Origin of the sequence: Kitasatospora viridis (assembly GCF_007829815.1) — a bacterium.
Lineage (GTDB): Bacteria > Actinomycetota > Actinomycetes > Streptomycetales > Streptomycetaceae > Kitasatospora > Kitasatospora viridis.
The window spans coordinates 226576-338437 of sequence record NZ_VIWT01000001.1 but is presented as its reverse complement, the minus strand read 5'-3'; the positions used below and the strand labels follow the sequence as shown (position 1 = coordinate 338437).

General features: G+C 73.0%; 107 protein-coding genes and 1 pseudogene (2 of these 108 running past the window's edge). 62 read left to right on the top strand and 46 right to left on the bottom strand.

Features of this window, described 5'->3' with window-relative positions:
• Nucleotides 1–637, bottom strand: the 5' portion of a protein-coding gene (locus FHX73_RS01600) for an alpha/beta fold hydrolase (RefSeq protein ID WP_246213298.1). The gene continues 266 nt to the left of window position 1, outside the view; 637 of the gene's 903 nt are visible here — the first part of the coding sequence; the start codon lies at nucleotides 635–637; the stop codon falls past the left edge of the window.
• Between the two features lie 103 nt (nucleotides 638–740).
• Between FHX73_RS01600 and FHX73_RS01595 the strand changes: the two genes are divergently transcribed.
• The 4 genes from FHX73_RS01595 to FHX73_RS01580 all read left to right on the top strand — a co-directional run bounded on the left by FHX73_RS01595 (nucleotide 741) and on the right by FHX73_RS01580 (nucleotide 4298).
• Entirely contained in the window at nucleotides 741–1364 is a 624-nt protein-coding gene (locus tag FHX73_RS01595) for a TetR/AcrR family transcriptional regulator (protein ID WP_145902888.1), read from the top strand.
• 61 nt (nucleotides 1365–1425) lie between these two features.
• The gene (locus FHX73_RS01590; protein WP_145902887.1) at nucleotides 1426–1848 is read left to right on the top strand and encodes a nuclear transport factor 2 family protein; all 423 of its coding nucleotides are present in this window, start codon (nucleotides 1426–1428) and stop codon (nucleotides 1846–1848) included.
• 73 nt (nucleotides 1849–1921) lie between these two features.
• Nucleotides 1922–2494, top strand: coding sequence for a GNAT family N-acetyltransferase (locus FHX73_RS01585; protein WP_145907994.1), 573 nt, complete (start codon nucleotides 1922–1924; stop codon nucleotides 2492–2494).
• A gap of 310 nt (nucleotides 2495–2804) precedes the next feature.
• On the top strand, nucleotides 2805–4298 hold the full coding sequence (locus FHX73_RS01580) for an RICIN domain-containing protein (protein ID WP_145902886.1): 1494 nt from the start codon (nucleotides 2805–2807) through the stop codon (nucleotides 4296–4298).
• A gap of 68 nt (nucleotides 4299–4366) precedes the next feature.
• On the opposite strand, the gene FHX73_RS01575 is transcribed toward FHX73_RS01580, so the two are convergent.
• The 3 genes from FHX73_RS01575 to FHX73_RS01565 are packed head-to-tail and all read right to left on the bottom strand — an operon-like array spanning nucleotide 4367 to nucleotide 5712.
• Entirely contained in the window at nucleotides 4367–4582 is a 216-nt protein-coding gene (locus tag FHX73_RS01575) for a DUF397 domain-containing protein (protein ID WP_145902885.1), read from the bottom strand.
• Nucleotides 4583–4622: 40 nt separating this feature from the next.
• On the bottom strand, nucleotides 4623–4847 hold the full coding sequence (locus FHX73_RS01570; protein ID WP_145902884.1) for a DUF397 domain-containing protein: 225 nt from the start codon (nucleotides 4845–4847) through the stop codon (nucleotides 4623–4625).
• A gap of 4 nt (nucleotides 4848–4851) precedes the next feature.
• Nucleotides 4852–5712: a helix-turn-helix domain-containing protein gene (locus tag FHX73_RS01565; protein WP_246213297.1), complete on the bottom strand. Its 861-nt coding sequence runs from the start codon at nucleotides 5710–5712 to the stop codon at nucleotides 4852–4854.
• Between the two features lie 259 nt (nucleotides 5713–5971).
• On the opposite strand from FHX73_RS01565, the gene FHX73_RS01560 reads away from it, so the two are divergent.
• From FHX73_RS01560 to FHX73_RS01540, 5 genes are all read left to right on the top strand, one after another.
• Entirely contained in the window at nucleotides 5972–6421 is a 450-nt protein-coding gene (locus FHX73_RS01560) for an ATP-binding protein (RefSeq protein ID WP_145902883.1), read from the top strand.
• A 94-nt stretch (nucleotides 6422–6515) separates the two neighbouring features.
• A complete protein-coding gene (locus tag FHX73_RS01555) occupies nucleotides 6516–8897 on the top strand; it encodes an ATP-binding cassette domain-containing protein (RefSeq protein WP_145902882.1) in 2382 nt (793 codons plus the stop codon).
• 65 nt (nucleotides 8898–8962) lie between these two features.
• Nucleotides 8963–9295 (top strand): metalloregulator ArsR/SmtB family transcription factor, encoded by a 333-nt coding sequence (locus tag FHX73_RS01550; RefSeq protein ID WP_145902881.1) that lies wholly within the window; start codon nucleotides 8963–8965, stop codon nucleotides 9293–9295.
• 41 nt (nucleotides 9296–9336) lie between these two features.
• Nucleotides 9337–10065: a DUF2071 domain-containing protein gene (locus FHX73_RS01545; protein ID WP_246213296.1), complete on the top strand. Its 729-nt coding sequence runs from the start codon at nucleotides 9337–9339 to the stop codon at nucleotides 10063–10065.
• Nucleotides 10066–10146: 81 nt separating this feature from the next.
• The gene (locus FHX73_RS01540) at nucleotides 10147–10524 is read left to right on the top strand and encodes a nuclear transport factor 2 family protein (RefSeq protein ID WP_145902880.1); all 378 of its coding nucleotides are present in this window, start codon (nucleotides 10147–10149) and stop codon (nucleotides 10522–10524) included.
• A gap of 7 nt (nucleotides 10525–10531) precedes the next feature.
• On the opposite strand, the gene FHX73_RS45945 is transcribed toward FHX73_RS01540, so the two are convergent.
• From FHX73_RS45945 to FHX73_RS01530, 3 genes are all read right to left on the bottom strand, one after another.
• The gene (locus FHX73_RS45945; protein WP_246213295.1) at nucleotides 10532–10972 is read right to left on the bottom strand and encodes a hypothetical protein; all 441 of its coding nucleotides are present in this window, start codon (nucleotides 10970–10972) and stop codon (nucleotides 10532–10534) included.
• Nucleotides 10973–11036: 64 nt separating this feature from the next.
• Nucleotides 11037–11798, bottom strand: coding sequence for an alpha/beta hydrolase family protein (locus tag FHX73_RS45940; protein ID WP_246213294.1), 762 nt, complete (start codon nucleotides 11796–11798; stop codon nucleotides 11037–11039).
• Nucleotides 11799–11925: 127 nt separating this feature from the next.
• Nucleotides 11926–12783: an NAD-dependent epimerase/dehydratase family protein gene (locus FHX73_RS01530; RefSeq protein ID WP_145902879.1), complete on the bottom strand. Its 858-nt coding sequence runs from the start codon at nucleotides 12781–12783 to the stop codon at nucleotides 11926–11928.
• 270 nt (nucleotides 12784–13053) lie between these two features.
• Here FHX73_RS01530 and FHX73_RS01525 point away from each other — a divergent pair, with 270 nt between their 5' ends.
• Nucleotides 13054–13659 carry a LysE family transporter gene (locus tag FHX73_RS01525; protein ID WP_145902878.1) on the top strand — a complete coding sequence of 202 codons (606 nt, stop codon included), beginning with the start codon at nucleotides 13054–13056 and terminating at the stop codon, nucleotides 13657–13659.
• A gap of 95 nt (nucleotides 13660–13754) precedes the next feature.
• On the opposite strand, the gene FHX73_RS01520 is transcribed toward FHX73_RS01525, so the two are convergent.
• A complete protein-coding gene (locus FHX73_RS01520) occupies nucleotides 13755–14099 on the bottom strand; it encodes a tetratricopeptide repeat protein (protein ID WP_145902877.1) in 345 nt (114 codons plus the stop codon).
• A 264-nt stretch (nucleotides 14100–14363) separates the two neighbouring features.
• On the opposite strand from FHX73_RS01520, the gene FHX73_RS01515 reads away from it, so the two are divergent.
• The 6 genes from FHX73_RS01515 to FHX73_RS01490 all read left to right on the top strand — a co-directional run bounded on the left by FHX73_RS01515 (nucleotide 14364) and on the right by FHX73_RS01490 (nucleotide 21449).
• Entirely contained in the window at nucleotides 14364–14939 is a 576-nt protein-coding gene (locus FHX73_RS01515; protein WP_246213293.1) for a TetR/AcrR family transcriptional regulator, read from the top strand.
• 51 nt (nucleotides 14940–14990) lie between these two features.
• Nucleotides 14991–15416, top strand: a complete 426-nt coding sequence (locus FHX73_RS01510) for a carboxymuconolactone decarboxylase family protein (protein ID WP_145902875.1) — start codon at nucleotides 14991–14993, stop codon at nucleotides 15414–15416.
• Nucleotides 15413–16315, top strand: coding sequence for a phosphotriesterase family protein (locus FHX73_RS01505; RefSeq protein WP_145902874.1), 903 nt, complete (start codon nucleotides 15413–15415; stop codon nucleotides 16313–16315). Before FHX73_RS01510 ends, FHX73_RS01505 begins: the two co-directional genes overlap by 4 nt.
• Nucleotides 16316–16398: 83 nt before the next feature.
• Complete coding sequence (aspT, locus tag FHX73_RS01500) at nucleotides 16399–18072, top strand: aspartate-alanine antiporter (protein WP_145902873.1); 1674 nt, start codon at nucleotides 16399–16401, stop codon at nucleotides 18070–18072.
• Between the two features lie 11 nt (nucleotides 18073–18083).
• A complete protein-coding gene (locus FHX73_RS01495) occupies nucleotides 18084–19781 on the top strand; it encodes an aspartate:alanine exchanger family transporter (RefSeq protein WP_145902872.1) in 1698 nt (565 codons plus the stop codon).
• A gap of 18 nt (nucleotides 19782–19799) precedes the next feature.
• Entirely contained in the window at nucleotides 19800–21449 is a 1650-nt protein-coding gene (locus FHX73_RS01490) for a bifunctional aspartate transaminase/aspartate 4-decarboxylase (RefSeq protein ID WP_145902871.1), read from the top strand.
• Nucleotides 21450–21465: 16 nt separating this feature from the next.
• On the opposite strand, the gene FHX73_RS01485 is transcribed toward FHX73_RS01490, so the two are convergent.
• Nucleotides 21466–22230 carry an SDR family NAD(P)-dependent oxidoreductase gene (locus FHX73_RS01485; protein ID WP_145902870.1) on the bottom strand — a complete coding sequence of 255 codons (765 nt, stop codon included), beginning with the start codon at nucleotides 22228–22230 and terminating at the stop codon, nucleotides 21466–21468.
• Nucleotides 22231–22319: 89 nt separating this feature from the next.
• Between FHX73_RS01485 and FHX73_RS01480 the strand changes: the two genes are divergently transcribed.
• The gene (locus FHX73_RS01480) at nucleotides 22320–22943 is read left to right on the top strand and encodes a TetR family transcriptional regulator (RefSeq protein ID WP_145902869.1); all 624 of its coding nucleotides are present in this window, start codon (nucleotides 22320–22322) and stop codon (nucleotides 22941–22943) included.
• A 48-nt stretch (nucleotides 22944–22991) separates the two neighbouring features.
• On the opposite strand, the gene FHX73_RS01475 is transcribed toward FHX73_RS01480, so the two are convergent.
• Nucleotides 22992–23327: a phenolic acid decarboxylase gene (locus tag FHX73_RS01475; protein WP_145902868.1), complete on the bottom strand. Its 336-nt coding sequence runs from the start codon at nucleotides 23325–23327 to the stop codon at nucleotides 22992–22994.
• Between the two features lie 137 nt (nucleotides 23328–23464).
• On the opposite strand from FHX73_RS01475, the gene FHX73_RS01470 reads away from it, so the two are divergent.
• From FHX73_RS01470 to FHX73_RS01460, 3 genes are all read left to right on the top strand, one after another.
• On the top strand, nucleotides 23465–23659 hold the full coding sequence (locus FHX73_RS01470; protein WP_145902867.1) for a DUF1059 domain-containing protein: 195 nt from the start codon (nucleotides 23465–23467) through the stop codon (nucleotides 23657–23659).
• A gap of 113 nt (nucleotides 23660–23772) precedes the next feature.
• Complete coding sequence (locus FHX73_RS01465; protein WP_246213292.1) at nucleotides 23773–24831, top strand: class I SAM-dependent methyltransferase; 1059 nt, start codon at nucleotides 23773–23775, stop codon at nucleotides 24829–24831.
• 99 nt (nucleotides 24832–24930) lie between these two features.
• Entirely contained in the window at nucleotides 24931–25689 is a 759-nt protein-coding gene (locus FHX73_RS01460) for a helix-turn-helix transcriptional regulator (protein ID WP_145902866.1), read from the top strand.
• On the opposite strand, the gene FHX73_RS01455 is transcribed toward FHX73_RS01460, so the two are convergent.
• The gene (locus FHX73_RS01455) at nucleotides 25665–26057 is read right to left on the bottom strand and encodes a ribonuclease (protein ID WP_145902865.1); all 393 of its coding nucleotides are present in this window, start codon (nucleotides 26055–26057) and stop codon (nucleotides 25665–25667) included. The two genes, FHX73_RS01460 and FHX73_RS01455, sit on opposite strands and share 25 nt — an antisense overlap.
• 281 nt (nucleotides 26058–26338) lie before the next feature.
• Between FHX73_RS01455 and FHX73_RS45460 the strand changes: the two genes are divergently transcribed.
• Entirely contained in the window at nucleotides 26339–27559 is a 1221-nt protein-coding gene (locus tag FHX73_RS45460) for a glycoside hydrolase family 16 protein (RefSeq protein WP_246213291.1), read from the top strand.
• Between the two features lie 15 nt (nucleotides 27560–27574).
• Here the strand turns inward: FHX73_RS45460 and FHX73_RS01440 are convergent, their stop codons facing one another.
• Nucleotides 27575–28009, bottom strand: a complete 435-nt coding sequence (locus FHX73_RS01440) for a hypothetical protein (RefSeq protein ID WP_145902864.1) — start codon at nucleotides 28007–28009, stop codon at nucleotides 27575–27577.
• Between the two features lie 35 nt (nucleotides 28010–28044).
• Nucleotides 28045–28821 (bottom strand): IclR family transcriptional regulator, encoded by a 777-nt coding sequence (locus FHX73_RS01435; protein ID WP_145902863.1) that lies wholly within the window; start codon nucleotides 28819–28821, stop codon nucleotides 28045–28047.
• 205 nt (nucleotides 28822–29026) lie between these two features.
• On the opposite strand from FHX73_RS01435, the gene aceB reads away from it, so the two are divergent.
• From aceB to gcl, 3 genes are all read left to right on the top strand, one after another.
• A complete protein-coding gene (aceB, locus tag FHX73_RS01430) occupies nucleotides 29027–30691 on the top strand; it encodes a malate synthase A (protein ID WP_145902862.1) in 1665 nt (554 codons plus the stop codon).
• A gap of 92 nt (nucleotides 30692–30783) precedes the next feature.
• Nucleotides 30784–31164: an allophanate hydrolase-related protein gene (locus FHX73_RS01425; RefSeq protein ID WP_145907989.1), complete on the top strand. Its 381-nt coding sequence runs from the start codon at nucleotides 30784–30786 to the stop codon at nucleotides 31162–31164.
• A gap of 225 nt (nucleotides 31165–31389) precedes the next feature.
• On the top strand, nucleotides 31390–33177 hold the full coding sequence (gcl, locus tag FHX73_RS01420) for a glyoxylate carboligase (protein ID WP_145902861.1): 1788 nt from the start codon (nucleotides 31390–31392) through the stop codon (nucleotides 33175–33177).
• A 67-nt stretch (nucleotides 33178–33244) separates the two neighbouring features.
• Here the strand turns inward: gcl and FHX73_RS01415 are convergent, their stop codons facing one another.
• The 7 genes from FHX73_RS01415 to FHX73_RS01385 all read right to left on the bottom strand — a co-directional run bounded on the left by FHX73_RS01415 (nucleotide 33245) and on the right by FHX73_RS01385 (nucleotide 39405).
• Nucleotides 33245–34909, bottom strand: a complete 1665-nt coding sequence (locus FHX73_RS01415) for an MFS transporter (RefSeq protein WP_246213290.1) — start codon at nucleotides 34907–34909, stop codon at nucleotides 33245–33247.
• A 222-nt stretch (nucleotides 34910–35131) separates the two neighbouring features.
• A complete protein-coding gene (locus FHX73_RS01410) occupies nucleotides 35132–36514 on the bottom strand; it encodes an 8-oxoguanine deaminase (protein ID WP_145902860.1) in 1383 nt (460 codons plus the stop codon).
• A 180-nt stretch (nucleotides 36515–36694) separates the two neighbouring features.
• A complete protein-coding gene (gene pucL / locus FHX73_RS01405) occupies nucleotides 36695–37615 on the bottom strand; it encodes a factor-independent urate hydroxylase (RefSeq protein ID WP_145902859.1) in 921 nt (306 codons plus the stop codon).
• Nucleotides 37616–37632: 17 nt separating this feature from the next.
• Complete coding sequence (gene uraH, locus FHX73_RS01400; protein WP_145902858.1) at nucleotides 37633–37968, bottom strand: hydroxyisourate hydrolase; 336 nt, start codon at nucleotides 37966–37968, stop codon at nucleotides 37633–37635.
• Between the two features lie 55 nt (nucleotides 37969–38023).
• Complete coding sequence (gene uraD / locus FHX73_RS01395) at nucleotides 38024–38551, bottom strand: 2-oxo-4-hydroxy-4-carboxy-5-ureidoimidazoline decarboxylase (RefSeq protein WP_170304804.1); 528 nt, start codon at nucleotides 38549–38551, stop codon at nucleotides 38024–38026.
• 213 nt (nucleotides 38552–38764) lie between these two features.
• The gene (locus FHX73_RS01390; protein WP_145902857.1) at nucleotides 38765–39148 is read right to left on the bottom strand and encodes a helix-turn-helix domain-containing protein; all 384 of its coding nucleotides are present in this window, start codon (nucleotides 39146–39148) and stop codon (nucleotides 38765–38767) included.
• A complete protein-coding gene (locus FHX73_RS01385) occupies nucleotides 39145–39405 on the bottom strand; it encodes a thiamine-binding protein (protein WP_145902856.1) in 261 nt (86 codons plus the stop codon). The genes FHX73_RS01390 and FHX73_RS01385 overlap by 4 nt, the downstream gene beginning before the upstream one ends.
• A gap of 159 nt (nucleotides 39406–39564) precedes the next feature.
• On the opposite strand from FHX73_RS01385, the gene FHX73_RS01380 reads away from it, so the two are divergent.
• From FHX73_RS01380 to FHX73_RS01350, 7 genes and pseudogenes are all read left to right on the top strand, one after another.
• Nucleotides 39565–40431: a hydroxypyruvate isomerase family protein gene (locus FHX73_RS01380; protein ID WP_145902855.1), complete on the top strand. Its 867-nt coding sequence runs from the start codon at nucleotides 39565–39567 to the stop codon at nucleotides 40429–40431.
• A 41-nt stretch (nucleotides 40432–40472) separates the two neighbouring features.
• Nucleotides 40473–41360, top strand: a complete 888-nt coding sequence (locus tag FHX73_RS01375; RefSeq protein WP_145902854.1) for a 2-hydroxy-3-oxopropionate reductase — start codon at nucleotides 40473–40475, stop codon at nucleotides 41358–41360.
• A gap of 306 nt (nucleotides 41361–41666) precedes the next feature.
• Complete coding sequence (locus tag FHX73_RS01370) at nucleotides 41667–42812, top strand: glycerate kinase (protein ID WP_145902853.1); 1146 nt, start codon at nucleotides 41667–41669, stop codon at nucleotides 42810–42812.
• Nucleotides 42813–42914: 102 nt separating this feature from the next.
• Complete coding sequence (gene allB / locus FHX73_RS01365; protein ID WP_145902852.1) at nucleotides 42915–44267, top strand: allantoinase AllB; 1353 nt, start codon at nucleotides 42915–42917, stop codon at nucleotides 44265–44267.
• Nucleotides 44268–44295: 28 nt separating this feature from the next.
• Nucleotides 44296–45348: pseudogene (gene alc / locus FHX73_RS01360) on the top strand (allantoicase); the annotation flags it as partial.
• Nucleotides 45349–45618: 270 nt separating this feature from the next.
• Nucleotides 45619–47079 (top strand): catalase, encoded by a 1461-nt coding sequence (locus FHX73_RS01355; RefSeq protein WP_145902850.1) that lies wholly within the window; start codon nucleotides 45619–45621, stop codon nucleotides 47077–47079.
• A 323-nt stretch (nucleotides 47080–47402) separates the two neighbouring features.
• On the top strand, nucleotides 47403–48182 hold the full coding sequence (locus tag FHX73_RS01350; RefSeq protein ID WP_145902849.1) for an IclR family transcriptional regulator: 780 nt from the start codon (nucleotides 47403–47405) through the stop codon (nucleotides 48180–48182).
• 7 nt (nucleotides 48183–48189) lie between these two features.
• On the opposite strand, the gene FHX73_RS01345 is transcribed toward FHX73_RS01350, so the two are convergent.
• Nucleotides 48190–48774, bottom strand: a complete 585-nt coding sequence (locus tag FHX73_RS01345) for a TetR/AcrR family transcriptional regulator (protein WP_145902848.1) — start codon at nucleotides 48772–48774, stop codon at nucleotides 48190–48192.
• Nucleotides 48775–48882: 108 nt separating this feature from the next.
• Here FHX73_RS01345 and FHX73_RS01340 point away from each other — a divergent pair, with 108 nt between their 5' ends.
• Nucleotides 48883–49341, top strand: coding sequence for a nuclear transport factor 2 family protein (locus tag FHX73_RS01340; protein WP_145902847.1), 459 nt, complete (start codon nucleotides 48883–48885; stop codon nucleotides 49339–49341).
• 69 nt (nucleotides 49342–49410) lie between these two features.
• On the opposite strand, the gene FHX73_RS01335 is transcribed toward FHX73_RS01340, so the two are convergent.
• Entirely contained in the window at nucleotides 49411–49845 is a 435-nt protein-coding gene (locus FHX73_RS01335; protein WP_170304803.1) for a CBS domain-containing protein, read from the bottom strand.
• 210 nt (nucleotides 49846–50055) lie between these two features.
• Here FHX73_RS01335 and FHX73_RS01330 point away from each other — a divergent pair, with 210 nt between their 5' ends.
• Genes FHX73_RS01330 through FHX73_RS01315 form a run of 4 tightly spaced genes read left to right on the top strand, consistent with a single transcriptional unit; the run spans nucleotide 50056 to nucleotide 54673 of the window.
• Nucleotides 50056–50946: a metal-dependent hydrolase gene (locus tag FHX73_RS01330; RefSeq protein WP_145902846.1), complete on the top strand. Its 891-nt coding sequence runs from the start codon at nucleotides 50056–50058 to the stop codon at nucleotides 50944–50946.
• Nucleotides 50947–50981: 35 nt separating this feature from the next.
• A complete protein-coding gene (locus tag FHX73_RS01325; protein ID WP_246213289.1) occupies nucleotides 50982–52109 on the top strand; it encodes a PDR/VanB family oxidoreductase in 1128 nt (375 codons plus the stop codon).
• Between the two features lie 3 nt (nucleotides 52110–52112).
• Nucleotides 52113–52949: a M24 family metallopeptidase gene (locus FHX73_RS01320; RefSeq protein WP_145902844.1), complete on the top strand. Its 837-nt coding sequence runs from the start codon at nucleotides 52113–52115 to the stop codon at nucleotides 52947–52949.
• On the top strand, nucleotides 52946–54673 hold the full coding sequence (locus tag FHX73_RS01315; protein ID WP_145902843.1) for an SDR family oxidoreductase: 1728 nt from the start codon (nucleotides 52946–52948) through the stop codon (nucleotides 54671–54673). Before FHX73_RS01320 ends, FHX73_RS01315 begins: the two co-directional genes overlap by 4 nt.
• A gap of 19 nt (nucleotides 54674–54692) precedes the next feature.
• Here the strand turns inward: FHX73_RS01315 and FHX73_RS01310 are convergent, their stop codons facing one another.
• From FHX73_RS01310 to FHX73_RS01275, 8 genes are all read right to left on the bottom strand, one after another.
• Nucleotides 54693–54986, bottom strand: coding sequence for a hypothetical protein (locus FHX73_RS01310; protein ID WP_145902842.1), 294 nt, complete (start codon nucleotides 54984–54986; stop codon nucleotides 54693–54695).
• Nucleotides 54987–55321: 335 nt separating this feature from the next.
• Nucleotides 55322–56311, bottom strand: coding sequence for a hypothetical protein (locus FHX73_RS01305; protein ID WP_145902841.1), 990 nt, complete (start codon nucleotides 56309–56311; stop codon nucleotides 55322–55324).
• Nucleotides 56308–57024, bottom strand: a complete 717-nt coding sequence (locus FHX73_RS01300) for an RNA polymerase sigma factor (RefSeq protein WP_425461356.1) — start codon at nucleotides 57022–57024, stop codon at nucleotides 56308–56310. Before FHX73_RS01300 ends, FHX73_RS01305 begins: the two co-directional genes overlap by 4 nt.
• A 237-nt stretch (nucleotides 57025–57261) precedes the next feature.
• Entirely contained in the window at nucleotides 57262–58473 is a 1212-nt protein-coding gene (locus FHX73_RS01295; RefSeq protein WP_145902839.1) for an XdhC family protein, read from the bottom strand.
• An 84-nt stretch (nucleotides 58474–58557) separates the two neighbouring features.
• On the bottom strand, nucleotides 58558–60039 hold the full coding sequence (locus FHX73_RS01290) for an NCS2 family permease (RefSeq protein ID WP_145902838.1): 1482 nt from the start codon (nucleotides 60037–60039) through the stop codon (nucleotides 58558–58560).
• Between the two features lie 246 nt (nucleotides 60040–60285).
• A complete protein-coding gene (pucD, locus tag FHX73_RS01285) occupies nucleotides 60286–62646 on the bottom strand; it encodes a xanthine dehydrogenase subunit D (RefSeq protein ID WP_145902837.1) in 2361 nt (786 codons plus the stop codon).
• Complete coding sequence (locus FHX73_RS01280; protein ID WP_145902836.1) at nucleotides 62643–63134, bottom strand: (2Fe-2S)-binding protein; 492 nt, start codon at nucleotides 63132–63134, stop codon at nucleotides 62643–62645. Before FHX73_RS01280 ends, pucD begins: the two co-directional genes overlap by 4 nt.
• The gene (locus tag FHX73_RS01275; protein ID WP_145902835.1) at nucleotides 63131–64036 is read right to left on the bottom strand and encodes an FAD binding domain-containing protein; all 906 of its coding nucleotides are present in this window, start codon (nucleotides 64034–64036) and stop codon (nucleotides 63131–63133) included. Before FHX73_RS01275 ends, FHX73_RS01280 begins: the two co-directional genes overlap by 4 nt.
• A gap of 397 nt (nucleotides 64037–64433) precedes the next feature.
• On the opposite strand from FHX73_RS01275, the gene FHX73_RS01270 reads away from it, so the two are divergent.
• Both FHX73_RS01270 and FHX73_RS01265 read left to right on the top strand, forming a co-directional pair.
• Nucleotides 64434–66020 carry a PucR family transcriptional regulator gene (locus FHX73_RS01270; protein WP_145902834.1) on the top strand — a complete coding sequence of 529 codons (1587 nt, stop codon included), beginning with the start codon at nucleotides 64434–64436 and terminating at the stop codon, nucleotides 66018–66020.
• A 97-nt stretch (nucleotides 66021–66117) separates the two neighbouring features.
• On the top strand, nucleotides 66118–67656 hold the full coding sequence (locus FHX73_RS01265; RefSeq protein WP_145902833.1) for an alpha/beta fold hydrolase: 1539 nt from the start codon (nucleotides 66118–66120) through the stop codon (nucleotides 67654–67656).
• Between the two features lie 78 nt (nucleotides 67657–67734).
• Here FHX73_RS01265 and FHX73_RS01260 read toward each other — a convergent pair whose 3' ends face one another.
• On the bottom strand, nucleotides 67735–68856 hold the full coding sequence (locus FHX73_RS01260) for an alpha/beta hydrolase (RefSeq protein ID WP_145902832.1): 1122 nt from the start codon (nucleotides 68854–68856) through the stop codon (nucleotides 67735–67737).
• 456 nt (nucleotides 68857–69312) lie between these two features.
• Here FHX73_RS01260 and FHX73_RS01255 point away from each other — a divergent pair, with 456 nt between their 5' ends.
• The 3 genes from FHX73_RS01255 to ctaF all read left to right on the top strand — a co-directional run bounded on the left by FHX73_RS01255 (nucleotide 69313) and on the right by ctaF (nucleotide 72524).
• Nucleotides 69313–70323 (top strand): ROK family glucokinase, encoded by a 1011-nt coding sequence (locus FHX73_RS01255; protein ID WP_145907986.1) that lies wholly within the window; start codon nucleotides 69313–69315, stop codon nucleotides 70321–70323.
• Nucleotides 70324–70470: 147 nt separating this feature from the next.
• Entirely contained in the window at nucleotides 70471–72138 is a 1668-nt protein-coding gene (gene ctaD / locus FHX73_RS01250; protein WP_145902831.1) for an aa3-type cytochrome oxidase subunit I, read from the top strand.
• Nucleotides 72135–72524, top strand: coding sequence for an aa3-type cytochrome oxidase subunit IV (gene ctaF, locus FHX73_RS01245; RefSeq protein WP_145902830.1), 390 nt, complete (start codon nucleotides 72135–72137; stop codon nucleotides 72522–72524). Before ctaD ends, ctaF begins: the two co-directional genes overlap by 4 nt.
• Nucleotides 72525–72531: 7 nt before the next feature.
• Here ctaF and qcrB read toward each other — a convergent pair whose 3' ends face one another.
• The gene (gene qcrB, locus FHX73_RS01240) at nucleotides 72532–74157 is read right to left on the bottom strand and encodes a cytochrome bc1 complex cytochrome b subunit (protein ID WP_145902829.1); all 1626 of its coding nucleotides are present in this window, start codon (nucleotides 74155–74157) and stop codon (nucleotides 72532–72534) included.
• A 213-nt stretch (nucleotides 74158–74370) separates the two neighbouring features.
• Here qcrB and FHX73_RS01235 point away from each other — a divergent pair, with 213 nt between their 5' ends.
• Nucleotides 74371–75168, top strand: coding sequence for an exodeoxyribonuclease III (locus tag FHX73_RS01235; protein WP_145907985.1), 798 nt, complete (start codon nucleotides 74371–74373; stop codon nucleotides 75166–75168).
• Nucleotides 75169–75172: 4 nt separating this feature from the next.
• Here FHX73_RS01235 and FHX73_RS01230 read toward each other — a convergent pair whose 3' ends face one another.
• Nucleotides 75173–75844, bottom strand: coding sequence for a lysoplasmalogenase (locus FHX73_RS01230; protein ID WP_246213288.1), 672 nt, complete (start codon nucleotides 75842–75844; stop codon nucleotides 75173–75175).
• 212 nt (nucleotides 75845–76056) lie between these two features.
• On the opposite strand from FHX73_RS01230, the gene FHX73_RS01225 reads away from it, so the two are divergent.
• The gene (locus FHX73_RS01225) at nucleotides 76057–77592 is read left to right on the top strand and encodes a DUF2398 family protein (protein WP_145902828.1); all 1536 of its coding nucleotides are present in this window, start codon (nucleotides 76057–76059) and stop codon (nucleotides 77590–77592) included.
• 78 nt (nucleotides 77593–77670) lie between these two features.
• Here the strand turns inward: FHX73_RS01225 and FHX73_RS01220 are convergent, their stop codons facing one another.
• From FHX73_RS01220 to FHX73_RS01200, 5 genes are all read right to left on the bottom strand, one after another.
• Nucleotides 77671–77880 carry a hypothetical protein gene (locus FHX73_RS01220; protein WP_145902827.1) on the bottom strand — a complete coding sequence of 70 codons (210 nt, stop codon included), beginning with the start codon at nucleotides 77878–77880 and terminating at the stop codon, nucleotides 77671–77673.
• Between the two features lie 274 nt (nucleotides 77881–78154).
• Complete coding sequence (locus FHX73_RS01215) at nucleotides 78155–79045, bottom strand: acyl-CoA thioesterase (protein WP_145902826.1); 891 nt, start codon at nucleotides 79043–79045, stop codon at nucleotides 78155–78157.
• 81 nt (nucleotides 79046–79126) lie between these two features.
• Nucleotides 79127–80320: an MBL fold metallo-hydrolase gene (locus FHX73_RS01210; protein ID WP_145902825.1), complete on the bottom strand. Its 1194-nt coding sequence runs from the start codon at nucleotides 80318–80320 to the stop codon at nucleotides 79127–79129.
• Between the two features lie 181 nt (nucleotides 80321–80501).
• Nucleotides 80502–80954 carry a MaoC family dehydratase gene (locus FHX73_RS01205; RefSeq protein WP_145902824.1) on the bottom strand — a complete coding sequence of 151 codons (453 nt, stop codon included), beginning with the start codon at nucleotides 80952–80954 and terminating at the stop codon, nucleotides 80502–80504.
• A gap of 80 nt (nucleotides 80955–81034) precedes the next feature.
• The gene (locus FHX73_RS01200; RefSeq protein WP_145902823.1) at nucleotides 81035–81499 is read right to left on the bottom strand and encodes a pyridoxamine 5'-phosphate oxidase family protein; all 465 of its coding nucleotides are present in this window, start codon (nucleotides 81497–81499) and stop codon (nucleotides 81035–81037) included.
• Between the two features lie 190 nt (nucleotides 81500–81689).
• Here FHX73_RS01200 and FHX73_RS01195 point away from each other — a divergent pair, with 190 nt between their 5' ends.
• From FHX73_RS01195 to FHX73_RS01135, 14 genes are all read left to right on the top strand, one after another.
• Complete coding sequence (locus FHX73_RS01195) at nucleotides 81690–82514, top strand: hypothetical protein (protein WP_145902822.1); 825 nt, start codon at nucleotides 81690–81692, stop codon at nucleotides 82512–82514.
• A gap of 446 nt (nucleotides 82515–82960) precedes the next feature.
• Entirely contained in the window at nucleotides 82961–83395 is a 435-nt protein-coding gene (locus FHX73_RS01190; protein WP_145902821.1) for a hypothetical protein, read from the top strand.
• Between the two features lie 29 nt (nucleotides 83396–83424).
• Nucleotides 83425–84405: a hypothetical protein gene (locus FHX73_RS01185; RefSeq protein WP_145902820.1), complete on the top strand. Its 981-nt coding sequence runs from the start codon at nucleotides 83425–83427 to the stop codon at nucleotides 84403–84405.
• Nucleotides 84406–84452: 47 nt separating this feature from the next.
• Complete coding sequence (locus FHX73_RS01180; RefSeq protein WP_145902819.1) at nucleotides 84453–85184, top strand: SAF domain-containing protein; 732 nt, start codon at nucleotides 84453–84455, stop codon at nucleotides 85182–85184.
• Nucleotides 85184–86611, top strand: a complete 1428-nt coding sequence (locus FHX73_RS44420; protein ID WP_170304802.1) for a CpaE/TadZ family protein — start codon at nucleotides 85184–85186, stop codon at nucleotides 86609–86611. The genes FHX73_RS01180 and FHX73_RS44420 overlap by 1 nt, the downstream gene beginning before the upstream one ends.
• Nucleotides 86612–86615: 4 nt before the next feature.
• Complete coding sequence (locus tag FHX73_RS01170; RefSeq protein ID WP_281292632.1) at nucleotides 86616–88442, top strand: TadA family conjugal transfer-associated ATPase; 1827 nt, start codon at nucleotides 86616–86618, stop codon at nucleotides 88440–88442.
• A gap of 43 nt (nucleotides 88443–88485) precedes the next feature.
• Nucleotides 88486–89439, top strand: coding sequence for a type II secretion system F family protein (locus FHX73_RS01165; protein WP_145902818.1), 954 nt, complete (start codon nucleotides 88486–88488; stop codon nucleotides 89437–89439).
• Nucleotides 89436–90323 carry a type II secretion system F family protein gene (locus tag FHX73_RS01160; RefSeq protein ID WP_145902817.1) on the top strand — a complete coding sequence of 296 codons (888 nt, stop codon included), beginning with the start codon at nucleotides 89436–89438 and terminating at the stop codon, nucleotides 90321–90323. The genes FHX73_RS01165 and FHX73_RS01160 overlap by 4 nt, the downstream gene beginning before the upstream one ends.
• A 128-nt stretch (nucleotides 90324–90451) precedes the next feature.
• Entirely contained in the window at nucleotides 90452–90718 is a 267-nt protein-coding gene (locus tag FHX73_RS44415; RefSeq protein WP_170304801.1) for a hypothetical protein, read from the top strand.
• A 44-nt stretch (nucleotides 90719–90762) separates the two neighbouring features.
• A complete protein-coding gene (locus FHX73_RS44410; protein ID WP_170304800.1) occupies nucleotides 90763–91116 on the top strand; it encodes a TadE/TadG family type IV pilus assembly protein in 354 nt (117 codons plus the stop codon).
• Nucleotides 91113–91544: a TadE/TadG family type IV pilus assembly protein gene (locus FHX73_RS01150; protein WP_145902815.1), complete on the top strand. Its 432-nt coding sequence runs from the start codon at nucleotides 91113–91115 to the stop codon at nucleotides 91542–91544. Before FHX73_RS44410 ends, FHX73_RS01150 begins: the two co-directional genes overlap by 4 nt.
• Nucleotides 91545–91594: 50 nt before the next feature.
• Entirely contained in the window at nucleotides 91595–92047 is a 453-nt protein-coding gene (locus FHX73_RS01145; RefSeq protein ID WP_145902814.1) for a hypothetical protein, read from the top strand.
• 2 nt (nucleotides 92048–92049) lie between these two features.
• Nucleotides 92050–95940 carry a LysM peptidoglycan-binding domain-containing protein gene (locus FHX73_RS01140; protein WP_145902813.1) on the top strand — a complete coding sequence of 1297 codons (3891 nt, stop codon included), beginning with the start codon at nucleotides 92050–92052 and terminating at the stop codon, nucleotides 95938–95940.
• A 97-nt stretch (nucleotides 95941–96037) separates the two neighbouring features.
• Nucleotides 96038–96394 (top strand): hypothetical protein, encoded by a 357-nt coding sequence (locus FHX73_RS01135; protein WP_145902812.1) that lies wholly within the window; start codon nucleotides 96038–96040, stop codon nucleotides 96392–96394.
• 73 nt (nucleotides 96395–96467) lie between these two features.
• Here the strand turns inward: FHX73_RS01135 and FHX73_RS45935 are convergent, their stop codons facing one another.
• The gene (locus FHX73_RS45935; RefSeq protein ID WP_246213287.1) at nucleotides 96468–98468 is read right to left on the bottom strand and encodes a putative Ig domain-containing protein; all 2001 of its coding nucleotides are present in this window, start codon (nucleotides 98466–98468) and stop codon (nucleotides 96468–96470) included.
• A 136-nt stretch (nucleotides 98469–98604) separates the two neighbouring features.
• Here FHX73_RS45935 and FHX73_RS01120 point away from each other — a divergent pair, with 136 nt between their 5' ends.
• Nucleotides 98605–99174, top strand: a complete 570-nt coding sequence (locus tag FHX73_RS01120; protein ID WP_145902811.1) for a GNAT family N-acetyltransferase — start codon at nucleotides 98605–98607, stop codon at nucleotides 99172–99174.
• Between the two features lie 52 nt (nucleotides 99175–99226).
• Here FHX73_RS01120 and FHX73_RS01115 read toward each other — a convergent pair whose 3' ends face one another.
• Both FHX73_RS01115 and FHX73_RS01110 read right to left on the bottom strand, forming a co-directional pair.
• Nucleotides 99227–101182 (bottom strand): AfsR/SARP family transcriptional regulator, encoded by a 1956-nt coding sequence (locus FHX73_RS01115; protein ID WP_170304799.1) that lies wholly within the window; start codon nucleotides 101180–101182, stop codon nucleotides 99227–99229.
• A 93-nt stretch (nucleotides 101183–101275) separates the two neighbouring features.
• Nucleotides 101276–102217: an AEC family transporter gene (locus tag FHX73_RS01110; RefSeq protein WP_145902809.1), complete on the bottom strand. Its 942-nt coding sequence runs from the start codon at nucleotides 102215–102217 to the stop codon at nucleotides 101276–101278.
• 229 nt (nucleotides 102218–102446) lie between these two features.
• Between FHX73_RS01110 and FHX73_RS01105 the strand changes: the two genes are divergently transcribed.
• Both FHX73_RS01105 and FHX73_RS01100 read left to right on the top strand, forming a co-directional pair.
• Nucleotides 102447–102728: a type II toxin-antitoxin system Phd/YefM family antitoxin gene (locus tag FHX73_RS01105; protein ID WP_246213286.1), complete on the top strand. Its 282-nt coding sequence runs from the start codon at nucleotides 102447–102449 to the stop codon at nucleotides 102726–102728.
• A gap of 5 nt (nucleotides 102729–102733) precedes the next feature.
• Nucleotides 102734–103012 carry a type II toxin-antitoxin system RelE family toxin gene (locus FHX73_RS01100; protein ID WP_145902808.1) on the top strand — a complete coding sequence of 93 codons (279 nt, stop codon included), beginning with the start codon at nucleotides 102734–102736 and terminating at the stop codon, nucleotides 103010–103012.
• 25 nt (nucleotides 103013–103037) lie between these two features.
• On the opposite strand, the gene FHX73_RS01095 is transcribed toward FHX73_RS01100, so the two are convergent.
• Nucleotides 103038–103694 (bottom strand): NAD(P)-dependent oxidoreductase, encoded by a 657-nt coding sequence (locus tag FHX73_RS01095; protein ID WP_145902807.1) that lies wholly within the window; start codon nucleotides 103692–103694, stop codon nucleotides 103038–103040.
• A gap of 218 nt (nucleotides 103695–103912) precedes the next feature.
• Between FHX73_RS01095 and FHX73_RS01090 the strand changes: the two genes are divergently transcribed.
• A complete protein-coding gene (locus FHX73_RS01090; RefSeq protein ID WP_145902806.1) occupies nucleotides 103913–105691 on the top strand; it encodes a hypothetical protein in 1779 nt (592 codons plus the stop codon).
• A gap of 129 nt (nucleotides 105692–105820) precedes the next feature.
• Here FHX73_RS01090 and FHX73_RS01085 read toward each other — a convergent pair whose 3' ends face one another.
• Nucleotides 105821–107197 carry a S53 family peptidase gene (locus FHX73_RS01085; protein WP_145902805.1) on the bottom strand — a complete coding sequence of 459 codons (1377 nt, stop codon included), beginning with the start codon at nucleotides 107195–107197 and terminating at the stop codon, nucleotides 105821–105823.
• A 480-nt stretch (nucleotides 107198–107677) separates the two neighbouring features.
• Here FHX73_RS01085 and FHX73_RS01080 point away from each other — a divergent pair, with 480 nt between their 5' ends.
• Nucleotides 107678–109714 (top strand): hypothetical protein, encoded by a 2037-nt coding sequence (locus FHX73_RS01080; RefSeq protein WP_145902804.1) that lies wholly within the window; start codon nucleotides 107678–107680, stop codon nucleotides 109712–109714.
• A gap of 61 nt (nucleotides 109715–109775) precedes the next feature.
• Here the strand turns inward: FHX73_RS01080 and fabG are convergent, their stop codons facing one another.
• The 3 genes in view from fabG to FHX73_RS01065 are tightly spaced (at most 37 nt apart) and all read right to left on the bottom strand, a layout consistent with a single transcriptional unit that may run on beyond the window.
• Nucleotides 109776–110534 (bottom strand): 3-oxoacyl-ACP reductase FabG, encoded by a 759-nt coding sequence (gene fabG / locus FHX73_RS01075; protein ID WP_145902803.1) that lies wholly within the window; start codon nucleotides 110532–110534, stop codon nucleotides 109776–109778.
• An 11-nt stretch (nucleotides 110535–110545) separates the two neighbouring features.
• Entirely contained in the window at nucleotides 110546–111733 is a 1188-nt protein-coding gene (locus FHX73_RS01070; protein WP_145902802.1) for a thiolase family protein, read from the bottom strand.
• A 37-nt stretch (nucleotides 111734–111770) separates the two neighbouring features.
• Nucleotides 111771–111862 carry the 3' end of an acyl-CoA dehydrogenase family protein gene (locus tag FHX73_RS01065; RefSeq protein WP_145902801.1) on the bottom strand. Its footprint extends 1057 nt past the window's final position, so the window shows 92 of its 1149 coding nt (coding positions 1058–1149); its start codon lies off the right edge, out of view; it ends in the stop codon at nucleotides 111771–111773.

Below are 111862 nucleotides of genomic sequence, written 5' to 3'. Positions count from 1 at the left end.
GCATGGCGAGCATCAGCGGGGCGATCATCTCGGGCGGCGAGCTGAGCGCGGGGTTGGCGAGCAGCCGTCCGAGCGCGGGGCGGAACCGGCGCGGGGCGAGCATGCCGAACAGGCCGCCGATCATGTGGGCGTAGAACCGCGCCGGGACCTTCTCGATCCCGCCCGGGTCCAGCACCGCGATCGAGGCCAGGCGCTCGGGTGCGTGGACGGCCTGATTGAGGGTCAGCCAGCCGCCGTAGGAGGCGCCGACCAGGTGGACCCGGCCGAGCCCGAGGCCGGCCAGGACCTCGCCGAGCCAGGCCGCGTTCTCGGCGGAGCCGGCGGCGACGGTGTGCTGCACGCTGCGGCCGGGGTCGTCCAGCGTGTCGATCGCGTAGACCGGGTGGTGCTCGCCCAGCGCGGCGACCTGGGGGTACCAGTTGGAGGCGTGCCCGGCGTGCCCGTGCAGCAGCACGACCGGCTCGCCGGCTCCCGGTCCGTCCTGGCCGTAGTGGTGGACGTGCACGGTGCCGTAGCTCGTCTCGACGTCGAGCTCCCGGCGCGGGCTCGGCCACAGCTCCATCGCGCGGTCGTAGGCATCGAGGAACTTCGCGCGGGCCTGCTCGCTGACGAAGTGTCCGACGCTCTTCCTGGTCATGAACCCTCCCGTTGAAGCACTTGAACCGTTTGAACCACTTGGGCCGCAGAACCGCAGGCCTTGATGGTATGGTTGTACCATAAAAGAATCCGAGAGGAAGCCGATGCCGAAGCTGGTGGATCACGACGAGCGGCGGGCCCAGATCATCGACGCCCTGCTCCGGGCGGCGGCGGCCACCGGGCTGCACGCCGTCACCATGCGCTCCGTCGCCGTCGAGGCGGGCATCTCGGTGCGGCTGGTGCAGTACTACTTCGACACCAAGGAGCAGTTGCTGCTCGCCACCATGGAGCGCCTCGCAGTCCGGATGGGCGAGCGGGTCCGCGAGCGGGTGCGGACGGCCGGGGCCTCCCCGGCGCCGCGCGAGATCGTCGAGGCGGTGCTGCTCGAAGCCGTGCCCACCGACGAGGAGAGCCGCACCTTCCACCTCGTCTACACCGAGTACGCCGTGCTCTCCGTCACCGATCCCGCCCTCGGTGGCAAGGCGTTCCTGGCGGCGCCCGACGAGATGGAGGCCTTCCTGGTCGCCCAACTCGCCGCTGCCCAACAGGCCGGCGGCGCCGATCCGCTCCTCGACGCCCGCCAGGAGGCCGTCGTCCTGCTGGCCGTCTCGGCGGGCCTGGGCCTGAGCGTCCTGCTCGGCCAGCGCACGGCGGCGGACGCCGGCGCCGTGCTGCACTACCACCTCGGCCGGCTCTTCCCGGATCCGGGTTCTGGTACCGGCGGGTGATTCGCACGGGAACTGCCATACTCCTACGGATACTTGTGATGCCCAGTCCAGGGAGGCCGCCGTGTCCCGCACGCCGCAGCAGATCTTCGAGAGCTACCTCTACGCCGGGACCATGACCCGGAACGCCGACGCGCTGGCCGAGAACTTCACCGAGGACGGTGTCTTCGAGGCGCCACTGATGCCCCCGGGCGCCGCCTTCCCCAGGAGGCTGGTGGGCCGCGACGAGATCCGCAGCGCGATGGCGGAGTACTACGCGCTGCCGGCGAAGGAGAGCCGCCCGGCGAACGTCGAGAAGTCCGGGTACGTGCTGCACACCACCGCCGACCCCGACGTGTTCATCGCCGAGATCGACGCGGTCTTCGACGGGGGCGGGGAGGACGGCGAGGGTGACGTGACCGTCTCGCTGGTGCAGATCTTCCGCGTCCGCGACGGGAGGATCGCCCGACTGCGCGACTACTTCGCGCCCGAGCTGATGAGCCGGTGAGCCGGTGAGTGCTTGATCCGTTGCCCCCGGGCCGGAGGCGACGCACGGTCATGAAAGCATCCGTGCCATGGACTTGGACTACCGATACGCCAGCGCATCCGACGCCCCCGCCATGGCCGAGCTCTTCGCGGCCAACCACCACGACGCGCTGACGGAGCAGCAGCGCGCCGAACAGGGTTTCGTGCAGGGCGCGTTCGACGTCGACGTACTGCGTGCGATGGCTGAGCGCGGGGGCCTGCTGGTCGCGGACGACGACGGACGCCTGGCAGGCCTGCTCGGGCTGCTCTCCCCGGCGGACGCGCTCAACCCGCCGCCACCGGTCGCGGCGCTGCTGGACGCGCAGGATTCGCTGCACTGGCAGGGGCAACCGCTCAGCGCGACGCGGTGGTTGATCTACGGGCCCGTGGTGGTCGACGGCGCGTACCGTGGCCGGGGAGTGGCGCGCGGACTGTTCACGGCGGCCGTCGAAGCGGCCTCGGGGCGGGCCGAGGTGATGGTCGCCTTCATCGAACTGGTCAACAAGACGTCCTGGCGGGTCCACGTCGACGGCTTCGGCATGACGCCGATGGGGGAGTTCACCATCGGCGACCGCGCCTACGGCGTCGTGGGTGCACCTGCCGGGCCGTCAGCGGTTCCCGGAGCCTGAATCCCCGTCACCGGTCCAAGCCCTCGCCGGGTGGCATTTCTTGGTCCGGTTAGCATCTCGTGTCCGCCGAATTAATTGCGGGCGATCCGGCGACGAGGCCGTATTTCCAAGGTGTTTCGATATCTTCGCCTGGGAGTTTGCTGGGTCTTTTCCTTGACTGGAGATTGCCGCGGCTTCTAACTTCACCGCAGCACAATCGTGCTGATCAACCTCTGGAAATGGACCACGCAACGGTCCAGAGGGGAATCGCGCAGTGAAGAGAACGACGATACGCGGTGCGGTCGTGCTCGGTGCGGCCATCGCGCTCCTGGTGAGCGCAGCCGCGTCCGCGACCGCCGCCGGTGGCGCTGCCCAGGCGACGGACGCCCCTGCCGCGTCCGCCCACCGGGCGGGCGTCATGGTGACGGTCGATCAGGCGGCCCAGGCGCGTGCGGTGCACGCCGCCGCCCGGGTCGCGGCGCCCGCCGCCAACAAGAACACGCTCGCCTACAACGGCGGCATCGACGGTGCGGGCGTCATGAGCGGGGCGAAGACCAAGGTGTACTTGGTCTTCTACGGCACCCAGTGGGGCAAGCAGACCACCGACGCGAACGGCAACGCCAAGTTCTCCGGCGACGCGGCCGGCGTGGCCGGTGCGGCGCAGCAGATGTTCAAGGGCATCGGCACCAACGGCGAACTCTGGTCGGCGGACCTGACGCAGTGGTGCGACGGCGCGGGCGTGGCCAAGGGTGCGCGCGCCTGCCCGGCGAACCTGCCGGCCGCGCAGTTCGTCCCCTACCAGGCCGGTGGCGTCCTGACCGGCATCTGGTACGACAACGCCGCGCCCTCGCCCGCGAAGGCCAACGGCCACGGCCTCGCCCTGGAGGCGAACAAGGCCGCCGGGCACTTCGGCAACAAGACCGCGGCGAGCAACCGCAACGCGTACTACGTGATCATGTCGCCGCACGGCACCAACCCGGACGGCTACCAGGGCCAGTACTGCGCGTGGCACGACTGGAACAACGACGCGGCCAACCTCAGCGGTGGCGCGGCGCCGTCCGCCTACGGCAACGACATCGCGTTCAGCAACCAGCCGTACAACGTCGACATGGCCGACTGCGGCAAGAACTTCGTCACGGCCGGTGCGGCGGGCAATCTCGACGGCTACACCATGACGCTCGGCCACGAGTGGCACGAGATGATGTCCGACACCTATCCGAACACCGGTTGGGCCAACCCGGTCGGCGGCGACGAGAACTCGGACGAGTGCGCCTGGATCAAGCCCGGCCAGGCCGGTGGCGCGCAGCGGGTGAGCTTCGGCCCGTTCGGCAGCTACGCCGAGCAGGCCTCGTGGTCCAACGACACCAACTCCTGCGCGATCTCCCACCCGATCGTCAACCACGGCGGCGACCTGACCGGCACGCACCAGCTGACGGTCGGCGGCGGCTTCGCCCTCGACGACCCGGCCTCCTCCACGACCCCCGGCGAGCAGCCGATCACCTGGGTCAAGGACGGTGGCACCAACCAGAAGTGGGTGTTCACCCAGCAGCCGGACAAGTCCTACACCATCGCCAGTGCCGCCTCGAAGCTTTGCCTGGACGACGGCGGGTGGAAGGTTCCCGTCGTGGGTGCCGCGGTGGTCCAGGAGGCCTGCACCGGTGCGGCGAACCAGCACTGGCAGGCCGTGAAGCTGCCCTCGGGCGCCTACACCCTCACCAACGCCTACTCGGGACTGCTGCTCACCACCGACTTCTCCGACAACGACTCCCTGGTGAGCCAGGAGCTGAACACCGGCTCCCCGCTCCAGCAGTGGACGATCGCCTGATCACCGGCTGAGACGGTGCCCCGGGGCCCCGGGTCTGGCAACAGACCCGGGGCTCACGGGTTCCCGGGTCAGACAGCGGTGAAGCCGTCCCGCTTGAGCTGGCCCACGAACGCCGTCCACGCGTCGGTGGGGAAGAGCAGGGCGGCGCCGTCGGGGTTCTTGGAGTCGCGCACGGGGACTGTGCCGGGGATGCCGTCGGCGACCTCGACGCACTCGCTCTGGGCGCCCGAGAAGGTGGACTTCCGCCAGGTAGGGCTGGTGGAGGTCAGATGGCTGTTCGTCATGGTGTGGGTCATCTCCCTTGTGAGCGTCGAGTGCTGATGCTCAGATGGTGGGGAAGCCGTCCCGCTTGAGCTCGCCCACGAATGCCGTCCACGCGTTGGTGGTGAAGAGCAGGGCGGCGCCGTGGGGGTTCTTGGAGTCGCGCACGGGGACGATGCCGGGCACGTCGTCGGCGACCTCGACGCAATTGCTCTGGGCGCCCGAGAAGGAGGACTTCCGCCAGGTGAAGCCGGCAGTGGAGGCGGACGTCAGAAAACTGCTCACCATGTTGCTAGACCATTTCCCTTGCGATGCGCTCGATGAGTGCGATTGACCTCGTGCTTGGCAGCGATTCCGCCAAGGCCCGGCGGAACAGGTCGGCGTATTTGCCCACCTCGGCCGGCTCCTCGATGTAGAGAGTGCTGAGGAGGCTGTCCACGTACACCACGTCCGTGTCGGTGGTGTCCGGGAAACTCAGGATGGCGACAGGGCCGAACAGCGCTGCATGCACATCCGAACTCTCGGGAAGAACCTGGACGTTGATGTTCGGTTGGGCGGCTGAGGTGACGAGGAAGTCAAGCTGCTCGCGCATCACCGCGAGTCCGCCGATCTGGTGCTTCAGCACGGATTCGGACAGCACGGCCCACATGCGAAGCGGCGACTCACGCGTCAGTGCCGACCGGCGCTCCTGCCGAACTTTGGTGAGCGTTTCGACTTGTTCCGATGTCGCATCCGGGATCTGCGCCCGGACGACCGCACGGGTGTAGTCCTCGGTCTGCAACAGCCCTGGAATCAGCAGCGTCTCGATGCTGTACATGTCCGACGCATCCGCCTCAAGGGCGATGTAATCCGCGTAGACCGGCGCGAGCGTCTCCGAATACCGGTCCCACCACCCCCGCAAGCGCCCCTCGCGCGACAGCGCCTCCAGGCGGGCCCGCTCAGCCGGGTCCTGCACTCCGTAGAAGTCGAGCAGCAGCCGCAGATCGACCAGGCGGATGCCGGACAGGGCTGCCTCGATCCGGCTGATCTTGCTCTCGGCGCACTCCAACTGCTGTGCGGCCTGAGCAAGTGTCAGCCGCTTCGCGGTCCGGAGCTCCTTGAGCGTTCGGGCCAGGCGCCGTTGACGGACCGTCGGGTTCTTGTTCACGGGCACGTCGGGGACCTCCTCTCGCTGGTGGCGGTGGCAAGTCTGCCCGCAGCGGACCGCGAAAACAATCTTTAACGACTTCCGCAGTAGCAACTTGCACCGTGGGGATTTCTGGGAGCATGCTGACGAACAGTAGTCGATCCGCTCACCTCAGTGATCATGACGACTCGTCGACCGGGCATCCCCATGCCTGCCGCAAGCCGTCAACAGGGCTGCACCGCACCCCGATTGCTGCCGGTGATCGATGCCAGGAAGGGGCGTTGCGATGTCCGAAACGCTGGAGAGTCCGCAGGCGGTCGAGGATGAGTTCGCGCGGTGGCTGCCGCGTCACAACAGGTCGGCAGGGGAGGCGCGAGCGCTGCTGCGCGACTTCCTCGCCGGCGGCGCGCCGGAGGGCGGACCGTGCGCCGTCGCAGCCGAGCTGGTGGTCAGCGAGCTGGTGGCCAACGCCGTGCAGCACGGGCGGCCGGACGGGGGCCAGTTCGGCGAACTGATCCTGCTCCGCCTCGAACGCCGCGCGGAACGGCTGCTCATCGAGGTGCACGACGCCAACGCCGCCGCGCCGACGGTGCGTTCGGCGGATCCGCAGGACGAGAGCGGCCGAGGCCTGTGGCTGGTGGAGCAACTCGCGCTCGCCTGGGGCTTCGGTCGGCGCGACGGCATCGGCAAGCGGGTCTGGGCGACCGTCGGCCCGGCGCACCGGGGTGTGGGGTGAGCGCGCGCGGGCGTCCTCGCGCCGCGTTCGAATGACCGCGATCCCGGATTAGGCTGCGGGCGACGGTCAGGGTCGGGACACGGGAGAGAGCACGATGAGCAAGGACAAGGCGCACACCGCCGACAGCCACGACCTGATCCGGGTGACCGGGGCGCGGGTGAACAACCTGAAGGACGTCAGCGTCGAGTTGCCCAAGCGGCGGCTGACCGTGTTCACCGGGGTGTCCGGGTCGGGGAAGAGTTCGCTGGTCTTCGGTACCGTCGCCGCCGAGTCGCAGCGGCTGATCAACGAGACGTACAGCGCCTTCGTGCAGGGGTTCATGCCGAGCCTGGCCCGGCCCGACGTGGACGTGCTCGAAGGCCTGACCACGGCGATCATCGTGGACCAGCAGCGGATGGGGGCCGACCCGCGCTCGACCGTCGGCACGGCGACCGACGCGAACGCGATGCTGCGGATCCTGTTCAGCCGTCTCGGCGAGCCGCACATCGGCTCGCCGAACGCGTTCTCGTTCAACGTGGCCTCGGTGAGCGGGGCCGGTGCGGTCACCATCGAGCGCGGCGGGCAACAGGTGAAGGAGCGCCGGGAGTTCAGCGTGCTCGGCGGCATGTGTCCGCGCTGCGAGGGGCGGGGCAGCGTCTCGGACATCGACCTCGCCGAGCTGTACGACGACACCAAGTCGATCAACGAGGGTGCGATCACCGTGCCCGGCTACAGCATCGACGGCTGGTACGGCCGGATCTTCAGCGGCTGCGGCTTCTTCGATCCGGACAAGCCGATCCGCAAGTTCACCAAGAAGGAACTGCACGACCTGCTGCACAAGGAGCCGACCAAGATCAAGGTGAACGGGATCAACCTCACCTACGAGGGCCTGATCCCCAAGCTGCAGAAGTCCATGCTGGCCAAGGACCGGGACGCGCTGCAGCCGCACATCCGGGCCTTCGTGGACCGCGCGGTCACCTTCGCCACCTGCCCGGACTGTGCGGGCACCCGGCTGAACGCGCCGGCCCGGTCGTCCCGGATCGGGCAGGTGAACATCGCCGACGCCTGCGCGATGCAGATCAGCGACCTGGCCGCCTGGGTCGGCGGGCTCGACGACCCCTCGGTGGCCCCGCTGCTCGACGCGCTGCGCCAGACCCTGGACTCCTTCGTGGAGATCGGCCTCGGCTACCTCTCGCTCGACCGCCCGGCCGGTACCCTCTCCGGCGGCGAGGCGCAGCGGGTGAAGATGGTCCGCCACCTCGGCTCCGCGCTCACCGACACCACCTACGTCTTCGACGAGCCGACCACCGGCCTGCACCCGCACGACATCCAGCGGATGAACGAGCTGCTGCTCCGGCTGCGGGACAAGGGCAACACCGTGCTGGTGGTGGAGCACAAGCCGGAGGCGATCGCGATCGCCGACCACGTGGTGGACCTCGGCCCGGGCGCCGGGGCGGACGGCGGCACGGTCTGCTTCGAGGGCAGCGTCGAAGGGCTGCGCGGCAGCGGCACGGTGACGGGCCGTCACCTGGACGACCGGGCGAAGCTCAAGCCGCAGGTGCGCGAGCCCTCCGGCGCGCTGGAGATCCGCGGCGCCAGCGCGCACAACCTGCGCGAGGTCGACGTGGACGTGCCGCTCGGGGTGCTGGTCGCGGTCACCGGTGTGGCGGGGTCGGGCAAGAGCTCGCTGCTGCACGGCTCGCTGCCGGACGGGACCGAGACGGCGGGCGGCCCGGTGGTGTCGATCGACCAGAGCCCGATCCGCGGTTCCCGGCGCAGCAACCCGGCCACCTACTCGGGGCTGCTGGACCCGATCCGCAAGGCCTTCGCCAAGGCCAACGGCGTGAAGCCGGCGCTGTTCAGCGCCAACTCCGAGGGCGCCTGCCCGGCCTGCAACGGTGCCGGGGTGATCTACACCGACCTGGCGATGATGGCCGGGGTGGCGACGGTCTGCGTGGAGTGCGAGGGCAAGCGGTTCCGGGCGGACGTGCTGGTGCACCACCTGGGCGGCCGGGACATCAGCGAGGTGCTGGCCATGTCGGTGGCCGAGGCGGAGGAGTTCTTCGGCGACGGGGAGGCCCGCACACCGGCCGCGCACAAGATCCTGCGGCGGCTGGTCGACGTCGGCCTCGGCTACCTGCGGATCGGCCAGCCGCTCACCACGCTCTCCGGTGGCGAGCGCCAGCGGCTCAAGCTGGCGGCGCAGTTGGCGGAGCATGGCGGCGTCTACATCCTGGACGAGCCGACCACCGGCCTGCACCTCGCGGACGTCGAGCAACTGCTGGGCCTGCTCGACCGGTTGGTGGACTCCGGCAAGTCGGTGATCGTGATCGAGCACCACCAGGCGGTGATGGCGCACGCCGACTGGATCATCGACCTCGGGCCCGGGGCGGGCCACGACGGCGGGCGGGTGGTCTTCGAGGGGACGCCGACCGAGCTGGTCGCCGCCCGGTCCACCCTGACGGGGGAGCACCTGGCCGAGTACGTGGGCGCCTGAAGCTCTGCCGCCGGCCCTCGCTGACCCCCTTTTAGGTTCTTAGCTCCAGTGCTAAATTCCTAAGCATGGCTCAGGCAGACGACGAGGCGAGCGTCTTCCGCGCGCTCGCCGACCCGACCCGGCGGCAGATCCTTGAGGACCTCAGGGAGGGGGAGTTGGCGGCCGGGCAGATCGCGGCCCGGTTCACCATCAGCGGGCCCTCGGTCTCCCGGCACCTCAAGGTGCTCAAGGAGGCCGGGCTGGTGACCGAGCGGCGCGACGCCAACCGGATCCTCTACGGACTCGTGGAGGACCGGCTGGCGGTCTGCGTCGGCCGGTTCCTCAGCGCCGTCTGCCCGGAGCAGATCGTGTTGCGCCACACCAGGTGGCGCCCGGTCGAGGAGTCCGAGGGGGACTGACGATGCTTCAGGGCACCATGCTTCAAAGCACGATGGGCACCATGGCCAGTACGGTGGAACGCCGGCTGCTGGTCAACTACCGGGTCGATCCGACCGCCGCCGCACGGGTGCTGCCGACGCCGCTGCGCCCGAAGCTCACGCAGAGCGGCTGGGCGCTCGGCGGGGTCTGCCTGATCCGGCTCGGCGGGGTGCGCCCGAGCTGGGCGCCGCGCGGCGCCGGCCTGCGGGTCGAGGGCGCGGCGCACCGGATCGCCGTCGAGTGGGACGGGCCGGACGGCGTCCGGACCGGCGTCTACATCCCGCGCCGGGACACCGGCTCCCGGCTCGCCGCGCTGGCCGGCGGCCGGCTCTTCCCGGGGCCGCACGGCCTGGCCCGCTTCCGCATCGAGGAGACGGCGCAGCGGTTCAGCCTCTCCTACGCCAGTCGGGACGGCGAGGTCCGCACCTCGGTCACCGCCACCGTGGCGGACGAGCTGCGCGACAGCCGGCTGTTCGCCGACATGGCCGAGGCGGCCGCCTTCTTCCGCACCGGCGCGCACGGCCTCTCGGAGCCCGCCCGGCCCGGCTCCGGCCACCTCGACGTGGTCGAACTGCGCACCAAAAGCTGGGAGATGACGCCCTGCCGGGTCGACTCGGCCGAGTCCTCCTACTTCGACGACCCGCACCGCTTCGAGCTCGGCAGTGCCACCCTGGACAGCGTCTTCCTGATGCGCGACCTGCCCGCCGACTGGACGCCGCGCAGCGCCGTGGCGGTCCGTCAGGCCGCCTAGCGCCGTGACCGGGACGGTCAACCCCGATCGGAAGGCGGCTCGCGGGACGAGCGCACGCGCAACGGCTGGTATTACTGGAGCATGCAGGAAGAGACGGCACGCTCCGCGATCGACACCTTCATCTCCGCGTTCAACGCCTCGGACGACAGCTATGTGGCTGCCCTGCTCTCCCGGGCCCTGACCTCGGACGTGGTCTTCTGGGGGCCGTTGGGCCGCAGCGAAGGGATCGCGGCGGTCGAGCGGTTCGTGCTGGACATCCGGCACCACCCGGCGGGACCCGGCATGATGGCGCGCTGCTCGGCGGTGGACATGCCTGACGAGTGGGCCCGGTACCAGTGGGCCTTCACCACGCCGGACGGCGGCCCCCGCCTGGCGGGAACGGACGTCGTGCATCTGCGGCGCAGCCTCATCGACCAGGTCATCGTCTTCGCGGGGGAGATCGAGCCGACCGCCTCCTGACGCGTGGTCAGCGCGCGGCGAGGGTGTCGAACCAGCTGCGGATCACGGGGTAGGAGGCGAGTGCCGATCCGTTGTGGTCGGTGACACCCGCGTCCACCACCGGCGCGTTCACCCCTTCGGTTGCCAACTCGGCCTGGCAGCTGCGGGTGTTGGCGGGTGCCACGTCCTGGTCGCCGTCCGCGTCGTAGAGCCGGACCGGGGCCTGCGGGGCCCACTGGCAGACGCTGTCCGCCGACCGGAACATCCGGGCGAACTCGCCGGTCGGGTGGGTCAGTTGCTGGAGGAAGGCCGGGGTGAAGAGCTGCTGCAGGCTGTCCGGGAGGGCGGCGGCCACCTGCTCGTCGGTGTGCTCCCCGTCGAACAGGGCGGTGACGGTGCGGTCGTAGGGCGCCTGGAAGGCCTCGGCCGGCGAGGCGTAGAGCGGGTGCAGCCGGTTCCAGGCGACCACCAGATCGGCGGCGTAGAACGCGGCGTGCGAGCCCAGCAGTTGACCGTCCAGGGCGGCCGGCAGCTCACTGCCCGCCAGGTCGTACGGCCCTCCCCCAGCCTTCGGCCGGGAGGTGCCCCCATACGGGAGCCAGCGCCGTCAGCCGGTACCCGGGAACCCGGCCCTCCTGCAGTGCCCGCCCCACGCCCATCGCGGCCGCCCCGCCCTCGGAGAAGCCGGTCACCAGGACCCGGCCGTCGGCGCGCACCCCGTGCCGGGCCTCCACCGTGCGGGCCGCGGTCAGCAGGTCGACCGAGGCCGTGGTCTCCGAGCGCACGTCCAGGTAGGGGTGTGTGCCGGGCCCGACGCCCAGGCCCAGGTAGTCCGGTGCCACCGCGGCGAAGCCGTCCCCGGCGAACATCACCGCCGCCGCCCGGTCCGGGCCGTCGGCCACCGACGGGGCTTCGCCCCGGTAGGCCATGGTGCCGTGCGTGTACTCGACGGTGGCCAGGGGGCGCGGCCCCGGATCGCGGGGGAGCGCCACCAGCCCGCTCGCGGTGGTCGGCCGGCCCTCGGGGGTGACGGTCCGGTAGACCACCCGCTCCAGCTCGACCCCGCCGCGTTCGGCCGGGGTCGCGAAGCCGATGCCCTGGACGTAGGCGGTGGCCTGCTGGGCGTCCAGCGAGGCCAGCGGCGTGACCGAGACCACGGTGCCGCGCCCGGCCCGGCCGGCGCCGAGGTCGGCCGCCGTCGCGGTGGCGGTGCCGGCCACCGCGGACAGGCAGAGCAGGGCGGCGGTGGCGGCGAGCCGGTGGGTGGTGCGGCGGCGCGACTGCGGGTTCGTCATCGGAGTCTTCCCTCGTTCGGTTGCGCTCCCGGGAGCCTCCCGGTGCCCCCAACACTTCCAGCGCGGCGCTCCCCGAACGATGGAGCTGCCGGGCGTACCCGGGGTGGGGAGAACCCCCGGCGCGCCCTCAGGAACCGAGCGCGGCGAACCCGGTGCGCCAGGAGGCGTGCAGCGGCTGCCAGCCGAACTCCTTGCGGGCCCGCGCGTTGTCCGCGCCGCGCTCCCAGGGCTGACGCTCGGTCAGCACGGCCGTGGGCGCGGGCCGTCCGAGCGCGGCGGCCAGCGCCGGGACCCACTCGGTGGCGGCGGCCGGCTCGTCGTCCACCACGTTGACCGGGCCGCTCGGCCACTCCAGCGCGGCCAGGGCGGCCCGCGCGGCGTCCGCGACGTGCAGGAAGGAGGTGACGGCGGGGCCGGTGGCCAACTCGCCCCGCCCGAGCCGCTCGGCCATCAGACCGTCGGGGGAGTACCAGGTGCCGGGGCCGTAGAGCATGCCGTAGCGCAGCACCACCGACTCGGGGAGCTCGGCCACGGCCTGCTCCAGTGCGCCCACCGAGCCGACGGTGGTGGCGCGCGGCTCGGCGGTGCCGGGGTCGAGCGGCACGGTCTCGTCGGCGGGCGCCGGCCCGCCCTGGTAGGCCCAGGCGATCGACTGCGCGACGATCCGCCGCACCCCGGCCGCCTTGGCCGCGTCCACCAGGTTGCGGGTGCCCTCGCGGCGGATCCGGGCGTTGGCGGCCAGGTCGTAGTCGGCGAGCGCGGTCAGCTGGTGCAGCACCGCCTCGGGCGCGGCCGCGCGGACGGCGGCCTCGACGGCCGCCCGGTCGAACACGTCCAGCAGCACCGGCGTGGCGCCGGCGGCGCGCAGCCGCTCGGCGCCCGCCCCGGTCCGGGAGGCGGCGGTGACCCGGTGGCCCGCGTCGAGCAGCAGCGGCAGCAGCAGGCGGCCGACGGCACCGGTGCCCCCGGCGAGGAAGACGTGCATGGTGGTCCCTCCCAGCCGTCCGGACGAGCAACTGTCCGGACGAGACGTCAGGTGAGCAGGAGTTGATCACTCGTCACGGTATGCGGGCGCGCCGAAAACCCGGTGCGCGGGGTGCGGGTGACGGGCCAGACTGCCCGGCATGTCCGAACTCGCCGTCACCACAGCCCTCCCGCAGCCTCCGGCCGGGTGGAGCGCCCACGTCACCGCCACCACCACCGGCGGCCGACAGCGGGTCGCGGGTCGGCCAGGCCCCCTGCGACCGCCACGCGGATGACCGCCGGGCTCCTCGCCGGCCTGCTGGCCGGCTTCGGCATCGCGGTGCCGGTGGGCCCGATCGGCGTGCTGCTGGCCGGCCTCGCCGCGCGCGGCGGCTGGCGGCTGGGCGCTGCGGCGGCCTTGGGGGTGGCGACGGCCGACGGGGCGTACGCGGCGGTCGCGGTGCTCGGCGGCCAACCGGCGGCCCGGGCGCTGGCACCGCTGGCCACCCCGCTGCGGATCCTGGCCGCCGCGGTGCTGCTCGGGATCGCGGCCCGCACGGTGCTGGGCGCGCTGCGCCCCCGCACCGGGGCGGCCGGCCCGGCGCTGCCCGCCTCGCCGGCCCGCGCCTACGCGGGGCTGCTCGGGCTGACCCTGCTCAACCCGGCCACGGTGCTGTACTTCCTCGCCCTGGTGCTCGGCGGGCGGGCCCGGCAGCAGGCGGGCCCGCTCTTCGTGCCGGCCGCCTTCCTGGCCTCGGCCGGCTGGCAGTTGCTACTGGCGGGCGGCGGGGTGCTGCTCGGCCGCGCGCTGACCGGTGAGCGCGGTCGGCTGGGCACGGCGTTGCTCTCCGGCGCGGTGATCGGGTTCCTCGCGCTGCGCACCTTGACCGGGATTTGACGCTCGACCGGGATTTGACACTTGCTCAGGAAATCGGTGCCGCCCGCCCGCGTGGGGGTGCGGGCGGGTGGCGGTCCGTGAGGGCGCGTCCGCGCTCAGGCGAACGCGTCGTTCATCGCCGCGGCCAGCCGCAGGTGCGGGCGGGCCTCGTCGGCGCGGCCCTGGCGTTCCAGGGTGCGGCCGAGCATCAGGTGCGCGTAGCTCTCCGCCGGGTCCTGGTCGAGGACCTGGCGCAGCTCCGCGGCGGCGCGCTCCAGCTGGGCCGAGTGGTAGTAGCTGCGGGCCAGCAGGAGGCGGGCGGCGAGTTGTCCGGGCTCGGCGGCGACCAGCGGCTGGAGGATCCGGGCGGCGTCCGCGTAGGCCTTGCTGTCGAAGTGCAGCTGGGCCCGGGCGTACTCCGCGGCCTGGTCGTACCGGTCGGCCGGGGTGCGGGTGGTCACGGTGACGGACTCCCTTCGGTGGTACTGATGTGCCGCCCCGGACAACAACTCGTGAAGATTCAACTATTCCGTGGTCACTATTGCGCCCCATGCCCGTTCTGTCCAGAGGCTGGCCGTGATCCTCATGAACCGTCCCCGACATGCACATGGCTACCGCTGGCAATCCGCAGATCCGCTCCGTGATCCGCTCCGTGATCCGCTCCTCGATCCGCTCCGTGGCCCGCCGACTGGACCGCTGTACCTACCGGTATGTACAGTGCTCGCATGAACGCCAGTGACCGGCTCATCGAGAGCACCCAGGAACTCCTCTGGGAACGCGGCTACGTCGGCACCAGCCCCAAGGCGATCCAGCAGCGGGCCGGAGTCGGCCAGGGCAGCATGTACCACCACTTCCAGGGCAAGCCCGACCTGGCCGCCGCCGCGCTGCGCCGCAGCGCCGAGGAGATGCGGGCGCTGAACGAGCGCACGCTCGGCGGGCCCGGCAGCGTCTACGAGCGGATCGCGGCCTGCCTCGGCCGCGAGCGCGAGGTGCTGCGAGGCTGCCGGATCGGGCGGATGGCGCAGGATCCCGAGGTGGTGGCCGAGCCCGAGCTGCGGGCCCCGGTCGAGGAGACCTTCGACTGGCTGGTCGCGCGGCTGGCCGGGCTGATCGAGGAGGGCCGGGCGAGCGGGGAGTTCCGCCCGGGCGCGCCGGCCGCCGAGCTGGCCCAGGCCCTGGTGGCCGTGATCCAGGGTGGCTACGTGCTCGCTCGGGCGGCCGACTCCGCGGAGCCGTTCCACCAGGCCGTGCGCGGGGCGCTGGCACTGCTGCTCGGCCAGCTGGCCGAGCAGCCCGAGTAGTTGAGCAGTCGAGCAGTTGAGCAGTCGAAACACCTAGGGGGAGCAGTGGAGATGACGAACGGGCTGGGCCTCGCCCCGGCCACCGTGGACCGCGAAGCCGGTTACCGCGCGCTGGACGACTACCAGGACCGCGCCACTCAACTGGCCGCCCTGCCCGGCCTGGAGCGGATCGCCCCGGGCTTCGCGGACTGGATCGTCACCAGCCTGTTCGGCGGCACCTACCAGCGGCCCGGCCTGGAGCCGAAGGACCGTCAGCTGGCCAACCTGGCCACGCTGGCCACCCTGGGCGGGGTCGACCCGCAGCTCAGCGGGCACATCCGCAGCAGCCTGCGGGTCGGGCTGAGCCGCGAGCAGGTGGTGGAGGTCTTCGTCCACCTGGCGCCGTACATCGGCACGCCGAAGGCGCTGGCCGCACTCCGGGTGGCCGCCGCCACCTTCGAGGCGCTGGACGGCGAATCCCAGGAGGAGGGGCGATGAGCCCCGCCGTCCGCACCGTGCTCGGCGACCTGGACCCGGCCGAGCTGGGCGTCTGCGACGCCCACGACCACCTCTTCTTCGCCAGCCGCCTGCTGCCCGGCCAGGAGCTGGACGACGTGCCGGCCGCCGCCGCCGAGCTGGCCGCCTTCCGCGCGGCCGGCGGCGGGGCGGTGGTGCAGTGGACGCCGCACGGCCTGAACCGCCGGGCCGCCGAGCTGCCCGCGCTCTCCGCCGCCGCGGGGGTGCACCTGGTCGCGGCGACCGGACTACACCGGGCCGCGCACTACGACGAGCTGCCCGACCCGGAGCGCTGGGCCGAGCTGTTCACCGCCGAGCTGACCGAGGGCATCGGCCCGGACGGCCCGCGGGCCGGCCTGATCAAGGTGGCCGGCGGCTTCCACGGCCTGGACGGGCACGCCCGGCGCACCATGGCGGCGGCCGCCGCCGCGCACCACGCGACCGGCGCGCCGATCGGCATCCACCACGAGCTGGGCAGTGCCGCCGACCAGGTGCTGGAGCTGCTCTGCGGTCGCCTGGGGGTGCCGCCGCACCGGGTGCTGCTGGGCCACCTGAACCGCTTCCCGGATCCGGCGATGCACCGTGAGCTCGCCCGCAGCGGTGCCTTCCTGGCCTTCGACGGCCCGTCCCGGGCGAATGCGGCCACCGACTGGCGGCTGCTCGGCACGCTGGTCGACCTGGTCGAGGCCGGCCACGCGGGCCAGTTGCTGCTCGGCGGCGACACCACGACGGCGGCCGCCCGGTCCGCGGCGGACGGGCCCGGCATGCCGTTCCTGCTCACCGGCCTGCGCCCGCGCCTGGCCGCCGCGCTGGGCGAGGAGGCGGTCGAGCTGATCCTGCGCCGCAACCCGGCCCGCGCCTTCGGGGTGGACTGGCACTGAGCGGAGCGGCTCGGTGCGGGTGCAGCGTGTCATGACGGAGTGTCATAACGGACAGAACGTCATAAACACGATGTAATCGCCCGGTGAACCTGCTGAAGGAGAACCCGGTCCTCGCGCTCTTCGCCTGCCTGGGCCTCGGCTACCTGGTCGGCAAGCTGCGGGTCGGCCGGATCACCCTGGGCGGGATCTGCGGCACGCTGATCGTCTCGATGCTGATCGGCACCCAGCACGTCTCGGTGAACAGCGACGTCAAGAACGTCGCCTTCGCCCTGTTCATCTTCTCGCTGGGCTACATCGCCGGCCCGCAGTTCGTCGCCAACCTGAACGCCAAGGGCCTGCGGTTCGGCGTGCTCTGCCTGATCGAGGTGGCGCTGGTGCTCGGCCTGGCCTACGGCTTCGCCAAGGGCTTCAACCTGGACGTCGGCACCGCCTCCGGGATCCTGGCCGGCGCCGCCACCGAGTCCGCCGTGGTCGGCACCGCGCAGGACGCGATCGGCAAGCTGAGCGGGCTGACCCACGACCAGGTCGTCGAGGCGCAGAACCACGTGGCCACCGCCTACTCGGTCTGCTACCTCTTCGGCCTGATCTCGATCGTGCTGCTGACCAGCCAGGTCTTCCCGATGCTGCTGCGGATCAACCTGGCCGACGCCTCCCGGGCGCTGTGGGAGAAGATGCGCGGCGCCGACGCCGGGCTGGCCGCCGACGAGGAGGCCGCGCTGCCCGCCCTGGTCGGCCGCACCTACCTGGTCTCGCAGGGCGAGGGCAGCACGGTCGGCGAGTTCGAGGGGGTCCGGGCCGACCTGGTCACCATCGAGGGCGTCCAGCGCGCGGGCCGGGTGCTGACCGTCGAGCCCCGGCTCCGGCTGCGCCGCGGCGACCAGGTGCTGGTGGTCGGGCGGCGGGCCGCGGTGCTGGACGCCGGCCACGAGCTCGGCCCGGAGACCCCCGGGGTGCCGGGGCTGGACAGCCCGCTGGCGGTGCGTCAGGTCGTGGTCACCAACAAGACCGTCGCGGGCAACTCGCTCGACCAGGTGCGCGGGATGGACGGGCAGTACACCGGCGGGGTCTACCTGACCGACATCCAGCGGGTGGACCACCACCTGCCCGCGCTCGGCGAGACCGAACTGCACCAGGGCGACACCATCACCGTCGTCGGCGCGCGCAGCCGGGTGGAGAAGTTCGCCTCCTGGATCGGGGCCACGGTGAAGTCGGACGCCACCGACTACATCTACATCAGCCTCGGCATCTGCATCGGCGTGCTGATCGGCATGATCACGGTGCACGCGGGCGGCGCCGCGCTGGCCCTGGGCACCGGCGGCGGCTGCCTGGTCTCCGGCCTGTTCTTCGGCTGGCTGCGGGCCCAGCACCCGACCTTCGGCGCCTACCCGCCGGTGGCCGCGCAGACCATGAAGGACCTCGGCCTGTCGATCTTCATCGCCGTCACCGGCCTGGCCGCCGGTCCGGACGCGGGCGCGCTGCTGCGCAAGTACCCGGTGCTGCTGCCGTCCGCCGGGATCCTGATGGTGCTGGTGCCGGCGTTCGTCTCACTGTTCGTCGGCCGCAAGCTGCTGAAGATCGACCCGCCGGTGCTGATCGGCGCGATCGCCGGCCAGCAGTGCAGTACCCCGGCGATCACCTCGATCACCAACGTGGCGCAGAGCAGCGTGCCGATGCTCGGCTACACCATCACCTACACCCTCTCCAACTTCCTGCTGCCGCTGACCGGGCCGATCCTGGTCGGCGTGCTCGGCTCCTGAGAGGCGCACCCGTGAACTGGTTCACCGACCACGTCTTCAAGCCCTACCCCGAGCTGCTGATCTTCCTGACCATCGCGATCGGCTTCTTCGCCGGCAAGCTGCACTACAAGGCGATCGGGCTGGGTGCCGTCACCGGCTGCCTGGTCGCGGGGCTGTTCACCGGGTGGGTCACCGACGTGCAGATCAACGGCACCGTCAAGTCGGTGTTCTTCATCATGTTCCTGTTCGCCCTAGGCTACAAGGTCGGCCCGCAGTTCTTCCGCGGCCTGAAGAAGGACGGCCTGCCGCAGGTCGGGGTGGCGGTCGCGGTCTGCGTCACCGGCCTGGGCGTCTGCTACGGCTTCGCGAAACTGCTCGGCTACGGGCCGGGCCTGGGCGCCGGCCTGCTGGGCGGCGCGCTCACCCAGTCCGCGGTGATCGGCGTGGCGCAGGACGCGATCGCCAACATCCACGGGCTGACGGGCGACCAGATCACCGCCCAGCAGAACCTGGTGGCGATCGGATATGCCGTCACCTACCCGCTCGGCACCATCCTGTGCGCGATCCTGCTGGCCAACCTCGCGCCGCGCTGGCTGAAGAGCGACCTGGCCGCGGACTCCCGCGCGCTGGCCGCCGAGCTGGACGCACCGGAGAGCGACCCGGACCTCGGCGAGGGCTACTACGAGGTGGTGCTGCGCGCCTTCACCGCCGTCAACGGCCTGGTCGGGAGCACCATCGACGACTTCGAGGCACGCGAGCAGCAGCTCGGTCGGCGGATCTACATCACCTCGGTGCGCCGGGAGGGGCGGATCCTGGCGCACAGTCAGACCACGGTGATCGAGCGCGGCGACGTCCTCGCGGTCAGCGCCCTGCGGCACGACCTGGTGGACTTCGACCCGGCCCGGCGGATCGGCCCGGAGGCCGACGACGCGGGGCTGCTCGGCTACCGCACCGAGTCGCTGCACGTGGTGGTCTCGGAGCGGGCGCAACTCGGCCGGACCATCGCCGAACTGCGCCGCGAGCCCTTCATGGTGGGCGTGTACGTCGACAAGGTGTACCGCTCCGGCGCGCAGTTCCCGTACCGGCTCTCCACCAGGCTGGAGCGCGGTGACACCCTGGTGCTGACCGGCCCGCAGCGGCTGGTGGACCCGGCCGGGCGGGCGATCGGCAAGCCGGTGCCGACCAGCTTCGCCACCGACATGACCTGGGTGGGCCTGGGCATCTTCCTGGGCGGCTGCATCGGCATCCCCGCGCTGCACGCCGGCGGCGTGCCGATCAGCCTCTCGACCTCCGGCGGCGCGCTGATCATGGGCCTGGTGTTCGGCTGGATCCGCGGCAGGTACCCGACCTACGGCAACGTGCCGCCGGGCGCCCAGTGGTTCATGGACACCTTCGGGCTCTGCGCGTTCGTCACGATCGTCGGCATCAACGCCGGGCCGGGCTTCACCAGCGGTCTCTCCCAGGCGGGTTGGGGCCTGCTGCTGTGGGGTGCGGTGGCCACCGTGCTGCCGCTGCTGGTCGGCATCCTGGTCGGCCGCTACGTGTTCCGGATCCGCACACCGATCCTGATGGGCGTGGTGGCCGGGGCCCAGACCACCACGGCCGCGATCGGCGCGATCAACGAGGCCTCCCGCAGCCAGATCCCGACCCTCGGCTACACCATCCCGTACGCGGCGGGCAACGTCCTGCTGACCATCTGGGGCGCGATCATCGTCGCGCTCCTCGGCTGACCTCTCGGAGCGCACCCCATGACCAGGCCCACGATCAGTCGCGAAGACATCCACCGGCTGGCCCGGTTGAGCCCGTTCGAGCTGAAGGGCGAGTTCATCCGGCTCGCCGAGCACCACCAGGCGGACCGGCCGGGCCAGCAGGGCAAGTCCACCTCGCACATGCTCAACGCCGGCCGCGGCAACCCGAACTGGATCGCCACCGGCCCGCGCGAGGCCTTCTACGCGCTGGGGTACTTCGGCCTGTCCGAGAGCCGCCGGGTGTGGACGGCGGACAACCTCGGCGGGATGCCGGAGCAGCAGGGCATCGCCGCGCGCTTCGACGCCTTCGTGCGCAGCCACCCGGCGCTGCCGGGCATCGAGCTGCTGAAGGAGTGCGTGGAGCTGGCCGCCGACCGGTTCGGCTTCGACCGGGAGGCCTGGCTGCACGAGCTGGCCGACGCGGTGGTGGGCGACAACTACCCGGTGCCGGGGCGGATCCTGCCGCACGTCGAGCAGGTGGCCCGGGGCTACCTGGAGGAGGAGCTGATGGCGGGGCGCCCGCCGGCCGGCACCCTGGACCTGTTCGCCACCGAGGGCGGCACGGCGGCGATGTGCTACGTCTTCGACACGCTGATGAAGAACGGGCTGCTGCACAAGGGCGACCGGATCGCCCTGATGGTGCCGGTCTTCACCCCGTACATCGAGATCCCGGAGCTGGAGGACTACGAGTTCGACGTGGTCACCGTCGAGGCGGACCTGTTCGCCGAGACCGGGGTGCGGCAGTGGCGCTACCCCGAGGAGCAGGTGGCCAAGCTGGCCGACCCCACGGTCAAGCTGGTCTGCCTGGTGAACCCGTCCAACCCGCCCTCGCTGGCGCTCGCCGACCGGGTGGTCGAGCAGATCAAGGGGATCGTGGCGACGAGTAACCCCAACCTGCTGATCGTCACCGACGACGTCTACGGCACCTTCGTCGAGGGCTTCCGCACCATCGCCGCCGAACTGCCCCGCAACACCCTGCTGGTGTACTCGTACTCCAAGCACTACGGCGCCACCGGCCACCGGCTCGGCCTGATCGGGCTGAACGCCGACAACGTGCTGGACGACCGGCTGGCCGCGCTGCCCGAGGTGGAGCAGCGGCGGCTGGCCAAGCGCTACGGCACGCTCTCGCTGGAGCCGGCCGGGATCAAGTTCATCGACCGGCTGGTCGCCGACTCCCGCCAGGTGGCGCTCAACCACACCGCCGGGCTGAGCCTGCCGCAGCAGGTGCAGCTGACCCTGTTCTCGCTCTTCGCGCTGCTGCCGGCCGGCCAGGCCTACAAGGCGCTGATCCGGTCGATCGTCCAGGAGCGGCTCGGGCTGCTGCTGGAGGGCTCCGGGATGAAGATCGCCGACGACCCGCAGCGGGCCGGCTACTACATCGAGCTCGACCTGCTGGCCGAGGCCGAGCGGACCTCGGGCAGGGAGTTCGCCGAGTTCCTGGAGAAGACCTACGAGCCCACCGAGCCGCTGTTCCGGCTGGCCGAGCAGACCGGCGTGGTGCTGCTCAACGGCGGCGGCTTCGACGGGCCGCAGTGGTCGGTCCGGGTGTCGCTGGCCAACCTGGACTCGCTGGACTACCTGAAGATCGGCCACCACCTGCGGGAGATCTTCGCCGACTACCGCCGCGAGTGGGAGCTCTCGCGGCGGTAGTCGGGGCCGGGCGGCCTCACATGTGGGTGCCGCCGTCGATCCGCAGCTCGGTGCCGGTGACGAAGGCGCCGTCGTCGCTGGCCAGCATGGCGATCACGCCGGCCACCGTCTCCGGGCCGGCGAAGCCCTGGCCGAGCGCCGGGGCGAGCTTGCCCAGCAGCGAGAAGTCGGCGTCGGCGGGCAGGCCCGGGTTGCTGGTCATGCCGCTGGCGATGCTGCCGGGGGCGACGCAGACCGCGCGCAGGCCCTGCTTGCTGTACTCCTGGGCGATCGCGTGGGTGAAGGACTGGATGCCGCCCTTGGTGGCCGCGTAGGCGGCCATGTACGGGTGGGCGAAGCTCGCCGAGGTGGAGCTGAAGTTGACCACCACGGAGCCCGGCCGCTCCAGCAGCGCGGGCAGCGCCTCCCGGGTCATCAGGAAGGTGCCGGTCAGGTTCACCTTGAGCAGGGTGTTCCAGAAGTCCAGCGTGGTCTCGTGGGTGTGCGAGGAGCGCAGGATGCCGGCCGCGTTGACCAGCACGTCCAGGCCGCCCAGGGCCTCGACGGCGGCGGCGACGCCGGCCACCACCGAGGCCTCGTCGGAGATGTCGAGCACGGCGGCGGTGAGGCGCTCCGCGGTGCCGTCGGCGGCGGCCCGCTCGGCGGTGGCGGCCAGGCCGGCCTGGTTGACGTCCACCGCGACCACCCGGCCGCCCTCGGCCAGCAGCCGGTGCACGGTGGCCTGGCCGATGCCGGAGCCGCCGCCGGTGATCAGGACGCGTCGGTCGGTGAAGCGCTGCATGGTGTTGCTCCGTTCGGTGAGCCGTATGGCGTGCCATGCCAGTGTGGCACGTTGTGCCACTCAGGCCCAAAGCGGCGTAGCGTTGACCCATGACCGACCGCCCCTCCCTGACCGACCGCCGCCGGGCCGCGACCCAGCTGGAGATCGCCACCGCCGCGGCCGAGCTGTTCGCCGAGCGCGGCGCCGAGGCCACCACCGCCGAGGACATCGCCCGGGCCGCCGGCGTGGCACTGCGCACCTTCTACCGGTACTTCCGCACCAAGGAGGAGGCCGTCGCCCCGCTGCTGGCCGCCGGCGGCCGCCGCTGGCTCGCGCTGATCGAGGCCGAGGACCCGGCCGTCCCGGTGCCCGAGGCGCTCACCCGGGCCGCCGTCACCGCACTCACCCCGGTCGACGACCGGGCCGCCGAGGGCCTGCGCTGGACCCGGGCGCTGCTCACCGACCCCGGGCTGCGGCCGGTCTGGCGCACCGTGCACCAGGACTCCGAGGACGAGCTGGTCCCGGTGCTGGCCGCCCGGCTCGGCCCCGCCGCCGACCCGCTGGAACTGCGGCTGGCCGCCGCGGCCGCCACCGCCGCGATCCGGATCGCCCTGGAGAGCTGGGCCGCCGGCAGCGGGGCCGCCACCACCGGCCCCGACTCGCCCGGCGCGCTGGCCGCCCGCTGCCTGCGCGAACTGACGGCGGGTCTGGAGCTGTGGAGCCGGGCCGGGTAACGCGAGGGCCCCGCAGCGCAGCGCTGCGGGGCCCCGGGTGAGGGAAGGTCAGGCCAGCTGCTCCAGCGTGCCGGTGTGCAGCTCGCCGACCCGGCCGCCCTCGCCCTCGTAGGTCCAGAACACCCGGACCGTCAACGCGGCCAGGTCCATCACATGGCTGACGGTGATTCCGCTCTGCTCCGTCCAGCTGACGAAGTACACCTGCGGGCCGACCTGGGCCACGTGCAGCGCCACGTCCTCCCACTGGCCGGCCGACTCGCCCAGGCCCTCCCAGCGCAGCCGCCGGCCGTCCGCCGAGTAGGCGTTGCGGAACGCGGCACCGTTGTCGACCTGGAAGAGGTAGGTCCGGCCGGCGAAGCCGGGCAGGGCGGCGGTCTCGGTCATGCCGGGGTGTTCCTCGCTTCGTCCGGGACGGGAATCGGTGCGGCACCCACGCTATCCGACCGGCCCCGCGGAGGGACAATGGTTCCGCGACACGCGCGTGCCGCTCCCCGCGGTCCGCGGTCGCGAAGGAGGTCGAGATGCGCAAGGTCATCGACTGCCGCGAGTTCCCCAGCGAGGTCGAGTGCTCGATGGTGTTCTCCGGCGAGGCGGACGAGGTGGTCCGGGCCGCCGTGGCGCACGCCGTCGCGGTGCACGGCGAGACGGACGGTCCGGAGCTGCGCGAGCACGTCCGGGCGTCCCTCAAGGACGAGCTGGTGCTCCAGCACACCTGAACGGTACGAGGATCGGCGGGCCCGCCCCCGCGTACGGGAAATCCCGTATGGCCCGGGGCGGGCCCGCTCTGCTGGAGTGGTAGCACCACGAGCAGCACGAGGAGGTGGTCACGGTGTCCCTCGACGAGGACAGGATGATGGAGTTCCTGGAACGGGTGGTCACCGACGGCGGGGCCGCGATGGCGGGCATGTGCACCGCGCTCGGCGACCGGCTCGGCGTCTACGCCGCGATGGCCGGCGCCGGACCCCTGACCAGCGCCCAACTCGCCGCCCGGACCGGCCTGCAGGAGCGCTACCTGCGCGAGTGGCTGGCCGCCCAGGTGGCCGGCGAGTACGTCCACTACGACGCGGCGGCCGACAGCTACCTGCTCCCCGACGAACACGCTGCGGTGCTCGCCGACCCCTCCGCACCCACCTACTGCGGCGGCCTGTTCACCATGCTCCAGGCCGTCTACGCGAGCGAGGACGCGCTGATGGAGGCCTTCCGCACCGGCGACGGCGTGGGCTGGGGCGAACACGGCAGCGCGCTCTTCGCCGGCGCCGCCAAGTTCTTCCGCCCCGGCTACGCCGGCGCCCTGGTGCCCGAGTGGATCCCGGCGATGAACGGCACCGAGGCCAAGCTGGCGGCCGGCGCCCAGGTCGCCGACGTGGGCTGCGGCTACGGCTGGTCCACCATGCTGATGGCGCAGGCCTACCCGGCCTCGCGGTTCCACGGCTTCGACTTCCACGCCCCGTCGATCGAGGCGGCCCGCGGCCTCGCCGCCGAACAGGGCCTCGCCGACCGGGTGGAGTTCCAGGTGGCCGGCGCCCAGGACTTCCCGGGCGGCGACTACGACCTGATCACCTTCTTCGACTGCCTGCACGACATGGGCGACCCGGGCGGCGCCCTGCACCACGCCGAGCAGGCGCTCGCCGAGGGCGGCAGCTGCATGATCGTCGAGCCGAACGCCTCCGCCGACCCGGTCGCCAACGCCAATCCGGTCGGCCGGGCGCTGACCGCCGCCTCGGTCGCGATCTGCCTGCCCTCCGCCGTCGCCCAGCACGGCCCGCAGACCATGGGCAACCACGCGGGCGAGGACGCGATGCGCCACCTCGCCGACGACGCCGGGCTGCACCACTGGAAACTGGCCGCCGAGACCCCGGTCAACCGGGTCTACGCGACCAGCCGTTAGCCGCCTCACCCAGGCCGTCCGGATCGTGCCGGACGACCGGTGCCGGGTTTGTCGGGGCCCGGCTTGACCCGGCCTCCCCGACGGGGGCACGCTCCAAGAGTGACTCCGTCCGGGGAGGCCGGGTTGCGGCGGATCTGCGCCGTGATCGACCTGCTGCTCGACGCCGACGAGGAGGAGACCCTCCTGCCGGTGCTGCACCCCCTGCTGCTCCGGGCCCTGCCCGGCGACAGCCTCACCTGGGCGGTGCGCACCCCGGCCGGTCGGCACCCCGTGCACCTGCCCCGCGACCTGCTGGACGCCGAGGCGCTGGCCGCCTTCTACCGGCACGCCGGCTCGGACCCGCTCTTCGTGCACACCAACACCGGCCCCGGCGTGCCGCTGCGCCGCTCCGACCTGCAGTCGCGCACCGAGTTCCACCGCTCGGGCACCTACGCCGAGGCGCTGCGCCCGATCGGCGCCGAGTACCAGCTGGCCACCGCGTTCCCGGCGGGCTGGGCGGCGGGCGGCCGGCGCACCGTCTGCCTGGTGGTGCACCGCTCGGCGAGCGACTTCGCGGACGCCGACCTGGAGACCGCGCTGCTGCTGCGCACCCGGCTCAGTCACGCGCTCGGCCGCCTCGCGCCCCCGCCGGTGCCACTGCGGTCGGCACTGACGGTGCGTGAGGCGGCCGTGCTCGACCTGCTGGCCGAGGGGTTGACCGACCGTCAGATCGGCCGGCGGCTGGCGGTCTCGGCCCGCACCGTGGACAAGCACCTGGAGCACGCTTACGCGAAGCTCCAGGTGCACAGCCGGGTCGCGGCCGCCGCCCGCTGGCGCGGGCAGAACGCCCTCGATCAGCAGGTGAAGTCGATCAGGTAGAACGTCGCGTAGTGGTCCGAGGTGTAGTAGTCCTCCTGGGCGCCCTCGCCCGTGATGATCCGGCGGGTGCCGCGGGTGGAGGCGCCCGGGGTGACCACCGTGTACTCGTGGTAGTAGCCGTAGTCCTGCGAGGGCAGCACGCCCTCGCGGTTCTGGAAGACCACGCCGTCCTGGGAGTACGGGAACGGGCCGCCGTCGGCGATCTCGTTCAGGGTGTCGTCGGCCTGCGAGGGCAGGGCGCTCTGACAGATGTTGCCGCTCACGTCGGCGTGGGCGTCGGTGGCGACGACGAGGGGGGCCAGGGCCAGCAGGCCGACGGTGACGACAGAGGCGGAACGCGACTTCAACGCGCGTAGAAGAGTCTGCATGGCAGCAGTCTGAATGTCCGCCGAGGACCCTGGGAAGACGCTGGGAAAGTCTTCATGTCCACGTAACTTGGCTGGTGGGCGGGCGACTTGCGGGCTTCGCCGAATGGTTCGGGGGAGTGCGGTGTGACCCTTGCGACACCGCTTAAACATTGTTGTTGATCACACGATCTGCTTAGCCTGCGAACTGTCCGTATACGGGGGGAGCGGGCTTCTCTTCCCTGCCGCCCAGCCCGTGACGTCCCGCTGCCCATAGCACGCGGGCGTCGCCACGAGGTACTCCTGTGATCCCTGCTGCAAAGACCGCGCGCCTCGGCGTCCTCGCCGGCGCCCTCGGCCTGCTCGCCGTCCCGATGGTCGGCCAGGCGCACGCCGCCGGCTGGTCCTGGCGTCCGACCACCACCACCCCGACGGTCACCGAGGACCGCCTGACCACCAGCGCCGCCACGCCCGACGCGCCGGTGACCGCCACGCTGACCGTGCACGCCGGCTCCTGCTTCACCGCGAAGGCGCTCGGCGTCGGCGTACGGGACGCGGCGGGCAACAACCTCGACTTCCCCGGCTCGCAGACCAACGTCCAGCTCTGCTCCGGCGCCCACGTGCTGACCACCGGCGCGCGCAGCTTCCCGGCCGGCGCCTACTCGATCTTCGGCTACTGGCAGGACCAGGCCGGCAGCTGGCACAACCTGCCCGCGCAGACCCTCACCGTGGCAGCGGCCCCGGCGCCCGCCCCCGCGCCGACGCCCGCCCCGACGCCCGCGCCGACTCCTGCTCCGACCCCTGCGCCGGCCCCCGCCCCCGCGCCGGCCTCGGCTTCGCCGATCCCCGGGCAGTCGCTCACCTGGTCCGACGACTTCTCCAACGGGCTGGACGCCAACCGCTGGACCAACGGCACGACCAGCGCCTACAAGTACGGCAACCACAACCCGGACGACGACAAGCTGGACTGGCTCAGCCCCTCCGACGTCTCCGTCGCGAACGGTGCGGCCACCTTCACCGCCCAGCCGAGCAGCCAGACCCTGGAGAACGGCAAGCAGGCCTGGACCACCGGTCTGATCACCACCGAGGGCTCCAAGGAGGGCTTCAAGGTGAAGACCGGCGACTACGCCGAGACCCGGGTGCAGCTGCCCACCGGGCAGGGCGCCTGGCCGGCCCTGTGGACCTGGCAGTCCGGCGGCAGCGAGATCGACTCCTTCGAGTACCACCCGGACAACCCGAACCTGCTGGAGCTGACCAACCACGTCAACTTCGGCCAGGACTACCTGACCGACACCGCCGGCGTGCAGCCCGGCCAGTGGGTCACCATCGGCACCTACTACGGCGCCAACTCGGTGGACTGGTACGTCAACGGGACCAAGGTCTTCTCCGACGGCACCGGCGTCGGCCCGAACTGGTCGGCCTACCTGATCCTCAACCTGTCGGTGGACGCGGGCAAGTACCACCCCGCGCCCACCGGTTCGACGCCGATCTCGTTCGCCGCGGACTACGTGCGGGTCTACCGCTGACGGATCGTCAACCCGCTACTCGGAGACCCGGACCTCGTACGGCGCGCTGTCGTTGCGGTGGTCCGGGTCTTCCGCGCTGCGCACGGTGACCCGGCCGCCGCGCAGCACTCCTGACACGTCGTCATCGAGCTGCAGCGGCACCAGGGCGGTGGCCGAGCGCAGCGCTTCGAGTCCGGCCGGGAAGCTGCAGACCACCTCGACGTCCGCATCATCGAGGGTGCAGCGGTCCGGGCCCGGGAAGGTGGGCTGCTGCACGTGGGCGCCGGCGGGCGCGTGCACCGTGATGGTGAACGCGCCGGCCGTGTTCGGGCCGTTGTTGGCGACGAAGGCGTGCACGGTGGTGATGCCGCCGGCCGGTGCGGGATCCGGGTTCATCGGGATCACGCGGAGGTCGGCGGGGCCGGCCGCGATCACGGCGGCGGCGAGCACAGGGGCGAGCAGCGGATGCATGTCGTCACCCTACGCCACCGATCTTCACCGCAGCGTCACGGCGCGAGCACGTCGCCGAGCCGTTTGGCGATCCCCTGCATCACGGTGACCAGCGCCCCGCTGCCGCTCTGCTCCTCCAGCGCGCGGATCCGGGCCTCCGGGCCGGAGACCGACAGGGCGGTCGGGGTCGGCGCACCCGGCACCGTGACCGCGATGCAGCGCACCCCGATCTCCTGCTCCTGGTCGTCCACCACGTAGCCCGCCTCGCGGGCGTGGGCCAGCTGTTCGAACAGCCGGTCCACGTCGGTGACGGTGAACTCGGTGTGCGCGGGCAGCGGCTGGGTGCCGAGCACGGCGCGCGCCTCGTCCTCGGGCAGCTGCGCCAGCAGCGCCTTGCCGACCCCGGTGCAGTGCGGCTGCACCCGGCGGCCCACCTCGGTGAACATCCGCATCGAGCGGCGCGACTGCACCTGTCCCACGTACACCACCTCGCCGCCCTCCAGCACCGCGAGGTTGGCGGTTTCGCCAGTGGCCTCCATCAATTCGGCCAGATACGGTCGGGCCCAGCTGCCGAGCAGCCGGCCGGCGGTCTCGCCGAGCCGGATCAGCCGGGGGCCCAGGGTGTAGCGGCGTGCGGTGTCCTGCCGCACGTAGCCCTGGGTGGCCAGGGTGCGGACGAGGCGGTGGATGGTCGGCATCGGCAGGCCCGAGCTGCCGGACAGCTCGCTCAGGGTGGCGACTCCACCGGCGTCGGCCAGCGCTTCGAGCAGCTGGAAGGCGCGTTCGACGGACTGCACGCTGCCACTGGCGCGTTCGGGGGCAGGACTGGCCACTGGCGGTTCCCTTTGCTGTCGGCGGAGGAGTAGAGTCCCAGCGATCCGCTCAACAAACCGTTGAAATTCTGTATCGCGGAAACTAGTCTCCACTTTACAGAATCGACCCTGCCCAGTAGTCGGGGGCCGGTAGGTGGGTCGTCACGAGGGAAGCCTCCACCGGGGCTCCCTACACAGGTTCAACCGTCCAAGGAGTGTCCTGCCCATGGCTGCAGACCAGGAAGCTGTCGGCCCAGACCCGGTCGTCACTGTCGCCGCTCCGGTCGTCACTGTCGCCGGCCCGCGCGTCCCCCGTGCGGAGGAGGTGCTCACTCCCGAGGCGGTCCGCTTCGTGATCGGCCTCCACCGGGCTTTCGAAGGCCGCCGCCAGGAGCTGCTGGCCCGCCGCAAGACCCGCCGGACCGAGATCGCCCAGGCCGGCACCCTCGACTTCCTCCCCGAGACCGCCGCGGTCCGGGCCGGCGACTGGAAGGTCGCCCCGGCGCCCCGGGCGCTGCAGGACCGCCGGGTGGAGATCACCGGTCCGACCGACCGCAAGATGGTGATCAACGCCCTCAACTCCGGCGCCAAGGTCTGGCTCGCCGACTTCGAGGACGCCACCTCGCCCACCTGGCACGCCGTGGTCTCCGGCCAGGTCAACCTGATCGACGCCTTCGAGGGCCGGATCGACTTCACCTCCGAGCAGGGCAAGGCCTACACCCTCAAGCCCGCCGAGCAGCTGGCCACCGTGGTGGTCCGCCCGCGCGGCTGGCACCTGGACGAGAACCACCTGCTGGTGGACGGCGTGCCGGTGGCGGGTGCCCTCTTCGACTTCGGCCTCTACTTCTTCCACAACGCGGCCCGGCTGCTGGCCAAGGGCGAGTCCGACCCCAACTCCGGCCCGTACTTCTACCTGCCGAAGACGGAGAGCCACCTGGAGGCCCGGCTCTGGAACGAGGTCTTCACCCACGCCCAGCGCGAGCTCGGCATCCCGCACGGCACCATCCGGGCCACCGTGCTGATCGAGACCATCATGGCCGCCTTCGAGATGGACGAGATCCTCTACGAACTGCGCGACCACGCCGCCGGGTTGAACGCCGGCCGGTGGGACTACCTGTTCTCGATCGTGAAGAACTTCCGCGACGCCGGCGAGCGCTACATCCTGCCGGACCGCAACAGCGTCGGCATGACCTCGCCCTTCATGGCCGCCTACGCCCGGCTGCTGGTGCAGACCTGCCACAAGCGCGGCGCGCACGCGATCGGCGGCATGGCCGCGTTCATCCCCTCCCGCAAGGACCCCGAGGTGAACGCCGCCGCGCTGGAGAAGGTCAAGGCGGACAAGGACCGGGAGGCCGGCGGCGGCTTCGACGGCTCCTGGGTCGCCCACCCCGACCTGGTGCCGGTCGCCCGCGCCAGCTTCGACGCGGTGCTCGGCGAGCGCCCGAACCAGAAGGACAACCCGGGCTCGGACGACCAGGTGACGGCCGCTCAGCTGCTGGACGTCGCGGGCGCCGGCGGCCACTGCACCGAGGCCGGCCTGCAGAACGCCGTCGCCGTCGGCCTGCGCTACTGCGAGGCCTGGCTGCGCGGCCTGGGCGCGGTCGGCATCTTCAACATGATGGAGGACGCCGCCACCGCCGAGATCTCCCGCTCGCAGATCTGGCAGTGGATCCACAACGGCGTGGTGCTCGCCGACACCGGCGAGAAGGCCACCGCGGAGCTGACCCGGCGGCTGATCGCCGAGGAGCTCGACACGGTCCGGGCCGAGTTGGGCGACGGGGTGTTCGCGGCCGGCCGGTGGGCCGAGGCGCGCGAGCTCTTCGAGCAGGTGGCGCTCGCCGAGGAGTTCGCCGACTTCCTGACCCTGCCAGGCTACGCACTGCTCGGCTGACCGCTTACTGCCATTGTGTACGGTCCGCCGGGGCGAACACTCCCCGGTGGACCGTGCACCCCTGTTGAGATGGAGTCACATTGACGGTCCGGATGTTCTTCAACGGTCAGGCGATGCGCGGCGGTGAGTTCCACGCCAAGCTCGGCGACGCGCCGTTCCTCGGCGAGGTGCGCACCGCGCCCGGGTACCGGTTCTTCTCGATCGGTGACGTCTGCCCGGGCCTGCAGCCGGACCCGGCCGTGGCGAGCGTGATCGAGGGCGAGCTCTACGAGCTGAGCCTGGAGCTGCTGCGCGACGTGATCCTGCCCGGCGAGCCGCGCGAGCTGGAGCTCGGCATCATCGAGCTGGCCGACGGCTCGGCCTGCTTCTCGATGCTGCTGTCCCGCGGTGAGCTGGAGCGCGGCGTGCACCGCGAGATCACCGAGCACGGCGGTTGGCGCCGCTACCTGGGTACCCTGGGCCGCAGCTTCTAGGACCGATCCGCCGGCACCCGCCAACGGCCCCCGGAAACAGGGCCGTTGACGGGTGCTTTCGCACATCCGAAGGGTGCGTATACGGATCAACGAGTTGTTGAAATCCACAGCTCGGAAGCCTTGACGCTCCATCGGGCCGCCCCCTACTTTAATTTCGTATCCCAAAAGCAGGATTCCGCATCGTGGAAGCACGATGGGGGAGACGAGTTGACGCAGGAGTGACCGATGCCTCGAATGACAGCCGCCCGCGCCGCAGTTGAGATCCTCAAGCGCGAAGGTGTCGAGGTCGCGTTCGGCGTGCCGGGCGCCGCGATCAACCCCTTCTACCGGGCGCTCAAGGAGGGTGGCGGGATCCGGCACACGCTGGCCCGCCACGTCGAGGGCGCCTCCCACATGGCCGAGGGCTACACCCGCACCAAGGCCGGCAACATCGGCGTCTGCATCGGCACCTCGGGCCCGGCCGGCACCGACATGATCACCGGCCTCTACTCGGCGATCGCCGACTCGATCCCGATCCTGTGCATCACCGGCCAGGCGCCGGTCGCCAAGCTGCACACCGAGGACTTCCAGGCCGTCGACATCGCCTCGATCGCCCGCCCGGTCACCAAGGCCGCCACCACCGTGCTGGAGGCCGCCCAGGTCCCCGGCGTCTTCCAGCAGGCCTTCCACCTGATGCGCTCCGGCCGCCCCGGCCCGGTCCTCATCGACCTGCCGATCGACGTCCAGCTGACCGAGATCGAGTTCGACCCGGAGACCTACGAGCCGCTGCCGGTCTACAAGCCGGCCGCCACCCGGGCCCAGGCCGAGAAGGCGATCAAGTTCCTGCTGGAGTCCGAGCGCCCGCTGATCGTCGCCGGCGGCGGCATCATCAACGCCGACGCGGCCGACCTGCTGGTCGAGTTCGCCGAGCTGACCGGCACCCCGGTCATCCCCACCCTGATGGGCTGGGGCACCATCGCGGACGACCACGAGCTGAACGCCGGCATGGTCGGCGTGCAGACCTCGCACCGCTACGGCAACGAGAACTTCCTCGCCTCGGACTTCGTCCTGGGCATCGGCAACCGCTGGGCCAACCGCCACACCGGCTACAAGCTGGACGTCTACCGCGGCGAGCGCAAGTTCGTCCACGTGGACATCGAGCCCACCCAGATCGGCAAGATCTTCGCCCCGGACTTCGGCATCGCCTCGGACGCCAAGGCCGCGCTGGAGCTCTTCGTCCAGATCGCCAAGGAGCTCAAGGCCGCCGGGCAGCTGCCCGACCGCGCCGGCTGGGTCGCCGAGACCCAGGAGCGCAAGGCGACCCTGCAGCGCCGCACCCACTTCGACAACATCCCGATGAAGCCGCAGCGGGTGTACGAGGAGATGAACAAGGCGTTCGGGCCGGAGACCCGCTACGTCACCACGATCGGCCTCTCGCAGATCGCCGGCGCCCAGATGCTGCACGTCTACAAGCCGCGGCACTGGATCAACTGCGGCCAGGCCGGCCCGCTGGGCTGGACCATCCCGGCCGCGCTCGGCGTCGCCACCGCCGACCGGGAGACCCCGGTGGTCGCGCTCTCCGGCGACTACGACTTCCAGTTCATGCTGGAGGAGCTGGCCGTCGGCGCCCAGCACAAGATCCCCTACGTCCACGTGCTGGTGAACAACGCCTACCTGGGCCTGATCCGCCAGGCGCAGATCGGCCTGGACATCAACTTCCAGGTCAACCTGGAGTTCGAGAACATCAACTCGCCCGAGCTCGGCGTCTACGGCGTGGACCACGTCAAGGTCGTCGAGGGCCTGGGTTGCAAGGCGATCCGGGTCACCGACCCGAACGAGCTCGGCGCCGCCTTCGAGCAGGCCAAGAAGCTGGCCGCCGAGTTCCAGGTGCCGGTCGTGGTCGAGGCGATCCTGGAGCGGGTCACCAACATCTCGATGAGCCCGACCCAGGACATCAGCGCGGTCAAGGAGTTCGAGGAGCTGGCCACCGAGCCCGGCCACGCGCCGACCGCGATCCGGACCCTGAAGGTCTGACACAGCGGTAGAGACTCCGAGGGCCCGCCGGACACTGTCGTCCGGCGGGCCCTCGGCTGTCCTGCCGCTACTGCTTCGCGGGGGTGGGGCAGGGGGTGCCCCGGTTCAGCCCGTAGTTCCCGGTGACCTGGTAGGTGCCCGGGGCGGTCGCGTGCAGCACCGTCCAGTCGCCCGACTGGGCCAGGCAGCCGTGCTGGTCGTCGGTGTGCCCGGCCAGGCCCAGCCAGGGGGAGTACGGCAGCTTCAGCCGGACCTCGCCGGCGGCCGGCACCGAGACGGTCAGCGAGGCCGCGTCGGCCTTCTCCACCACGGCCGGCGGGTCGGCCAGCGGGGTCGGGTCGGCCACCTGGTAGACCGTCCAGCTGCCGTACTGCCAGACCTGGCGCAGGTAGGGCTGGCCGGAGCGGACCAGCTCGGCCTCCTGGACCGCCGCGTCGTCCGGCTTGGCGTCGGAGAGCGCGACGTAGCCGACGCCCCACTCGCGCAGCCAGTCGTGGTACTGGTCCGCCGTCAGGTGGTCGGTGTAGAAGAGCGGGTTGCGGGTGGTGTCCGCCTGCCGGTTCCAGCCGCGCGCCAGGTTCACGTACGGCGCCACCCCGCTGGCCTCCCAGTGCGAGGAGAGCGGGACCACCTCGACCCGGGTGCGCTCGCCGCCGAGCGACTTCAGCTCGTCGATCAGCGCGCCGCCGTCGCGGGCCGGCGGGGTCACCGGCACGGTCACCACCAGGTCGCCGATGGTCCGCCCGGTCAGCCAGCCGGCCACCGCCAGGAAGGCCACCAGCACCGCCACGGCCCGCCGGCGGCCCATCCGCACGCCGGTCAGCACCGCCAGCAGCGCCGTGCCGGCGAACAGCAGGCTGAGCCGCTCGACGTTGCTGCCCACCGGCGAGGGGACGAAGAAGACCAGCATCACGCCGACCGCGTACACCAGCCCGGCCCGGCGCAGCGCGGTCCACTCGCGCGGCGCGAAGTACACCGCCGCCAGCGCGGCCGCCACCACCGGCACGGTGCTGTGGAAGCTGAACGGCTGCATGCCGTTGAACGGGAAGAGCAGCGTGGTGCCGCCGACCACCACGGCCGGCGCGGCGAACAGCGGGTAGGCGTCCCGCCGACGGCCGGTCAGGAAGAGCCCGGCGCCGACCACCTCCAGGAAGAGCCCGACCACCGGGCTGCCCATGGTGCCCAGCGCGGCCAGCCCGAACAGCGCCAGCCAGCGCAGCCGCGGACCCCGGTAGCAGTACGCCAGCAGGGTCGCGGCCAGCCCGAAGGCCAGCCCGAGGGCGAAGGTGACCCGCCCGGAGGCCACGTCGCACCAGAGCGCGAAGGCCGTCCACAGGGCCGCCGGCAGCGGCCGGCGCACCCCGCTCCTGATCAGCAGCTGCGCGGCCAGGGCGGCGCTCGCCACGCCCGCCAGCAGGCCGGTGGTGCGCACGCCGATGGCGCCCATCAGGTACGGCGAGAGCACGCTGTACGAGGCGGTGTGCATGCCGCCGTACCAGGACAGGTTGTAGGCCGACTCGGGGTGCTGCTTGGCGAAGTCGGTCCAGGCGTACTGGGCGGACAGGTCGCCCGCGTCGTTGGCCAGCCAGAGCACCCAGACCAGGTGCAGCAGCAGGGACAGCAGCACCGCGGCGACCACCGGGTGGCGCGGCGCCGAGCGCAGCGCGCCGCGCAGGCCGCCGGGGCGGGCCGGTAGGCGGGCGGAGGGGATCGCCGATCCCACGGAGCTCATTCGGATCCGGCCTTTCCCTTGGTGCACGTTCGACCCACTAACTTACGTCGTGCCCGTTCCCGCGATTGACCGGGGCCGGGCACGCCGCAGCCCCGGACCCTCGCCGTGGGTCCGGGGCTGCGGTCCGCCCGCCACCGGTGAAGGGCGGGCGGAGTCCGGGTCACGCACCGTCCCTGGGCGGCCCGGAGTCTGGGGGTTCTAACGGATCAGTGGCTCGGTGGCTCAGCCGCGCGCGGCCAGGTCGCGCGCGGCCTTGGCGCAGGCCAGCGCGATCTGGTCCTCGTTGACCGTGGTCAGCCGGTCGTTCTCGACCACCGCGTTGCCGTTCACGAAGAGCGCGGCGAGCGGCGGGAGCGCGCCGAAGGTCAGCGCGGCGACCGGGTCGGCGATCGAGGAGTGCATGATCCCGTCGACCTTCCAGAGCGCCAGGTCGGCCAGCTTGCCGACCTCGATCGAGCCGATCTCGTTCTGCCGGCCGAGCACCCGGGCGCCGCCCATGGTGCCCAGGCGCAGCGCCTGGCGGCCGGTGAGCGCGGTCGGGGAGCCGTGCAGGCGGTTGATCAGCAGGGCGTTGCGCAGCTCGGTGCCGAGCTCGCCGGACTCGTTGGAGGCGGTGCCGTCCACGCCCAGGCCGACCGGGACGCCGGCCTTCAGCATGTCGGGCACCCGGGCGATGCCGGCGGCCAGGCGGGCGTTGGAGGAGGGGCAGTGCGCCACGCCGGTGCCGGTCTCGGCGAACTTGGCGATGTCGGAGTCGTTCATGTGGACGCAGTGCGCCATCCACACGTCCTCGCCGAGCCAGCCGGTGGACTCGAAGTAGTCGGTCGGGCCCATGCCGAAGAGCTGCTTGCAGAACGCCTCCTCCTCGGCCGTCTCCGAGCCGTGGGTGTGCAGCCGCACGCCCTTGCGGCGGGCCAGCACGGCGGCCTCGCGCATCAGTTCGGTGGAGACCGAGAACGGCGAGCAGGGGGCGATGGCGACGTGCAGCATCGAGCCGAAGGAGGAGTCGTGCCACTTGTCCACGGCCGCCTCGGAGGCGATCAGGATCTCCTCGGTGGTCTCCACCGCGTGGTCCGGGGGCAGGCCGCCGTCCTTCTTGCTGCGGTCCATCGAGCCGCGCAGCGCGGTGAAGCGCAGGCCGAGCTGCTGGACGGCCTCGATCGAGGCGCCCAGGATGTCGCCGCCGTCCTTGGGGAAGACGTAGTGGTGGTCGCTGGCGGTGGTGCAGCCGGACTTGAGCAGCGCGGCGGCCGAGCCCAGCGAGGCGGCGTGCACCAGCTGGTCGTCGATCCGGGCCCAGGTCGGGTACAGCGCGACCAGCCAGTCGAAGAGGATGTTGTCCTGGGCCAGGCCCCGGGTGATCCACTGGTAGAAGTGGTGGTGGGTGTTGACCAGGCCGGGGGTGACCAGGTGGCCCTCGGCGTTGATCCGGCGCACCACGTTGTCGAGCCAGGAGGGGGCCGGGCCGTCGCCGACCGACTCGATCAGGTTGCCCTTGATCACCACGTGACCGCGGGCGTACTCGGTGTCGTTCCCGTCGACGGTGGCGATGGCGGCGTTCTCGATGACGATCCGCTGGTCTGCGGACGGCGGCTGCACCGACATGGTGACTCTCCTAGGGAGTGGGGTTGAGTGGACTGCGCGGTCCGACTCTGCGTCAGGGAAGGAGTGACGGGTCGTCGGACCGCGCGGTCCGGCCAGGGGTCACCGCCGTCTGGGTGAAGGGCGGCCCGAGGGCGGGACGGCGGAGCAGAATCCCTCGGGTGGCGCTGGCGGACCGGCGGGTCAGACGACCGGGATGACCGGGACGACGCCCTCGCGGTGCACGGTGCCCTCGATCAGGCCGTACATGCGGTCGGCCGCGTAGTAGACCTCGTTGTCGTTCTTGAGGCCGAACGGCTCCAGGTCCACCAGGAAGTGGTGCTTGTTCGGGAGCTCCAGGCGGACCTCGTCGACCTCGGCGCGGTTGTTCAGCACCCGGGTGCCCATCGCGTGCAGGGTCTGCTGCAGCGAGTAGGAGTAGGTCTCGGCGAAGGCCTCCAGCATGTGCCGGCGCACGTGCTGGTAGGAGCGGTTCCAGTTGGGCTGGACCTCGTCGTTCTCACCGGTGAAGGAGTACTTCCAACGGGCCGTCACCTGGGTGGCCAGGATCCGGTCGTAGGCCTCCTGCAGGGTGGTGTACTTGTCCTTGATGTAGCCCCAGAACTCGGAGTTGGTCGTGTTCATCACGATCAGGTCCTTGAGGCCGGAGATCACCTGCACCTTGGTGCCGTCGAACACCACCTCGGTGGTGCGGACCTCGCCGCCGTCCCGCACGAAGGAGTGGCCGACCTCGTCGGCGCCGATGAAGCGCGAGGAGCTGTCCGGCGTCTTGATCCGGTTCCAGGTGTACTCCTCGATCCGGATCCGGGCGCTGTGCACCACGCCGCGCTCCGTGTCGTTCACGAAGTGCCGGGCCAGCAGGATGCCGAAGGCCTCCGCCGACTCGATCCCGTACTCCTTGGCGAAGGCGTACACGGTGTTCTTGGTGGTGTCGGTGGGCAGGCAGTTGGCGTTCGAGCCGGTGAGGTGGACGTCCTCGAAGTCGCCCTGGAGGGAGACCGAGACGTTCATGTCCTTGACCTCGTGACGGGTGCTGTCACGGTAGACCCGGACGATCCGGTTCTCAGCCTTGCCGTACTGGTTCTGACCGAGCACGTGGGCCATCGTGGGCTCCTTGCTGTCTAGCTTCCGCGGTAGACGGAATATCCGAAGGGGTTCAGCAGCAGCGGCACGTGGTAGTGGTGCTGCGCGGGCGCGACCGTGAAGACGATCGAGACCTCGGGGAAGAACGGCGGCTCCGACGACGACCGCGCGTAGTACGCGGCAGTGTCGAAGGTCAGCCGGACGACCGAGCCCGCCTCCACGGCCGGCAGGTCCTTGGCCCGGCCGTCGGAGTCCGTGGCGGAGGCGCCGAGCACCTTCCAACCACCCTCGGTGGTGAGTGCCAGCTCGACCGGAACCCCCTCGGCCGGCCGGCCGAGGCTGGTGTCGAGCACGTGCGTGGAGATGCCAGTCATGGCGAGTGACCTTACTGGTGGCTGGGTGTGACTATCCGTCAGATCTGACGGTAGATCAGTTCGTCTCGTCCAGGAGTCTGTTGAGACGGATGTCGTTGATCTTGCGCAGTTCGCCGCGGACGATCTCGGCCTCGGCGGCCGGGGTGTTCGGGTACCGCTCGCGCAGTGCGTCGAGCATGGTGCCGGCGGTGCGGCCGGTGGCGCAGATCAGGAAGACGTGGCCGAACTTCGCCTCGTAGGCGGCGTTGGCCGAGTCGAGCTCGTCGAGGAGTGCCTGGTCGACTCCCCGGATGCCGGCCTGCTCGCGCTCCGAGGTGGCGTCGCCCGTCTTGGGCTTGCCGATCCGGGCGTGCCCGGCCATCGCGTCGGCCAGGTCGGCGGTGGTCAGGGCGGCCATCGCGGCGGCGTTGGCGGCCAGCAGGGCGGTCCGGTCGGACCACGGCCGGGCCGCCGCGACCTCGGCGGCCCAACGGGGGCTGGAGCAGACCTCGTGGAGCGTCTCCTCCAGCGCGGCGGGCTCGGCCGCCGCCAGCGCCGCGAGGGCGCCGGGCGCGTCAACTGACGCGTGGGGGTGGTTGGTCACGGGTGGACCTCCTGAAGAGTGGTGCCACCCGCACAAGCTAGATCCACCACCCCCGGCCGTCAACACTTTGTTGAAGCCTTGGTGGTTACGTTTCGAACCGCCGGCGGTGACCGGCCCGATTCGTGTGTGATCCGCCAAGTGTGTCCGGATCCCGGCTCGGCGAGACTTTGCAGCGTCGGTCGGGTCCCGGCCCACCGGCCGGAACCCCCGGACTCAGTCGGACTTCGGTCCGTCGGTCTGGCGGTTCAGGTAGTTGTACACCGTGAACCGGCTGACGCCCAGGGCGGACGCGACGGTCTCCACACCGTGTCGAACGGTGAAGGCCCCGCGCTCCTCCAGGAGCGCGACGACCCGCTGCTTCTCCAGCCGGTCCAGCTCGTTGAGCGGCCGGCCGTCGTACTGGCGGGCCATGTCGGCGAGCAGCCGGTCCAGCGCACTGCTCAGGTGCGGCAGCCGGATCGCGACCGCCGGCGCGCCCTCCCAGTCCAGGACGACGTCGTCCGGCTTCGCCTCGTCGAGCGCGAGCGCGGCCGCGCCGACGGCGTCCAGCAGCGGCTTGATCGCCGTGGTGAGCGGGTGCTCGGGGGCGTCGGTCACTGGTTATCCCCTCCTTCCTCCGTCGGCACGACGCTGACCTGGAAGGAGATCCGGCTGGCGCCGGCCCCCAGGCTGTCGTGCAGCAGTCGGGTCACCGCGGTGAGCACCTGCTCGGCCTCCCCTTCGGCACTGGTGCCGAAGGGTCCGACCGAGACCTCCAGGCCGGCCTCGTCCACCACTCGGCGGGCGGCGGCGGCGTGGGGCGGGAAGGTGTCCAGCTCGAACGGTTCTGTCGTGAACTCCACCATCAATCGCACTCGCTCACTGTATCGAGCGGCTGGTCAGGGGTGATGGGAGAGTTGCCCCGAGGTTGCTTCAACAAACTGTTGCAGAGGCCTTGACAGTTCCTCGGGTCCGCATGGCAAGCTTCCACTAAGCAGAAACAGTCTTCCGCATTGTGGAAGAGATGAGGAAGGGTGAGCGACGTGACGGCCGCTTCCGCGTGGGCCTCTGTCAAGGGGCGCGCCACTGTCAACCTGTCCATCCTGTTCAGCGAACTGCCGCTGCTGGAGCGCCCGGCCGCCGCCGCCGCGCTCGGCTTCACGGCCGCTGAGCTCTGGTGGCCCTTCGGTACCGAGAGCACCCCCGGCGAGGCCGAGCTCGACCAGCTGCGCAAGGCGTTCTCCGACGCCGGCGTCCGGCTGACCGGCCTGAACTTCCTCGACGACCTGTCGGTCGGCGCCAAGGGCACCGCCTCCGTCCCCGCCGAGAGCGACCGGTTCCGGGAGAACATCCCGGTGGCCGTGGCGCTGGCCGAGTCGCTCGGCGCCGGCGCGCTGAACGCCATCTACGGCAACCGGGTGCCGGACGCCACGGCGGCCGAGCAGGACGAGCTGGCCCTGGAGAACCTGACCCGCGCCGCCCAGGCCGCGCACGCGATCGGCGCCGTGCTGCTGATCGAGGCGCTGAACCGCAACGACGCGCCGGACTACCCGCTGCACACCGCGGCCGCCGCCGTCGAGGTGGTGGACCGGATCAACGCGGCCACCGGGCTCGGGAACGCCAAGTTCCTGCTCGACCTCTACCACCTCGCGGTCAACGGCGAGGACCTGGAAGCCGTGATCGACACCCACGCCGACAAGGTCGGCCACGTGCAGATCGCCGACTTCCCCGGTCGCAACGAGCCGGGCACCGGCACGCTCGACCTGGCCGGCCTGCTCGACCGGCTCACCGCGGCCGGCTACACCGGCCCGATCGGCCTGGAGTACAAGCCCGCCTCCGGCGTCAGCGCCGACAGCTTCGAGTGGCTGCCGCGCGAGCTGCGCGCCGCCCAGGCCGGCTGACCTCACCAAGCCCCCGCTTCTTCTCCCTAAGGAACCACCAGATGAGCCGCAAGATCGCTTTCATCGGCCTCGGCATCATGGGCAAGCCCATGGCCATCAACCTGGTCAAGGCCGGGCACCACGTCACCGGCTTCAACCTGGAGCAGTCGGCCATCGACGCGCTGGTGGCCGAGGGCGGCCACGGCGCGACCAGCATCGCCGACGCGGTGAAGGACGCCGAGGTCGTGATCACCATGGTCCCGGCCGACCCGCACGTCGAGCAGGTCATCCTGGGCGAGGGCGGTGTGCTGGAGAACGTCGCCGCCGGCACCCTGGTGATCGACATGTCCTCGATCACCCCGCAGACCTCGATCAAGGTGGACGCCGCGGCCAAGGCCAAGGGCGTGCGCACCCTGGACGCCCCGGTCTCCGGTGGCGAGGCCGGCGCCGTCGAGGCGGTGCTGTCGATCATGGTCGGCGGCGGCGCCGACGACTTCGCCGAGGCCAAGCCGCTGTTCGACGTGCTGGGCACCACGGTCATCCACGTCGGCCCGGCCGGCGCGGGGCAGACCGTCAAGGCGGCCAACCAGCTGATCGTGGCGATCAACATCGAGGCCGTGGCCGAGGCCGTGGTCTTCCTGGAGAACGCGGGCGTGGACCTGCCGGCGGCGCTCGACGTGCTGGCCGGCGGCCTGGCCGGCTCCACGGTGCTGAACCGCAAGAAGGCCAACATGATCGACCGTCAGTTCGCCCCGGGCTTCCGGATCGACCTGCACCACAAGGACATGGGCATCGTGACCACCGCGGCCCGCGCCGTCGAGGCGCCGCTGCCGCTCGGCTCGGTCGTCGCCCAGCTGGTCGCCTCGGCCCGGGCCAACGGCGACGGCTCGCTGGACCACTCCGCGCTGCTGCGCGGTGTCGAGCGGCTGGCCGGTCGCGAGGTCAAGTGACCTTCCGCTGAAGACTCCTCCTGGTGGCGTGTACCTGTCCGGTCGTGCCCGCGCCACCAGGAGGGCACTCCCGGTCGGCGGGGAGGGCTGGGGCTCATCCGTCCACCCGCCGACCGCACCAACCGGCGGCGCCGCGCACTTCGGTCGTGCGCTGTGCGTCGCCCGGCCCCCTCTCCGCCGAGGGGAGCCTCCCGTACGTCGGAAGCGGGACGGGAGGAACGGCGGAGAGGGGGTCGCACCACACCCCGGACGCCGACCGGCAGGATTGACGCACCATCAGTTCGATTCGGAAGTGAGGCCCGCACCATGCCCGCCACCCCCGCCCAGGGCCATGTGGTCGTAGCTCCCGACAAGTTCAAGGGCACCCTGGAGGGTGCCGAGGTCGCCGCCCGCCTGGCGGCCGGCATCCGCCGGGTGCTGCCCGACCTCGACGTGCGCGAACTGCCCGTCGCCGACGGCGGCGAGGGCACCCTGGCCGCCGCGCTGGCGGCCGGCTTCACCCGGGTGCCGGCCAAGGTGGCCGGCCCCACCGGACTCCCGGTGGACGCCGCGATCGCCCTCAAGGGCGACCTCGCCGTGGTCGAGCTCGCCCAGGCCTCCGGCCTGGCCCGGCTGCCCGGCGGCCGCACCGCGCCGCTCGCGGCCGGCTCCTTCGGGGTCGGCCAGCTGATCGCCCGGGCCATCGGCCTGGGCGCCAAGCGGATCGTGCTGGGCCTGGGCGGCAGCGCCTGCACCGACGGCGGCGCCGGCATGGTGCAGGCGCTCGGCGTCAGCCTGCTGGACTCCGACGGGGTGGAGCTGCCCCCGGGCGGTGCGGCACTGCGCCGGCTGCACCGCCTGGACCCGGGCTCGCTGGCCGACCAGCTGGCCGGCGTCGAGGTGGTCGTGGCCTGCGACGTGGACAACCCGCTGCTCGGGCAGCGCGGTGCCACCGCCGTCTACGGGCCGCAGAAGGGCGCCGACGGCGAGGACCTGGTGGTCCTGGAGGCCGGGTTGACCCGCTGGGCCGAGGTGGTCCGGGAGACCACCGGACGGGACGTCAGCCAGGCCCCCGGGGCCGGCGCGGCGGGCGGGGTCGGCTTCGCCGCCCTGGCCCTGCTCGGCGCCACCATGCGACCCGGCATCGAGCTCCTGCTCGACCTGCTGGGTTTCGACGAGGCTGTGCGTGGGGCGCGCCTCGTCGTGACCGGAGAGGGCTGCCTTGACGAGCAGACGCTGCACGGCAAGGCGCCCGCCGGAGTTGCCGCGGCGGCCACCGGGGCGGGGGTTCCGGTGGCCGCTGTGGCAGGGCGCCTGGAGCTGGCCGAGAGCGAGTGGCGCGGCTTCGGTTTCGTGGCCGCCTACGCGCTGACCGACCTGGCCGAGGAGCCCGGCGACAGCCTGACCAAGGCCGCCGAACTGGCCGAGGTGGCCGGCGAGCAGCTGGCCAGGGACCTCTTGGTCCAGCCCTGATCCCCAGCGGCTCCCATCGTACTTTCCTACATTGACGTTTTGTTGAAGGCGGGCCTAGGCTCCCAGCCACCTGCACCGCAGCACCCCCAACGGAGGCCCTTGATGCAGCAGTCGCACGCGGTGATCCGCTCCCGCCGGGTCGTCCTCCCGGACGGCGAACGCCCCGCCGACGTCCTGGTCCGGGACGGGCGGATCGAGCTGATCGCCGCGCACGGCTCGCTGCCCGCCGGCGACGCACTGGTCACCGACCTCGGCGACACCGCCCTGCTGCCCGGCCTGGTCGACACCCACGTGCACGTCAACGAGCCCGGCCGGACCGAGTGGGAGGGCTTCGCCACCGGCACCCGGGCCGCCGCCGCCGGCGGCGTCACCACGATCATCGACATGCCGCTCAACTCGATACCGCCCACCACCACGGTGGCCAACCTGGCCACCAAGCGTGCGGTGGCGCAGGGCCAGGCCTGGGTGGACCTGGGCTTCTGGGGCGGCGCGATCCCCGGCAACACCGGCGACCTGGAAGGCCTGCACCGCGAGGGCGTGTTCGGCTTCAAGAGCTTCCTCGCCCCCTCCGGGGTGGACGAGTTCCCGCACGTCGAGGCCGCCGACCTGGAGGCCGCGCTGGCCGAGCAGGCCCGGCTCGGCGCGCTGGCGATCATCCACGCCGAGGACCCCAAGGTGCTGGAGGCGGCCCCGCAGGTGCCCGGCGCCCACTACCGCGACTTCCTCAACTCCCGCCCGGACGACGCCGAGTACGCCGCCGTGGCGCACCTGCTCGACACCGCCCGCCGCACCGGCGCCCGGGTGCACATCCTGCACGTCTCCTCCGCCGCGGTGCTGCCGCTGCTGGCCCAGGCCCGGGCCGACGGCGTCCAGGTGACCGCCGAGACCTGCCCGCACTACCTGACGCTGGCCGCGGAGGAGGTGCCGGACGGCGACACCGCCTTCAAGTGCTGCCCGCCGATCCGCGACGAGTCCAACCGCGACAAGCTCTGGGCGGCCCTGGCCGCCGGGGAGTTCGCCGCCATCGTCTCCGACCACTCGCCCTCCACCCCGGACCTGAAGCTGCTCCGGCGCGACGGCGGCAGCGGCGACTTCGCCAAGGCCTGGGGCGGCATCGCCTCGCTCCAGCTCGGCCTGCCGGCGATCTGGACCGAGGCCCGGCGGCGCGGCCACGCGCTGGCCGACGTGGTCCGCTGGATGTCCCAGGGCCCGGCCGAACTGGTCGGGCTGACCGGCACCAAGGGCGCCATCGCGGTCGGCTGCGACGCCGACCTGGTGGCCTTCGACCCGGACGCCGAGTTCACCGTCGACCCGGGCGGCCTGCACCACCGCAACCCGGTCACCCCCTACGCGGGCCGCATGCTGACCGGCGCGGTGCGCACCACCTGGCTGCGCGGCCGGGTGGTGGACGTGGACGGCGAGCCGTTCGGCGCGCAGCTCTCCCGCACCCGCTGATCCTTCTTCTCCGCTGAGGAGCGACGACATGAGTGACAGTCAGACCCCGGCCGCTCCCTTCACCGAGCTGGTCAACCTCGCCTCCCGGCTGCTCGGCGCCGGCGTGGTGGCCACCAACGAGGACACCTTCGCGGACGCGGAGAACCTGCTGGTCGCCAAGCCCGCCGAGTTCCGGCCGCACACCTTCGGCCACAAGGGCCAGATCATGGACGGCTGGGAGTCCAAGCGCCGGCGCGGGATCAGCGCCGAGCAGCCGCACCCCACCGACGAGGACCACGACTGGGCGGTGGTGCGGCTCGGCTCGGCCGGCCGGATCCACGGGGTGATCGTGGACACCGCGCACTTCACCGGCAACTACCCCGAGTCCGGCGCGGTGCAGGCCGCCTCGATACCCGGCAGCCCGTCGGTCGCCGAGGTCGAGGCCGCCGAGTGGACCGACATCGTGCCGCGCACCGCGCTCAAGGGCGACACCGCGCACGAGTTCGCGGTCACCGACCCGACCCGCTACACCCACGTGCGGCTGAACATCTGGCCGGACGGCGGGGTGGCCCGGCTGCGGGTGCACGGCGAGGTGCTGCCCGACCCGCGCGACCTGGACGGCCTGACCTTCGACCTGGCCGCCCAGGAGTACGGCGGGGTCGCCGAGGCCGCCTCGGACCGCTACTTCTCCTCCCCGCACAACCTGAACGCTCCCGGTCGCGCCTCCGTCATGGGCGAGGGCTGGGAGACCCGGCGTCGGCGCGACAAGGCCAACGACTGGGTACAGATCGCCCTGGCCGGGGGCGGCGAGGTCCTGGCCGTCGAGGTGGACACCACCCACTTCGTCGCCAACGCCCCCGGCTGGGCCGACCTGGTGGGATACGACGCGTCGGCCGGTGGCGACCCGGCCGCCGACCCCGACGGCTGGTTCGAGATCCTGCCGCGGACCCGGCTGCAGCCGGACACCCGGCACCGGCTCCGGGTCGATGCGGGCCGTCCCGTCACGCACGTGCGGATCAACGTCTACCCCGACGGCGGCCTGGCCCGGCTGCGGCTGACCGGCCGGCTCACCGAGTCCGGCCGCGCGGCCCTGGCACTGCGCTGGTTCGACGCGCTGCCCGCCGCCGAGGCCGCCGAGGCCCTGGCCGGCGCCGGGCTGACCGGTGACGAGGCCGCCGCGCTGGCCGCGGCCCGCCCGCTCGCCGACCCCGCCGGGGCGCGCACCGCGCTGGCCGCCCTGCAGCCCGCCGACGGCCCGGACGGCGCCGAGACCGCCCGCCGCGCCGCCGCGCTCTGGCGCCTGCTCGGCATCTGACGCCCCGTCGGAATCCGATCCCTTCTCCACGCACCGCCTCTCATCCGAAGGACCATCATGTCCAAGATCCTGACCACCGAGTCCGGCGCCCCGATCGCCGACAACCAGAACTCGGCGTCGGCCGGCGAGTACGGCCCGCTGCTCATCCAGGACCAGCAGCTGCTGGAGAAGCTGGCCCGGTTCAACCGCGAGCGCATCCCGGAGCGCGTGGTGCACGCCCGCGGCTCCGGCGCCTACGGCTACTTCGAGGTGACCGACGAGGTCTCCCAGTACACCAAGGCCGACTTCCTCGCCGAGGTGGGCAAGCGCACCGAGGTCTTCCTGCGCTTCTCCACCGTGGCCGGCAACCTGGGCGCCAGCGACGCGGTGCGCGACCCGCGCGGCTTCGCGCTGAAGTTCTACACCGGCGAGGGCAACTACGACCTGGTCGGCAACAACACCCCGGTCTTCTTCATCAAGGACCCGCTGAAGTTCCCCGACTTCATCCACTCGCAGAAGCGCGACCCGTTCACCGGCATCACCGAGGCCGACAACGTCTGGGACTTCTGGGCGCACGCCCCCGAGGCCACCCACCAGATCACCTGGCTCTTCGGCGACCGCGGCATCCCGGCCTCCTACCGCCACATGAACGGCTACGGCTCGCACACCTACCAGTGGGTCAACTCGGCCGGCGAGGCGTTCTGGGTCAAGTACCACTTCAAGACCAACCAGGGCGTCCGCTCGCTGGACGGCGGCCAGGCCGCCGAGGTGGTCGGCGGGGACGCCGACAGCCACCAGCGCGACCTGCACCAGGCGATCGAGCGCGGGGTCTTCCCGTCCTGGACCCTCTACGTGCAGCTGATGCCGGTGGCCGCGGCCGCCGACTACCGCTTCAACCCGTTCGACCTGACCAAGGTCTGGCCGCACGCCGACTACCCGCTGGTCAAGGTCGGCCGCCTGGTGCTCAACAAGAACCCGGAGAACGTCTTCGCCGAGGTCGAGCAGGCCGCCTTCTCGCCGAACAACTTCGTGCCCGGCATCGGCCCGTCCCCGGACAAGATGCTGCAGGGCCGCCTGTTCGCCTACGCCGACGCGCAGCGCTACCGGCTCGGCGTGAACCACACCCTGCTCGCGGTGAACGCGCCGAAGGCCACCGAGGCGAACAACTACGGCCGCGACGGCTTCTCGGCCGTCAACAAGTCGGGCCGCGGCAAGAACTACGAGCCCAACTCGTACGACGGCCCGCGCCAGAGCGACAACGCGCTGGCCGCCCCGGTCGCGCTGAACGGCCACACCGGCACCTACACCACGCCGAAGCACACCAAGGACGACGACTTCTTCCAGGCCGGCGAGCTCTACCGGCTGATGTCGGACGGCGAGAAGGACCGCCTGATCGCCAACCTGGCCGGCTTCCTGGCCCAGGTCACCCGCGACGACGTCGTCGAGAAGAACCTGGCGCACTTCCGCGCCGCCGACGAGGAGTACGGCAGCCGCCTGGCCGCCGCCGTGGCGGTGCTGCGCGCCGGCGACGAGGGCTGACCCACCGGACCAGCTGACGCACCCTCAGGACCCCTCCCCCTCGGACAGTGGGGGAGGGGTCCGTCGGCCGTTCCCGGGCACCGGCGGACCCGGCGTTCCGGGTACCGGAGGACCGGGTGCTCCGGGTACCGTCGCACCGTGCCGTGTCAAGAGCGCGTCGCTTCACGAGCGTCTGGCATATGCCATTCGGCCATTAGCCGTCACCTGCGGGAATCTCGGCGGTGCGGCGGACCTGACGGTTCGTCGGTGGATAGGCTGGAGGTTGGTCTCCGGCGCTGACGGAGCCGCAGGGGTTCGTCCGAGCGCGGCGGAAGGGGAGGACCATGCCGGCACACGGCCCGGGTCGTCAGATCACGCTGGACCAGGGGTTCGGCGGGGCGCAGCCCACGCTGCGCGGCGCGCTGCGCCTGCTGGAGGCCGTCGACCGCCACCCGTACGGCGCGACCCCGCGCGACCTGGCCCGGGAGACGGCGCTGCCCGAGGCCGCGGTGCACCAACTGGCCGCCCTGCTCTGCGAGGAGGGCTACCTCCAGCCGATCGACGGCGCCTGGGTGCTCGGCGGCACCCTGGCCATGCTCGGCCAGGCCAACCGCGAGCAGATGATCCGGATCCGCCTCCAGCACAAGCTCACCGAGCTGCGCGACGAGCTGGGCGCCGCCGTCTACTTCAGCCGCTACCACGACGGCGAGCTGCGGGTGGAGGCGGTGGCCGAGGCCGAGCACGCGCCCGCGGTGCACGAGTGGGTCGACTTCAAGGCCACCGCGCACGCCAGCGCGATCGGCAAGTGCCTGCTGAGCCAGCTGGACCACGACGGCCGGCTCGACCACCTCTCCCGCCACCCGATCGCCCGGCTCACCTCGCGCACCATCACCGACAGCGACCAGTTGCTGCACCGCCTGGAGCGCCAGCCGGCCACCGTGCCGGTGCTGGACCTCCAGGAGTACGCGCTCGGCACGGTCTGCGCCGCGGTGCCGGTGACGGCGGGCAACACGGTGGGCTGCCTGGCCATGTCGCTGCCGATCGGCAGCGCGCACCGGCTGCGCGCCGCCGCCGAGCTGCTCTCCGAGCGGGCCGCCCCGCTGATGCTCGCGATGGCGGTCTGACGGGGCCTCAGCGGTCGGCCGGGGCCGGCCGCAGGCCGGCGAAGACCACCTGGAAGATCCGCTCATGGGCCGCCGGGTCGGGTCCGAGCTGCTCCATCGAGGCGTTGGTGCCGACCAGCAGCGCGATCAGCTCCGGCACGCCGAGCTCCGGGCGCACCGCGCCCGCCCGCTGAGCGCCGGTCAGCAGGCGCTCCAGCAGCTCGCGGACCGCGCCCGAGAGTTCGCCGAGGCCGGCGTGCACGTCGATCCCGGCGCTGGCCAGCGCCCGGGCGAACTCCTCCTTGCCGGCCGACCGGTCGACGACCAGCCGGAACGCGGCGAAGAAGGCCTCGGCGGGCTGCTCCCGTTCGGCCAGCTCGGTGCCGTCCGCGACCAGCCGCTCCATCCGGCGCACCAGCACGGCCTGGAGCAGCGCCTCCTTGGTCGGGAAGTGCCGGAACAGGGTGCCCACCCCGACCCCCGCCGCCCGGGCGATCTCCTCGGTGGTCACGCCGAGGCCCCGCTCGGTGAACACCTCGGCCGCGACGTCCAGCAGCCGGGCCCGGTTGCGGGCCGCGTCCGCCCGCAGTGGGCGGGTCCGCCCCTCGTTCATCCTGCTCCGCCCTCTCGCTCACCCTGGACAACCGGAGTGCTCAGTCCGTATCGTTCGAAACGGAGTCGCTGGTCCGATTCTAGCGACCGTGTCGCCTGGGGGTTGATCATGTCCGCAGAGTTCATCATGTCCAAGGGCGCTACGCCGCGCGAGGTCTTCGAGCGGCTGATCGCGGGGATCGCCAGTGGGGAGCTGGCGCCGCTGGCCGACCTCTACGCCGAGGACGCCGTGGTGGAGATCGTCTTCGAGCCGGTCGGTCCGCGCCGCATCGTCGGGCGGGAGGTGCTGCGCGAGCGGTTCGCGCAGGCCGAGAAGGAGCGCCCGATCGAGCTGGCGACCAAGAACGTGGTGGTCCGGGAGACCGACGACCCGGAGGTGGTGGTCGCCGAGTTCGACTACGAGGTGCACCACCGGGGGACCGGGCGGACCTTCGAGGTCGCCAACATCCAGGTGCTGCGGGTGCGCGACGGCCTGATCGTGTCGACCCGGGACTTCCACGACCACCTCGGCTTCGCGGTCGGCGGCAACCGGCTGACGGAGCTGTTCGAGGCGCTCGCCGCGAAGTAGCGCGTGACGCGCTGCGGGCCGGGACCTCCGAGGCGGAGGGTCCCGGCCCGCGTGCGTGCGGACGGCGCGTCAGTGCTTGGCGAACATGCTGTCCATGAACTCGATGATCTGCTTGTCCGTCACGCCCTTGGCCATCTTGTGGCCCATCGCCAGGTCCTTCTCGGTGATGATGCCGACCAGCTTGCCGTTGTCGATCACCGGCATCCGGCGGATCTGGTGCTGCTCCATCTTCTTCAGCACCACGTCCATCTCGTCCTCCGCGTGCACGCAGTGCAGGTGGCCGGCCAGGTCCATGGCACGCATGGTGTCGGGGTCCTTGCCGGCCCCCAGACACTCCAGCACGATGTCACGGTCGGTGATGATGCCCTTGAGCTTCTTGTCCGGTCCGCAGATCGGCAGGGCGCCGACTCCCTTGGCGCGCATCATCTCCGCGGCCTGACGCAGGGTCTTGTCGGCCTCGATGCACTGGGCGTCGGCGTGCATGATGTCACGGGCTGTGATCACGACTCTCTCCTCTCGATGCCGGACGGTACCGGCAGGCTCACGCTAGGTGGCCGCGGCCGGGGCGGCGAGCGGAGTTGGACCGTTCGCAGGTGTTATTAGACGTCTTGTCGATAAGCTTCGCCGAACCCCTTGTCCACCGGGGTACCCGCCAGTAGTTTGAGGCTCTGCCGCCACCCACCGCAGAGCTGATCGCAGGTCAGGAGCGCCCCCATGTCCGCAACCACCCCCGAGGTGCACACCGACCTCGTGCTGGAACCCCGCGACGTGAAGTTCGACTGGAGCCGCCTGCCGCTCCACTGGATCCCCGACGAGCCCGTCGCCACCCACACCATCAACGTGCTGCACCTGCTGCTGCCCGAGGGCGAGCGCTGGTTCACCAAGGTCTTCAAGGACGCGTTGCCGCTGATCACCGACGAGCAGCTGCGCGAGGAGGTGCTCGGCTTCATCGGCCAGGAGGCGATCCACGCCGAGGCCCACCAGGAGGTGCTCGACCACCTGGTCGGCCAGGGCCTGGACCCCCGCCCCTACGTGCGGCAGATCGCCTGGATGTTCCAGAAGGTGCTCGGCGAGAAGCCCCGGCTCGGCCCGCGCAAGCGCCGGGAGAACGTGATCGAGCGGGTCGCCTTCGTCGCCGCGATCGAGCACTTCACCGCCTTCCTCGGCAACTGGGCGCTCAACTCGCCCGGCCTGGACCGGGCCGGGGCCGACGCCACCATGCTCGACCTGCTGCGCTGGCACGGCGCCGAGGAGGTCGAGCACCGCAGCGTCGCCTACGACCTGCTGGTGCACCTCGACCCCGGCTACGGCCGCCGGGTCCGCGGCATGCTGATCGGCGGCCCCCTGCTGGTGCACCTGTGGGTGCGCGGCCTGCGCTTCCTGCTCGCCGCCGACCCCGAACTGCGCGGCAGCCTCAAGCCCAGCTGGCGGCAGGCCTGGGAGATCTCGCAGCGCGGCCTGCTGCCCGACCCGGTCCAGTCGGTCCGCTCCGGCCTGCGCTACCTGCGCCCCGGCTACCACCCCACCCAGGAGGGCTCCAGCGGACAGGCGCTCGCCTACCTGGCGGCCTCGCCCGCCGCCCGCGCCGCCGCGGCCGCGCACTGACGATGCCCGCCGAACACCCCGCCCCGGAGCCCTCCTTGCCCTCACCGGCCACCGAACCCGCGTCCACCCCCGCCTTCGGCCGCACCTGGCGGCACGACCTCACGGACCTGCCCCCGGACCTCTACGGCCGCCCGCAGGCCGACCGATTCATGCGCTTCCTCACCCGGTTCGGCGACCTGCACACCACCGCACTGGGCGCCCCGGCACTGCGCCGCAGCCCGCGCCGCCCGCCCAGCCGGGGCCGCGCCCCGCTGGTGCTGGCCGTCACCGGACACCGGGAGATCGCCGAGGACGTGGTCGAACTCCGGCTCGCCGAACCGGCCGGCGGCGCGCTGCCCGCCTGGCAGCCCGGCGCCCACCTGCGGCTCACCCTGCCCTCCGGGCGCGAGCGGCACTACTCGCTCTGCGGCGACCCGGCCGACCGGCACTCCTACCGGATCGCGGTGCGCCGGATCGCCGGCGGGGGCGGCGGTTCGGTCGAGGTGCACGAGGAGCTGCACCCGGGCGTGCGGCTGACGGTCCGTCGGCCGCGCAACGGCTTCGTCTTCTGCGCCGAGCCCGCGGTGCTGCTGGTGGCCGGCGGCATCGGGATCACCCCGCTGCTGCCGATGGCCCGGGAGGCCGCCCGGCGCGGCCTGGACTGGCACCTGGTGCACGCCGGCCGCAGCCCGCAGAGCCTGCCGTTCACCGAGGAGCTGCGGGCCCTCGACCCGGCCCGGATCACCCTGCTCACCGAGGGCGTGCCGACCGGCGCGCAGCTGCTCGCGCCCGCCGCGCCCGGCGCCGCCGTCTACTGCTGCGGCCCGGCCCCCATGCTGGCCGCCGTGCAGCAGGCGCTCGACGCCTCCGGCGCACTGCACTTCGAGCGGTTCGGCGCCGCCCCCGTGCGGGACGGCCGGCCGTTCACCCTCAAGCTCGCCGACACCGGCGAGGAACTGCCCGTGCCCGCCGACCGCTCCGCCCTGGACGTGCTGCGCGAGGCCCGCCCCGGCGTGCCGTACTCCTGCCACCAGGGGTTCTGCGGCACCTGCGAGGTGCGGCTGGTGGCCGGCACGCCCGAGCACCGGGACCGCCGGCTGACCGCCGAGGAGCGGGCCGCCGGCGCGCTGCTGCCCTGCGTCTCCCGGGCCGCCGAGGGCGAGACCCTGACCGTGGAGGTCTGACCGATGGCTTTCGCCTACAGTGACCGCGACCTGGAGACCTTCCGCGAGGTCCAGCAGCTCGCCTACCGCTGCGCCGAGCAGGTCGCCGCCTGGATCGAGCCGGGGGTGACGGAGCGTCAGGCCACCGCCCGGCTGCGCCGCAGCCTGGTGGGCGCCGGGGTGACCGACTTCTTCCACGTGCCGTTCGCCTGGTTCGGCGACCGCACCGCCTTCCGCCACTTCCACACCCCGCTGCAGTTCTTCGCCGGCGGCCGGGTGCTCCAGGAGGGCATGCCCTTCGTGCTGGACTGCGCGCCGGTGGTGGACGGCTACACCGCCGACATCGGCTACGGCGGCAAGGTCGGCGAGAACCAGGTCTGGGACCGGCTGGCCCAGGACCTGAAGGTCTACCGGGACCTGATCCTGCGCGAGGTGAAGGCCCGCAAGCCGCTGAACGAGATCTACGCGGCCGTGGACGCCCAGATCGCCGCGCACGGCTACGACAACCGCCACCAGGTCTACCCGGGCCGGGTGATCGGCCACCAGGTGACCCGGAACACCAGCCGGGCCCCGGCCGGCGTCAACCTCTTCGGCTTCGGCCTGCGCACCCTGCAGACCCTGGGCCGCGAGCTGATCACCGAGCGCCTGCACGGCCGCTCCCCGCTGTGGGCCGACGGCCGTTCCTCGCGGCACGCGCCCACCCCGGGCCTGTGGGCGGTCGAGCCGCACATCGGCTTCCGGGACACCGGCATCAAGTTCGAGGAACTGCTGGTGGTCACCGAGGACGATGCCTACTGGCTGGACGACGACCTGCCGCACGTGCGGCGCTGGACCACCACCACGGAGGCTGTTGCCGGATGAACCAGAGCGACGAACCGCGACGCCGTTTCGTCCACTCCGGCGGAGTGGACCTGGCCGTCTTCGAGCAGGGCGACCCGACCGCACCCACCCTGCTGCTGGTGCACGGCTACCCCGACACCCACCGGGTCTGGGACGAGGTGGCCGCCGAGCTCGCCGCCGACCACCACGTGGTCCGCTACGACGTGCGCGGCGCCGGCCAGTCCGGCGTCCCCGACAGCCGCGAGGGCTACCGGCTGGCCCAGCTCGCCGCCGACCTGTTCGCCGTCGCCGACGCGGTCAGCCCCGACCGCCCGGTGCACGTGGTGGCGCACGACTGGGGCTCGCTGCAGTCCTGGGAGGCCGTCACCGAGCCCGGCGCCGAACGCCGGATCGCCTCCTACACCACGATGTCCGGGCCCTGCCTGGACCACATGGGCCACTGGATCCGGCACCGGCTGCGCCGCCCCACCCCGCGCCACCTCAAGCAGCTGCTGGTGCAGGGCGCGCACTCCTGGTACATCACCGCCTTCCACCTGCCCGTGCTGGCCCCCGCGGCCTGGCGGCTCGGGCTGGCCCGGGCCTGGCCCCGGGTGCTGCGCGACCTGGAGCACGTCGAACCGCGCCCCGGCCACCCGCAGGCCAGCCTGAAGAAGGACGCGGTGCGCGGCATCGAGCTCTACCGGGCCAACATGCGGCCCACCCTGCGCCACCCGCGCGAGCGGCCCACCGAGGTGCCGGTGCAGCTGATCACGCTGCGCCGGGACCGCTACGTCAACGCCTTCCTCTCCGAGGGCCTGGAGCGCTGGGTGCCGGACCTGACCAGGCGTCAGCTGAACGCCACCCACTGGTCGGCGCTGCTGCAGCGGGCACCGGCCGTGGCCGGGATGGTGCGCGAGTTCACCGCCCGGGTGGAGGCCGGTGCGCCGGCCGCGCCGACCGGGCCGCTGGTGGTGGTCACCGGCGCCGGCAGCGGCATCGGGCGGGCCACCGCGCTGGCCTTCGCCGAGCGGGAGCGGGCCACCGTGGTGGTCTGCGACCTCGACCTGGCCGCCGCCGAGCGCACCGCCGACCTGGTCGGCCTGCTCGGCGGCACCGGGCACGCCTACCGGGTGGACGTCAGCGACGGCCCGGCGGTGACCGCCTTCGCGCAGACCGTCGCGGCCGCCCACGGGGTGCCCGACGTGCTGGTCAACAACGCCGGGATCGGCCACTCCGGCACCTTCCTGCAGACCACCGAGAAGGAGTGGCAGCGGGTCCTGGACGTCAACCTGTGGGGCGTCATCCACGGCTGCAAGGCCTTCGGCAGCCTGATGGCCGAGCGCGGGCAGGGCGGACACATCGTCAACCTGGCCTCGGCGGCGGCCTACCTGCCGTCCAAGGCGCTGGCCGCCTACGCGACCAGCAAGGCGGCCGTGCTCATGCTCTCCGAGTGCCTGGGGGCCGAACTGGCCGGCGCGGGCATCGGGGTGAGCGCGATCTGCCCCGGCATCGTCAACACCAACATCACCCGCAGCTCCACCTTCTCCGGGCTGACCGAGCAGCAGCAGGCCGCCCAGCAGGCGAAGTTCAGCAAGCTCTACGCCCGCCGCAACTTCCCGCCGGAGAAGGTGGCCGAGGAGATCCTGGCCGCGGTGCGCAGCGGCAAGCCGCTGGTGCCGGTGACGGTGGAGGCCAAGGCGGCGCGGCTGGTCGGCCGGGCCTGGCCGGGGCTGCTGCGCCGGCTGGCCCGGCTCGGGGTGGGCTGAGCGTGGTGCGGGGCCGGGGTCAGGCGGGCAGCCCGCCGACCCCGGCCATCACCTCGTCGGCGTTCATGCACGGGTAGACCCGGACCTCGGCGTGCAGGGCGTTCCAGAACGGCTCGCAGTAGGTGACCAGGTCGCTCTCCTTCGCGAGGTCGACCACCAGGGTCATCGCGCGTCGGCCGTCGGCGGCGTAGAAGTAGGCCGCCTCCGGCTTGAGGAGCTCCATCAGCTCGTCCATCGTCTGTCGGATCGCGCCGGTGCTGACCAGCTTGTTGGCCAGCTCGGTGTCCAGTTCGACCTGCATCAGGGTCCGCATGGCGACTGCCCCTCGATCCCCGGCGCGAACCGGCCGCACCGGTCGTCCACGACCCGCGGCGGTGGACCGGAGCGGGTCCTTGCCTCCACCCTCTCGCTCGCGGGTGGTGCTGGCAAGGACCGGCGAGGTGCTGACGCGGGGTCAGCGGATCGGCCGTCCGGGTCCGGTCCGGCCGACCCCAACCGGGCCGGACCCAGACGTGTGCCGCGCCTCGGCGGGGCCGGGGGACCCTGCCGGACCGGCGGGCGGCAGCGGGGCCATGCACGTCCCGCTGACGCCGTTCCGGCCCGCGCGTGCCCGGGGAAGCCGCTGCGGGCCGGAAGTCCTGGTTGTCGCTACTGCGCGTTGCCTCCCCCGTCGCCGCCCGCGCCGCCGCCGCTGCCGTCGGCGGGGCGGGAGCGGGTGCTGCCGGCGCCCGGGGTGCGGGTCGGCGGCTGCGGGGTGGCCGAGGGGTGCGGCAGGCCGGCGGTCGGGGCGGGGGAGCGGCCGTGCCCGGGGGCGGGGTTGCTCGGATGGTCGCCCGGGCGGTCGTCGCCCGCACCGCCCGCACCGCCGGAGTCTGCGGAGCCGCCGGGGTCGCCCGGGGCGGCGGTGTCCGGGTCGTGGCCGAGCGCGTCGCAGAACGCCCGGACCCGGTCCGAGCCGCCCGCCGCGCGCGTCAGCGGCTCGAACCGGGGATCCGGGGAACCCTGCTGGCCCTTCGACCAGAGGGCGCACAGGCCCGGCATCGCCGCCGCGGCGGCGCCGGACACGGAGCCGGGGTCCTGGCCGGGGGGGGTGTCGGCGGACGCGGCGCCCGACTGCGGCGAGGCCGTCGAGCCGCCGGGCAGCTGGCGGCCGCCGATCGGGCGGCCCGGCGGTGCGGTCGGCGCGTCCGCGTGCCGGCCGCCGCCGGACGGGACCGGGGTGGAGACCGCGGCGTTCTGCGAGGGCAGGTTCTGGTTGCCGTCGCCGCCGCCGATCAGGGCCGGCAGCCCGCCGCCGGCCGCCACCGCGACCCCGCCGAGCGCGGTCACCGCCAGCGCGGCCACCGCGGCGCGGGCACCCAGGAACCGCGCGGGAACGCGCGGTCGCGGGGTGCAGGCTGCCATCGGGCGGCTCCTCTGGGCGGGCACGGTCGGACGGGTCGGCGCGAGTCGGGCCGCCTCCCGGAACGCGGTGACGGCCTCCTCCTCACCGGTCAGCTCGGGCCCGGTCGCCGGGGCGGCGGCCGCTTCGAGCAGGCGGGAGAGGGCGCCGGCACCGCCCGGCGCATCGACGGCGTCGCCACCCAGCAGCCGCTCGGCGGTGTCGCGGTCGATCCGACGGGATCGGTTGGTGCTCATCTCAAGTCCTTCAGCGTCGGGGCGCCCTGCGGTGTCACACCTTCGGCGGGGGTATTTCTGGACCGGCCCGGCCGGCGGGCGGTGCCCACCCGCGGAGCGGGCAGCGCGGTGGGGGACTCCAGCAGTTTGGCGAGGCGGCGCAGGCCCCGGTGGGCGGCCATCCGGACGGTGCCGGCCCGCTTGCCGAGCACCCGGGCCGCGCTCTCCGCGTCCAGTTGCAGCACCACCCGCAGCAGCACCGCCTCGGCCTGGTCCCGGGGCAGGCCGGCGATCAGCGCCAGCGCCTCCTGGGTGCCGAGGGTGGCCAGCACGCTGCCCTCGGTGTCGTCGCCGGCCGGCAGCTCGATCAGCTCCTCGACCGGGAAGTCGGCGGTCGGCCGCCGCCGGCGGGCCCGCAGGTGGTCCAGCGCGCGGTGCCGGGCGATGGTCGCGGCCCAGCCGCGGAAGCCGTCGCCGTCGCCCGCGAACCCGCCCAGGTCGCGGGCGATCTGCAACCAGGCCTCGGAGGCGACGTCCTCGGCATCGGCGCCGTCGCCTCCCACGAGTACCCGCAGATAGCGCAGAAGCAGCGGTTGAACGGTGCGGAAGACCTCGCGGAACGCCTCCTCGTCCCCCTCCTGCGCCGCCCGCACCGCCCGGCCCAGGGGATCGTCCGGCACGTTCGGTGGTGGGTCGGCGGCATCGGCGAACCCGAACTGATCTGCGTTTTGCACGGCCACATCATCCGTCATCCAGCCGCCGCCAACGACCATCGGGCGCCCCCGAACGACCCGTTCCCTGGCGGGCACTCAGGAACCGGGCTGACGGTGCGTCAGGCTCCGAGGATGCTGGCAACGAGCTGTGAGCCCGCTGAAAGCCCTTCAGGTTACCGGCCGGGCAACCAGCCCGACAATGCGTCCGCCCTCCCGGTCCGGGTGGACCAGGAGGGCGGACGGTGGTGGCAAGCGGAGCTACGCGACCCGTATCCCGCTCGTGCCGCCCTTCGCGCCCGGGCGGTCCAGGTCGTGGTGGATCGGACCGGCGCCGGCGGACAGCGGCAGGCAGCCGCCGCCGCGGCGGGAGGCGACGATCTCGGCGGCCACGGCGACCGCCGTCTCCTCCGGGGTGCGGGCGCCGAGGTCCAGGCCGATCGGCGAGCGCAGCCGGGCGATCTCCGCCTCGCTCAGGCCGACCTCGCGCAGCCGGGCGTTGCGGTCCAGGTGGGTGCGCCGCGAGCCCATCGCGCCGACGAAGCCGACCGGCAGCCGCAACGCCCGCTCCAGCAGCGGGATGTCGAACTTGGCGTCGTGGGTGAGCACGCAGAGCACGGTGCGGCCGTCGATGCGGTCGAGCTGTGCGTCGAGGTAGCGGTGCGGCCAGTCCACCACGACCTCGTCGGCCTCCGGGAACCGCCGCTCGGTGGCGAAGACCGGCCGGGCGTCGCAGACCGTCACGCGGTAGCCCAGGAACTTGCCGATCCGCACCACCGCGGCGGCGAAGTCGATCGCGCCGAAGACCAGCATCCGCGGCTTGGGCACGTAGGACTCGACGAAGAAGGTCACGGTGCCGTCGGCGGTCCCCGCGTCGGGGTCCGCCTGCAGGGCCGGGGTGCACGGCCGGCCGTCCAGCGCCAGCACGAGCTTGCCGGTCCGCCCGGCGTCCAGCATCGCCCGCGCCTCGGCCACCGCGGACCGCTCCAGCCCGGCGGTCAGCGTGGGACCACCCGGCGAGAGGGTCCCGTGGTGGGCGTCCGCGGTCACCGCGACGGTGGCGCCGACCAGCCCGGCCGGCCCGTCGATCACCCGGACCAGCGCCACCGGGGTGCCGGAGGCGATGTACGCGACCCCGGCGTCCATCCCCGCGTCGGTGCCCGGCAGCACCGGCTGCACGAACACGTCGATGATCCCGCCGCAGGTCAGGCCGACCGCGAAGGCGTCCTCGTCGCTGTAGCCGAACCGCTGCAGCACCGGCTCGCCACTGGCGATCGCCTCCTGGCACAGCTCGTAGACCGCGCCCTCCACGCACCCGCCGGAGACGCTGCCGACCGCCTCGCCGTCCGCGTCCACCGCGAGCGCGGCGCCCGGGTCGCGCGGCGCGCTGCCCGAGACCGCTACCACCGTGGCCACGGCGAAGGCCCGCCCGGCGGCGTGCCAGCCCTGCAACTGCTCGGCGATGTCCTGCATGGTCGTTGGCTCCTGACAGTCCGTGAGGTCGCCGTACATGATCCAGTACCGCGGTGCGGGTGGGCCGCACCGCGGTACCCGGGGTCAGTGCACGCCGAGCCACTCCTTGATCGGGGTGAGTGCGAAGTACACGACGAAGACGGCGGTGAGGATCCACATCAGCGGACCCGGCTCGCGCCACTTGCCCTTGCCGGCCTTGATCACCGTGTAGGAGATGACACCGGCGGCGACACCCGCGGTGATGCTGTAGGTGAACGGCATCAGGGTGCAGGTGAGGAAGGCCGGGATGGCCACCTCGCGGTCGCCCCAGTCGATGTGCCGGGCCTGGCTCATCATCATCGAGCCGATCACCACCAGGGCGGCCGAGGCCACCTCGACCGGCACGATCGCCGCCAGCGGCGAGAAGAACAGCATCAGCGCGAACATGCCGCCGGTGATCGCCGAGGCGAAGCCGGTCCGCGCGCCGTCACCGACACCGGTGGCCGACTCGACGAAGACCGTCTGGCCGGAGGCGCCGACCAGGCCGCCGATCGCACCGCCGGAGCCGTCGATGAACAGCGCCTTGGACAGGCCCGGCATCCGGCCCTGGCTGTCCGCCAGCCCGGCCTCGGTGCCGACGCCGATGATGGTCGCCATCGCGTCGAAGAAGCCGGCCAGCACCAGGGTGAAGACCGCGACCGAGGCGCTGATCGCGCCCATGCCCTTGCCGCTGAACGCGCCGAACAGGTCCACGTGGCCGAAGAGCCCGAAGTCGGGCGCCGCCACCGGGCTGCCGTGCAGGGTCGGGGCGGAGCTGCCCCAGTCCTTGCCCGGGATCTTGGCGATCGCGTTGACGATCACCGCGAAGACCGTGCCGCTGGCGATGCCGATCAGGATCGCGCCGCGGACGTTGCGGGCCAGCAGGACGAAGATCGCCAGCAGGGTGACCGCGAAGCAGACGACCGGCCAGCCGGTCAGCTCGCCCTCCGGGCCGAGCGAGACCAGGGTGGGCCCGCCGCTCATCACGAAGCCCGCCTTGTGCAGGCCGATCAGGGCGACGAACAGGCCGATGCCGATGGTGATGGCGTGCTTGAGCGGCAGTGGGATGCCGTTCATGATCTTCTCGCGCAGCCCGGAGACCACCAGGAGCACGATCAGCAGGCCGTAGATGACGCACAGGCCGAAGGCCTGTGGCCAGGTGGTGTGCGGGACCACCAGTGCGGAGACCGCACCGGAGACCGAGAGGCCGGCGGCGACGGCCAGTGGCACGTTGCCGACGATGCCCATCAGCAGGGTGGTGACCGCCGCGGCCAGCGCGGTGGCGGTGGTCAGCTGGGCGTGGTTCAGGTGGTGCCCGGTGACGTCCGCCCCGCTCAGGATGAGCGGGTTCAACAGGATGATGTAGGCCATCGCCATGAAGGTGGTGAGGCCGCCGCGGATCTCCGAGCCGAAGGTCGAGCCTCTGGCGGAGATCTTGAAGTACGCGTCGAGGGCGTTCTTCGGTGCGGGCACCGGCGACGGTCCGCCGGACTGATGGGGGATCTGCTCTTCTTCGGTGGTGCCGGGCTCCGTGGGGATCCGGGTCATGTCCACTCCCAAGGTTCAAAGGGGGTTGGGGTGGGCGAGCCGACCTGGCAGCGGTCAGTTTGGGGGAGACCGGGCAGGGGGACTGGTTCGACTCACTTGCTGGCGTGGTGCGTGCGGTGCGGGGTGGTGCGCACCGCTGCGGCGCCCCGGCGTGGGAGTAGCAGCGGGCTTGTGCGCTCCCGTTGGGGTGGGAGCACGACCCCGGGGCGGTGGGGGAAGACGTGGACCACCGCCCCGGGGAAGCCGTCAGAGCGTTCCGGTCAGGTGCTCCGGGCGCACCGGGATGCGGGTGAGCGCGATCCCGGTGGCCTGGCGGATGGCGGCCACGATCGAGGGGGTGGCGGAGACCGTGGGTGCCTCGCCGACGCCGCGCAGCCCGTAGGGGGCGTTGGGGTCGGGCAGTTCCAGGACGTCCACCGGGATCGGCGGGGTGTCCAGGATGGTCGGGATGAGGTAGTCGGTGAAGGACGCGTTGCGCACCTTGCCGTCCCTGACGATGATCTCCTCCATCACCGCCAGGCCCAGCGCCTGGGTGCAGCCGCCCTGGATCTGGCCGACCACCGAGAGCGGGTTGAGCGCCTTGCCGACGTCCTGAGCGGCCGTCAGCTCGACCACCTTGACCAGGCCCAGCTCCACGTCCACGTCCACCACCGCGCGGTTGGCGCAGAAGGTGTACTGCACGTGGCCGAAGCCCTGGCCGGTCTCCGGGTCGAACGGCACCGTCGGGCGGTGGTGGTGCTCGCGGGTCAGGTCGATCGCCTCGTCGCCGAGCAGGTCGACCATCGACACCAGCACACCGGCCGAGTCGGAGACCACCTTGCCGCCGGCCAGGTCGATGTCGTTCTGGGTCCAGCCGTAGCGCTGGCGGCCCTTCTCGATCAGCGCGTGCTTGACCGCCTCGGCGGCCAGCTTCACCGCGCCGCCGGTCATGTAGGTCTGCCGGGAGGCGGAGGTGGAACCGGCCGAGCCGACCTCGGTGTTCGCCGGGTGGATGGTCACCTGCTCCACGCCCAGCTCGGTGCGGGCGATCTGGGCGTGCACCGTGATGCCGCCCTGCCCGACCTCGGCCATCGCGGTGTGCACCATGGCGACCGGCTCGCCGCCGATCACCTCAAGGCGCACCCGGGCGGTGGAGTAGTCGTCGAAGCCCTCGGAGAAGCCGACGTTCTTGATGCCCACCGAGTAGCCGACGCCGCGCACGATGCCCTCGCCGTGCGAGGTGTTGGAGAGCGCGCCGGGCAGCTGGCGCACGTCCAGGTGGGTCAGGTCCAGCGGCGGCGGCAGCGGCATGTCCTTGACCCGCTGGAGCAGTTCGGCGACCGGGGCCGGCGAGTCGATCACCTGGCCGGTGGGCATGTGGTCGCCCTCCGACATGGCGTTCAGCTGGCGCAGCTCCACCGGGTCCATGCCGAGGGCGGCGGCGAGCTTGTCCATCTGCGACTCGTAGGCGAAGGCCGCCTGCACCGCGCCGAAGCCGCGCATCGCGCCGCAGGACGGGTTGTTGGAGTAGAGCGCGATCGCGTGCATCCGCACGTTCGGGATGACGTACGGGCCGTGGCCCAGCGAGGCGGCGTTGCCGACCACCGCGGGGGAGGCGGAGGCGTAGGCGCCGCCGTCCAGCACGATCCGGGCGTCGGCGTAGACGAGCTTGCCGTCGCGGGTGGCGCCGTGCTCGTACTGCATCTTCGCCGGGTGGCGGTGCACGTGGCCGAAGAACGACTCGTCACGGGCGTAGACGATCTTCACCGGCTTGCCGGTGCGCTGGGCCAGCAGGCAGGCGTGGATCTGCATCGACAGGTCCTCGCGGCCGCCGAAGGCGCCGCCGACGCCGGCCAGGGTGAGCCGGACCTTCTCCTCCGGCAGGCCGAGCACCGGGGCGATCTGCTGGCGGTCCACGTGCAGCCACTGGGTGGCCACGTAGAGGTCGATGCCGCCGTCCTCGGCCGGCACGGCGAGGCCGGACTCCGGGCCGAGGAAGGCCTGGTCCTGCATGCCGACCTCGTACTCGCCCTTGACGACCACGTCGGCCAGCGCCCGCACCTCGTCGGTCACGCCCAGGCCGGAGACCAGCTTCTGCTGGTGGCAGATGTTGCCGTAGCCGTGCGACTTGAACTCGTGCGGCTCGTGCACGTAGCCGTGCGTCTCGGGGTCGAGGCACTGCTCCTCGGTGGTGATCGGGGTGAGCACCTCGTACTCGACCTTGATCTTCTTCACCGCGCGGCGGGCCGTCTCCGGGTGGTCCGCGGCCACGATGGCGATCGCCTCGCCGTGGTAGCGCACCTTGTCCTTGGCGAGCGCCGGCTGGTCCTGGATCTCCAGGCCGTAGAACTTCGAGCCGGGGATGTCGTCGTGGGTCAGCACCGCGTAGACGCCGGGGGTCTTGACCGCCTCGGAGATGTCCACACTGAGGATGTTGGCCCGCGGGTGCGGCGAGCGCAGCGCCATGCCCCAGAGCATGTCCTCGTGCCACAGGTCCGAGGAGTAGGCGAACTCGCCCTTGACCTTCAGCGTGCCGTCCGGGCGCAGCGGCGAGCCGCCGATGCCGTCCTTGGAGGCCTGCTTGATGTCCTGGAGGTTCTTCTGGCCCTGGATCGTGCGAGTGCTCATTCGGAGGTACCCACCTTCTGGCACTTGCGGGCGGAAGCCAGCCGCACCGCGTCCATGATCTTCTCGTAGCCGGTGCAGCGGCACAGGTTGCCGCTCAGCGCCTCGCGGATGTCGGTGTCGCTGGGCTGCGCGTCGCGCTCCAGCAGCGCGTCGGTCTGCACCAGCAGGCCCGGGGTGCAGAAGCCGCACTGCACGGCGCCGGCGTCGATGAACGCCTGCTGGACCAGGCCCAGCTCGCCGGTCTGCTCGTCGGCCATGCCCTCGACCGTGCGCACCTGGCGGTCCTGCACCTGACCGGCGGCGACCAGGCAGGAACAGACCGGAACGTCGTCCAGGTAGACCGTGCAGGAGCCGCACTCGCCCTGCTCGCAGGCGTTCTTCGAACCCGGCAGGCCGACCCGCTCGCGCAGCACGTAGAGCAGGCTCTCGCCCTCCCACACGTCGTCCGCCTCGACCGGCTTCCCGTTGGCGGTGAAAGTGACCCTCATGCCGCGCTCCTGATCTGCTTGCTGTAGTCGTTCCAGGTCCAGGTGAGGGTGCGCCGGGCCATCACCGCGAGGGTGTGCCGCCGGTAGTCGGCGGTGCCGCGGACGTCGTCGATCGGCGAGGCGGCCGCGCGGACCAGCTCGCCGAACCGCTGGACCACCTCGGCGCCGAGCAGGTCGCCCGACTCCCACAGACCGCGCTCGGCGAGCACGCCCTGCAGGTACTCCTCCGCCTCGACCGCGCGGCGCGGGGTCGGCGCGGCCGACCCGATGCCGGTGCCCACGGTGCGGGTCTTCGGGTGCAGCGCGAAGCCGAAGGCCGCCACCGCGATCACCATCGCGTTGCGGGTACCGATCTTGGAGAACTGCTGCGGGCCGTCCGCCACCGGGATGTGCACCCGGCGGATCAGCTCGTCCGGCTGCATCGAGTTGCGCTTCACACCGACGTAGAACTCGTCGATCGGGATCAGCCGGGTGCCGCGGGCGTGCGAGGCGACCTCGACGAACACGTCGCGGCCGGCCGCCAGCAGCGCCGGGTGGGCGTCACCGGCGGGGGACGCACCGCCGAGGTTGCCGCCGACGCCGCCTCTGTTGCGGATCTGCGGCGAGCCCACGGTGTGGGCGGCCAGCGCGAGGCCGGGCAGCGGCCCGGACAGCTCGTCGATGATCCGGGAGTAGGGGACCGAGGCACCGAGCAGAACGGTCTCGTCACCCTTGGCGGAGGTGTCGATCGACCATTCCCTGAGCTCGGAGATGCGGTTCAGGTCAAGCAGCGCCGATGGCCGGTGCACGTCGAAGTTCATCTCGACCATCACGTCCGTGCCGCCAGAGATCGGCAGCGCGGTCGGGAACTCAGCCTTCGCCGCGAGTGCCTCGTCCCAGGTGGCGGGCCGCAGGAACTCCATGCGGGTGTCTCCTCAAGTCGTCGCCGTTCGAACCCTTGGGCACGGTGCCCGGTACCCGCGGCCAGGTCGCCCGATCGGCGGGCGGCGGTGCGGGACGTGTCCGGCGGCGTGTCAGCCAGTGAACCGCCGCGCCACGCCCCGGAGGCAGTCACCGATGGCATGAAGCCCGTGCGCCGGTGTCGCCCGGCATCCTGTACGTTCCTCTAAGGACGGTGAACGCCCAGCTGAGCGAGGCCCCAACCGCCCCTTACGACCGTAATCCGGCCGTGACGGTGAAGCGACGGCGCCGTGACCCGGACGGCGCTGATACGTAACACCCAACGCCCCTCGATCGGGCACACTGTCCCCCGCTCGCCACCTCCTGGTCGGGCACCGTTCAGACGAAAGGAGTCAGCGGATGCGCGTGCGAGACCTGCTCGCCCCCGGAGCCCCGAGACTGCGCCTGCTGGCCGCCGAGGACGAACTCGACCGGCAGGTCAGCGGGGTCATGACGACGGACCTGCACGACCCGGGCCGCTACCTGCACGGCGGCGAACTCGTGCTCACCGGCATGCTCTGGCGCACCGCCCCGGAGGACTCCGAGCGCTTCGTGCGGACCCTCGCGGCCGGCGGCGCGGTCGCCCTGGCGGCCGGCGAGGCCGAGGTCGGACCGATCCCCGAGGACCTGGTCGAGGCCTGCCGGCGGCACCGGATGCCGCTGCTCGCGGTGCCCGACGACATCGCCTTCTCCACCCTCACCGAGTTCATCGGACGCCAGGTCTCCGCCGACCGGGCCGCCGACCTGGCCGCCCTGGTGGACCGGCACCGGCAACTGGTCTCGGCGGCCGGCAGCGGCGGCCTCGACGCGGTGCTCGACCTGCTCGGCGGCGACCTCGACCTGGACTGCTGGGTACTCACCCCGACCGGCCGGGTGGTCGCCGGGCCCGCCGACCACCTCACCGCCGAGGAGCGCGACCAGCTGGTCCGCGCCCACCTGGCCGCCCAGCGGCAGCGCCGCCGGCCGCCGCACCGGGCCCGGCTGGTCTCCGGCGCCTACTCGCTGCTGCCCGCCGCCGCCCACCCGGAGGACGAGGCGCCGCTGGCCGACTGGGTGCTCGCGGTCGCCGGCGACGTCACCGAATGGACCACCAAGCGCCAGCAGCTGGCCGAGAACCTGGCCCGGCTGGTCGCCGCCGAGCGGATCCGCCGGGACGAGGGCCGCCGACTGCGCCGCCGGCTCGCCGACGAGGTGCTCACCCTGCTGCAGCGCGACGCCGACCCCGCCGAGATCAGCCGCACCCTCTACGCCTCCACCGCGATGGCCGCCAAGTACGAGGGCACCGCGGCCGCGCCGCAGCGCACCGAGGGCTCCTGGCTGGTGCTCAGCGCGGAGGGCACCGGCCTGCCCGACGGGGCCGTGCGGTCGATCCTCGAAGAGGCGCTCACCTCGGACATGGCCCTGGTGGCCGGCTCCGGCACGGTCGCCGTGGTGGTGCTGCCCGCGCCCTCGACCGCGGTGCCGGCCGACGCGCTGCGCGAACTGCTCGCGCCGCTGGAGGCCGGGCTCGGCTCGGAGGGGCGGATCACCCTCGGGGTCTCCGCCCCGGCCCAGGAGGCGGGCGGGCTGCGCGGGGCGCTGGAGGAGGCCCGGCACGCCCGGCGGATCGCGGCGGCCCGGGTCGGACGGGTCTGCGTGGCCGGGCCGGAGGAGCTCGCCTCGCACGTGCTGCTGCTCGCGGCGGTGCCGGACGAGGTGCGCCGGGCCTTCCGCAGCCGGCTGCTGGACAAGGTGATCGCCTACGACATCGAGCACCAGGCCGACCTGGTGCGCACCCTGGAGGCCTTCCTGCGCTCGGACGGCTCGTGGACCCGCTGCGCCGCCCAGCTGCACGTGCACGTGAACACCCTGCGGTACCGGATCGGGCGGATCGAGGAATTGACGGGGCGTGACCTGTCGCGCCTGGAGGACCGGGTGGACTTCTACCTGGCGCTGGAGCTGGCCTGACCCCGGCTCCTCCACCCGTGGGTGGAGGAGCCGGTCCACCCGGAGATCCACCCGTGGGTGCAGGTGCCAAAGGGCCCTCGTTCCTAGCCTTCTGACCATGACTCAGATGACGGTGCGTCGGATGCCGCGGCTGCGAATGCGGCCGCGGCTGGTGCTGGGGCCGGTGCTGGCCGCGGCGCTGCTGACCCTCGGGGTGTCGGTGCCCGCGGTGGCGCGGGCGCCCGGCGGCGGGTCGGCGTGGGGCGGCGGGTTGGCGTGGGGCGGCTGCCCGGCCGGGACGCCGGGGGCCGACGGGACGGTGCCGCCGCGGGACCCGCGCGAGCAGTGCGCCGTGGTCGCGGTGCCGCGCGACTACCGGGACCCGGCCGCCGGGACGATCCGGCTCGCGGTCTCCCGGATCCGGACCGCCGATCCCGGGCAGCGGCGCGGAGTGCTGCTGGTGGTGCCCGGCGGGCCGGGCGGCTCGGGGCTGGACTACCCGAGCCGGATGGCCGGCCTGCTGCCCGCCGCGGTGCTGCGCTCCTACGACCTGGTCGGGTTCGACGAGCGCGGGGTCGGCAACAGCGCCCCGGTGCACTGCGACCTCCCCGCGGCGGACCGCGCCGCCGCGGTGATCTACCCCTTCCCGGCCGCCGACGGGTCGATCGCGGGCAACCTGGCCTACGCGCGCGAGGTCGCCGACCGGTGCGCCGCCGCCGGGGCCGACCAGGCCGGGGTCAGCACGGCCAACTCGGCCCGGGACATCGACCGGATCCGGGCGGCGCTGGGCCTGCGCCGGATCTCCTACCTCGGCAGCTCCTACGGGACCTACCTGGGCGAGGTCTACGCCACGCTCTTCCCCGACCGCACCGACCGGGTGGTGCTGGACAGCGTGGTCCCGCCCGGCGGCGAGCAGCAGGCGCTCGGCATGGTGGGCCTCGGCGCCGAGCAGTCCTTCCCCGACCTGGCCGCCTGGCTGGCCGCCCAGGACGCCGCGCTGCACTTCGGGTCCACCCCCGCCGAGGTCCGGGCGACCTACTTCCGGCTGGCCGCGAAGCTGGACGCCGCGCCGGTCGGCCGGCTGACCGGCAACGCGTTCCGCACGCTCACCTACGCGAGCCTGGTGGGGAAGGTCTACTACCCGCTGGCCGCCCGCGCCTGGCAGCTCGCCGCCGGGCAGGCCGCCCCGGCCGCCGGCCAGGGCACCGCGCGCCCCACCGCGAGCCCCACCGCGATCCCCACGGTGCTCCCCGACAACTTCGTCGCCGCCCAGGACGCCGTGCTCTGCGGCGACAGCGCGTGGCCGCGCGACCCCGGGTACTACGCGGCCCGGACCGCCGCCGACCGGATCCGCTACCCGCTGACCAACGGGATGCCCGGCAACGTGTGGCCGTGCGCCTTCTGGCACGGCGAACCCGGCGAGCCGCCGGTGCGGGTCGGCAGCACCCCCGGGCCGCGCAACGTCCTGCTGCTGCAGAACCTCCGCGATCCCGACACCCCCTACGCCGGGGCCCGGCAGACCCTGGCCGCCTTCGGCCGGCGGGCCGCGATGGCGAGCTTCGACGCCTCGGGCCACGGCATGGACTTCACCGACCCGGCGGTGGCCGCGCCGTTCACCCGCTTCCTGCTCACCGGCCTGCTGCCCGAAGGAGGCTGACACGCCGACAGCCGACGGATCGTCGGATCCGTCGGCTGTCAGCGGAGTTCGGGCGGATGCCCGGGCCGGGCGCCCCGGTCAGTGCGGGGCCGGGATGATCGCGCTCAGCCACTTGAAGACGCCCGGCAGCATCGGGCGCCAGACCGACGGGGTGTGCGGGCCGTTGGTCTCCTGCACGGTCACCGTGGTCGGGGCCTTCGCGGCGGCGGCCAGCGCCTGGCCGTCCTCGTAGCCGTCGCCCTTGTTGCCGCTCTGGAAGAGCGCGACCTTCGGCGGGGTGGCGGCGTGCTGCAGGATGTAGAGCGGGTTCGAGGTCTGCCGCAGCTTCGGGTCCTTCGCGGTCAGCGCGAGCTCCTCGGCGCCCGGGTCGCTGTAGCCGGAGAGGCTGATGCCCGCGCGGTAGCGGTCCGGGTGCAGCAGCGCCATCCGGTCCGCGCAGTGCCCGCCGGCCGAGTAGCCGGCCACCGCCCAGGCGGCGGGGGACGGGTCGGCGCGGAAGTTGTCGATGATCATGTTCGGCACGTCCTGGGAGATCCAGGTGTCCGCGTTGACCTTGCCCGGGATGTTGGCGCAGCCGGTGTCCACGGTGGTGCTGATCAGCTGGGTGCGCGGCGAGATCAGGATGAACGGGGTCACCTGGCCGGACTGCATCAGCGGCTTCAGCTGGTCGGAGACCTTCAGGGTGCCGAACCAGGTCTTGGAGGAGCCCGGGAAGCCCGGCAGCAGCTCCACCACCGGGAACTTCTTGTCCTTCCAGGCCGGGTCGTTGTACTGCGGCGGCAGCCAGACGTTGACCTCGCCGTCCACCCCGGAGAGCTGGCCCCGCAGGTCGGTGGTCTGCACGTCGGAGGGCACCAGCGGGTCGCCCACGCCCTTGAACTGCTGCAGCACCTTCGCCGGCTTGGCGTCGTTGCCGGCCCCCGGCTGACCGCCGTCGGCCGGCGGGTCCGGCACCGCGCGCACGTGACTGTCCGAACCGAGCAGGTCGCTCCAGCTGCCGTAGATCAGGTTGGCGTTGTTGACCATGACGAACACCATGGTCACCGCCGTCGCCTGGCAGAACAGGATCATCACCAGGCGCGACAGCAGCTGCACCGGCTTCGGCCCGCGCACCCGGCCCCACAGGAGCAGGGCGAGCACGATGGAGACCGGCACCAGGATGATCGTAAGGATCAGGAAGGGCTGACCTGTCAGTTGCATTCTGTGTCTCGTATCCGGGTTCAGACCGCCCGGTCCCGCTGGCCGGAGCGCATTCGTGTGGAGCTGGCGTTGTCGGTGGAGCTGTCGACCTCGGTGGAGCCCGGGGACTCGGCCGGAGCCCTCACAAAAGGGGGACGGTGTGAACGCATGCCCGGTTGCCCCCGTACCTGGGGGAAACCTGAGAGGAAGATCACGTGTACCTGGGAGCGCCCGAAGTGACCTGCCCTAGTCTGTCATCTGCGCGGGGGCTCCGTGCGCACCCACGGACGTGATCTTCAGGGTTCGGTCAGCGGATTCCCATCTGACGGGGCGTATCGTCACCGCGTGACACAGTCCTCCGGCCGCAGTGGCCAACCCGTTCTGCCCGCTCTGCTCGGCCTCGGCCAGCGCGGGCTCGGCCAGCGGGCCGGCGGCCCGCACCAGACCGAGCGCTACCGCGACCGCCGTCGCCGCACCCTGCCGGCCGGGGTGCTCCGCCTGCCCACCATCGGCATCGACATCGGCGGCACCAAGGTGGTGGCCGGCGTGGTCAGCGGCGAGGGCGTGATCGTCGAGCAGCTGCGCGCCGACACCCCGGACAAGAGCAAGAGCCCCAAGGTGGTCGAGGACGTCATCGTCGAGCTGGTGCTGGAGCTGGCCGACCGGCACGACGTGCACGCGGTCGGCATCGGCGCCGCGGGCTGGGTGGACTCCGACCGCTCCCGGGTGCTCTTCGCCCCGCACCTGAACTGGCGCGACGAGCCGCTGCGCGAGGCGCTCAGCGACCGGCTGAAGTTCCCGGTGGTGGTGGAGAACGACGCCAACGCGGCCGCGTGGGCCGAGTGGCGGTTCGGCGCCGGCCGCGGCGAGGACCTGGTGGTGATGATCACCCTGGGCACCGGCATCGGCGGCGCCGTGGTGCGTCAGGGCTACGTCGACCGGGGCCGGTACGGCCTGGCCGGCGAGTTCGGCCACATGCAGGTGGTGCCCGGCGGCCACCGCTGCCCGTGCGGCAACCGGGGCTGCTGGGAGCAGTACTCCTCCGGCAACGCGCTGGTCCGCGAGGCCCGCGAGCTGGCCGCCGCCGAGTCCCCGGTGGCCCAGCCGCTGCTGGCCCGGGTCGGCGGCGAGGTCTCGGCGATCACCGGTCCGCTGGTCACCGAGGCGGCCCGGGCCGGCGACCCGATGGCGGTCGAGCTGCTGCACGACATCGGCAGCTGGCTCGGCATCGGCCTGGCCAACCTGGCCGCCGCCCTGGACCCCGGCCGCTTCGTGATCGGCGGCGGCGTCTCGGCCGCCGGCGACCTGCTGCTCGCCCCGGCCCAGGAGACCTTCCGCCGCACCCTGACCGGCCGCGGCTTCCGCCCCGAGGCCCAGATCGTCCCCGCCGCCCTGGGCAACGAGGCCGGCCTGATCGGCGCGGCCGACCTGGCCCGCGCCGTCGCCCGCCGCTTCCGCACCGTGAAGCGCTCCCGCGCGGAGCGCTGAGCGCGGTGGTGAGCGCGGCGCTGGGCGCAGCGGTGAGCGCGCCGGCGAGCGCAGCGGTGAACCCCGGGCGCCGCGTGCGCGCCTGACCCCGGCCGGAAACCTTCGGTGATTGCATGGACACCGTCGGTTCTCGCACAGGGAGGTCGGATGACGCAGCTCGCCGAGCCGGCGGCGGCGACCGGGGTCCGGGTGCGCCGGGGCGAACGGCTGCTCGGGTGGCTGACCACGACGGACCACAAGGCGATCGGCAACCTCTACCTGGTCACGGCCTTCGGGTTCTTCCTGTTCGCCGGGATCCTGGCGCTGCTGATGCGGGCCGAGCTGGCCCGCCCCGGCCTCCAGCTGTTCAGCAACGAGCAGTACAACCAGCTCTTCACCATCCACGGCACGGTGATGATGCTGCTCTTCGCCACGCCCACCTTCGCCGGCTTCGCCAACGCGGTGATGCCGCTCCAGATCGGTTCGCCGGACGTGGCGTTCCCCCGGCTGAACGCCTTCACCTACTGGGTCTTCCTGTTCGGCGGGCTGATGGTGGTGAGCGGCTTCTTCACCACCAACGGCGCCGCCTCCTTCGGCTGGTTCGCCTACGCCCCGCTGAACGGCCCGGTGCGCAGCCCGGGCAGCGGCGGCGACCTGTGGGCGATGGGCCTGGTGGTGGCCGGCCTGAGCACCATCCTGGGCGCGGTGAACTTCATCACCACCATCGTCTGCCTGCGCGCCCCGGGCATGACGCTGTTCCGGATGCCGGTCTTCACCTGGAACGTGCTGTTCACCTCGATCCTGGCGCTGCTCGCCTTCCCGGTGCTGACCGCCGCGCTGTTCGCGCTGGAGGCCGACCGCCGGCTCGGCACCCACGTCTTCGACCCGGCGAACGGCGGCGCGCTGCTGTGGCAGCACCTGTTCTGGTTCTTCGGGCACCCGGAGGTGTACATCGTGGCGCTGCCGTTCTTCGGCATCATCAGCGAGATCATCCCGGTCTTCAGCCGCAAGCCGATCTTCGGCTACCAGAGCCTGATCGGCGCCACGATCGCGATCACCGCGCTCTCCGCGGTGGTCTGGGCGCACCACATGTTCGCCACCGGCCAGGTGCTGCTGCCGTTCTTCTCGCTCACCTCGCTGCTGATCGCGGTGCCGACCGGGGTGAAGTTCTTCAACTGGATCGGCACCATGTGGGGCGGCTCGCTCTCCTTCGAGACCCCGATGCTGTTCTCGATCGGCTTCCTGACCACCTTCCTGTTCGGCGGTCTGACCGGGGTGCTGCTGGCCGCCCCGCCGATCGACTTCCACGTGACGGACAGCTTCTTCGTGGTGGCGCACCTGCACTACGTGCTGTTCGGCACCGTGGTCTTCGCGACCTTCGCCGGCTTCTACTTCTGGTGGCCCAAGATCACCGGCCGGATGCTCTCCGAGCGGCTCGGCAAGGTGCACTTCTGGACCCTCTACCCGGGCTTCCACACCACCTTCCTGGTGCAGCACTGGCTGGGCGCGGCGGGCATGCCCCGGCGGTACGCCGACTACCTGGCCTCGGACGGCTTCACCACGCTCAACACCGTCTCCTCGATCGGCTCGGTGCTGCTGGGCCTGTCCACCCTGCCGTTCCTCTACAACGTCTGGCACACCACCAAGTACGCGCCCAAGGTGACCGAGGACGACCCCTGGGGCTTCGGCCGCTCGCTGGAGTGGGCCACCTCCTGCCCGCCGCCCCGGCACAACTTCCACGCGCTGCCCCGGATCCGGTCCGAGTGCCCGGCCTTCGACCTGCACCACCCGGCGCACAGCCGGGCGGCGATCGAGGAGCAGGAGGCGGCCCGGTGAAGGCGGAGGCCTGGCTGTTCACGGGTGTGGCCGGCTTCTTCGCGGTGACGGCCGGGATCTACGGCTGGTTCGCCCGCGAGCCGGTCGGCAAGGCGGCGCTGGTGGTGGCCTTCCTGATGGCCTCGCTGGTGGCCTCGTTCTGCTGGGCGCAGCACGTCAAGCTGGGTCGGCGCCCCGCTGACGACGGGTCGGCGGAGATCGCCGCCGGTGCCGGCCCGCTGGCGTTCTTCGCCCCCGCCTCCGCCTACCCGCTGCTGACCGCGGCCGGGGCCGCGGTGCTGGCCCTCGGCGTGGTCTACGGCACCTGGCTGGCGCTGATCGGCTTCGGCGTGCTGGCCCCGGGGGTGGCCGGGTTCGTCTTCCAGTACGCCCGGCGCGAGGGCTGAACCGGCGTCAGACCCGGTCCCGGAAGTACCAGCCGCTCAGCGCGGACCGCAGCCGCTCGCGCCGGGAGCCGTCGGCCGTCCCCACCGGGTCCGGCCGCCGGTCCTGGGTCAGCGCGTACTTCTGCTGCACCGTCAGCTCCTCGTGGTCCTGCTCGAAGCCGCCCGCCGCCGACTGCCGGACGAAGCCGGTGGGCCGCCCGCCGGTCACCCGGCCCCGGTCCTTCGACTGCAGCCCCAGGCAGAGCCAGCGGGTCAGCCAGAAGGCGAGCGCCGGCAGTACGAAGAGCCCGACCCGCAGCGTCCAGTTGAGCGTGTTGACCGAGACGTCGAACTTGTAGGCCAGCACGTCCTGGGCACCGGCCAGCAGCAGCACCGCGTAGGCGGTCACCCCGGCGGTGCCGATCGCGGTGCGGGTCGGCCGGTTGCGCGGCCGGTCGCACAGGTGGTGCTCGGCGCGGTCCCCGGTGATCCACTGCTCCAGGAACGGGTAGGCGTAGAGCGCCGTGAAGAGCACCAGCGGGAAGACGACGGCCGGCAGCAGCGGGTTCCAGGAGATCGTGTGGCCCCACAGCCGGGTCTCGGTGCCGGGCATCAGCCGCAGCGAGCCCTCCAGGAAGCCCATGTACCAGTCCGGCTGGGCGTCGGTGGAGGCCTGGTCGGCGCGGTACGGGCCGTACAGCCAGATCGGGTTGATCTGGGCCACGGCCGCCAGCACCGCCATCACCCCGAAGACCATGGCCGCCAGGCCCCCGGTCTGCGCCGAGAACTGCGGGAACATCGGCTTGCCGACCACGTTGCGCCCGGTGCGGCCCGGCCCGCCCCACTGGGTGTGCTTCAGGTAGACGATCAGGATCAGATGGGCCGTCACCAGCCCGACCAGCAGCCCGGGCAGCAGCAGCACGTGGGTGGTGTAGAGCCGGGGCACGATGTCCTGGCCCGGCCACTCGCTGCCGAAGGCGAAGAACGCCAGGTAGGAGCCGACCAGCGGGACGGCCAGCATGAAGCCCTGGGCGGTGCGCAGCCCGGTGCCGGAGAGCAGGTCGTCCGGCAGCGAGTAGCCGGCGAAGCCCTCCACCAGGGCGAGCTGGAAGAGCGTCAGGCCGATCAGCCAGTTGACCTCGCGCGGGCGGCGGAAGGCCCCGGTGAAGAAGACCCGCAGCATGTGCACCCCGATCGAGGCCAGGAAGAGCAGCGCCGACCAGTGGTGCAGCTGACGGATCAGCAGTCCGCCGCGCACGTCGAAGCTGATCGCCAGGGTGCTGGCGTAGGCCTCGGTCATCCGCTGTCCGGCGAGCGGGGCGTAGGAGCCCTGGTAGACCACCTCGCCCATGGCGGGCTTGAAGAAGAAGGTCAGGTAGACGCCGGTGAGCAGCAGCAGCACCAGGCTGTACAGCGCCAGTTCGCCGAGCAGGAACGACCAGTGGTCGGGGAAGGCCTTGCGCAGCAGGCCCTTGGCGGCGTCGAAGAACGGCAGCCGGCCGTCCAGCGCCACCGCCCCGGCCTCGGCCCGCTCGCCCAGCCGCTCCCGGCGGGAGTCGGCGGCGGCCTGCCGGGCCCGGTCCCGCTCCCGGCGCAGCCCGGCCACCCGGGCCGCTCGGTCCCGCTCCAGCCGCTCGTCCCGCAACCGCCGCATCCGGTGCGCACCTCCCGCCAGTCGTCCCCGGCCAGTCTGGGCGCGGGGCGGTCGGCGCGGCGGGAGGGCGGGCCCGGCGGTCGGCGGGTTCACCTCAATGGCTGGCCCGCCGGTGGCCGGGCGGGGAGTGTCGGGGTGCGGCGGTAGATTCGGGGGCGGGTGCCTCCCGGGGCGCCGGTTCCCGTCCGTCTAGCTAAGGCCATTGCCGTGACCCTGCGCATCGCCACCTGGAACATCAACTCCGTCACCGCGCGGCTGCCCAAGCTGCTGGAGTGGCTGGAGGGCGCCAAGCCCGATGTGCTCTGCCTGCAGGAGCTCAAGTGCGCCACCGACGCGTTCCCGTACGAGGAGGTCCGGGCGCTGGGCTACGAGACCGAGGCGCACGGCACCGGGCGGTGGAACGGCGTGGCGATCCTCTCCAAGGTCGGCTTCGAGGACGTGCTGCGCGGCCTGCCGAACCAGCCCGGCTACCAGGCGGACGACGCGCTGCTGCCGGAGCAGGAGCCGCGCGCCATCGGCGCCACCTGCGGTCCGGTCCGGGTCTGGTCGGTCTACGTGCCGAACGGCCGGGAGATCGGCCACGCGCACTACCGCTACAAGCTGGACTGGCTGGAGACGCTGCGTCAGGACGTGGCGGCGGACGCGGCCGGTGAGCGCCCGTTCGCCGTGCTCGGCGACTACAACGTGGCGCCCACCGACGAGGACGTCTTCGACGTCGCCGCCTTCGAGGGCCAGACCCACGTCACCGAGCCGGAGCGGCAGGCGCTGGCGAACCTGCGCGAGGCCGGCCTGGTCGACGTGGTGCCGCGCCCGCTCAAGTACGACCACCCGTACACCTACTGGGACTACCGTCAGCTCGCCTTCCCGAAGAACCGCGGCATCCGGATCGACCTGGTGTACGGCAACGCCCCGTTCGCCGGCGCCGTCACCGACAGCTACGTGGACCGCGAGGCCCGCAAGGGCAAGGGCACCTCGGACCACGCCCCGGTCGTGGTGGACCTGGACCTCTAGTCCGCTAGTCCTCCTGGGCCGCCTTGAGCGCGGCGGTGGCGAGCAGGTACTGGGCCGCGAGGTAGGTCACCATGATCCAGAACTCGTGGCCCGGCAGCTGCTTCCACTTCGCCAGCCGGGTGGCGATCAGGGTGTCGGAGAGCAGGAAGAGGCCGCCGCCCAGGCCGGCCCGCCGGCCCAGGCCCGCCGAGCTGACGGCGGTTGCGGCGAGCAGCAGGCTGTAGCCGGCCACCGGGCCGCGCAGTCCGCCCAGGCCCGGCCAGAGCTGGTGCATCATCACCAGCCAGGCCAGGCCGTACCCGGCCGCCACGATCGCGGTGCGCCGACGGTCCGTCAGCGCGCCCTGCTTGGCGAACATCGCGATGTAGCAGACGTGCGCGGCGGCGAAGGAGCCCATGCCGGCCAGGAAGGCCCGCTCGTCCTCCACCTGGAGCAGCACGTCGCCGGCCGCACTCGCCAGCAGCGCGCCGGTGAGCAGCCCGGGGGTGGGCCCGTCGGCGGCGCCGGCGTGCGCGGCCAGCAGCGGCATCAGCGCGGGCTTGGTCGCCTGCTCGACCGCCCCCTTCCCGGTGAGCAGCGAGCCCAGGTGGGCCGCGGAGGCGGCGCCGAAGGCGGTGAGCAGACCGCGGGCCCGGCCGGCCAGTCGGCTGCCGGTGGTGCTGGGACTGTGCATCATGCGCGAAGGCTCTCCGGAGTAGCTGCGGCGGACACGGGCTCACCGGCACGATAGGTGACGTTCCGGGGTGGCCGGAAGACATTGTTACCGATGCGTAGGAACCCGCGGTGGCCGAGCCGGACACGAGGCCCGGGGCAGGTGCCTTAGGCTGTCCCGTCGGGAGTCAGTCGGGGACTCCCGGACGGCTGACGGGCAGTACGGCGGAGGGGCGCGTGAACGGGGGCGGAGCGCTGCACGACATCGACCCGCCCGGCGCCACGATGACCCTGCGCAGGCGCACCACGCCCACCGCCCCGGCCCCGCGCCCGCCGCGCGGCCGCGCCCCGGAGGCCGCCCAGCTGCTGCTGCTGGCCCGCCGGTTCGCCGACTGCGCGCCGGACGCCGCGCACGACCTGTTCGCCGACGCCTTCGGCCTGTACGGCGCCCGGCACTTCGGCACCGCCCCGGATCCGGCCGCCGCCGACCTGGCCGCCGTCAGCTGGTGGCACGGCCCGACGGTCCGTCAGCCGGCGCCCCGGCCCCGGCGCGGCCGCCGCACCGCCGCCGCCCCGGCCGGCCCGGTGCGCGGCGGAGCCGGGCGGCACCGCAAGCGGGAGGCCAGCGCCCAACCGGCCACCGAGCAGCAGGCGACCGAGCGGCGGGCCGCGGCCCGGCTGCTGCTCGCCCGGCCGCTGGTCACCGCCGACGGCCCGCAGGCGGCCGCCCTGACCCTGATCCACCGTCACGCCCAGTGGCTCACCGAGCGGTTCGCCGAGCTGCTCGGCTACCGGCTGATCGTCGGCGCCGGCTTCGCCCGGCTGGTCAAGGCCGAGCTGGGCCCCGGCGCCGACCGCCCGCTGCTGCTCGACGGCACGGCCGGCACGCCCGCCCGGTACGCGGCGCTCGCGGTGACGCTCTGCGCGGTGCTGCTCGGCCCCGACCGCTGGGCGCCGGACCAGCTGGCCGCCCGCAGCGCCGAGCTCTGCGCCGAGGGCGCGATACCCGTCGACGGGCCCGAGCTGGCCGCCGCCGTGCGGCAGCTGACCGAGTGGCGGGTGCTGGTCGAGCTGCCCGAGCGCTGGTGCGGGGTGGACCAGGAGCTGGCCGCCGCGCTGGCCGCCGCCTGCCGGCCCGCGCAGCCCGAGGACCCGCCGGTGCCGCGCACCACCATCCCGGTCGCGGTGCGCCGCCGGCTCGCCGAGACGCCGGTGCTGCTGGTGCAGGAGCTGACCGCGCTGGAGCGGGAGTGGCTCTGGGAGTCCCGGGAGCGGGAGGCCGAGCTGTTCGCCGACTTCCTCGGGCTGGTCGCCGAGATCCGGGCGGAGGGCGTCGCCCTGCTGGACCCGGCCGGCGAGCTGACCGACCTGCGGCTGCCCGGTCCCGGCCCGCTGGCCGAGGCCGCGCTGGTGCTGGTGGAGCGCCTGGTGGAGGAGTTGCGGCCGGCCCCGGAGCCGGCCGCCCCGGTCGGGGTGCCGATCGCGGAGGCGCTGATAGACGGGATCCTCGGCGACGTGGCCGACGAGTGGCATCCCGAGGAGCAGGGGCCGGAGCTGGGCGAGGAGGCGGAGCGGCGCCGGGCCCACCTGGCCGACCGGGCCGCGTTCCGCCGCGAGGTGCTGGGGCTGCTGCACCGGGCGGGGCTGATCGCGCCCGCCCCGGCTTCGGCCGGCGGGCGCGGCGGGTGGCTGCTGCTCGCGCCGGCCGCGCGCTACGCGGAGGAGTTCTGCGGGCTCCCGGCGGGCGGCACCGGGCGGCACTCGCGCCGCTGACCGGGCGTCACCCCGTGGCCGGGGGAGCCGTGCCGGGTGGGCGGCAGGCCCGGCCGGCCGCCCCGGGTCGTGCTGGGGTCAGTGCGCCGAGCTCGCGCTGGTGGCGACCGGCTGGTGGCCCACCGTCTCCACGGTGGCGCCCACGCCGAGCGAGCCCAGCGCCATCGAGGCGGCCACGGCCGCGCAGGCCAGCAGGCGGCGGTGCCGCTTGGGCAGGGGGAAGCGCGCCGGTTCGGCGCCCGGGGGACCGGCCGTCGGCCAGCGGTCCAGGTAGAGCGATTCGTCCATGATGGTCAGGGTTCCAGTCGGGTGTTAAACGATGACTACACAGCGGTGAACACAGCACTGGTGGTACACGGCGAGTTCGGAACGACCGGTCGGCCGGGGCCGGGCCGCGCGGCCCTCGGCCCGGCCCGTCGGCCCTTCCGGGTACGCGGGAGCGGACCGTTGGTGCGGGCCTGACGGTCCGGCAAAAACGCCTGCCAGCATCGCACACGTCCTGACGACGCGTCACGGTGAATCGACCGTGTGTAGCGGTGGGGCCGGTTCGCGGCCCCGAAGTTCACCCGGACGGGCTGCGCAGCTCGCGCAGCAGTGCCTCCTGGACGGCGGAGGCGATCAGCACCCCGTCCCGGTCGTAGAACTCGCCGAGCGCCAGCCCCCGGCCGTCCGAGGCGGACGGGCTGCGCTGGGCGTAGAGCACCCACTCGTCGGCCCGGAACGGCCGGTGGAACCACATCGCGTGGTCCAGCGAGGCCAGCGCGACCTGGTTCGGCTCGCTGCGCTGGAACCGGGGCTTCTGCAGGTGCAGCGCGGTGGTGGGGGCCAGGGTCAGGTCGGAGAGGTAGGTCAGCGCGCAGGCGTGCACCAGCGGGTCGTCGGCGGGCAGCGGGGTGCCGGTGCGCATCCAGACGAACTGCTGCGGCACGCCGGCCGGCTCGGGCGGCAGGCCGGGGGCGTCGGCCGGCACGAACCGCATCTCCAGCGAGTGGAAGCCGGTGGTGGTGGCGAAGTCCTCGGGGGAGGTGGCGGCCCAGACCGCGAAGGCGTCCTCCAGTTCCTCGGGGCCGGGCACCGGCGGCATGGTGCGCTGGCGCTCGCCGGCGGCCGGTTCGGGGCGCTTGAAGGAGGCGGAGAAGACGAAGATCGCCTCGCCGCCCTGCACGGCGGTGACCCGGCGGGTGGCGTAGGAGCGGCCGTCGCGCAGCCGCTCCACCTGGTAGACGATCGGCCGGGCCGGGTCGCCGGGGCGCAGGAAGTAGCCGTGCAGCGAGTGCACGGTCCGCTCGGGGTCGACGGTGTGGCCGCCGGCGGTCAGTGCCTGGGCGGCGACCTGGCCGCCGAAGGCGCGCAGCGGCGCGCCGGCGTGGCAGCGGCCGCGGTAGAGGTTCTGGTCCAGCTCCTCGATCCGCAGCAGGTCGAGGAAGGGCACGGGCGCCGGCAGGTCGTTCATGGGGCCATGGTGGCAGACCTGCCGGAGCGCCGGTCAGCCCGGGTTACTTGTGAGTAGGTGTCAGCTCCCGCCGAGCCGCCGTCAGGCCGGCACCTCGTCCCCGGCCGCCGGCAGCACCGCCTCGGGGACCGCCACCGGAACCGCCGTCGGAACCCCGGCCACGGTGCGCCACCAGTGGTCGGGCGCGGGCGCCGAGGCCGGCTCGAAGGGCTGCCCGATGAGCGGTACCGCGACCCGGGCGCCGAGCCGCTCCGCCTCCGCCAGGGTCCGCTCCACCGGCTCCGCCCAGTCGTGCTGGGCCAGGTTGAAGGTGGCCCAGTGGATCGGCAGCAGCAGCTCGCCGCCCACGTCCAGGTGGGCCCGCACGCCCTCCTCCGGCGTCATGTGCACCTCGGGCCAGAACGGGCTGTAGGCGCCGACCTGCACCATGGTCGCGTCGAACGGGCCGAGCCGGCGGCCGGTCTCGGCGAAGCCGGGGAAGTAGCCGGTGTCCCCGCTGTGGAACACCCGGTGCTCGGGGCCGGCCACCGCCCAGGAGGCCCAGAGGTAGTGGCTGCTGGTCCGCGGACCGCGGCTGCAGTAGTGCCGGGCCGGGGTGGCGGTCAGGGTCAGCCCGGCGACCTCCGCCTCCTCCCACCAGTCCAGCTCGGTGATCCGCTCGGCCGGCACGCCCCAGTGCTCCAGGTGCGCGCCCACCCCGAGCGGGGCGGCGAACTGCGCGCCGCTGCCGATCAGCGCCCGGATCGAGGTCATGTCCAGGTGGTCGTAGTGGTCGTGCGAGATCACCACCACGTCGACCGGACCCAGGTCGGCGATCCGGATCGGCATCGGGTGCAGCCGCTTCGGCCCGATCCCCGGGAACGGCGAGCAGCGCACGCCCCAGACCGGGTCGAAGAGCACCCGGCGCCCGTCCAGTTCGGCCAGCACGGTGGCGTGGCCCAGCCAGGTCAGCCGCAGCCCGGAGGCGGGCTGCGCCGCGAGCTCGGCCGAGCCCAGCCGGTGCACCGGGATCGGGCCGGCCGGCAGCCGCCGCTCGCGCCCGGCCGCCAGCTGGGCCCGGGTGATCTCCAGCGGGGAGCGCTCGTAGACCAGCCGGCGGGTCGGCACGGGGTTGCGGAAGGCACCGTCCACGAAGTTCGGGCTGCGCCGGATCCGCTCCAGGCGGGCGCCGGTCGGCTCGGCGCCGAAGGCGTCCGTCCGCACGCGGTGCCAGCCGGCCTTGGTCAGGTCGCGCAGCCGCGAGACCGGGGTGGAAGGGGGGACGGAGCCGGCCACGGCACCTCCTGGGCGAAGGGACTTCGACAGCGGCGAGCGGGAGCCGGACCCGGAGGCCGGCACCCGCTCGATACGATCACCATCTCATCCGGAGGGTACCCAAAACGCGCCGCTCAGGCGCGGTGGATCTGCTGTTCGGGGCCCGGGAGGTGACTGCGCCTCAGACCCGTCCGAGGCGGCGTCAGACGTAGAACCGGGTGATCGTCTCCGCCACGCAGTGCGGCTTGCTGCCGCCCTCGCTGGTGATGGTGAACCGGACCACCGCCTGGTACCCGCCGGTCACCCCGGTCAGCGAGAGCAGCTCGGCGGTGGCCCGCACCCGGCTGCCCACCGGCACCGGCGCGGGGAATCGCACCTTGTCCGAGCCGTAGTTGACGGCCATCCGCACCCCGCCGACGCTGTAGCACTCCTTGGCCAGCAGCGGGATCAGCGAGAGCGTCAGGTAGCCGTGCGCGATCGGGCCGCCGAACGGGCCGGCCTTGGCCCGCTCCGGGTCCACGTGGATCCACTGGTGGTCGCCGGTCGCCTCGGCGAACAGGTCCACCTGCTGCTGGGTGACGGTGTGCCACTCGCTGCTGCCGAGCTCGGTGCCGACCGCCGCGGTCAGCTCGTCGAGGGAGGCGAAGGACGTCATCGGGCGCTCCATGGCCGGTCGGGGCACGGACGGGCGGACGGCCTTCCGCCCGTGCCCGGGAGCGTAGTCCTACCGGCCGGTCACCAGGCTCCCGGGTCGGGCTCCCGGGGTGCGCCGGTCACCGCGTGCGGCGCCGGCGCAGCGGTGCCCTTGCGGCTGAGCCGCCGTCCGGTCACCAGTTCGGCGGTCAGCCGGACCACCAGCGGCTCGGCCCCCTCCAGCCACGGGCGCGGCAGTTCGGCCGGCGCGACCGGCTCGCGCACCACTTCGGCGCGGCCGTGCAGCACCACGCTCCAACCGGCCCGCCGCGGCGCGTCCAGCCGGTCGGCCTGGAAGGCGGCCACCGCGCCGTGCAGGGTGCGGGCCGCCACCGGGTCCGGCGGCAGCACCAGCAGCAGTCGACGGTCCGCCTCGACCCGGAACGGCACCGGCACCACCCGCAGCAGCGCGTGCTCGGTGTACACCACGCGTCCGATGGGCACGGTGCTGAGCAGCCGGAGGCATTCGGCCTCGCTCAGTTCCTCGATACGGTCGACACGGTCCATGCCTCGATGGTGCCCCCGTCGACCATGGGCCAGTAGGGCCCATGGTCCCGGAGCGGACCGGCCCGGGCGGTGCCGACGACGGCGACATGCGACTGAGTGGACAGGGGTGCGGGCGATGGTGGGGACTGCTGGGACGGCGGGGACACCGGGGACGGCGAGTGCGGCGGGGACGTCCGGTGGGATCGACCTGGTGCTGATCGGCGCGAACGGCGGTCCGGAGAAGACCTTCGCGGGCTCGGCCCTGGCCGGGCAGGGCGCGGCGGAGCTGGCCAGGGCGCTGCCCGGGGTCTGCTTCGACAGCGGCAGCCGCAACTGCCGGGTCACCGTGGTGCCGCCGGAGGCGGACGCCAACACCATGCTCACCGCGCTGCGCACGGCCGCCCGGCAGCGCGGGCGCTGGCTGATCGTCGCGCTGCTCGGCCAGTTGGTGGCCGACCCGCGCGGGCGCCGGCTGGCCCTGGTCGCGGCCGGCAGCACCACCGAGAACGCCTACCGGAGGGGCCTGGCCTGGGACTGGGTGGTGAGCACCATGGTGCACGCCGCCCAGGAGGAGACGCTGCTGCTGGTGGACCTGGTGGCCCGGCCGGACACCTGGGCGCTGCTGGACGGCCGGACCGGCGACCAGGGGGTGGCCGAGCTGCTCAGCCACTCGCGGGTGCCGCTCTGGGGCCGGATAGGGCCGCACCCGGTCGGCCGGCGCGGGCGTTCGGCGATCCTGCCCGGTGGTGAGGGCTCGTTCAGCTGGGCGCTCGGCCGGGTGCTGGACCGCGGCGTGCCGACCGCGCCCGCGGCGCTCGCACCGGCCGACTTCCAGCCGGCGGTGGCCGCCGAGCTCTCCTGGGGTGAGTTGGCGTCAGGTATCGAGGGCAGACTGCTCGTCCCTCCTTCGGGTGGCCGGTTGTTGCTGCGGAATCGGGCGGCGGTGCGGGGTGCGCTGGCCGGATTGTCGGTTTCGGAAGAACTGTTGGCAGTTCTGTGGCGAGAAAGCACCACACCGGATCCGGGTTCCGACTAAGGTCAGGGGCCCGAGGTGTTGCCCTGCGCGGTCGGGTGGCGAAGAATCGTGCCCCGCACCGCAGTCGGGCGACGGGTGGCGGCTTTCGGTCAACGTTCGAGATCACGATTCCGGTTCGGATTTCCGGGTCTTGACGGGGCGTCGGGAGCGCTGCCGCCTTTGGCCAGCTGTCGGGCAGTCGCGACTAGGTGGGGCTAATGGGCCGTAGCAGCGCATTCTTACGCTTCCGGGCGATCGGGATCGGTGTCGCACTGGTCCTGCTCACGGCCGGCTGCGGGGGAGCGGCGGGCGCCGCCGGACATTTGCCGAACACCGGATCCACCGGGCCGGTCGGGACCCCCGGGGCCGGTGGGACCGGTGGGAACGCCGGAACTCCAGGGGGGAGCGGGGTTTCGGGGGTCCCCACCGCGGGCAGTTCGACCAGTGCGTCGGGCGGGGGGGCTCAAGTGCCGGCGGACGGCCGGGAAGCGGCCGTCGGGCGAACGGTGCTGAGTACCTATCAGAACTGGTGGGCGGCGCAGGTGAAGGCGTACGCGGGGGCCGATCCGGACGGCGCGCAGGTCGCGGCGTACTCCAGTGGAACGGCATTGTCCGGTGTGCTGTTGAGCCTGCGCGCGCTGCACGCCGCGAAATTGGTGATGACGGGTCAGCCGTCGCTCGATCCGGTGGTGCAGAGCCTGAATCTCGGCGGTGCCACGCCGAGCGTGGTGATATCGGACTGCGTGGACGTCACCGGCTGGCACCAGACGGATCCGAGCAATGGCTCGTACCACGACGCACCGCAGCACCTGACCCGCTATCCGGCCACGGCCGTGATGCGGACCAACGGGGTCATCTGGAAGGTCTTCGAGTTCAACCGCGAGGCGGGTCGGACATGTTGAGGACGAGGCCGGTAGGCCGATATGCGGGAATGCTCCTGTTACTGCTGGGACTGGTGTCGGGAACGGCCATTCCCGCGCAGGCCGCGTACACGCCGCCGCCGGCCGGCGGGATGAACCAGTGCCTGGTGCTGGCGATCTGCATCGAGCTCAACCAGCCGGGCAGCGGCGGCGCGCCCGGCGGCAGCGGGGGGAGCACCGGCGGCGGCTCCGGCGGCGGGGACACCAGCTGCACCTGGAAGGGCCTCACCGAGCCCTGCTGGGACGGGGATTACGGGTGGTTCAACACCGACGACGGCTGCTACTACCGGCAGGCCGACTCCACCGATCCGCTGTGGAGCGAGAACCCGGCGAACAGCGGCGCCGCCTACGCCAGGGTCTGCTTCGACTCCGCCGGTGGCGAGAGCCCGGCGCCGTCGGTCTGGCTGGCCCAGCCACCGAACACCGCGGCCCCGCCGCCGTCGCCCGCCACCGTCGGCCAGATGGCCTTCAACCAGCTGCCGTTCGAGCTGCCGATCGCCCATGTCGCGCCGCAGGGCAAGTCGTTGGTCGGTGTGCCGACCTTCCTCTGGTTCGACACCAAGACCGGCACCCGCGCCTCGGAGCTGGGCGACCTCCAGGCCACCGTCACGCTGAGCGGCGTCACCGTGACCGCCACGGCGCACGTGACCTCGGTGGTCTGGGACCTCGGCTTCAAGTCCGGTGGCACCGAGGCGACCCAGGACTGCACCAGCCAGGGCACCGGGGTCGTCTACACCCCCGGCATGGAGCAGAACCCGCCGGCCGGGGCCTGCCTCGCGGACTACGGGAAGCTGGTCTCGCCCACCGACGGCGCGGCGCCCACCAGCGGGCCGGCCCCGTCCGGCCCGGCGGCGCCCGGCGGGGGCTTCTGGCCGCGGGTGATCCTGACCTGGCACGTCACCACGACCGGCGACGTCTGGGGCCCGCTCGACCTGCAGATCACCAGCGCCCCCGTGCAGCTCCAGATCAACTCGCTCAACGTGCTCAACTAGCCCGTCCCCCAAGCCAGTCACCGGTACGTCAGGAAGGCCGCAGTCCGATGGAGAGCCGTACCGCCGCGACGCCGGGCCTCGGCACCCCGGCCACCCAGGGCCGCGAGGGCGGGCGCCCGGTCAATGCGACGCGCGCCCTGCGGAACCGGCGACGGCGGCCCGCCGTGCTGGCCATGTCGGTGGCGCTGATCGCCGCCGGCGGGCTCGGCGGCGCCGTGCTCTACAACAGCACCGGGCAGCGGATCGCCGTGCTGGCGCTGGCCCATGACGTGCCGTACGGGCAGGCGCTCACCCCCGACGACCTGGTGGTGGCCCGGATCGCCAGCGACCCGGCGCTCGCCCCGATCAGCGCGGGCGACCTGAACCGGGCGGTCGGCCGGCGGGCCACCACCGACCTGCACCGCGGCGCGCTGCTGCTGGCCGCCGACCTGACCGGCGCGGTGGTGGTCCAGCCCGGCATGCAGGAGGTCGGGCTGCCGGTGCACCCGAGCCAACTGCCGGCCGCCGGCGTGCAGGTGGGCACCCAGGTGGAGATCGTCGAGGTCGGCGACCCGGGCAACGGGGCGCCGCAGACCTTGACCGCGGTGGTCGCCCAGGTCGGCAAGCCCGGCGACAACCAGGTGATCGACGTGGCCGTGCAGCCGGCCGACGCGGCCCGGCTGGCCCAGTGGGCGGCCGGCGGCAAGTACCAGATCATCCTGGCGCCCAAGGGCGGGGCCGGTGCCGCCTCCCCGGCGCCCCAGGCCTCGCCCAGTCCGTCCTCCTCGGGGAGCGTCTGATGGCCGTCATCGCGCTCACCGGCGGTCCCGGCGCACCGGGCGCCACCACCTCCGCGCTCGCGCTGCTGCTCGCCTGGCCGCTGGCCGAGGGGCGCAAGGTGCTGCTGGTCGAGTGCGACCCCGACGGCGGGGCGGTGCTGGCCGGACTGCTGCAGGGCCGGGTGGAGGGCGGCTACGGGCTGCGCAACCTGGCCGTGGCCGACCGGCGCGGGCTGCTCGACGAGGCGTTCTGGGAGCAGTTGATCGACCTCTCGCCCGGCGCCACCGGTGACCGGCTGCTGCTGCCCGGCCTCACCGACCCGGCGCAGGCCGCCGGGCTCGCCTACACCTGGGAGCCGCTGGCCGCCATGCTGCACGGGCTGCACACCGGGGGCTTCGACGTGCTGCTCGACCTGGGCCGCTCCGGCGCGCTCGGTGCGGGTGCCGTGCTCGCCCGGCGCGCGGACTGCGTGGCCGTGACGGTGCGCACCACCCTGCGCGGACTGAGCGCCGCGCGCCCCCGGGTCGCCGCACTGCGCGAGGACCTGGCGGCGGCCGGCACGGGGGCCGAGGGGCTCGGACTGCTGCTGGTCGCCGAGGGCCCGTACCCGGCGGGTGACGTGGCCCGCGAGCTCGGCGTGCCGGTGCACGGCACGCTGCCGCACGCGAGCCGGACCGCCCGGGTGCTCTCGGACGGCGGCGACTCGACGGACCGCCGGTTCGTCCGCTCCGAACTGCTGCGCGCGGCGCGGACGGTGGCGGACCACCTGCTGACGGTGGCGCGGCAGCAGTACGAGCGGCTGACGCCGGTTCAGCCGGTCGTGCAGCCGCGGCCGCTGCTGCCGCCGGAGCCGGAACCGCAGGTGCGGGCGCAGCCGGAGCCGCAGCCGTACCAGTACCAGGGGTACCAGCAGGGCTGGGGCGCAGCGACGGAGCAGGGCGTGGACCAGGCGTACCGGCCGGCGGCCGCGGCCGGACCCGGCTGGGGCGGCCCGGTCCCCGGGACGTCCGGGGAGGTGCCCTACCAGCCGGCCGACCCGTACCTGCCGACCCCGGCCGACTCCCCCTACCACGACTCCCCCTACCAGGCGGCCGCGGCGGCCGACTCCTGGGGCGCACCGGTCCCGGGGACCTACGCGGAGCCGGACCACGCGCGGCGAGCGAGCTCGGCCCGGCCGAGCGCCGACGGGGACGCGGCGGCGGAGCCCGGGCCCGGCCACGCCGCCGAGGTGCGGCCCGGGGTGGTGCCGCCCAGCGTCACGGGGCAGGCGTTCGCCTCCCCGGCGGGCCAGGTCTTCGTGCCGCAGGCCGGGCCGGTGCAGGTGCGGCCCGGCACCGGGGGCTACCCGCCGCTGGCCGGGATAGCTCCGCACCCGGCGGCGCCCGAACCGTTCCCGGTGCCGACCGAGGACACCGACACCCAAGGCGAGGTGCTCCGTGCGCGGTAGCCCGATGCGTGACACCACCGATCCCGCGGCCCGGGCCTGGCCCCCGGCGGAGGAGGCCGCGCACGGCGGGGGAGCGGAGCCGTTCGCCCGCCCTGCGCAGGAAGTCGGCCAGGCCGACTTCCTGGTCGCCCCGCCGACCACTGGCCTGACCACCGGCCTGACCACCGGCCCGGTCGCCGGTGCCCCGGTTGCTGTCGGCCCGGTTGCCACGAACGTCGGCCCGGCCGACTTCACGGTCGGCCCAGTCCGTCCCGCCCCCGTGCCGCCCGCCCCCGTGCCGCCCACCGCCGCCCGCCCCACCGCCGGGCAGCCGTGGTCCGTCGCGCCGCCCGCCGCCCCGGCCTCCGTGCCCGCCGGCTGGGCCCAGCCCACCGGCGCCGCGTCCCCCACCCCCTCCGCCCTCCCCGTGCTGCCCGCCCCCGACCCGTGGAGCTCCCGGCCCGCGCCGCCCGCCATCGACCCCAAGGTGGCGCGCGAGCTCAAGCGCCAGGTGGCGGCCGAACTCCACCAGCAGGTCAGCTGGCTGACCACCAGCCAGGGCAGCGAGGTCGACCGCGCCACCCGCCGCCAGCGCGGCCGGGCACTGATCGAGGAGGCCGTCGCCCGCTGGTCCGACGGCTACGCCCAGACCCACGGCGCCGCCCCGACCCGCGACCAGGACCGCGCGCTCGCCGAGGCGGTCTACGACCTGCTCTTCCGGGCCGGCCGCCTGCAGCCCTACCTCGACGACCCGGAGATCGAGAACATCCTGATCAACGGCTGCGACGACGTCTGGGTCTCCCGGGTGCACCAGCCGCTGCGCCAGGTCCCGCCGGTCGCCGACTCGGACGCCGAACTGATCGAGCTGCTCCAGGACCTGGCCCGCCAGCACGGCGGCGGCGAGCGCAGCCTCAACACCGCCAGCCCGACCCTCGCGCTGCGCCTGGAGGGCGGCATGCGCCTGCAGGCGATGACCGAGGTGACGCCCCGTCCGTACGTGGCCATCCGGCGCCACCGGGTCGCCTCGGCCACCCTCGCCGACATGGTGAACCTCGGCACCGTGGACGCCACCCTGGCCGCCTTCCTGGCCGCCGCGATCCGGGCCCGGAAGAACGTGATGATCACCGGCACCCAGGGCGTCGGCAAGACCAGCCTGCTGCGCGCGATGGCCGCCGAGATCCCGCCGGACGAGCGGATCGGCACCCTGGAGTCGGAGTTCGAGCTCTGGCTGCACACCCTGGGCCACCTGCGCCAGGTGGTCCCGATGGAGGCCCGCGAGGGCAACGGCGAGCGGGTGGACGGCCGGGCGGCCGGCGAGCTGACCATCGGCGACCTGATCCCGGCCGCGCTGCGGATGACGCTCTCCCGGATCATCGTCGGCGAGGTCCGCTCCGGCGAGGTGGTCCCGATGCTGCGGGTGATGACCAACGGCGAGGGCGGCTCGATGTGCACGCTGCACGCCCGCGGCCCGCAGATGGTGGTGGACCGCATCGCCGAACTGTGCCTCGAATACGGCTCGCATATGACAGACACGCTTGCCTACCGGCTCGCCGCCAACGCGCTCGACCTGATCGTGCACGTGTCGATGGTGGACGAGACGGCGGTCGGCGGCCGCCGGCACCGGTTCGTCTCGCACGTCATGGAGGTGACCGGGCTCGGCGAGAACGGCCGCCCCGCGCTGAACACCGTCTTCGGCCCGCGCCCCGACCTGGGCGAGCCGCGCGCCGTGCCGCACACCCCGCCCAACTGCCTGGACGACCTGCGCCGGGCCGGCTTCGACGCGGGGCTGCTCCAGTCCGCGTACGGGAGTTGGAGCGCGCCGCTGGCGCTGCGGATCGGCGGCCAGCGGTGAACCACCACCTGACGGACCATCAACTCGCCCCCGAGGAACGGTGATGCTGCTCTTCGCCCTGTGCGGACTGCTGGTCGCGGGCGGCCTGGTCGCGCTGGCGGCCGGACTGCGCGGCTCCACCGCACCCGAGCACGCCGAGCCGGGCCGGCTCGCGCTGCGGCTGCGGCTGCTCTGGTACGGCTCGACCGGCACGCCCGACCCCGGCATGCTGCGCCGCCGCCGGATCCAGGGCGCGCTCTCGCTGATCGCCGCCCCGCTGGCCTGGCTGTTCAGCGGGATCCCGCTGACCGCGCTGCTGGTCCCGGCGCTGGTCTTCGGCCTGCCCTGGCTGTTCGGCGCGACCCGGATCGACCAGCGCCACATCCGGCGACTGGAGGGCCTGGCCGAGTGGACCCAGCGGCTCTCCGACGTGCTGCTGCTCGGCACCGGCCTCCAGCAGGCACTGATCACCAGCCGCCGCACCGCGCCGGCCGCGCTGCAGGGCGAGATCGACGACCTGGCGGCCAGGCTGCAGTCCCGCTGGCGGGCCGAGGACGCGCTGCGCGCCTTCGCCGACGCCCTCGCCGACGCCACCGCCGACAAGGTGCTGGCCGCGCTGGTGCTGCGCTCCGGCGACAGCGGGCCCGGCCTGTCCCGGGCGCTGGCCGACCTGGCCGACTCGCTGCGCGACGAGGTGCGCCAGCGCCGGGCGATCGAGGCGGACCGGTCCAAGCACCGCACCACCATCCGCTGGCTGGTCTGCATCATCCTGTTCGTCATCGTGGTCGGCTCGTTCAACTCCCGCTACACCGCGCCCTACAGCACGACCCAGGGCCAACTGGTGCTGTTCGTCCTGGCGTTGCTCTTCGTCGGGGTGATCGCCTGGATGCGCTCGATGGCCGCGTTCAAGCCGCTGCCGCGGCTGCTGGAGGCGGACCGGCGCAGCCAGGTCGGCCGGCCGCAGGTCGCCGAGGCTGGGCCGCAGGCCGCGGCCGAGCCGGTTGGGGAGGTCCGATGATCTCGCCCTGGGCGATCCTGGCCGGCTGCGTGGCGGCCGCCGGCCTGGCCCTGCTGATCGCCGAACTCCGGCCCGCGCCACCGGACCTGGGCCAGACCCTGGACCGCCTGCACCGGCCCGCGGAGCCCGTCCGGGCGAACGCCGAGCCGGTGGACGAGAAGTGGTACGACCGGCTCGGCGGTCGGGCGCTCGGCGTGCTCGGCGTCCGGCTGCCGGTCCAGTCGCTGGCCCTGATCGGCCGCACCCCGGCCCGGTTCATGGCGCACAAGCTGCTCTTCGGGCTGATCGGCCTGATGCTCCCGGCCTACCTGACCGCGATGCTCGTCGCCCTGGGCTACCCGCCGCCGGTGGCCCTGCCGGTGGTGGTCAGCCTGGGCCTGGCCGTGCTGGGCTGGCTGCTGCCGGACGGCATCGTGCAGGGCGAGGCCAAGGAGGCCCGGACGGAGTACCTGCACGCGATCTCCGCCTACCTCGAACTCGTCGCACTGGAGCGGGCCGCCGACCACGGTCCGGCCGAGGCGATGCGCCGGGCCGCCGCCGTCGGCCGGGGCGCCGTCTTCCGGCGGATCCAGGACGCCCTGGAGCGGGCCGCCACCGACCGGATGCCGCCCTGGGAGGGCCTGGAGGCGCTCTCCGGCGAGCTCGGCCTGACCCAACTCCAGGACGTGGCCGACATCATGCGGCTCTCCGGGGCCGACGGCGCCGCCGTCTACGACACCCTGCGGGCCCGCGCCAAGGGCCTGCGGGACGAGCTGCTCGCCGACGACCTGGCCAGGGCCGGCGCGACCAGCGAGCAGATGGTGGCGCCCGGCGCGGCGCTCACCCTGCTGATGACCATCCTGATCGTCTATCCCGCGCTCTACCAGATGCTCCATGTCTTCTGACTGCCCGTCCGGCCCGCCGGACCCCCGACCGGCGAAGTCCCGTTCGCCGCAGCACGGTTCCGCCCTCCCGTTCGACCCTCTCCCGTCCGACCGCCCCCCGCACCACCTCCCCCCGAGGAGATCCGACCATGAAGAACCTGCGCTCCCTGCTCGCCCTGCTGCTGGTCCCACTGCTGCTGCCGGTGCAGCTGGGGACGGCGCTGCTGCGGGTGCACGTGTCCCGGGCCAAGCGGGCCCGCGCGATCGGCGACCGCGGCGCCCTGAGCATCGAGATGGCCCTGATCGTGGTGGTCGTGGTGGCGATCGCCGGCGCGGTGGTCACCCTGGTGATGAACCTCGGGCAGAGCGCCAAGGACAAGATCCCGACCACTCTGCCCACCATCACCGTGACCTGACTGCACGTCAGGCCCGCTGGTGGCGCCGGGGAGGTGACCGCGGAGTGCTGAGCATCAGCTTCGCGATGGTCTTCCCGATGGTCATCGTCCTGGTGCTGCTGGTGGTCCAGGCCGCGTTGATCTGGTACTCGGACAACGTGGCCCTGACCGCGGCCCGGGTGGGGGCCGACGCCGCCCGGGTCTACGGCACCACCGACAACACGCCCGGCAAGTCCCGGGCCGAGGCCTTCCTGGCGCCGTTCGCGGCCCTGGTCCGGCCGGAGGTCCGGGTGCCGGACCGGCAGAAGGGCGACACCACCGTCACCGTCACCGTGACGGTGCACCCGCTCTTCGTCCTGCCGGGTGAACTCACCTTCTCCGAAACCGCGCAGGCCCCGTTGGAGAGGTACAACCCGTGACCGTCAGTCAGCCGGCCGCTCGCGACCGGGGCAGCCTGGCCATCGAGGCCGCCCTGGTGGTCCCGGTGGTGATCGGCCTGCTCGTCCTGATGGTCGCCGCCGGACGGGCCGAGCAGACCGCCGGCACGGTGCAGGAGGCGGCCCGGGCCGGCGCCCGGGCCGCCTCGCTGGCCAAGCGCGGCGACGAGGCGAGCGCCGCCGCGGACGCGGTCAAGCAGGTGCTCGGCCAGAACCGGGTGGACTGCCAGGGGATGCCGCCCCCCACCGTGACGATCGAACAACTCTCCACCCAGCCACCGCTGTCCGACGTCCGGGTGGATGTCATATGCACGGTTCCGGTGAATGATCTGTCACCGGTGTGGGTACCGGGCGGGTTGACGATGCAGGGGACCTTCCGCTCCGTGATCGACCAGTACCGCTCGACGTGACACGGCGTCGGGTCGGGCCAGTTCAGGCCGCAAGCTCCGGGGAGGGGAACGTGACGGTCCGTCGAGGTGACCGCGACCGCGGCACCATCTCGATCTTCGTGGCACTCGGTTCGGCCATGATGCTGCTCTTCCTCGGCATCGTGGTGGACTGCGGCGGCGAACTGCGGGCGCTGGCCGACGCCGACGCGACGGCCCAGGAGGCCGCCCGGGTGGGCGGCCAGCAGATCGACCAGACGACCCTGTTCGGCGGCGGTGGCTACCAGATCAACCTCCAGCAGGGCTACGCCGCCGCCACCGCCTACCTGCAGAAACTGCCCGGCTACCAGGGCGTGGTGGCCGAACCACCCCCGGGCACCAAGATGGACGCGAACGCCACCAGCATCACCGTGGTGATCCACCCGGTCTACCGGACCGCACTGCTCGGACTGTTCGGCGAGTCCAGCCTGAAGATCGAAGGAACCGGAACCGCGACCCTGGTGGTCAACGGCACCAAGGAGGGCTAGGGATGGCCACCACGCGCCCCAAGGCAGAGACCCGGCACGGGGGTTCGAGCGGGAGCCGGCGCTCCGCGCCGACCGGCCCGGCGCGCCCGCCGGGCCGCCGGCGCGGGCCGCTGCGCGCGCTGCCGGCCGCGCTCGGCGCACTGCTGGTGCTCGCGCTGCTGCTGGTGGGCGTGCCCGCCGCACTGCTCTACGGCACCCAGGCGGTCGCCTCGATGGGCGGGGTCGGCCACCGCAGCATCGGCGAGGTGCTCACCTCGCCCGACGACGGCCGGCTCTTCCTCTGGGCGCTGGTGGTGATCGGCTGGGGCGCCTGGGCCTGCTTCGCCTGCTCGGTGCTGCTGGAGGTCCCGGCCCAGCTGCGCGGCCGGGTGGTCCGCCGGATCCCCGCCTTCGGCTGGAGCCAGCGGCTGGCCGGCGGCCTGGTCGGCGCGGTGATCGCGCTGCTCCCGGTGGCCGGCGGGGCGTTCGCCGCCACGGCCGGCCCGGCGCACTCGGTCAGTGCCGTCATGCCGCAGCTCGCCGCCGCCCCGCAGTACGCGGCGCTGGCCGGCGCCCCCGCCACCCCCGCGCTCCAGGCCGCCGACCCCGGCGCCGTCCAGGGCCCCAGCTACACCGTCAAGGACAGCCGGCCGGCCGACAGCCTCTGGTCCATCGCCGAGCACCAACTCGGCTCCGGTGACCGCTGGCAGGAGATCGCCAAGCTCAACGCGGGCCGGGTGATGGACGGTTCGGGCACCACCTTCGACGCCGACCGGCCGATCCAGCCCGGCTGGCAGCTGCTGATGCCGGCCGACGCGAAGCCGGACGGCGCACCGGCGAACGGCCCGCAGTCCGCGCCCGCGCCCGCCCCGGCGGCGGGCGGCGGCCAGGTGACCGTGCGCGAGGGCGACACGCTCTCCGCCATCGCCCAGCGGGAGCTGGGCAGTTCGCAGGACTGGCCGCAGCTCTTCGACGCCAACAAGGGGGTCCAGGCACCCGACGGCGAGCGGCTGACCGACCCGGACATGCTGGCGCCCGGCATGGTGCTGACCGTCCCCGGGGCCGCCGCACCCGCCGCCCCGGCGGCGCCGACCCAGACCCAGACGGGCCAGCAGCCCGCCCAGCCGCAGCCCGCCCAACCACAGCCTTCCCAGCCGCAGCCCGCGCAGTCGGCGCCCGCGCAGCAGGCGCCCGCCCAGGGCACGCCCGCGCCCTCCGCCCACCCCTCCGCGCCCGCCGCGCACCCCACCGCCCACCCCTCGCCCGGCGCCGATGCGGCACCGCACCCCAGCGGGAAGCCCGCCTCGGCGGGCCACGGCACCGGCCGCTCCCAGCCCGCCCCGCACACCGAGGACCCGAAGAGCGACTACACCGGCGCGCTCGCCGTCTCCGGCATCGGCGTGCTGCTCGCCGCCGCGCTGATCGGCGCCGTCGCGCACCGCCGCGGCCACCAGCAGCGCCTGCGCCGCCCCCGGCACCGGATCCCGATGCCCAGCCCCGAGGCCGCCGAGTTCGAGGCCGAGCTGAAGTCCCGTCAGGGCAGCACCGGCCTCGACCTGCTCAACCGCTCGCTGCGCACCCTCGCCCGCAACGTCAGCCGGACCGGCAAGCGGCTGCCCCCGCTGGCCGCCGTGCGGGTGACCGGCGGCGGCACCGTCGAACTGCACCTGGCCGCGCCCGCCGTACCGATCGCCCCGTTCCGCGCCGCGCACGCCGCCAACGTCTGGTGGTGCGCCGGCGACGCCACGGACCTGCTGACCGCCCAGCAGGCCGCCAGGGTCCCGGCGCCCTACCCCGCCCTGGTCACCCTGGGCACCGCGCCCGACGGCGCCGCCGTGCTGGCCGACCTGGAGACGGTGCGGCTGATGCACCTCTCCGGCCACCCCGAGGACGCCCGCGCCGTGCTGCGCACCGTCGCGCTGGAGCTCGCCCACAGCCCGCTGGCCGACCGGCTCAACCTGCACCTGATCGGCTTCCCCGAGGAACTGCCGGTCTCCGAGACGGTGGCCGACCGGGTGCACCGCTACCCGACCCTGGAGGCCGCGCTCTCCGCCCTCGGCCCGCGCACCGACCGGGCCCGCACCGCGCTGCTGGCGGCCGGCGCCGCCCACCCGCGCGACGCCCGCAGCCGGGGCCAGGCCGACGAGGCCTGGGTGCCGGACATCGTGCTCTCCGCCCAGGCGCCGATCGGCGACGTGCCGGCCGAGCTGGGCCGGCTGCTGGACGGCCGGCCGCGCACCTGCCTGGCCGTGCTCTCCCGCGCCCCCGAGCGCGGCACCGGCCCGGTGGCCCGCTGGACCCTGCCCAGCACCGGCGCCGCCGTGCTGCCCGGCCTGCACCTGGCCGTGCAGCTGCAACGGCTGACCGAGGACCAGTTCGCGCACTGGAGCGAGCTGCTCGCCACGGCCGCCTCCGAGACCCAGGAGCCGGCACCCGCCTGGACCTACGACGGCGAGGAGATCGAGCCCGCCGACCTCCCGGTGCCGGTCCCGGTGCTGGCGGGCGTGGCGAGCGGCACCGCGCCGTTCGTCGGCGGTTCGCTGCCGGACGGGCCGCCGGAGTCCGGGCCGAAGCTGATCGCCCGTCTGATCGGCACCGGGACCAGCCCGTTCGCGTCGGTGAACCCGGCGGGGGCGGGCATGGCCGACGCGCCCTCGATGGCGGTCGCGCTGCCGCCGCTGCCGGAGCTGCCGGCCTTGACGGCACGTCACATCGCCAACGGTCAGGGGCGGCACGCGACCGTCGAGCCGGCCGCCGAGGAGCCGCTCACCGAGGAGCCGGCGACGCCGGTGGCGCCGACGGCGTTCGGGGACCTGTTCCCGCCGCCGGACGCCGCACCCGAAGCCGAACCCGAAGCCGACTCCGAGCTCGACTCCGAGCCTGAACCCGACGCTGAACCCGAGCCCGAGCCGCAGTTCGAGACCGACGCCGACTCTGAACCCGAGCCCGAGCCCGACTCCGAGCCCGACTCCGAGCCCGCGCCCACCCACGAGACCGCGCCCGCCGCCACCGTCGTCCCCGACCCGCGCACCCCGGCCCCAGCCTGGGGGCCGGAGGAGGCCCCCACCCGCCCGGAGCCGGTCGCGGCCACCCCGCCCGGCGGCGTCGCGCTGAGCGGCCGCACCGACGCCGAGGACCTGCTCGCCATCCTCCGCTCCCCGCAGGCGCACGCCATCCGCACCACCCCGCGGATCCGGCTGCTCGGGCCGGTCGACGTGCTGGGCGCGAGCGGGCCGGCCGAGCCGGCGGCGCTGCCGGCCCTCACCGAGGCGGCCGCCTTCCTGGCCCTGTACCCGGGCGCCGACCCGGCCGCCGTGGAGCGGGCGCTGCACCCGGGCGACCACGCCCGCCCGGACCAGGCCGGCCCCGGCGTGCTGGCCGACCTCGCGAGCTGGCTGGGCGGCGAGCCGGACGGGCGCGCCTTCCTGCGCCAGGACGAGCTGGACAGCTACGCCCTCGCACCCACCGTCACCTGCGACTGGGACGAGTTCCGCAGCCTCTACCGGCGCGGCATGCGCAGCACCAGCGCCACCGCCGACGCGGCACTCGCACACGCCCTCGCCCTGGTCCGCGGCGCCCCGTTCGCCGAGACGCCGCCCACCGCCTACGGCTGGGCCGAGGCGGTGCACCAGGACATGCTCGCCGCGATCGTCGACACCGCCCACGAACTCGCCGCCCGCCGCCTCCAGTACGGCGACCACCGCAGCGCCGAGGCCGCCGTCTTCCGCGGCCTCGCGGTCGCCCCCGACGTCGAACTCCTGCACCGCGACCTGTTCTACGCCTACGCCTCGGCCGGCGCCCGCGACCAACTGCTCAAGGCCGTCAACCGCCTGGACGCCCTCAGCCGCCGCACCGGCCGCAACCTCGACCCGGACACAGTGGCACTGCTGCGCGACCTGCTCGCGGGCGGCTGAGCGGAGGATGACGGGCGGCCGCGGAAAACCGCTGGTCGGCGACGGTCGGCCCCCGTTACCGTCCACGCATCACGAGTACGGGAGAGGCGGTTCCACCATGTCCGGGCAGCAGCGCGAGTCGACGACACTCTGGCGGCCCACCGGCCCCGAGGAGTTGGCACTGGTGCGGGAGTCGGGCTGGCGAGCATGGCCGCCCCGGCTGCCGGAGCAGCCGATCTTCTACCCGGTGCTCAACGAGGAGTACGCGGTCATGATCGCCCGGGACTGGAACGTCAAGCACAGCGGGGTCGGCTACGTGACCAGGTTCGCGGTGGACAGCGGGTTCCTGCGGCGCTACCCGGTCCGGCAGGCCGGCGGCCGGACCATCCTGGAGCTGTGGGTGCCCGCCGAGGAGTTGGCGGAGTTCAACAGCCACCTCGTCGGCCCGATCGAGCTGGTGCACGAGTTCCGCTGAGCCGGAACGTGCCGCGGCCCCTGGCACTCCTCCATGAAGGAGCGCCGGGGGCCGCAGCGGTCGTGACGTGGTGTCAGCTGACGTTGAGGGCGGTGTCGTCGATCACGAAGCTGGTCTGGGTGGAGGAGGAGTTCTCCACGCCCTTGAACTGGAGGGTGACGCTCTTCCCCGCGTAGGCGGAGAGGTCGTAGGTCTCCTGGACGTAGCCGGAGTTGGCGTTCAGGTTGGAGAAGGTGGCGATGGTGGTGCCGTTGGCGGTCACGGTCAGCTTGTCGGCGGCCGTGGTGCCGGTCTTGGCGGTGTCGATGTGCAGCCAGAAGGAGAAGCTCGCCTTGCAGCCGGCCGGGACGGTGACCGTCTGGGCCAGGGTGTCGGTGTGGGCGGAGCCGTAACCGTCGAGCCAGGCGTCGTAGTTGCCGCTGTGCGAGGGCTCGCTGGTCATGTCGCTGTTGATCACGCCGGAGCTCGCGGTCCAGGGGGAGGCGGAGCCGGTCTCGAAGCCCGCGTTGCCGAGCAGCTGGCCCGGGTTGGCACAGGAGGTCGCGCCGGCCTCGGTCCAGGTGAAGCTGGTGGAGCCGGTGGCGCCGGTGCCGTCGGTCACCGTGACGGTCACCGAGGAGGAGCCGGAGGCGGTCGGGGTGCCCGAGATCAGACCGGTCGAGGAGTTGATCGACAGGCCGGCCGGCAGGCCGGTGGCCGCGTAGCTCAGGGTCTGGCCGCTCGCCGAGTCGCTCGCGCCGACCTGCAGGCTGGCGGCGGTGCCGACGGTGCCGCTCTGGTTGCCCGGGTTGGTCACGGTGACGGTGTTGCCGGCCGCCGTGCCGACGGTCCAGGTGAAGCTGGTGGTGCCGGTCGGACCGGTGGAGTCGCTCGCGGTGACGGTCACGTTGGCGGTGCCGGCCGCGCTCGGGGTCCCGCTGATCAGCCCGGTGCCGGAGTCGATCGACAGCCCGGCGGGCAGCCCGGTGGCGGAGTAGGAGAGCGTGCCGCCTGCGGTGTCGCCGGCGTTGATCTGCAGGCTGGCGGCGGTGCCGACGGTGCCGCTCTGGTTGCCCGGGTTGGTCACCGAGACGGTGCCGGAGCCGCTGCCCGAGGTGTGGTTGAAGTCGGCGGAGATGGCCGTCTCCAGGCCGCTGACCACGCCCGAGTCGGTGGTGATGATGCCGAGCTCGCGGTTGTGGTTCAGCGAGTTGTCGGAGAAGTTCTCCGAGCCGGCGAACGCCTTCTGGGTGCTGGTGCCGTAGTCGGCGACGATCGCCTTGGCGTGGATGTAGTAGCCGGTCGAGCTGGTGTAGGTGGTGACCGTGCCACCGGCGCTGGTGATCTGGTTGAGGTCGGTGGTGTAGGAGTTGTTCTCGTTCTCGGCCACCACCCGGACCGTGACGCCGCGCTGCATGTCGGCCACGATTGCGTTGATCAGCGCGGTGTCGCCGAACTCCTCCTGCTCGACGTCCAGGCTCTTCTGGGCGCCGTTGATCAGGGAGAGGAGTCTGGACTGCGAGTCGGTGGGCGACCAGACCAGGTTGTCACCGTCGGACGGGGTGATCGCGGTCTTGGCGAAGTCGGCGTTGAAGACCGCCTCGATCGCGGAGACGTCGGCGCTGTCGGTGTCGAAGACCCCGTAGTCGCGCGAGGTGGCGTAGTAGGTGGTGTCGAAGTTGCCGGTGCTGATGTACGACTTGGTGCCGTCCACCGTGATCGTCTTCTGGTGCGTGTAGGTGAACGAGCTGGAGGAGTAGGTCACCGCCACGCCGCCGGACTGCAGCGCGCTGTAGGCGGCGCTGTTCACCGAGGAGTGGTTGGGGTCGATGATGACCCGCACCTGGACGCCGGCCGCCTGCTTGGCCACCAGGTCGTTGACCAGGGTGGTGTCGCGCAGCTCGTAGATGGTGACGTCGATCGACGTCGTGGCGCTGTTCACGAAGTTGTAGATGGCGTTCTCGCCCTGGTCGGGCAGGACGACCAGCGAGTAGGTGCCGGTGGCGGCGTGCGAGGCCGCCGCCGGCACCAGGACTGCGGCCATGGCGGTGGCACCTGCGGCGACGGTGCGCAGCAGGCGGCGGGGGAGACTCATCCAGGGCTCTCCTGACAGTGGGGTGTCTGACATGTTCGGGCAATGAACGCGCGTAGACCCCAGTAATGCAGAGAACTGAGGCACCGTGAAGTGCTACCGCGTTACCAGCAGTTGAACAGGGAGAGGGAAGATGAGGATGCGGCTAAGGGATGTCGAACACCGGGATCTACCCGCGTATCTCGCGATGCGCTGCGACCCGGTGATGATGGCCGAGCTCGGCGGGCCGCTGCCGCCCGAGGGGGTGGAGCGACGGCTCGCCAAGGACGTGGCCAGTGCGGCGGCCGACCGCGACTGGATCAAGGTGATCGAGGTGGACGGGCAGGTGGCGGGCACGGTCGTGCTCTGGACCCACCAGGAGCCTTCACCGGATTCGCACTCGAACCAGCCCGCCGACGAGGGTCCTGCCGCCGAGAGCCCCGCCGGACCTGGTGAACCCGCCCGGCGGACCAGCGAGATGGGCTGGATGGTGCTGCCGGAGTTCCAGGGCCGCGGGCTGGCCCGCCGGGCCGTCCGCGAACTGCTGGAACTGGCCGCGGCGGACGGCCGCTGGGGCCGGGTGCACGCCAACCCCGGCGTCACCAACGGCCCCTCGAACGGAATCTGCCGGTCCGTCGGATTCACCCTGCTGGGCGAGCGCGACATCGAGTTCGCGGGCCGCGTGCTGCGCTGCAACCACTGGGTCCACGACACCCCGCCCGCCCCCTGACGGACGGTCCCTTGACGGACGGTCCCTTGACGGGTGCTCCCTTGACGGGTGGTCAGTACCGCGGCGTCAGGAAGAAGGCCCCGGCCGGGCCCGCCCCGACGCTGTCCAGTGCCTCCGCCCGCTCCCGGGCGAAGGCGTGCAGCAGCGCGGGGTAGCGGTAGCGGCCCGGCGTGCGGCGGGTCAGCAGGTGCGCGTCCACCAGCCGGTCCAGCAGGTGCTCGGCGGCGACCGGCGAGCTGCCGAGCAGTTCACCGGCGGCCCGGGTGCCCACGGTGGCCAGCCCGGGCAGCGCCAGCCGGGCGAAGGCGGTGGCCAGCGCCGGCTCCAGGCCCCGGTAGCTGCCCGCGATGGCCGCCCGCAGGTCCAGCTCGCCGCAGCGCAGCTCGTCGAGCCGGTGCTCCGGGGCGGCCAGCCGCTGGGCCAGCCGGTGCGCTGTCAGTTCCGGCCGGGCCAGCAGCCGGCGGGCGCAGATCCGCAGGGCCAGCGGCAGGCCCTCGCAGAGCGCCGCCAGCTCGGCCAGCGCGAACGGCTCGGCCGCCGCCCGCTCGGAGCCGAGCACCCGGGACAGGAAGGTCACCGCCTCGGCCGGCGGCAGCGGACCGAGCGGCAGCGGCACGGCGCCGACCAGCTCGGGCAGCCGCCGACGACTCGTCACCAGCACCGCGCAGCCCGGGTCGCTCGGCAGCAGCGCGCGCAGCTGGGCCGCGCTGCGGGCGTCCTCCAGCACCAGCAGCAGGCGCCGCCCGGCGGTCCGCCGGCGCAGCAGCGCCGCGCGCGCGGCCGGGTCGGCCGGCAGCTGCTGCTCCGGGACGCCGAGCGAGGTCAGCAGGTGGCCGAGCACCTCCCGCGCGGAGGCCGGCGCGGGCCGGGTGCCGCACAGGTCGGCCCGGAGCACCCCGTCCGGGAAGGCCCGCCGGACCGCCCGGGCGGCCTCCGCGGCCAGCACCCGCTTGCCGCTGCCGGGCGCCCCGGAGACCACCACGGTGCGCGGCAGTCGGCCGGTCGGCAGGGTGAGCACCCGGGTCAGCTCGGCCAGCTCGGCCACCCGGCCGGTGAACTCGGCGAGCGGGGCGGGCAACTGGTCCGGCCGCGGGCCGTAGGGCGTGCGGCCGGGGACCTGCCGGGGCGGCGGCACCCGGCCGGGCGCGGTCCGCCGTGGGGCACTGGCCCCTTGCGTCGCACTGGCCCCTCGCGTCGCACTGGCCCCTTGCGTCGTACTGGCCGCCTGCGCCGCCTGGACACCCTGCGCCGCCCGCTCCCGGTGCGGATCCGCCGTCGCGACCGGGCGCAGCAGGCGCTGGTGCAGTTCGCGCAGCTCCGGGCCCGGCAGCACGCCGAACTCCTCGTCCAGCAGCCGCCGCACCCGCTGGAACGTGGTCAGCGCCTCCGCCTGCCGGCCCTCCTGGTGCAGCGCCGTCATCAGCTGGACCCAGAACCGCTCCCGGGCCGGGTGGGCGGCCGTCAGCGCGTGCAGCTCGGCCACCATCGACTGGCGGCCCAGCCGCAGCTCGGCGGTCACCCGCGACTCGACGGCCTGTAGGCGGTGGTCGGCCAGCCGGTCGGCCTGCTCGTGCTGCAACCGGTCCGAGGGCACGTCCAGCAGCGCGTCGCCGCGCCAGGTGCTCAGCGCGGCCTCCAGCAGGTCGGCCGCCTCCTCGTCCGCGTTCCGGCTCAGCGCCGCGAGCCCGCGCCGGTGCAGCGCGGTGAAACGCTCCAGGTCGAACTCCTCGGGCGCCGCGTGCAGCAGGTAGCCGCCGGCCCGGGTCTCCAGCCGGGCGCCGGCCGGGCCGAGCGCGGCGCGCAGCCGCATCACGCTGTTCTGCAGCGCCGAGCGGGCGCTGCGCGGCGGCCGGCCGTCCCACAGGTAGTCGGCCAGCAGATCGAACGGGGTGACCTGGTCGCGGCGCAGCAGCAGGGCGGCGAGCAGGACCCGCTGCTTCGGCGCCGCGACCGGGTGCTCACCGTGCTCGTCGCGGACCAGCAGGGGACCGAGGATTCCGAACTCCATGCGCGCAGTTCTAGTCCGCACCCGCGTTGACCACGACATATGCAGCCGCCGGTCAATCAAAACCGGTCAACCCGCAGGTCGGCGGCCCGATCGTCAGTGTGCGGTCAGTGCCCAGTCGACGCCGGACAGCGTCACCATCGACAGCAGCGTGGAGAACAGCACCGACTCGCGCGGCAGGGCCGTGCTCAGGTCGTACTGGCGGGCGTAGACGAAGACGTTCTGCGCCGTCGGCAGCGCCGAGCAGACCACCACCGCGAGCAGCTGATGGGTCGGCAGGTGCAGCAGCAGGCTGCCGACCGCGAAGGCGACCAGCGGCTGCACCAACCCCTTGACGAGCACCGAGAGGCCCACCTCCGCCCGCCGCACCCCGCCCTCGGCGGCCGGCCGGGCGTGCAGCGACATGCCGAGGGTGATCAGCGCCGTCGGCACCCCGGCCGACCCCAGCACGTCGCAGGAGTGCCCGAGCGCGCCGGGCAGCCGCAGCCCGGCGGCGGAGCAGGCCACGCCGAGCGCCGAGGCCAGGATGATCGGGTTGCGCAGCGGCAGCCGGACCAGCCGCGCCATCCGCCGGCCCTCCGCGCGGCTGGTCCCGGCGTCCAGCAGGGCCAGGATCACCGGGGTCACCAGCAGCACCTGGAAGAGCAGCACCGGACCGATGAACGAGGCGTTGCCGAGCACCTGCACCGCCACCGGGATGCCCAGGTTCGCGGAGTTCACGTAGCCGGCCGCCATCCCCGCGATCGCCTGGTCGGCCGGCCCGCGCCCGAACAGCCAGCGGGCGGCCGACCAGCCGAGCAGCCCGGCGGCCAGCGTCCCGGCCGCGAACGCCAGCATCGACGGGTTCGCGAAACTCCCCAGCGGGGCCTTCGCCAGCATCGAGAAGAGCGCGGCGGGCATCGCCACGTGGAAGACGAACTTCCCGAGCACCGACTCGGCCTGCTCGCCGAGCAGCCCGGTGCGGCTCACCAGGTAGCCGACCGCGGTCAACAGCCAGATCGGCGCGAACGCCGACAGCAGTGGTTGCAGCGAGTGCATGGATCCCTCTGAGGGTGGGCGGATCACACGTCGGCCCCGCGGGTCCGCGGGGCCGAGGAGCAGTCAACCAGCAGGCCGGAGCGAGGGGTTCCGGGGGCTGCCGGCCGGATCGGGGGTTGTGGGGATCCAGTGGTCGTTGGTGAGGGAGTGTGGGGAACGTGCGTGATGGTGCGATGAGGCAATGTGGCTCAGGTCACATGACTTCATGTACATCTGCTACATTCATGACATGAGTGAGCCGGTAGTTGAATCCATGGCCGAGGTCCGGAATCACCTGGCCGATGTGCTGGACCGGGCCCGCCGGGACGGCGTCCCCACGATCATCACCCGGCGCGGCAAGGAAGAGGCCGTGGTGATCGACCTCGACGAGTACCGGCGGTTGGCCAGGATCGCCGAAGACGCGGAGGACGCCTGGCTGAACCGCAAGGCCGACGAGGCGGAGGCCGAGGGCAGAGAAGGAGCCGTCTCCATCGAGGAGATGGCCGCGCTGCTGCGCGATCACCACGGGTGAAGCCGATGGGCTACGTCACGCGGTTCACGCCCCATGCGCAGCGGGACCTGCTCAAGGTCCCTCGACCGGATGCCGTGCGGATCCTCCGCCGCCTCACCGAGTTGCAGACCGCGCTCGGTGCCGCGGACACCAGAGGATTCGACATCAAAGCCCTCAAGGGGCATGACTCGCGCTGGCGTCTGCGGGTCGGTGACTACCGAGTGGTCTACACGATCGAGGACGGGCAGTTGATCGTGTGGGTGCTGACCGTCGGGCATCGGCGCGAGGTCTACCAGGACCAGTGAGGACGACCCCGCGCCGCCCCGCCCGTCACGCCGGGCCCACCGCCACCAGGGCGCGGTGGTGGGCCGGGCGCTCCAGTTCGTCGAGCAGGGCGACGGCCAGGTCGGCGTAGCGGAACGGTGGGGCGTCGGGCGGGGTGGGCAGCACGGCGGTGGTGCCGGTGCGGTAGTGGCCGGTGCGCGGGGAGTCGGCGTCCAGGTAGGCCGGCGGCGGGGCGAGCACCACCCAGTCGAGCTCGGCCGGCGCGGCGGCGAGGACGGTCAGTTGGGCGGCGTGGCCGAGCGAGAAGGCGCGGTGCTCGGGCGGGAAGCCCTCGGTGTCGTGCACCGGCACGCCCGGCGCCACCTCCAGCACGGTGCCGAGCCCGACCGCCAGCAGTCGGCGGGCGCCGGCGGCGAGCAGGCCGCCGGCCAGTGCCGCGGCGGCCGCCGGGAAGAACTCGCCGGACGGGACGTCGGCCGTGAAGACGGTGCTCACCACGGCGTCGTGACCGGCCGTCAGCGCCGCCACCGAGGCCCGGTCGGTCACGTCGCCGGCCACCACCGTCACCCCCGGGCCGGCCAGCTCCGGGTACTTGGCCGGGTCGCGGACCACCGCCGTCACCCGGTGCCCGCGGGCCACCGCCTCGGCCACCGTCCGCCGCCCCGCACGGCCACCCGCACCGAAAACCACGATCTCGCTCATGACGCGTCGTTCCTCTCGAACTGCTCGGACTTCCAACGCGTCGAACGCTAGGTCGGGACCCCCTGGTTACTTCAACGATACTGGCGCGGCCCGCAACGACCGGGCGCCTGGAACCGTGGTGCGTAGACCCCTTAAGGTGGCGGAAAAGGGGGCGCGGCCGAGGCCGCGGCCCGGTGGAACCGAGAACGCCCTGGGTGGCGGGCGGGTGGTGACCGGCGTTGGCGGACAGTGGATCGACCTCGGGGGCAGCGGCGGCACCGACCGACACCCAGGGCGGGCCGCCTGCCGCGCCGGTGATCGAGGACGCCGTCCCCGAGGAGTACCGGGCGCTGGCCGACGCCAAGGCGGCGTCCCGGCCGGCCGGGGGCTCCCCGGGCGGTGACGACCCGTTGGGTGACGGTGCGCCGGCCACCGCCGTGCTGCGGGCGATCACCCCGCCGCGCGGGACGACGGTGCTGCGGGCGATCCCGGACCCGGCGCTCGCGGCCGAGCCCGAGCCCGCCGAGGAGCCCGGCAACGAGGAGGCGCCGCCCTCCACCGGCTGGACCGGGAACGTGCAGCTCGGCGAGGTGGCCGCGCTGGCCGCCCGGAGCACCGCTGCTGCCACCGCCGCCACGGCCGCCACCGTGGGTGGCGGGCTGCGCGGCCGGATCCTCGCCGTCGAGGGCGGCTACGGCAGCCGGCGCGGCTGGGGCCGGGGCGGCTCGGGCCAGGCGCCGGTGCTCTCCACGATGCTGGCGGCCGTCGCACCGCAGACCCTGCTGGCCGCCGAGGCCGTGGACGCCGTCCACCTGCCCTCGGCCAGCGACCCGCAGACCGTCTTCGCCCACCTGCGCGCCGCCGCCCGGCACCCGGGCCCGCTGCTGGTGCACTTGGGCGGGCACCTGGTGCTGGACAAGCGCGGCGGCGGGCTCTACCTGACGCTGCGTGACTCCAAGACCGGCACGGTCCGGCAGGACAGCCTGGCCTGGTCGGCGGTCACCGGCGAGCTGCGGGCCCGGCCGGCCGACTGGGACACCCTGGTGATCGCCGACCTCAGCGCCGAGCAGGCCGCCTGGCCGTACCTCCAGGCGCCGCAGTTCACCGAGGGCCTGCCGCTGTGGGCGGTGGTCGCCCCGGACCCCGAGCAGATCGGCACCTTCACCCGGGCGCTGGTCGAGTGCCTGCACGGCGGGCGGCCCGGTGCCGGGCCGATACTGGCGCCGGAGCAGGTGCGGGCGCAGGTGCACTCGGTGATCCGGCCGGACGCGCTGACCTTCTCCGCCTACCCGGCGGACCGGGCGGTCTTCAAGAACAACGCCCGCCAGCAGCCCGCCCCCGCCGTGCCGTTGGTGCCGGCCGCACCGGCGCCGGTGGAGCAGCCGGTGGAGCACCCGGTGGCGGAGCGGGCGGAGCGCGGCCCGGTCTCGCTGCTCAAGCCGGGGGTGCCGCCGACGGTGCGGCCGAGCCGGCCGGTGACCCTGCTGAAGGGCGAGCCGCCAATGGAGCAGGAGCAGCCGCAGGAAGCACCGTCAGCGCAGGAGCCCGCCCAGGACGTCGATCCGCAGTCCCCGCCCGCGGACTACCGCGAGGCGCTCGGCCGGATCGTCGCCACCGCCGAGGCGGGCGACCACGCGGGTGCGGCCGAGCTGGCCGGCACGCTGGAGCAGCAGGCGGTGGCCGCGCACGGGATGATCGCGCCGCCGGTGCTGATGATCCGCCAGGTGCGCGCGCACCTGGCCCGGATGGCGGGCGACCTGACCGCCGCGGTCGGGCTCTACCGCGAGGTGGCCCTGGTGTTGCTGGTCGCGCAGGGCCCGCAGGACCAGGAGGCCCAGCGCGTGGTGACCAACGCCGAGGCCTGCTGGCGCGCGATCCCGGATCCGGCCGTCGCGCTCCCGCTCTCCCCGGCCGTCCTGGAACTGCGCGCCAAGGTGCCGGGCGAGGACGACCGCAAGCTGCGCTCCACCGAGCGCTACGCCGCCAAGCTGGCCAAGGCGGCCGACCCCGCGGGCTGACCCGCGCGCCGCCGGCGGACTGCCCGCGCGCTGCCGGCGGGCTGACCCGCGCTGCCGGCGGCCCCCGACACCGAACGGGCGGCCCGGGATTCCCCGGACCGCCCGTTCAGCGTGTCACCTGACGGGTGCTCAGCGGCCCGCGAGGGTGTGGACGAAGGTGTACGCGTCCACGGTGCCGAGGCCGGAGGCCAGGTCGTAGCCCTGGGCGGCCTGGTAGCCCGGGACGTTGTTGTAGCCGTTGTTGCCGGTGGTCACGTCGGTGATGCCGCTCCACTGGGCGGGCAGCATCGACATGCCGTAGAGGCGCCAGTTGATCTGGCCCAGGCGGTAGCCGGCGGCCTGGTCGGCCAGCGCGACGACGCCGGAGAACAGCGGCGAGGCCTCCGAGGTGCCACCGGTCAGGTGCCAGCCGGCGGAGGCGGGGGCGTAGGACTCGTAGGTCCAGGCCGCGCCGTCGACCGCCGCGCTCATGCTGATGTCCGGGGTGCCGCGGTGCGCGCCGACCACGTTGGCGACGCCGGTCTGGTACCACGGCCGGTCGAAGATCGCCGAGACGCCGCCGCCGCCGGCGCCGTAGCCGTCGTTCCACACCTTGTCGGGCGCGGTGCGGTTGCCGTTGTTGTCCAGGGTCAGCTCGGTGCCGCCGACGCTGGTGACCAGCGGGTCGGAGGACGGCCAGGAGTTGACCTTGTACGGGTAGAGGTTGTTGTTGTTGTCCGAGTCGCTCACGCCGTTGTCGCCGGAGGAGGCGAGCACCGTGACCCCGTGCGCGGCGGCGTCCTTGAACGCGTAGCGCAGGTCGGTGAGCGACTTGTAGTCGCCCTTGTCGAAGCCGGGGAAGGTGTTCTCGGTGGCGCCGAAGCTCTGCGTGATGACGTCGCCGACGCCCTTGTCGATCAGGGACTTCTCGGCGGACATCATCTCCGGCAGGCCGGTGACGCCCTCGGTCTCGGCGACCGCGGTCTCGACCAGGACGATGTGGGCGTCCGGGGCGATCGCGTGCGCGTACTCGACGTCGAGGGTGGTCTCGCCGGCCCAGCTGGTCATGTCCGAGTTGGTCGGGTCGAAGGCGGGCACGTTGCCCCACTTCACGACCTGGACGTTGGTGTCCTGGATGCCCCACTGCTTGTCGAAGGTCTCCAGGTCGTGCTGGATCGTCGGGGACCCGTAGGAGTCCACGATGACGATCGTCCGGCCCTTGCCGGTGATGCCCTGGTCGTAGAGCTTGTTCAGGTTGTACGCGGCGCGGTACTGCAGCGGCGAGTAGCAGTGGATGCCGATCTGCGTCACGCAGTCGCTGGTGCTGATGGGCGCGGTCCGGGCCTTCGCGTCGATGTGGCCCTGGGAGGCCGGGAGCAGCTTGAAGGCGACCTTGGGGAAGGCGGCGGCCGTGCTCTGGGCACTGACCAGACAGGTCGTCAGAGCGGTGGCTCCGACGACCAGCATCGCCATCGTCCGGGTGGTCACGGAGCGTCGGGTGCCCGCGGTGGCGGGGGAGGTGCCCATGGAACTCCTTTGGGGGATGGAGGGTCGGGCCGACGCGGGGGGTCGGCCCGGTCATCCCATCGTGTGGAGAGCCTATGTATCTATAGTCATTTCGGACTCTTGACATGGCCGGTGAACGTGCCGGGAAAATCCGAAGAACTGTTCGTCCCTCCTCCAACGGTGCAGGCCAAGCCGCCGCCGGCCGGTCCGCCGCCGGGCGACCGCCGTCACGAGGTGCGCGCATCCTCCTGACGGCTTGTCACATGCGGTCAAGAATAAGTAAAGTTGGGCCGGATCGCACCGCCGTGCGCCCGCTCAGCGGACGCCCCGTTCCCCTCACCGGTGCACTGGTGCCGACCAGGGGTGCCACCGGAGGCAGAGCGACGAACGACCGGTGAACTCTGCCGCGAGCCACTCCCGACCGCCCGAACACCCGTGCAGGATCTCGGCTGTCCCGCGCGGTTCCCCTGGCGCGGGCCCGACTTCCGGAGGAACTCGCTCATGCCGCTCCGCCGCACCGCGACCGCCGCCGCCATCGCGGTCACCACCCTCTCCGCCCTCACCTTCGCCACCGGCCCGGCGCTCGCCGACTCCAACAGTGGTGACAACGGCTGGGGCTGGGGTTGGGGCCACCGCCACCACCACGGCCCGGTCAGCTACACCGTCGGCACCCCCGTGGTGGACAAGGTCAAGGGCGGTCCGTGGACCCTCGCCCAGGGCGACCCGACCGCCGGCGCCACCGTCACGGTCAACGGCGTGACCTACCCGAACATCGCGGTGGACCCGGGCGCGAACGGCGTCCCCGCGGCCAGCGGCGTCACCGGCACCCCCGGCCCGCTGCCCGGCTACTGCGCCAGCGGCGGCCCGACCCCGGAGACCGGCGCCGTGCTGCGCCAGCCCAAGGGCAGCGTGCTGCCGATGCAGCCGTACTACTTCCCGTTCGTCACCAGTGACGACGGCGGCCGCACCCTCACCGGCCTGTTCGACTACCGCCCCAAGGACACCGACGAGGCGGTCGTCGCCGCCACCTCCACCGACCACGGCCGCACCTGGCACTACCAGGGCGAGGCGCTGGAGCAGAACCAGGGCCTGTGCGCGGACGGCAACACCGACGACGACGGCCAGGGCCACGCCTTCGTGCTGACCGTGCCGAACTACAACGGCACCGGCCACCGCGGCCAGGTGCTCTACACCCTCTCCCGCCCCTCCGGCGACAACCCGGGCGTCAACCTGATCGTCCACAAGCTCGCCCCGAAGGGCGGCAACCCGCTGGCCGGCCTGCCCGCCGCCGAGCCGGTCGGCATGGGCGGCAGCACCACCGCCACCGGCGCGGTCACCGTGCCGGCCGGCCCGGGCGGCGACGGCGTCACCATCAACGCGGCCACCACCGCCGGCTTCGAGCAGCCCGGCCACTTCACCGTGGACGGCGTCACGGTGGACTGCAACGACAACAACGCCACCGCGACCGCCTTCACCGGCTGCACCACCCGCACCGCGGGCGGCGTCAGCATCAAGGCCGGCGACGCGATCGCCGCCGACAGCGTGATCCCGGCGACCGCCCAGCAGACCTCGGGCCTGGTCTCCCCGGACGGCATCATCAGCACCGTCCCGAACTACCCGGGCGCGCCCAAGGGCAGCGTTGCGGTGCTCTACACCGAGAAGATCGTCAACTACTACACCCCGACCACCACCACGGCCGCTGTCACGCTGCCCGCCGCCACCATCCCGGTCGCCGACAGCTCGGCGCTCAAGCCGGCCGGCGGCTCGGTCACCGTGAGCCTGGGCACCCCGAACGGCATCGTCCAGGTCACCTGCACCGGCGCCGACGCCACCCACCTGACCGGCTGCACCGGCGGCACCGGCGCCGTGGCCAAGGGCAGCGACGTGGGCGCGCCCGGCGCGGCCGTCGCCCCGTACGCGCAGCTGTCCCAGACCGGCGAGGGCAAGAACAAGCCGAAGACCCTCTTCGGCAACAACGAGGACTACACCGTGGTCCGCGCCGCCTACACCACCGACGGCCTGCACTTCACCGACCTCGGCCAGGTCAGCGGCCTCGGCGACCCGACCAGCAACAGCAACTCGGTGCTGCGCTGGATCGGCTCGCGCGGCACCGTCATCACCAACCCGGACGGCAGCTACGGCCTGTTCCTGTCCGGCGCCTACGCCTCGGACGGCGACAGCGACGCGTTCAACCAGATCTTCTACGCGTCCTCCAAGGACGGCCAGCACTGGTCCGCGCCGCAGAAGCTGATCGGCACCGACTACACCTTCTCGGCGCTGTCCGCCCAGGCCAAGTCCGGCGGCCCGCTGGGCGTCTCCGGCTACTACAGCGGCCGCGTCTACGACCCGACCGTGGTGCAGAACGACAACGGCACCCTGACCATGCTGTTCGCCGGCTACTCCACCCCGAAGCCGCTGCCGACCACCGGCTCGACCTACGGCACCGACGCCGCCAACCCGTACACCGTCCCGGCCGCCCAGCCGGCCGAGTACCGCACCATCCTGAGCGTCACCCTGAAGCCGCAGTACAACGGCTGACGGTAGATCAGCACGCCGGGGGCGGGGCGCGGACGATCCGCACCCCGCCCCCGGCGCGTGCTCAGCGGGCGCCGCCGTTGACGTACAGGGTCTGGCCGCTCACGTAGGACGCCTCCTCGCTGGCCAGGAAGGCCACCACCGAGGCGATCTCCTCCGGCTGGCCGGGGCGGCGCAGGGGGGTGCGGGCGGCGACCTCGGCCTGGTGCTCCTCGGGGCTGGAGCCGACCCGCTCGGCGGTCGCGGCGGTCATCGAGGTGACGACGTAGCCGGGGGCGACCGCGTTGACGTTGATGTTGAACGGGCCCAGCTCGATCGCCAGGGTCGCGGTCAGGCCCTGGATGCCGGCCTTGGCCGCCGCGTAGTTGGCCTGGCCCCGGTTGCCCAGCGCGGAGCGCGAGCTGAGCGAGACGATCTTGCCGTACTTCTGCGCCACCAGGTACTTCTGCGCCACGTGGCTGCAGTTGTAGGCGCTGGTCAGGTTGACGGTGAGCACCGCGTCCCAGTCCGCCTTGGGCATCTTGAAGAACAGGTTGTCCCGGGTGATCCCGGCGTTGTTCACCAGGATGTGCAGGCCGCCCAACTCCTCGTGCAGGGTGGCGAAGACGGCCTCGACCGCGTCGTAGTCGGAGACGTCGCAGCCGTAGGCCCGGGCGGTGCCGCCCTTGGCGGTGATCGCGTCGGCGGTGGCCTGCGCCCGCTCGGCGGTCAGGTCGACCACCGCGACCGCGGCGCCCTCCTCGGCCAGCCGGAGCGCGGTGGCCGCGCCGATCCCCTGGGCGGCGCCGGTGACCACGGCGACCTTGCCGGTGAAACGTGCCATCAGTGAGCCCCTCAATTCTTCTCTACGAGTACGGCCGTGCCCTGCCCGACGCCCACGCACATGGTGGCCAGGCCCCGGCGGGCGCCGGTGCGGCGCATCCGGTGCAGCAGGGTGGTGAGGATCCGGGCGCCCGAGCCGCCCAGCGGGTGGCCGAGCGCGATCGCGCCGCCGCTCGGGTTGACCAGCTCCGGATCGATCTCCAGCTGGTCCAGGCAGGCCAGCGCCTGGGCGGCGAAGGCCTCGTTGAACTCGGCCTCGTCCAGGTCGGCCAGGCTCCAGCCGGTGCGGGCCAGCACCTTGCGGGTGGCCGGCACCGGGCCGATCCCCATCACGTCCGGGTGCACGCCGGCCGAGGCGCCGGCCACGTAGCGGCCCAGCGGCTCCAGTCCCAGCTCGCCCAGCGCGGCCTCGCTGACCAGCAGCAGGCCGGCCGCGCCGTCGTTCATCGGCGAGGCGTTGCCGGCCGTCACCGTGCCGCCCTTGCGGAACACCGGCTTCAGGCCGGCCAGCCGCTCCAGGCTGGTGTCCTCGCGGATCGACTCGTCCTGATCGACCGTCACCCCGTCCGGGCGGACCACCGGGAAGAGCTCGGCGTCGAAGTGCCCGTCCTTGCGGGCGGCGGCGGCCCGCTGGTGGCTGCGCAGCGCGAAGGCGTCCTGCCGCTCCCGGGTGATGCCGTAGCGCTCGGCCACCTCCTCGGCGGTCTCGCCCATGCCGAGCACGCCGTGCAGCTCGGCCATCCGCGGGTTGGTGAGCCGCCAGCCGAGCCGGGTGTCGAAGGTCTGCATCTGGTGCGGCAGCGCCTCGTCCGGGCGGGGCAGCACGAACGGCGCACGGGTCATCGACTCGCAGCCGCCGGCGATCATCACGTCCGCCTCGCCGGCCGCGATCGCCCGCGCGGCGGTGGTGACGGCCTCCAGGCCCGAGGCGCAGAGCCGGTTCACGGTGGCGCCGGGCACGCTCTCCGGCAGGCCGGCCAGCAGCACGGCCATCCGGGCGGCGTTGCGGTTGTCCTCGCCGGCCTGGTTCGCGGCGCCCCAGTAGACGTCGTCGATCCGGGCGGGGTCGAGCGCGGGTACGTCGGCGAGCAGCTGCCGGATCACGGCGGCTGACAGGTCGTCGGGCCTGACGGTGGCCAGGGCGCCGCGCAGCCTGCCGATGGGTGTCCGGCGGGCGGCGGCGAAGTAGACGGGACGCACTTCCTTGGGCTCCTCGTGTCTAGAAGGCGTTGCACCTCTAAAAGGCACTTATGGCGGTCAGGGCTCGCCCGATCAGCAGCTTGTGGATCTGGCTGGTGCCCTCGTACAGGGTCATCACCCGGGCGTCGC

Coding starts and splice junctions, on each gene's coding strand:
- FHX73_RS01540 (WP_145902880.1), top strand. CDS start 10,147: ATGCAGGAAGAGACGGCACGCTCCGCGATCGACACCTTCATCTCCGCG.
- FHX73_RS01310 (WP_145902842.1), bottom strand. CDS start 54,986: ATGCGGACCCTGATGCAGGTCGAACTGGACACCGAGCTGGCCAACAAG.
- FHX73_RS01185 (WP_145902820.1), top strand. CDS start 83,425: ATGCTCCTGTTACTGCTGGGACTGGTGTCGGGAACGGCCATTCCCGCG.
- FHX73_RS44415 (WP_170304801.1), top strand. CDS start 90,452: ATGAAGAACCTGCGCTCCCTGCTCGCCCTGCTGCTGGTCCCACTGCTG.
- FHX73_RS01265 (WP_145902833.1), top strand. CDS start 66,118: ATGACTCAGATGACGGTGCGTCGGATGCCGCGGCTGCGAATGCGGCCG.
- FHX73_RS01505 (WP_145902874.1), top strand. CDS start 15,413: ATGAGCCCCGCCGTCCGCACCGTGCTCGGCGACCTGGACCCGGCCGAG.
- FHX73_RS01345 (WP_145902848.1), bottom strand. CDS start 48,774: ATGAACGAGGGGCGGACCCGCCCACTGCGGGCGGACGCGGCCCGCAAC.
- FHX73_RS01410 (WP_145902860.1), bottom strand. CDS start 36,514: ATGTCGGTGCAGCCGCCGTCCGCAGACCAGCGGATCGTCATCGAGAAC.
- FHX73_RS01555 (WP_145902882.1), top strand. CDS start 6,516: ATGAGCAAGGACAAGGCGCACACCGCCGACAGCCACGACCTGATCCGG.
- FHX73_RS01170 (WP_281292632.1), top strand. CDS start 86,616: ATGCGTGACACCACCGATCCCGCGGCCCGGGCCTGGCCCCCGGCGGAG.
- FHX73_RS01490 (WP_145902871.1), top strand. CDS start 19,800: ATGACCAGGCCCACGATCAGTCGCGAAGACATCCACCGGCTGGCCCGG.
- gcl (WP_145902861.1), top strand. CDS start 31,390: ATGCCTCGAATGACAGCCGCCCGCGCCGCAGTTGAGATCCTCAAGCGC.
- FHX73_RS01100 (WP_145902808.1), top strand. CDS start 102,734: ATGGGCTACGTCACGCGGTTCACGCCCCATGCGCAGCGGGACCTGCTC.
- FHX73_RS01475 (WP_145902868.1), bottom strand. CDS start 23,327: ATGACCGAGACCGCCGCCCTGCCCGGCTTCGCCGGCCGGACCTACCTC.
- FHX73_RS01080 (WP_145902804.1), top strand. CDS start 107,678: ATGCCGCTCCGCCGCACCGCGACCGCCGCCGCCATCGCGGTCACCACC.
- FHX73_RS01275 (WP_145902835.1), bottom strand. CDS start 64,036: ATGGAGTTCCTGCGGCCCGCCACCTGGGACGAGGCACTCGCGGCGAAG.
- FHX73_RS01230 (WP_246213288.1), bottom strand. CDS start 75,844: ATGATGCACAGTCCCAGCACCACCGGCAGCCGACTGGCCGGCCGGGCC.
- FHX73_RS01200 (WP_145902823.1), bottom strand. CDS start 81,499: ATGGACCGTGTCGACCGTATCGAGGAACTGAGCGAGGCCGAATGCCTC.
- FHX73_RS01120 (WP_145902811.1), top strand. CDS start 98,605: ATGCGGCTAAGGGATGTCGAACACCGGGATCTACCCGCGTATCTCGCG.
- FHX73_RS01220 (WP_145902827.1), bottom strand. CDS start 77,880: ATGGACGAATCGCTCTACCTGGACCGCTGGCCGACGGCCGGTCCCCCG.
- FHX73_RS01215 (WP_145902826.1), bottom strand. CDS start 79,045: ATGAACGACCTGCCGGCGCCCGTGCCCTTCCTCGACCTGCTGCGGATC.
- FHX73_RS01295 (WP_145902839.1), bottom strand. CDS start 58,473: ATGCAGGACATCGCCGAGCAGTTGCAGGGCTGGCACGCCGCCGGGCGG.
- FHX73_RS45935 (WP_246213287.1), bottom strand. CDS start 98,468: ATGAGTCTCCCCCGCCGCCTGCTGCGCACCGTCGCCGCAGGTGCCACC.
- allB (WP_145902852.1), top strand. CDS start 42,915: ATGCAGCAGTCGCACGCGGTGATCCGCTCCCGCCGGGTCGTCCTCCCG.
- FHX73_RS01485 (WP_145902870.1), bottom strand. CDS start 22,230: ATGCAGCGCTTCACCGACCGACGCGTCCTGATCACCGGCGGCGGCTCC.
- FHX73_RS01570 (WP_145902884.1), bottom strand. CDS start 4,847: ATGGTGAGCAGTTTTCTGACGTCCGCCTCCACTGCCGGCTTCACCTGG.
- FHX73_RS01470 (WP_145902867.1), top strand. CDS start 23,465: ATGCGCAAGGTCATCGACTGCCGCGAGTTCCCCAGCGAGGTCGAGTGC.
- FHX73_RS01115 (WP_170304799.1), bottom strand. CDS start 101,182: ATGGAGTTCGGAATCCTCGGTCCCCTGCTGGTCCGCGACGAGCACGGT.
- FHX73_RS45940 (WP_246213294.1), bottom strand. CDS start 11,798: ATGACGAACCCGCAGTCGCGCCGCCGCACCACCCACCGGCTCGCCGCC.
- FHX73_RS01260 (WP_145902832.1), bottom strand. CDS start 68,856: ATGCAACTGACAGGTCAGCCCTTCCTGATCCTTACGATCATCCTGGTG.
- FHX73_RS01455 (WP_145902865.1), bottom strand. CDS start 26,057: ATGCAGACTCTTCTACGCGCGTTGAAGTCGCGTTCCGCCTCTGTCGTC.
- pucD (WP_145902837.1), bottom strand. CDS start 62,646: ATGAGCACTCGCACGATCCAGGGCCAGAAGAACCTCCAGGACATCAAG.
- FHX73_RS01110 (WP_145902809.1), bottom strand. CDS start 102,217: ATGCACTCGCTGCAACCACTGCTGTCGGCGTTCGCGCCGATCTGGCTG.
- FHX73_RS01545 (WP_246213296.1), top strand. CDS start 9,337: ATGGCCAGTACGGTGGAACGCCGGCTGCTGGTCAACTACCGGGTCGAT.
- FHX73_RS01085 (WP_145902805.1), bottom strand. CDS start 107,197: ATGGGCACCTCCCCCGCCACCGCGGGCACCCGACGCTCCGTGACCACC.
- FHX73_RS01305 (WP_145902841.1), bottom strand. CDS start 56,311: ATGAGCACCAACCGATCCCGTCGGATCGACCGCGACACCGCCGAGCGG.
- FHX73_RS01135 (WP_145902812.1), top strand. CDS start 96,038: ATGTCCGGGCAGCAGCGCGAGTCGACGACACTCTGGCGGCCCACCGGC.
- pucL (WP_145902859.1), bottom strand. CDS start 37,615: ATGGCCCACGTGCTCGGTCAGAACCAGTACGGCAAGGCTGAGAACCGG.
- FHX73_RS01315 (WP_145902843.1), top strand. CDS start 52,946: ATGAACCAGAGCGACGAACCGCGACGCCGTTTCGTCCACTCCGGCGGA.
- FHX73_RS01140 (WP_145902813.1), top strand. CDS start 92,050: ATGGCCACCACGCGCCCCAAGGCAGAGACCCGGCACGGGGGTTCGAGC.
- FHX73_RS01575 (WP_145902885.1), bottom strand. CDS start 4,582: ATGACGAACAGCCATCTGACCTCCACCAGCCCTACCTGGCGGAAGTCC.
- FHX73_RS01595 (WP_145902888.1), top strand. CDS start 741: ATGCCGAAGCTGGTGGATCACGACGAGCGGCGGGCCCAGATCATCGAC.
- FHX73_RS01530 (WP_145902879.1), bottom strand. CDS start 12,783: ATGCACGTCTTCCTCGCCGGGGGCACCGGTGCCGTCGGCCGCCTGCTG.
- aceB (WP_145902862.1), top strand. CDS start 29,027: ATGGCTGCAGACCAGGAAGCTGTCGGCCCAGACCCGGTCGTCACTGTC.
- FHX73_RS01340 (WP_145902847.1), top strand. CDS start 48,883: ATGTCCGCAGAGTTCATCATGTCCAAGGGCGCTACGCCGCGCGAGGTC.
- FHX73_RS01165 (WP_145902818.1), top strand. CDS start 88,486: ATGCTGCTCTTCGCCCTGTGCGGACTGCTGGTCGCGGGCGGCCTGGTC.
- fabG (WP_145902803.1), bottom strand. CDS start 110,534: ATGGCACGTTTCACCGGCAAGGTCGCCGTGGTCACCGGCGCCGCCCAG.
- FHX73_RS01330 (WP_145902846.1), top strand. CDS start 50,056: ATGTCCGCAACCACCCCCGAGGTGCACACCGACCTCGTGCTGGAACCC.
- FHX73_RS01425 (WP_145907989.1), top strand. CDS start 30,784: ATGTTCTTCAACGGTCAGGCGATGCGCGGCGGTGAGTTCCACGCCAAG.
- FHX73_RS44420 (WP_170304802.1), top strand. CDS start 85,184: ATGGCCGTCATCGCGCTCACCGGCGGTCCCGGCGCACCGGGCGCCACC.
- FHX73_RS01415 (WP_246213290.1), bottom strand. CDS start 34,909: ATGAGCTCCGTGGGATCGGCGATCCCCTCCGCCCGCCTACCGGCCCGC.
- ctaD (WP_145902831.1), top strand. CDS start 70,471: ATGACGCAGCTCGCCGAGCCGGCGGCGGCGACCGGGGTCCGGGTGCGC.
- FHX73_RS01270 (WP_145902834.1), top strand. CDS start 64,434: ATGCGCGTGCGAGACCTGCTCGCCCCCGGAGCCCCGAGACTGCGCCTG.
- FHX73_RS01280 (WP_145902836.1), bottom strand. CDS start 63,134: ATGAGGGTCACTTTCACCGCCAACGGGAAGCCGGTCGAGGCGGACGAC.
- FHX73_RS01180 (WP_145902819.1), top strand. CDS start 84,453: ATGGAGAGCCGTACCGCCGCGACGCCGGGCCTCGGCACCCCGGCCACC.
- FHX73_RS01105 (WP_246213286.1), top strand. CDS start 102,447: ATGAGTGAGCCGGTAGTTGAATCCATGGCCGAGGTCCGGAATCACCTG.
- FHX73_RS01375 (WP_145902854.1), top strand. CDS start 40,473: ATGAGCCGCAAGATCGCTTTCATCGGCCTCGGCATCATGGGCAAGCCC.
- FHX73_RS01560 (WP_145902883.1), top strand. CDS start 5,972: ATGTCCGAAACGCTGGAGAGTCCGCAGGCGGTCGAGGATGAGTTCGCG.
- FHX73_RS01515 (WP_246213293.1), top strand. CDS start 14,364: ATGAACGCCAGTGACCGGCTCATCGAGAGCACCCAGGAACTCCTCTGG.
- FHX73_RS01205 (WP_145902824.1), bottom strand. CDS start 80,954: ATGACGTCCTTCGCCTCCCTCGACGAGCTGACCGCGGCGGTCGGCACC.
- FHX73_RS01320 (WP_145902844.1), top strand. CDS start 52,113: ATGGCTTTCGCCTACAGTGACCGCGACCTGGAGACCTTCCGCGAGGTC.
- FHX73_RS01355 (WP_145902850.1), top strand. CDS start 45,619: ATGTCCAAGATCCTGACCACCGAGTCCGGCGCCCCGATCGCCGACAAC.
- FHX73_RS01095 (WP_145902807.1), bottom strand. CDS start 103,694: ATGAGCGAGATCGTGGTTTTCGGTGCGGGTGGCCGTGCGGGGCGGCGG.
- uraH (WP_145902858.1), bottom strand. CDS start 37,968: ATGACTGGCATCTCCACGCACGTGCTCGACACCAGCCTCGGCCGGCCG.
- FHX73_RS01525 (WP_145902878.1), top strand. CDS start 13,054: ATGACCGCCGGGCTCCTCGCCGGCCTGCTGGCCGGCTTCGGCATCGCG.
- qcrB (WP_145902829.1), bottom strand. CDS start 74,157: ATGCGGCGGTTGCGGGACGAGCGGCTGGAGCGGGACCGAGCGGCCCGG.
- FHX73_RS01290 (WP_145902838.1), bottom strand. CDS start 60,039: ATGACCCGGATCCCCACGGAGCCCGGCACCACCGAAGAAGAGCAGATC.
- FHX73_RS01350 (WP_145902849.1), top strand. CDS start 47,403: ATGCCGGCACACGGCCCGGGTCGTCAGATCACGCTGGACCAGGGGTTC.
- FHX73_RS01160 (WP_145902817.1), top strand. CDS start 89,436: ATGATCTCGCCCTGGGCGATCCTGGCCGGCTGCGTGGCGGCCGCCGGC.
- FHX73_RS01370 (WP_145902853.1), top strand. CDS start 41,667: ATGCCCGCCACCCCCGCCCAGGGCCATGTGGTCGTAGCTCCCGACAAG.
- FHX73_RS01550 (WP_145902881.1), top strand. CDS start 8,963: ATGGCTCAGGCAGACGACGAGGCGAGCGTCTTCCGCGCGCTCGCCGAC.
- FHX73_RS01480 (WP_145902869.1), top strand. CDS start 22,320: ATGACCGACCGCCCCTCCCTGACCGACCGCCGCCGGGCCGCGACCCAG.
- FHX73_RS01510 (WP_145902875.1), top strand. CDS start 14,991: ATGACGAACGGGCTGGGCCTCGCCCCGGCCACCGTGGACCGCGAAGCC.
- FHX73_RS01440 (WP_145902864.1), bottom strand. CDS start 28,009: ATGCATCCGCTGCTCGCCCCTGTGCTCGCCGCCGCCGTGATCGCGGCC.